We start from the raw sequence: 114,363 nt of genomic DNA on the forward strand, positions 1-114,363 counted from the left end.
ATGATGACTCCGATCGACTCGTCCTCCCGAGCCAGGGTCAATGCCCGGTCGATCTCGATCAGCGTCTGCGGCCGGAACGCATTGTGCACCTCCGGCCGGTCAATGGTGATCTTGGCGATCCCGTCCTCGGTGGTCTCGTACCGAATGTCTTCCCACTCGCCGAACGGCCGCCACTGGGTCTGCTCAGTCATGCCATCGATCATCGCCCCCACTGTGTTCCGCTCCAGTAGCTACCCCCGGCCCGACTTGCTGGCGACTGACCTTGTCGGGTGAGCTGTCGGCAGGACGAGCTGTGTTCGGAAGGATGTGCACGTGCGATCCCCATCCCCCGCTCCGATCGATCTGGATGCCTTGCTCCGACCTCGGAAGCTGGCCTACGTGGGTGCCAGCGACAAGAACCTGTTCTCCCGGCGGGCGTGGGCGCAGCAGCAGCGATTCCCCACGGCCGACCGGGTGACATTGGTCAACCCCAACAGCCCGGTGGTGCACGGCCAGCCCACCGTGAAGTCGTGCCGCGACATCGACGGCGGTATCGACTGCGCGTACCTGCTAACTCGGCAGGAGACCACCATCGCGGCGCTGGAGGACGCGGCCGAAGCGGGTGCCCGCGCGGCCGTCGTGCTCAGCCAGGGCTGGGCCGAGGAAGGCCCGGAGGGACGCCGGCGGCAGGAGGAGCTCGTCGCCGTCGCCGAGCGGCTCGGAGTCACCTTGCTCGGCCCCAACCACCTCGGATTCGCGAACCTGCACGACGGGGTCGCCCCTTGCGGTCTCGGCCTCGACCTGCCGATCGAGCCCGGCTCGTTCGCCCTGGTGTCGCAAAGCGGCGCGGTCGGGTCGTCGATGGTCGGCTACGCGGCGCGTCACGACGTGCGGTTCAGCTTCGTCGTCACCACCGGCAACGAGGCGATGGTCGCTATCGCCGACGTCCTGCACTTCCTCGTCGACGACCCCCGCACCAAAGCCATCGGCGTGTTTGCCGAGACGATCCGCAAGCCCGGCCTGTTCCTGTCCGCCGCGGCCCGTGCTGCAGAAGCCGGTAAACCGATCATCATGCTCAAGGTCGGTTCGAGCGAGCTGGCCGCGCGCACCGCACAGGCCCATACCGGCGCCCTAGTGGGCGACGACCGGGTGATCGACGCAGTGCTCAGGCAGTACGGCGTCATCCGCGTGAAGTCCCTCGAGGACCTGATCACCACCGGCGCCATGGCGGCCGCATTCGGGCCTCTGCGCGCCGCGGGCGTGGGCATCCTGTCGGTCTCCGGGGGCGCCTGCGACGTCATCGCCGACCTGGGCGAGGACATCGGCCTGCAAATCCCGCAACTGAGCGAAAGCACGACGCGACGGTTGGAAGAGCTCCTGCCGTCGTACGCGCATCCGCAGAACCCTCTCGACGTCACCGGCGGCGCACTCGCCGACCCCGACGTGTGGCGCAACGGCATCACCGCGATGGCCGAGGAACCCGAGATCGGCCTGTTCGGTGTGGTGACGTCGCTGCCGAAGGAGGGCGAGCCGCAGCGGGCCGACACGTTCCGCGCCGTAGGCGAGGCACTCGCCCGTACCGGGATGCCCGGTGTGATCTTCCCGCAGCTCGAGCAGGAACCGACCGACACCGTGCGCCGAGCGAAGCAGGAGGCCGGCGTGCCGCTGGTGCTGTCGGGCCTGGAACGGTTCGTGTCCAGTGCCGCCCACCTGGGTCGGTGGTCGCGGTGGTGGCGGGAAAGCACCCGGTATGCGCCCCGCGATCAGCAGCCCGGTGGCGGCCGACCGCTGCAGGTGCCCGACGGTCCGCTCAGCGAGCACGACGCCCGCGAGCTCCTCGCGACAGCGGGGATTCCCGTGGTGCCCGCAAAGCTTGCGGCAACCGCCAATGAAGCTGTCGAGATGGCGGCGTCGTTCGACAGCCCCGTGGTTCTCAAGGTGTGCTCGGCGGCGATCGCGCACAAGACCGAGCTCGGCGGCGTGTGCCTCGACGTCAGCGGCGCCGATGCTGTACGGCAGGCCTTCGACGACGTCACCCGTGCTGCGCGGGAACGGAACATCCCTATCGACGGGGTGCTGGTCAGCCCGATGCGGCGCGGGGGCGAGGAGCTCATCGTGGGTGTCACGCGTGACCGCGACTGGGGGCAGGTGCTCGCCGTCGGTCTCGGCGGCGAGCTCGTCGAACTGCTCGGGGACGTCGCGCTCCGAGTGCTCCCGGTGAGTACGCACGAGGTCCGCCGGATGCTGACCGAACTGAAGGGTTTCGCCCTTCTCGACGGGTTCCGCGGCCGCCCGAAAGCGAACCTCGACGTGCTGGCGACCATGATCGTGCGGATCACCGAGCTGGCCGCACGGCTGCCGGACGACGTGGAGACGCTGGAGGTCAACCCACTGCGTGTGCACGGCGACACCGTCGAGGCCCTTGACGTACTCGTCACTCGGTCCCGCTGACCCCGCACGGCTGCGACCGGTCTCCGCAACGCCGTCGGTGTCGCCTCGGCTCGGACAGGGGTCGAGTCCCGCTCTCGCCGCGACCGTCTCCCGGCGGGACACGAGCGAGGCGATCCCGGACGTTCCCGGGTGCCCCAGCGGCAGGAGGCCGTGGCGACGAACGGCCTCGACGCGCGCACCTGGTTCCGGGCATCGAGCGGCCCGGGGGACATGCACGTCCCCGGCCAGCGTGCGGTTGTGTCAGCCGTCCCCGCGCGGCGCGAGTCCGTCGCCGAGGCCGCTCGGGGCGTGCGGGCCGATCGCGACGTGCTCGAACAACCCCACGCCCGTGACGCCGTCGGAGCGAGTCGCTCGCACCAACTGCTGGACGTGAGCGTTCTCCCTGCGTGTCGGGTCGCAATCGGACACACACCAGCTCTCGAAGCCGACGGCTGGCCCGCCGTGATCGGTGCCGTGACGCCAGGTGGGATGCGAGTAGCCGAGGCCCTTCATGACGAAGGTCAGTTTCGGCTCGAGGCGGATCTCGCGCTGGACGGCACCGCGCGGACCGACCGTGACGCCGACGGCCGCAGCGCGTCGCGTCCCGGGAATGTAGTCGATGGCGAACGACGCCGCGTCGCTGCGCGCTATCTTCTCGTCGTCCCCGTACGCAGGCTCCCCGGCTGTGAGGAACGGCAGCACCGCGGCCGTCCGGGACTCACCGCGTCCGTCGGGGGTTTCGTTGACCGCGACCAGCAGGCATTCGTCAGGGAACCGCAGCAGCGTCCAGGCGAAGTAGATCGAGCTCAGTTCGGCCGCCAACTCTCCTTCGGCGACCGTGCCGGTCGTGCGGCTGCCCCACGAGCGGTCCCGCATCCCCCACCAGGCGTCCGACGTGACGGTGATCCGCTCCCCGTCGATCTCGACCTCGCCGGACCACTCGCCGAACTGGACGGTGCGCGTCCGTTCGGCGACCAGCACCGACCCGGCCCACCGCTCCATGCGGTTGTCCACGATAGTGCGGGTGACACCGGTCCACGTCAGTTCCGCGGCCATCCCCTGGTACGAGTCGAGGACCAGCCGGTGCGACCTCATCGGTTCCAGCACCTCCAGGCGCAGCGGACCGCACTCCCTCGACCGATCCGGGCGCAGCGGCCCAGACACGTACACTGATCGTTGCCGATCGCCTCGCACCACACTGAACGCGCCGTCGACAATGCCCCGGTTCGGGTGGACGCTCATACCGAAGCCAACCTGGGTAGTGAGCTCGCGGTCGTGCATCGTCATCCAGTCCCGGTCGTACCGGCCCACGTCCGGCGCGACCGGGTGAGCGATCGGGTAGGACGTCTGGTGAATCGGGTAGTCGTCCCACGGACTCAAGGACAGGCTCACGTCCTCACGGTCCTTCCAGCAGGTTCTCCCGCAGCGCCTTCAAGTCGGTCTCCGCCAGCCCGCCACGCTCCCGCAGGAAGGCAGCCACTCCCCCGTAGGTGTCGTCCATCCGCTGCAGAGTGGCTCTCATGACTGCTTTCGGCGCCTCGAACATCCCCAGCATCTCGTCCGGATCGAGACCGGCAGCCCGCAGCACGGGCTCGTAGCGCTTCCGTTCGTCGGGCAGCAACGTCTCGGTGAGGTGGTAGTCGCGGATCACCACATCGCGGGGCACGCCCAGCACGTCCAGCACGAACGCCGTCGCGATCCCGGTGCGGTCCTTCCCCCCGGTGCAGTGCACCAGCACCGCGGAACGGTTCGCCCGGCCGAGCAGTCGGATCACCTCGCCGAACACCTCGGCATGCGTCTCGATCGTCTCCCAGTAGAACTGGATGGTCTCCTCGAGCCCCAGTTTCGGCAATTTGCCGGTGAACAGCACATGCAGCAGGTGCGAGTCGTAGCCCGCGTCGCACTCCAACACCGGCAGCTCCACGACGTCCGCACCGGTGGCCTGTCGCCACACCGACGGGTACTTGCCGCGCTCCGCGCTGGTGCGCAGGTCGACGACGGTGCGCACGCCGAGCGCCCGGTAGCGGCCCTGCTGGCCGGCGTCGTAGCGTGCGTAGGCGTCGCCGGTCCCGGGCATGGTTAGGACTTCCGAACGGTAGAACACGCCCCGCCGGATCGTCCTGCCGTCGTGGGTGGGGTAACCGCCGAGATCCCGGAGGTTGCGAACACCCGGGATGTCCACTCTCGTCCAGCGCAAGTCGTCGAGGTTCACGGCGTCACCACGATCCTCACCACTTCGCCCGACGTCTGCCGCTCGACCACGTCGTTGATACGCGTCAACGGCACGACGTCGTCGATCATCCGCTCGACCTGCAGACGCCGACTGCGCCACAGTTCCGCCATACGGGGCAATTCCCCCTCCATCCGTGACGATCCGAAGAACGATCCCCGCAGTGTCTTCTCGGCATGGAACAACTCCTGTGCACTGAAGGTCACCAAGTCGTCGGCCGCACCTGCGCCGACCACGACGACGCGACCGCCGCGGCGTGCCGTGTCCCATGCGGCCCGGATGGTGCCCGACCGGCCGACGGCATCGATCACGACGTCGAAGCCCGGACCGGAAGCTTGCAGCTCGTCCGGCGTCACGGCGTCGTCCGCTCCCAGCGCGAGCGCGGCCTTCCGGCGGTTTCCCTGCGGGTCGACCGCGACGACGCGGGCGGCCCCGGCGATCCGGGCGCCCTGCACCGCGCTGAGTCCCACGGCACCGCAGCCGATGACCGCCACGGTTTCCCCGGGGCGGACGGACGCCGAGTTGAGCACAGCCCCCAGGCCCGTCGGCACCGCGCAGCCCAGCAGCGCGGCCGTCTCGAACGGCACGTCCTCCGGCAGCGGGAGCACGCCGTTGGCGGGGACCACGGTCTCCTCGGCGAACGTAGCGGTACCCATGCCGGCGAGCACGTGTTGGCCGTCCACGGTGAGATCGCCGGAACGGGCATCCCGCTCGCCCGACCTCTTGCGGGCTGCGCAGATGTAGGTCTCGCCCCGCACACAGTGGTAGCACCGCCCGCATGCGGGCACCCAGGTCACCAGGACCCGGTCGCCGACGGACCAGGTCGTCACGCCCGAACCGACCTCAGTGACCTCGCCAGCGCCCTCGTGGCCGAGCACGACGGGAGTTCGCTGACCGAACTTGCCCTGCGCCAGTGAGACGTCGGTCTGGCACACCCCGGCGGCGCGGATGCGCACCACGACCTCGCCGGGGCCTGGAGCTCGGCGTTGCACGTCGTCCCGCACGTCGAAGCGGCCACCCGCTTCCCATACGACCGCCGCTCTCACCACTCACCTGCTTCCGGGTCCCCCAGGATCGCCTTGATCTCCAGGAACTCCTCGAGCGCGAACGGCCCCATCTCCCGCCCCAGGCCGGAGCACTTGTAGCCGCCGAACGGCGACACCGGCGGCCGCGGGGTCCGCACCCCGTTGACGCGCACCTGGCCAGCCTTGATGCGACGGGCCACTCGTCGCGCCCGCTGCGGGTCGGCCGACCACACCTCGGCAGACAGCCCGTACTCGGTGTCGTTGGCCATGCGCACTGCGTCGTCCTCCCCATGGTGTCCCAGCACGACCAGCACCGGTCCGAAGATCTCCTCCCGCACCGCGGGGTCGTCCTCGGGCACGTCGGTGATGACGGCCGGACGGATGAAGAACCCGCGGTCGAACCCGTCGGCGGCGCCGCCGGTAACCACACGGCCGGCCGTCCGCTCCAGATAGCCGAGGACCTTGTGTCGCTGGGCCTGAGACACCAACGGCCCCATGGTGGTCGACTCGTCGAGCGGATCGCCCAGTACGTAGGACTCGGCAGCGGCCACTGCGATCTCGACGGCTTCGTCCCGCCGCCGCTCCGGCACCAGCAGCCGGGTGGGGGCGTTGCACTTCTGGCCGGCGTTGGTGAAGCAGTTGGTCACCGTGGTGCGCACGGCGGTCTCCAGGTCCGCGTCGTCGAGCACCACTGCGGGGGACTTGCCGCCGAGCTCGAGCGTGGCGCGCACGATCCGCTCCCCGGCGATCGCGCCGATTCGGCGGCCCACGGTGAGCGAGCCGGTGAAGGACACCAGGTCGTAAGCCCGGCTCTGCACCAGGGCCTCCCCGGTGACCGCACCCGTGCCCGGGAGGACGTTGACCACGCCGGGCGGCAAACCGATCCGATCGCACAGCGCTGCCAGGAACAACGCGTTGAGAGGTGTCAGCTCGGCCGGTTTGAGCACGATCGTGCAGCCGGCTGCCAAAGCGGGCGCCAATTTCGCCACGATCTGGTGCACCGGGAAGTTCCACGGCGTGATGCCGAGCACCACGCCGACCGGCTCCCGCACGATCGAGCTGCCCGAGGCGTCCCGGAAATCCCAGGCGAATTCTTCGGCGATGTCAGCCGTGGAACGCAACACTGCCGCCGGGAGGGCGGCCTGCACCGCGCGGGACTCGGCGATCGGCATGCCGATCTCGGTCGTCGCCAAGCGGGCCAGTTGTTCCGCGTGCGCGTCCAGCTCGTCGGCGAGCGCGCGGAGGTAATCGGCCCGGTCCCGTGGGGATCGGGCCGACCAATCCACCAACGCCTCGTTCGCGGCCCGCCACGCCCGGCGGCGCATGTGCTCGGACGCTTCGGGTACGCGGGCGATGAGTTTCTCGGTCGCCGGGTTGATGACGTCGATCAGGTCCCCGTCCGTCCGCAGCCACGTCCCGCCGACGTAGGCCGCTTGCTCGGGAAACGTCACCGGTCCGGTCGTCGCCGGAGCCGACGTCATGTCATCGTCCTCCGCCGACGCGACCGACCCGGACCGGCAGCGACGTCCAGCCGCGGAAGATGTTGTGGCGCACGCGCTTGGGTTCCCCGGTGACATCGAACGTCAGACCGCGCCGACGGGCTTCGGCGAAGTAGGTGCGGATCTCCGCTCGAGCCAGGTGGGCGCCCAGACAGAAGTGCACGCCCCAGCCGAACGTGATGTGGTCGTTGGGCGTTCGGTCGATCCGGAACGCATGCGGATCGTCGAAGACTTCCGGGTCGCGGTTTGCGGCGCCGAAGAACAGCACTACCTTGTCCCCCGCTTTGATCTGCCGATTGCGGATCTCCAGATCGACCACCGCGGTGCGGCGCATGGCCTGGATGGGCGACACGTAGCGGAGGATCTCCTCGACCATCGGTGGCACCAGCGACTCGTCGGCGAGCACCCGCTGCCACGCATCCGGATGCTCGTGCAGCACCAGGGTCCCACCGCTGATCGCCTGGCGGGTGGTCTCGTTCCCCGCGGCGACCAGCACGATGTAATAGGCTGACAGCTCGTCCCACGTCAGTGGTCTGTCGTCCTTCTTGCCGTGGGCGAGCACGCTGACCATGTCGTTCTGCGGTTCCTTGCGGCGCGCCTCGGTGAGGTACGAGAAGTAGTCGAGCACCTCCTCGCGCGCCGCCGCGAGAGCCGCGGCGTCGACCTTGTGGTCCGGGTCGGACGAGGTGAGCCGGTTGGTCCAGTCGACCATCTTCGGCGCGTCCGCCTCCGGCACACCCAGCACCTGGGCCAGCACCAGCATCGGCAGTCGCGCCGACACCGTCGGCACCAGGTCGAACTCGCCGAGCCGCTCGGCGTCGTCGAGCAACTGCTGCACGGTCGTGTCAATTACGTGCTGCCACTCCTGGACCTTCTTCTGCCGCAGCAGCGGAGTGGCGATTCTGCGGTACTTGCCGTGCTCCGGCTCGTCCATGTTGTGAATGCTCGGCGCCCCGTAGCCCTCGACCCTGCGGTCCACGATCTGCGTGCCGTGCGCCGAGGAGAGCCGTTCATGGTCGCTCGCTGCGTCACGAACGTCGTCGTAGCGCGTCAGGGCCCAGAAACCTGGCCCGCGGTCCGACGGCGCGTTCCAGTGCACCGGATCGTGTTTGCGCAGGATGTCGTAGACCTCGTCCTCACGGCTCTGTTCGAAGATCGACAGATCCATCAAGTCGATCTCGGGGGCGGTGGAAACCGTCATGGGGAAACCTTCCGACGAAGGGGACCTTCCGACCAACGCGGATTGCAGCCAGACGACAGACCGTGGCGTACCTCACGACCGGGTCTTTCTTCGAGACTAAGCGGGATGATACGTTGAGTCAACCATTTGAATGGTCAGTCCTAAATGACGTGAGGTGACTGCGGTGGCAACGACGCCCCTCGGCGTGTTTCAGTTCGCCCACGACCACGGAGTCCCAGCGCGAGAACTCGTGTCCCTGCTCGGCGGGAAAGGAGCCGGCCTGGCGGAGATGACCGCCGCGCTGGGGATGAACGTTCCCCCCGGCTTCACGATCTCAGTTCCGGTTTGTCGGGCATGGCAACAGTCCGGCTGGCCGAACGGCCTGGACGACGAGATCGACAAGCACGTCCGGCTGCTCGGCGAACAGATGGGGCGCACGTTCGGCGACCCGGAGGATCCGCTGCTGCTGGCCGTCCGCAGCGGTGCTCCCGTGTCGATGCCCGGGATGCTCGACACCGTGCTCAATCTGGGCCTGACCGACAAGACCGTGGAAGGTCTCGCGCGGGCGTCGTCGGACCCGGTGTTTGCCTGGGACAGCTACCGGCGGTTCGTGACCATGTTCGCCGCCACGGTCATGGGGGTCGGCCGCTCGCTGCTGGACGTCGGCCCCGCGGCACGGGACGAGGAAGGTCTCCGCCAGCAGGTACGCACGCTGCGGGAGCGGATCGTGCGGGCCGCGGGGCGGGACCTGCCGCAAGACCCCTGGCAACAGCTGCGCGAGGCAGTGGAGGCGGTGTTTTCCTCGTGGAACTCCGATCGGGCCCGGGCCTACCGCGCCAAGGAGGGCATCGCCGACGACCTGGGCACCGCCGTCAACGTGCAGTCCATGGTCTTCGGCAACCGCGGCCCGAGGTCGGGAACCGGGGTGGTGTTCACTCGGAACCCGTCGACCGGTGAACCCGAGCCGTACGGCGACTACCTGGTGTGTGCGCAGGGCGAGGACGTGGTGTCCGGCTCGGCCAACACGATGCCCGTGGCGGAGCTGCGTAACCACCAGCCGCAGGTCTACGAGGAACTAGTCGACGCGCTGCGACGGCTGGAGATCCACTACCGGGACATGTGCGACGTCGAGTTCACCGTCGAGGAGGGTCGCCTCTACTTGCTGCAGACCCGGGTCGGCAAGCGCAGCGCAGTGGCCGCGGTACGGATCGCCGTGGACATGGTGTCCGACCCGGACATCGCCCTGAGCAAGGCCGAGGCTCTCCAGCGCGTCAGCCGCGAGCAGCGCGAGGCAGCCAGGACCGAGATCACCAACAGAGTGCGCACCGCCGACGACGCGATGCCGCTGGCCACCGGCCTGGGCGCGTCGCCTGGACGGGCCACCGGGCGCGTCGTGTTCAGCGCCGAGGCTGCCGCAGACACCGACGACGACGTCATTCTCGTGCGCCGCGAGACCTCGCCCGAGGATGTCGCCGGGATGGCTGCCTCCGTCGGCATCCTCACCACTCGCGGCGGGCTGGTCAGCCACGCCGCCGTCGTTGCGCGCGGTTGGGGCATTCCCGCCGTCGTCGGTGCGGCCGACCTCGAGCTCGGCCACGACGAGTTCCGAACCGGCGCAGGCGAGGTCGTCCGCGCCGGCGACGTCATCACGATCGACGGCGGCACCGGCCAGGTGTGGCGCGGACGCCCCGAGTCTTCAGCAGCAGGCACCAACGACGCCGAGGAACTGCCACAACTGGCCCAGCTCGAGGAATGGGCCCGGCAGGCGGAGTCGACGCAACAGGGAAGGGAGCTAGTCGGATGAAGGTCGTCGTGGACAGGAGCAAGTGCACCGCGCTCGGCAACTGCGAAACGGTCAAACCCGACTACTTCGAGGTCAACGACGACGGCGAACTCGTGCTCCTGCGGGAGGACGTGCCCGAAGCGGAGCGCGCCGCCGTGGAGGAGGCCATTGCCGCCTGTCCGACGGGTGCGCTGTCGCTGCAGGAATGACTGAGCGATGACGACCAGCGTATCCCCGCACCACGTGGTGGTGGTCGGTGGCGGACTGGCTGGCCTGCGGGCCGTGGAGGCCGCGCGCAGAGCAGGCTTCGCCGGCAAGCTCACCCTGATCGGCGAGGAGACCGAGCCGCCCTACGACCGGCCGCCGCTGTCGAAGGAGTTCCTCACCGACCCCGCCGCGGCGGTGCCGTACTACGACGGCGCCGCCGCCCTGACCACCGAGCTCGACGTCGACATGCTTCTCGGCGACCCCGCCACGGGCCTGGACGTCGCCGAGAAGGTGATCATGTGCGGAGACCGTGTCGTGCCCTACGACTCGTTGCTCGTGGCCACCGGTGTCACCGCGCGTCGCATTCCCGGCACCGATCAGCTCGCCGGAGTCCACGTGCTCCGCACCCTGTCGGACGCCCGGGCGATCCGCGCCGCGCTCGACGACGGAGCGCGTTCAATCGTGGTTGTCGGAGCCGGATTCGTCGGTTCCGAGGTCGCCTCGGCGGCCCGGCAGCGCGGGTTGGACGTGACGATCGTCGAAGCCCAGGCGACACTGCTGACCCGTTCGGTCGGGCAATCCGCCGGTCGGGCATTGGCCGCGCTGCATGCCCGGCACGACACCGACCTGCGCTGCGGGGTGACGGTCGAGCGCTTCGAAGGAGGCGGACGAGTCGAGGCGGTCGTGTTGTCCGACGGCAGCCGCATCTCCGCCGACCTAGTCGTGGTCGGCATCGGCGCCGACCCGGCTACCGAATGGTTGGATGGCTCCGGTGTGCCCGTGGACGACGGAGTCGTCTGCGACCCGACGCTCCGGGCCGCCGACGGGGTGTGGGCCGCCGGGGACGTCGCTCGCTGGTACAGCCCGGACTTCGAGCGTCACATTCGAGTCGAGCACTGGACCAACGCCGCCGAGCAGGCTGCCCACGCCATGCGCAACCTGCTTCGCCCGGATGCCGCGACCCCCTACCGGCACATCCCCTACTTCTGGTCCGACTGGTACGGCCAGCGCATCCAGTTCGCGGGCCTGCCGGTCGGGGATCCAGAGGTCGTGTCCGGCGCGTGGGACGCCAACGCCTTCGTCGCACTGTACAGGGACGACGACCGGCTCGTCGGAACGCTGACGCTCAACCGGCAGGGCGACATCATGAAGTACCGTCGGCTGATCGCGCAGCGTGCGTCGTGGGACGAAGCGCTCGAGTTCGCCGCGAAGCGCCAGGCCGCCCTCGGCGCGGCCTGCTGACCTCGCTCGCCGGACGGCGAAGGGCCCCGACATGAGTTGGCGCCCTTCGCCGTCTCCATTCGCGGCGGTTCCGCGCTCACCGAGACCGTCAGGACGGTGCCGCAAAGCGACCTGGCGTGACAGGCGGCAAGCCTTTTTGTACGGACATCGATTGCGCAATTGCGGCGCTGCAATCGTACGCCGTCACGCCTGTGGAATGCGCATACGAAACGGTCCAGTACCCTTCCGCGGATTCGCCGCGACCACGGGGCAGCCGCTCGGACAATCTCTCGCCCCGACCTCCGTGCTCCGAACTGCCAATCCCGCGCACTGCCCCGATTGCCGGTCGCACGGCGCGGGAAAGACCGCCCGGCCCTCGGCGCGCCAGCAAGCGGCTCAGGTGGGGCGGTCGGGCTAGTCGCCCAGGACGGTGGCGTGGCCGCTCGACCAGTGGGGGGCCCCGGCATCGGGCCGGGGCCCCCACCGGTGCGGCTGCCCGGTCAGCCGTCGGCTTCCGTGCGCTCCTTGCCGAGCGTGGCCAGCAGATCCTCGTGCAACTCCATCCACACGTCGTGGTAGCTGCCGCTCATCGGCTTGGCCAGCGCGTCGGTTTCGCCAGCGCGGATCTTCTCTAGCGCCGCGGCGAACCGCGAGCGGTACCGGTCGAACCGGGAGAAGCCGACGGCTGCTGTGGCGAGCACGTCACCGAGCTGCTCGTGCAGCACCTCCAACCGCTCGGTCACGGCGGCCGCGTCGAGCTTGCCGGTCTGCCAGTCGCTGGTGAGCTGCTTGAACTCGGCATTCGGCACCAAGAAGCGCTCGTAGGCCTCGGTCACCTTCGCCTCGGCCTCGCGCGACTGGGTGTCGCGGCGCAGTAGCACGTGTCGCGCCTTGCCCGCCGGGGTGAGCGAGAAGCCCGCGACCTTGCCGGTGCGCTCCTTGGTGTGGCCACGCTCGGTGGTGTCGGCCAGCACCGCCGCCACCGTCTCGGTACTCAGCCCGGTCGACTCGGCCACCGCCGCAGGCGTGGCGAACCCGCGGACCCGCAGCGCGTGCAGCACCTGGAACTCGTTGTCGTCGCCCCTCAGCTCCGACGACTCCTGTTCCGGCACCGGATTGCCCCACGAGCCGGTGAGGAACAGCCGCGGGATCATCTCGGTCGCCACACCGCTGACGATGGTGTCGTAGCAGGCTGCCACCGCTGGGTGGAGGTCGAAGAACTCGTGCTTGGCGACCAGCTCCTCGACCATGCCCGCGGCCCGGGCGATCGGCAGCGCGAACCCAGCAGTGTAGGTCAGCGCACCGGCCTCGATCTTTTCCCGCGTGCTCATCTTGGCGATGCGCTGGTACAGCTGGGCCGACGCCTTCTCACACATGACCCGCAACTGCTCGAGGTCGTCGAGTGTCAGCGTGCGGATCGACTCGATCGGGGCGTCCCACGCGTCGCGCTGGTAGATCGCCACCCCCTTGATGAACGGCACGTAGTTGGCCGGCTTGGTGAACACCGTGGAGATGTCGACGACCTCCACCTCCAGCGGGGTGCCGGGGTCGAAGAACATCGCAACCGTGACCGACCACGGCAGGCCGGAGTCGACGTTGTTCCACGGCCATGCCGGCTCGTTCAGGAAGATGTCGCGGACCAGTACGAACCCGCCGTCCGGCAGCGGATACGGGCCGTGATCACCGACACCGAGCCGGTTGTCGAAGTGCAGCAGGAAGCCCATCAGCTCCGCCGCGCCCTGGAAACGCTGGAACGCCGAGCGCGCCTCGTCGTCGGCCAGGTCGATGCGGTCGGCCATGAACCGGTCGATCCACGACCGCTCGAGCACCTCGGCACGGAAGTTCTTCATGGACGTCAGGAACGCCTCGCCCTCGCCCCACAGGCCGGTGTACAGCCGCCGGACGATGCCGAAGCAGTCCCGGATCCGGTCGGCCTTGTAGTCGAGATCGTGCAAGTTGAGCTCGAGCGCGATGCCACGACCGAACGACGGTGCAGTGGCAAGCGCCCACAGGTGAAGCATGTTGATCTTGGTGCCGATCTCCGTCCGACCGCGACGGCCGATCTCGATCATGCCGTCGATGCCGACCTTGTCCTCGATCGCGCGCAGCCAGTCCGGGTGGCGGAACCAGCAGTGCATGATTCCCATCGCCTCGTACTCCTGGCGCGGGATCAGCCCGGACTCGCCCTCGGTGGCACGCGCGGCCAGCGCGTTCCACTCATTCCACGTGTAGTACCGGATGGCCTCGTTGACCTCCTGCACGGTCAGGTCGCGGTAAAGCGAGTCCTTGTCGCCGTAGAGCACCCGGGTCTTCATCTCGGCGCGCATGATCTTGTCGCCTTCCACGCCCCGGGGCACCGTGCCGCCGAACTTGGTCAACAGGAGCTGGATCTGCTCCATCTCCTCCGGGCTCATCTGCGGCTTGGCGTCGGCCGACGCCGGCGAGTTGTCCACCGGGGCGCCCACCTCGACGCTGACCCGACCCTCGGGGCGTGTGCGACAGTCCAGCCGAACACGCACACCGTCGGCCGGGATGATCTCGCCTCGGCCGCTGCGCACGCCCTCGGTGAACTGCACCGACATGATGCACGGGATGCCGTACTCTCGGCACAGGATGCCCAGGTGACTCTCCGGCGCTCCCTGAAGAGTGATCACGCCCCGCACGCCGGCGTTGAGGGCCATGGTCAGGAATGTCGTGGTACCGCCTCGCACGACCACGACCACGTTGCTGACGTCGTCGGTGTTCTCGACGAACGAGATGACGTCCTCCGGTGTGTCGAGCCAGCGAACGATGCCTTCCACGACGTCGGGTGTCTCGTAGACGTTCAGACCGGTCCCGACGTGCTTGAAACCGTCCTCCTGCACGGCGACGTCGGTGATCTCTGCAGACTGGGACATGCACTCTCCTTCGGCGGTAGGTGTCAGAGCTGGTTCGCCAGGAAGTCGTCGGCGCGCAGGTCGAGCGCCATCTGGGCGCCGTGCCGAAGCAGCCGCCGGTACATCACGTCGGTGCGGTCGGACCGCTTCACGGTGCAGATCGGGGGCACCAGCATCAAAAGCGTGGCGAACGAGGCGTGGCGGTAGGCCTGCCACGCCTCCTCGAACGACCACGCGACGCCGCGCGCCGCCAGATCGTCGACGTGCCGGGCGATCTCGACTCTCTCGACGGCCCGGCGACGCTCGGGCCCGACCGAGGTTGCCAGCAAATAGGCGACATCGAACATCGGGGCTCCCCACCCGACCGTCTGCCAGTCGAGGACGACGACGCGTGCCGGGTCGGCGGGGTCGAACAGCATGTTGTCGACGCGGTAGTCGTGGTGGCTCAGCGAGAACGGGCCTCCCAACGACATCGCCCAGGTCTCCGCGTGTCGTGTGAAGCGCTCGATCTGCTCGCGCAGCGCGGTGGGAAAGTCCGCCGTCAGTTCACGGCCGACCTCGACCCACGAGCGCCGCATCCGCTCGGCGATGTCGGGGATCGGCACTCCCTGCCGGCGGTGCAACCAGTCGGCGCCGGCCAGTTCCCGGTCGGCCCAGAACGGCGCCTGCAACCGAGCCAGTTGCTCACGGAGCCGACGCAGGGTGTCGGTTGCCACATCACGGAACTGGTCACCGGGCACCATATGGGTGAGGTCCTCCAGCAGCAGTGCGCCCGGTGCGCCGTTGTGCTCGAACGTCCCGTAGAAACGCGGGACGCTCACATCGGTTCTTTTGGCCAACTCCCGGTAGAAACGGACCTCACGCTCGTAGGCACCTAGCGAGGCCGCGGTGCGGGCGGCCGCCTCGTCGACCGTGGGCAGCTTGGCGATCACCGATCGCGGACCGGAGCCGCGACGGTGCCAGCGCAGCGACAGGCGGAAGGTGTCGGCCATCGCGCCGATCCCCACCGGCTGAGCCGTCGCCGCCACTAGCTCCGCGTCAGGGCTCACCGCCCCCGACGCGGTCATCGCGGCGGCGACCGTCACCGTGTCGAGGTAGCCGGGAACACCCGTGATACCGGTCACGCGCCCAACGTAGGAGAGCGCGCCCGGTGAGCTCAAACTCACACAGGCGCGCTCGACTGGAGAAACCTCCACCGCCGCGGCACCGCAACTAGTCGCGAACGCCCTGGTCAGAGGAGGGTCACGAGGAGCTCACGCCATCGTCAGCCCCCCGCTGACCGACAGCGTCTGACCGGTGATGAACCCGGCGGCGTCGGAGGCCAGGAACACCACGGCGGGACCGATGTCCTCGGGTGTTCCCAAGCGCTTCATCGGAATCCCCTTGACCATGCTCGCGATGACCTTGTCGGCGTCGCCGCCCTGGCCGGTGGCGAACTTCCGCAGTGCCGGGGTGTCCGTCGGCCCGGGGCAGACCGTATTAGCGGTGACCCCCTTGGTGGCCACCTCGCGCGCCAGCGTCTTGGTGAACGCGATGATGCCGCCCTTCGCACCGGAGTACACCGCCTCCAGTGACGACCCGACCCGGCCGGCGTCCGAGCCGATGTTGACGATGCGGCCGAAGCCGCGGTCGATCATGCCCGGCAGCACGGTGTGCATCACGCGCAGCGGACCCTTGAAGTTGATCTGCAGGATCTTGTCCCAGAACTCCTCAGTGGTCGTGACGAACGGCATGAAGTCGTCCCACCCGGCGTTGTTCACCGCGATCTCGACCGGGCCGAGCTCGGACTCGACGGACGCCACGGCGGCACGCACCGACTCGGTGGAAGTGACGTCCATCTCCACCGCAATGGCCTCGCCGGTGGCCGACAGCTCCTGGGCGGTCTGCTGCGCGGCGGCGAGATTGAGGTCGGCGATCGCGACCCGGTGTCCTGCTTCGACCAGCGCGGTCGCGATTCCTCGGCCGATTCCCTGGGCCCCGCCGGTGACGAGGGCGACGCGGTTGCTCACTGCTGTTTCTCCTTCGCTGTGCCGGTGGCGCTGCCGGACCGGCTGGCCGTGCAGCAGGCCGCCGGTTCGTGCACGCCGATCCACGGTTCACGGTGTCCGCGCGGGTGAGGCTCACGGCGTCCCGGACCACACGATCGGCCCGGCGACGACGGAATGGCTGGTCAGCTTGCGTCCGATAACCTCCTGCGCCTCGCGCGCGGCGGCGATGACGGCCACGAGGTCCACCCCGGTCTCCACGCCCATCTCGTGGAACATCGACACCAGGTCCTCGGTGGCGATGTTCCCGGTCGACCCCTTGGGCACCGGGCAGCCGCCCAGCTCGCCGAAACTGGACTCGAAGCTGGTGCAGCCCGCCTCGAGCGCAGCGTAGGCGTTGGCCAGGCCCTGACCGCGGGTGTTGTGGAAGTGCGCGGTGGTCTCGATCCCGGGCAGCCGTTCGATCGCCGCGGCGAAGAACCGCGACGCGTACGCCGGGTTGCACATCCCAGTGGTGTCGCCGAAGCCGATCTCGGTGGCGCCGGATTCGGCGAACTCCTCGGCCAGACCCAACACCCGGTCCATGGGCACCGGTCCTTCGAACGGACAGCCGAACGACGTGGCGATGACTGCGCAGTAGTCGAGCCCTTCGGCGAGGATCCGCCTGCCCATCTTCTTCACGTCGGCCATCGTCTCGGCCACGGTGCGGTTGATGTTTCGCTTGTTGTGCGTCTCGCTCGCGCTGACGAACAAGGCGACTTGCTCGAAGCAGTCACGCACCCGCAGCGCGTTGTCCAGCCCCTTGCTGTTGGGGACCAGCACCATGCGCTGCACGTCGTCGGGCAGGTCGACGCCGCGGAGTACCTCCACACCGTCCGATAGCTGCGGGATCACGTCGGGACGCACGAAGCTGGCGATTTCGATGCGCTTCAGGCCGGCGCGGCCGAGCGCGTTGATCAGGCGGATCTTGTCCCGGGTCGGGATGGTTTCCGGTTCGTTCTGGAAACCGTCCCGCGGACCCACCTCCCGGATGTGGACCCGCCGGGTCTCCCCCTCGGTGGCATTGGGATAAACGGGCATTGCCTCAGACCTCCTGCTCGGCGAGTGCCTTCTCGAGGGCCTCGCGGTGTTCGGGCGCCGCGATCTTGATCAAGCGGGCGGCGCGCTCGGCCACGGTGCACCCGGTCAGCATCGCCACTCCGTGCTCGGTCACCACGGCGTCGACGTCGACACGGGCCGTGGTGACCACGCCACCGCTCAACCTCGGAACGATCGTCGACTCGGTGGTGTCCCCGGTCCCGCGGGTCGACCGCAGCGCGATGATCGACCGGGCGCCGGTCAGCGAAGCGGCCCGGCTGAAGTCGACCTGACCGCCGACCGCACCGATGTGCACGTGCCCGGCCAGCTCCGCGCCGACCTGACCGAGCAGGTCGACCTCGATGGCAGAGTTGATCGACACCAGTGACTTCAGATGCGACAGCACCGCGGGTGCGTGCGTGTAGCTGGCGGGTCGGAACACGATCGGGAACTCCCGCAGTCGGTAGTAGCCGTCGCCGGAGCACAGCGCCGCGCCCGTGACGGCGACCCCCGGGTCGATCTCCTTCTTCGCATTGGTGATCGCGCCCTTCTCCATCAGGTCGAGCACGCCGTCGGTGATCATCCCGCTGTGGAACCCGAGGTCGTGATGGCCCGCTAGTGCCGCGAGCACCGCCGACGGCAGCGTTCCCACCCCGATCTGGATCGTGGCCCCGTCGTCGATAATCGACGCCACGTTCTCGGCGATGCGCATGTCGACGTCGTCGCCGGGCCTGCTCGGCGAGGCGCGCAGCGGCCGGTCGGTCTCGATCACAGCGGCGAACCGGGACAGCGGCAGCCGCGGTCCGCCAATCGTCCGGGGCATGCGATGGTTGATCTCCGCCAGCAGCACGCGGGTGTGCTGGACGGCGTCGGCGACGTAGTCGACCCCGACACCGAGCGTCACCATGCCGTCAGCGTCCGGTGGGGAGACCTGGATCATGCCGACGTCGTTGGGGAGCTGACCGAGCGCGAACATGCGCGGCAGCGCCGAGTAGTGGCACGGCACGACGTCGAGCCGCCCGTTGCGGCTCAGCTTCCTCAGCACACCCAGGCCGCCGTAGGACAGCACGGTGAGGTTGTCCGGGATGTCGTGGGTGAGCCGGGCGTTCCACGTCAGCCCGGAGAACGCGCGTACGGGACCGATGCGGTCCACGGCGTCCAACAGCTGGTTGACCAGTGGCTCGGGCTCGGCGCTGCCCTGCCCCCACCACACACCGTCGCCGGCGTGAACGAACTCCGCGACGTCCATGACTTTCGCCTTCAGACCCGTTGCACCAGGGTGGCCGTGCCCAATCCGCCGCCGCAGCACATCGTCACCAGGCCGAGCTCGACGTCACGTCGCTCCATCTCGGCCAGCAGCGTCGCGAACAGCCGTGCGCCGGACGCCCCCACGGGGTGACCGAGCGCGATGGCGCCGCCGTTGACGTTGACGCGCTGCATGTCGGGCTTGAGTTCGCGTTCCCAGGCCAGTACCACCGACGAGAACGCCTCATTGATCTCGATCAGGTCGATGTCGTCGATCGACATCCGGTTGCGCTCGAGCAGTTTCCGCGTGGCGGGAATCGGACCGGTCAGCATGATCGCCGGGTCCACTCCGACGGTCGTCTGGTCCAGGATCCGGGCTCGTCTAGTCAGTCCCAGCCGTGCCACGGCTTCGTCGGAGGCCAGCAGGACGCCGGCGGCGCCGTCGGTCAGGGGTGACGAGCTCGCCGCAGTGACCTTGCCGCCCTCGGGGCGGAACACGGGTTTCAGGTCCGCCAGTTTCTCCAGCGATGTTCCCGGGCGGATGCCCTGGTCACTGGCGCGGACCTCGCCGTCGAGGTCCATCGGGATCATCTCGCGGACGAACCGTCCCGCGTCGACCGCGCGAGCGGCCAGCGTGTGCGATCGCACCGCGAACTCGTCCATCTCCCGGCGGCTGATCCCCCACCGGTCGGCGATCCGCTCGGCGGCCTCGCCCATCGACGGGAAGTCGTAGCGTTCGAGCAGTTCGTCCGGCCACGCCCGACCGTAGAGTTCCTCGATCCTGCCGACCGCGTCCATCGGGACGTGGCCCATGTGCTCCACGCCGCCGGCCAAAACGACGTCGTGCGTCCCGGAGGCGACCAGGGCGGCTCCCATCTCAACCGCGGTTTGCGCCGACCCACAGCGGCGGTCGAGCACGGTGGCCGGGATCTCGTGCGGGTAGCCCGCCTGCAGCCATGCGTTGCGTGCGACGTTGCGCGACTGTTCGCCGAACGGCGCGGTGCAGCCGATGACGATGTCCTCCACGTCGGTCGGCGCGATGCCGGTGGCCGCCAGCAGCGCTCGGTAGACGGCGCCCAGCATCTCGTTGGGATGCACGTCGCGGAACCAGCCCCGTTCCGGGTGCGCCCTCCCCATCGGCGTGCGCAGGGCCTCGACGATCCAGGTGTCGCGTCCGGTGCCGGCGAAGACCACTCACATCACCATCCCGCCGTCGACCGGCAGTACCTGTCCGGTGATGTAGGAGGCGGCGTCGCTGGCGAAGAACACGAACGTCGGCGCGATCTCGCCGGGCTCGGCCCAACGCCCCATCGGCACACGTGCCAGGGTCTTGGCCGCAAGCTTGTCGTTGGTGCGGATGTTCTGCGTCATCGCCGTGGCGGCCAGCGGCGCGACCGCGTTGACGCAGATGTTGCGGCGTGCCAGTTCTTTGGCCAACGACTTGGTCAGGCCGATGATGCCGGCTTTCGCCGCACCGTAGTTGACCTGGCCGATCGTGCCGGTCAAGCCCGCCGCAGAGGTGACGTTGATGATCCGCCCGGTACCGTCGTCCGGCAAGTACGGCAATGCGGCCCGGCTGACGGTGAACGCCCCGCCGACGTGCACGCCGAGCACCAGTTCGAATTTCTCCGGTGTCATGTCGGCGAACATCGCCGGGGCGATCACGCCAGCGTTGTTGACCAGGATGTGCAGGGTGTCACCGGCCAGTCGCGCGGCCCGCTCGGCGGCGGATCTCGCCTGGTCGGCGTTGCGCACGTCGAGTTCGGCGGCGTCGGCCGCGCCCCCGGCGGCGGTGATCTCGCCGGCGACGGTCTCGGCGGCCGCTGGGTCAAGGTCGGTGACGAGTACGGACGCGCCGGCAGCCGCGAACGCTCGTGCCACCGCCGCACCGATGCCGTTTCCGGCCCCGGTGATCAGTGCGGAACGGCCGTCGAGTCGGAACACATCCGGCGATACCACACCAGCCATGTCAGTAGCTCCTGGGTAGTCCGAGAACGTGCGAGCCGAGGAAGTTGAGCACCATCTCCTGGCTCAGCGGGGCGATGCGGGTCAGGCGTGCCTCGCGGAAGTACCGGGCGACGTGGTACTCCTCCGAGTAGCCCATGCCCCCGTGGGTCTGCAGCGCGCGGTCTGCCGCCTCGAACCCGGCTTCGGCGCACAGGTACTTGGCGGTGTTCGCCTCGCGGCCGCAGGGCAGGCCGCGGTCGTACAGCCAGGTGGCCTTGCGCAGCATCAGCTCGGCGGCGTCCAGCTTGGCGAGCGAGTCGGCCAGCGGGAACTGGATGCCCTGGTTCTGCCCGATCGGACGGCCGAACACCTCGCGTTCGTTGGCGTAGCGGACGGCCCTTCGCAGCGCTGCCCGGCCGATGCCGAGCGCTTCCGCGGCGACCAGGCAGCGTTCCGGGTTGAGACCGTCGAGCAGATAGTAGAAGCCCTTGCCTTCCTCGCCGACCCGGTGGGACGCGGGCACCCGCAGGTCGTCGATGAACAGCTCGTTGGAGCTGACGGCGTTGCGACCCATCTTGCGGATCGGTCGGATGTCGATGTGGTCGCGGTCGAGGTCGGTGAAGAACAACGTGAGCCCGTCCGTCTTGCGCGGCGAGTCCTCGAACTTCTGGGTGCGGGTCAACAGCAGGATCTTCTCCGACTCGAGCGCTTTGGAGATCCACACTTTGCGCCCGTTGATCACGTAGTCGTCGCCGTTCCGCCGGGCGAACGTGGTGATTCGGGTGGTGTCCAAGCCGGCGCCGGGTTCGGTGACTCCGAAGCACACGTGCAGCTCGCCGCTGGCGATACGGGGCAAATTCTCCCGCTTCATCTCCTCCGAGCCGTGCAGGACGACCGGGTGCATGCCGAAGATCGACATGTGCAGCGAGCTGGCGCCGTTCATACCGGCACCGGACGCGGCGACTTCCTCCAGCAGCAGGGACGCCTCGGTGATGCCGTACCCGTGCCCCCCGTACTCCTCGGGAGTCGTGATGCCGAGCCAGCCGGCTTTGGCGAACGCGTCGTAGAACTCGTGCGGGAACTCGTGTGCCGTGTCCGTCTCCATCCAGTACTGGTCGTCGAACTTGGCTGCCAGCTCGGCGACCGCCTTCCGGATGGTCTGCTGGTCCTCGGTGAGCTCGAAGTCCATGGTTGTGCGCGTCCTCCTCGCCTACGGCCGCCTCGCCGCAATGGACGACTCATTAAATGGTTAGACCAAACTAACTTTAGACAAGCCGTAGGCTGTCTGCCAACAGGTCGTTCCACACCGCTGGAGATCCGAACAGGTACTCGTCGAGCCGGGCGCGCTTGTAGAACAGGTGCAGATCGTGCTCCCACGTGTAACCGATCGCACCGTGGATGGTGAGCGCCGTGTCCGCCGCACGCGAGCCGGCTGCGGTGACCTGCGCTTTCACCGCCGCGGCGTGCCGCAGCCGATCCTCGTGGGCGCGGTCGAGCGACGCCGCCGCGTAGTAGACACCCGACCGGCCGGCTTCGACGCCGACCAGGATGGACACCGCGGCGTGTTTCACCGCCTGGAACGAGCCGATCGGGACGCCGAACTGACGGCGCTGCCCGCTGTACTCGACGGCCATGTCGAGCATGCGCTGCATCGCGCCGAGCGAGTCCGCCGCGGTGAGTACCGCGGCAAGCCTCGCCATCTCGTCCAACACCGCCGTCGCGTCGACGTCCAGCGCGGCCGAGGGCGCGTCGTCGAGTGTGACATCGGCGACCGACCGCGTTCGGTCCAGCAGCGACCGACGGCGCACCTCCACCCCGGGCCCATCGGCCGTCACCAGTCGTAACGCCACGCGACCGTCGGCGGCGCGCACCGGCGCCACAAACGTGCCGGCCCGGTCGGCACCGAGCACGCGCGCCGCCCGACCGCTGACCCTCCCCTGATCGTCCACGCGCAGCCACGGTGCCGAGGAGGGCACCCGCTCGGCCGGGACCAGCACCGCGGCCGGCGAGGAGCCCTCGATCGCCTCCGCCACCACCTCGGCTCGTCCGGCCAGCGCGGGCACGGCGAGCACCGTCGCCATCCAGGCGGCACTCGGCGCCGCGGCGCGCGCCAGCTCCTCCGCAGTCAGCGCCAGTTCGACGACGCCGCCACCCTGACCGCCCAGCCTCTCGTCGATACCGACGCCAGCCATGCCGTCGGCGGCGTACCGTCGCTCGAACTCGCTGATGTCACCGCTGTCCAGCCACCGGCGCACGGTGGCGACCGGTGCGGTGTCCGCGAGCCAGTCACGCAGGGCGTCGCGGTAGTCCTCCTGCTCCTGCGACAGCTTCCACTCCATGAAAATCCTTCCGGCTGTGGCGGGGAACAGCGAAACCACAGGCAGCTGTCCCGCCGCGGGAGATACGACTGCTACATTAGGTACGACCATTTCATCTGCGTTCGCACAGTGATTTCAGGAAGGCCCAGGGATGGCGAATTCGGCCAAGGCGGAGAATTCCGACGGGCGTCGTCCGGTCAAGCTTTCGCCGATGCAGGTACCCAAGGCCTCCGACGTTCTCGCCAACGACCTGCGCGAACGCATTCTTCGCGGGGAGTTCCCAGAAGGCACCGCACTGCCACCGGAGCGCGATCTGGTGGCGCAGACCCAGATGAGCCGCACCACCGTGCGCGAGGCGCTGCGTATCCTCGAGGTCCAGGGACTGGTGCAGATCCGCACCGGCCGTTCCGGCGGGGCGTTCGTGCAGCGCCCGGGCGAGGCGGCGATCGCCAACTCGGTCAGCTTGACCATCCGCGGCCGACGTATCCGGCTGGCGGCCCTGATGGAGACCCGCGAAGCCATCGAACCGTCGTGCGCGCGCCTGGCCGCCCGGTACCGCACCGACGAGGACCTCGAGGCGCTCGAGCGCGCGAACGCCGCCATGACGCTCGACTCCCCGCTCGCGGACTTCCTCACCGCCAACATCGACTGGCACGTCGCGGTGGCCCAGGCTTCGCACAACGAATTGCTCATCGGCTTCATGCGCGCGTTGTCCCGGGCCATTTACGAATCCACCGACAACTCCGCGTTCGTGGACGCGGAAGTCCGCAAGGAGACGATTCGGGCACATCGCCTCATCATCGATGCCATCCGGGACCGGGACCCCGAGGCGGCGGTGCGTCGCATGAGCAGGCACGTCCACGTGTACGCCGACTCGGCGCTGAAGATGGAGCAGCGCACCGCCATCGAGGTGCCTGAGTCCTGACGGAGAGGTCATCGCTGCCCCTGCAGCAGCGTCCTGATCTCGTCAACCGCCTCGGGGTTCTCCGCACCGGACAGGTCGCCGGGGTCCGTACCCAGCACCGCGGCGCGGATCGCCCGTCGCATGATCTTGGCCGACCGGGTCTTCGGCAGCCGCTCCACACGCACCACACGGCTGGGTGCGAACGGCTTGCCCACGCCTTCGGCGACCAGCCGGCGCACCCGCTCGGCAACGGCCTCCTCGTCGAACCCGTCGGTGTGTTGCTTGGCGACGTAGAAGATCCAGACGGCCTCGCCCTTGGCCACGTCGGGCACGCCGACGACCGCGGACTCGGCGATCGCCTCGTCGGTGGCGACCACCGACTCGATCTCGGCGGGCGCCACCCGTTTGCCGGCCACGTTCATCACGTCGTCCGACCGGCCGAGGATGAACCACCCGCGCTCGTCAACGAGCGCGTGGTCGCCGTGCCGCCACAAGCCCTCGAACGTGCTCCAGTACTCCTCGAAGAACCGCAAGCCGTCGTCGTCGTTCCAGATCCCGCGCGTCATCGACGGCCACGGCTGACGGCACACCAACTCACCGATCTCGCCCCTTACCGGTCGACCGGCGTCGTCCACGACGTCGACGTCCATGCCGAGCGCCGGACCGCCCAACGAGCAGCTCGCGATGGGTTCGACCGGGTACGGGCACAGGAACGAGCCACCGACCTCGGTGCCTCCGGAGAAGTTGATGACCGGCACACGTCCGCCGAACACGTCGGCAGCCAGCCACTCGTACGACTCCGGGTCCCACGGCTCGCCGGTGGAGCCGAGGATCCGCACACTGGACAGGTCCGTGCGCGGCTTCTGTCCCGCGGCTCGTAGCGTGCGGATCAACGTCGGGCTCACCCCGAGCATCGAGATGCGGTGGCGCTCGACCAGCTGCCACAACCGATGCGTGTCCGGTACGTCGACGGATCCCTCGTACAGCAGCAGCGTGCCACCGGTGCCGTGGGTGCCGAAGATCGACAGCGGACCCATGATCCAGCCCATGTCGGTGACCCAGCAGAACACCCGCCCCGGCGCCATCTCGAACCCGTAGGACACCTCAGCGGCGGTGCGGACGACGAAGCCGGCGTGTGTGTGCACCGCGCCCTTCGGCTTGCCGGTGGTGCCGGACGTGTAGGCCAACAGCAGCACGTCACCGGCCGACGTCCGTTCCACGTGGGGATCGGGTGCCGACGCGAGCAGCTCGCCCCACGCGACTTCTCCGCCGCCCAGCCGAACGCCGCGTCCCAGGTTGTCCACCACGACCACCGTGTCGACGCTGGGACACGACCTCAGCGCGGCGCGCATGGTGTCCAGCAACGGGAGTGGCTTGCGACGGCGGATCGTCCCGTCGGCGGTGATCACCGCTTTCGCCGCGGCGTCCTGCACCCGGCTGGCGATCGCCGGAGCGGCGAAACCGGAGAACAACGGCACCAGCATCGCGCCGATACTCGCGACCGCGTAGGCAGCCACCACGGCTTCCACCGACATCGGCAGGTAGACCGCCACCGCATCCCCTTTGCGGATGCCTCGGGCCCGCAGTCCGGCGCGCAACCGCGCCACCTGGTCGGCCAGCTCGGCGTAGCTGACCGTGCGGACGGTGCCGTCCTCGGCCTCGTGGATCACCGCGGTCGCGTTCGGGGTGCGCGTCACCCACTTCGCCAGGCAGGCGTCGACGGCGTTCAGTCCGCCGCCCACGAACCACTCGGCGTGCGCAATCCCCCTGCTGGTGTCGACGATCTGCCGGTACGGCTGGTGGAAGTCGATCTCCAAGTCCTTGACCACCGTCTGCCAGAACGCGCCGATGTCAGCCACGGACGCCGCCCGCAGGTCGTCGATCGTGGCGACGTTCATGCGCCGCATGAGCCGGGCGACGTTGCTGTTGTCCAGGTAGTCGGCACTGGGCTGCCACACGTACGTCAATTGGCCTCCTCAGCGACGGGGCATGCCGAGAATCCGCTCGGCCGCGATGTTGCGTTGGATGAACGTGGATCCGCCGGCGATGGCGGTGCCACGGGACTGGTTGGCCAGGCGCAGCCAGCGGCGGGACCGCTCACTGGTGTCGTCGACGTCGTCGAGGCCGAACTGTCCCCCCAGCGGCGCGAGCGACAGCCGGAAGTCGGCGAGATCCTCCACTAGCGGGCAGAAGTAGAGCTTCCCGATCGACGTGACCGGACCCGGCGGGGCACCGTGCGACGCGCCGGTGATCACCCGCTGGTTGACGGCGTGGTGGATCATGGCCCGCCCCCACAGGTCGGCGACCCGCTGGCGGATGCGCGGGTCGGCCCCCAGGGGTTTGCCGTGCTCGTCGGTCATCTGCCGGATGTCGGCGATGATGTCGTTGACGGCCCTGGTGGTGTTGACGCGGCCGGTGGCGATCGCGACCCGTTCGAACGACAGCGTGCCCATCGTGACCTTCCAGCCGCCGTCGACCTCGCCGACCACCAGCTCGTCCGGTACGAACACGTCGTCAAGGAACACCTCGTTGAACTCCGCCTCGCCGAGCATGTGCTTGAGCGGGTTGACGGTGATGCCGTCGGAGTCCATCGGCAGCAGGAAGAACGTGATTCCCCGATGGCGCTGCTTGTCCGGGTCGTTGCCACCGGTGCGGGCCAACAGGATCGCGTACGAGGCGATCTGCGCCCGGCTGGTCCAGATCTTCTGACCGGTGACGCGCCACCCGCCCTCGACCTTGACGGCCTTGGTACGCAGGCTGGCCAGATCGGACCCGGCCTCGGGCTCGGAGAACAGCTGGCACCAGATGTGCTCGCCCGTGAGGATGGGCTTCAGGAAGCGTCGTTTCTGCTCGTCGGTGCCGAAGTGCGCAATGGTCGGCCCGCAAAAGTCCTCGCCGACGATGTTGAGGCGTTCCGGTGCGCCCGCGAGGTCGCACTCGGTGGTGAAGATCGCACGCATGCGCTCGTCGAGCCCTTGGCCGCCGTACTCCTTCGGCCACGTCAGCCCAGCCAGCCCGGCGTCGTACAGCATCCGCTGCCACTGCCGCCAGAACGGCACCTTGTCCTCCAGCCGCTCCGGTTCCGGCCACGGCAAGCGCGGCAGCGCGTCGTCGAGAAAGCTCCGGACGCGTTCGCGGAACGCGGCCTCGGCAGGGGTGTCGGCGAGATCCATCAACCCTCCGTGGTCAGGCGGTGTCCTTGGTTCGCGTGCGATCGCTGCCGACCGCGCCGCGCTCGGCGAACGACGGCACGGCCGGATGACCCTCCAGGCGCAGCACCAGCAGCGCGGTCTGCACACTGAGTTGGTCGTCGGCGTCGGACGCGACATCGAGTCCGGTGATGTCGCACACCTTGGCCAGTCGCAGGCGGACGGTGTTCTCGTGAATACCCAGCCGACCTGCCGATTCGCGCACGCTGCGCCCGGTGTCGAAGAAGCACTGCAGCGTGCGCAGCAGGTCGGCGGTGCCTGGTGCCCCGCTGAGCAGCTTGCCCAGCACGTCGCGGACGTAGCGGCGGACGGCGGCGATGTCGCTGTTGGCTACGAACAGCCGGGCCGGGCCGAGCTCGTCCACCGTGACCACGCGCTCGCTCGAACTGGCGAACTGCTGCACACACAGCGCCACTTCGCGTGCTTCGCGGTGGGCCCGCGGCAGTTCGGACGGTGCGGTCACACCGGACACGCCCGCCGCGGCGCCCGCGCGACCCACGGTGGCGATCACCTGCCGCACCGCGTCCTTCACCTGCTGCACGAACCCACAGGTGTCGGCCGCCTCGACCAGCAGAACGACACCGTCACCGACGTGCGTGCCCAGTACTTCCACGCCGAGAAGGGCGGCCAGCTCGTCGGCGAGCTTACGTTCGTCGGATACGTGTCTGTCGGCGGTCTCGGCGACGTGCACCACCACACGGTCGACGTCGACGAGCACACCCAAGTACTCGGCCGCGGCGGCCAGGTCGTCCTCGGCCTCCGGGCCGCGCAACAGTTGCCGGGTGAGAGCGGACCGCGCGTTCCACGACACCCGCGCAATCTTGGCTTGCACCGCGTACTCGCCGGCTAGGTGGAAGGCGGAGCGGCTGGCCAGGACCACGTCGCCGGTGCGGAACCGGCGCGCCACTTCCGCCATCACCAGCCAGGCGAACAGACTCCCACCCCGCGCGACCGGCATGAGCAGATGCCGGCGCACCACTCCGCGCGGCGGATCCGGCTCGATCACCAGTGGCTCGGCCGCGGTGAGGTCGACCGGACCGTTGTGCTCGAGCAGCAGGTCGACATCGGGGGGCGCGAAGTCCGAGCCCCGGTTGCGCACCGACCTCGCCACCACCCGACGCCGCTGGTCGATCAACCACAGCGGGTTCGGCGTCATCTCGACGATCTCGCGCACAAGACCGGCGATACCCTTGCCCGCTGCAGCGGCCTGCGACAAGCGCATCTCGATCGCCAGCCGCCGGCTCAATTCGTCGCACCGTTGCTGCAGCGTGGCGACGTCAGCACGGAAGTATGCGGTGGTCATGCCAGCTTCTTCGCGATGTCTGCCCGCAGGACGTGCTTCTGGATCTTCCCGGTGGCCGTCGTCGGCATCGTCGAGACGACTTCCAGTCGCTCGGGGAACTTCTGCCTGGCGACCTTGCGCTCGGCCAGCAACGCGTTCAGCTCCTCCAAAGTCGGCGGTGAGCCGGGGTCGGCGGGCACCACGTAGGCGCACACCTTCTCGCCCAACCGCTCGTCGGGCATGCCGACGATCGCAACCATGCCGACCTTCGGGTGGGTGACCAGGTGGTCCTCCAGCTCGCGCGCACTGATATTCATGCCACCGCGGATGACGATGTCCTTCAGCCGGCCAGTCACCCGGATGTACCCGTTCTCGTCGGCTCGGCCTAGGTCACCCGATCGCGAGAAACCGTCGGGGGTGAACAGCTTCGCGGTCTCCTCCTCGTTGCGGAAGTACTCGATCATGTGGCTCGGGCCGCGGTAGGCGATGTCACCTTCCTCCCCCCGTGGTACCTCCCTGCCCTCTTTGTCGACGATCTTCACCTCGGCGCCCGCCAGTGCGCGGCCGTCCGACGTTGCCGACCGCTCCGCCGGGTCGTCGATCGTGCACATAGTGGTGAGCATGTTCTCCGACCGCCCGTACAGGCTCAGGACGTGGCAGCCGAACATCTCGCGTGCCTTCTCCACCACCGATCCCGGGATCGGGGCACCGGCGCAGATCCACACCCGAAGACTGCTCGGATCGTGCTTGCCCGGGTCGAAGGCGGCTATCAACATCTGCAGGAACGCGGTCGCGGTGACCGCACAGGTGCAGCCGTGCTCCTTGATCCGTTCCAGGCCGACTGCCGGGTCCCAGACGTCCATCAGGTACGACGAGGCGCCATGCAGCAGCGGCAACAGAACGCTGGTGATGATCCCCGTGCTGTGCGTGATCGGTGACGGCCCGAACTGCACGTCCTGTTCGCTGTAGCGGATGCTCTTGGCGATGCCGAGCGCGCTGGCACGCAACGTGTTGAAGGTGTGGAAGCAGCCCTTGGGTCGTGACGTGGTCCCCGACGTGTAGACGATCACGAAGCCGTCGTCCGGGGACGTGTCGGGGCCGGCTTCGTGTTCGAGCCGGTTGATGTCGCCATCGGCGTACAGAGCGTCGAGCGGCTTGCCGTGGGCGAAGCCGAGCGCGCTGCCGGCATGTGTCACGTAGACCTCGCGTAGCTGCGGGTTCTGCTTCTTCAGCTCGGCGAACATTGCGGCGTGGTCGAACCCGCGGAACTTCCCGCATGTGACCACGGTGGATACCCCCGCGTGATCGATGACGTAGGCAACGTCGTTCTCGCGGTAGATGGGCATGATCGGCACCAGAATCGCGCCGATGCGGTTCAAAGCGGCGGCCAGCAGCGGGAACTCGGTCCAGTTGGGCAGTTGGGCGGCGACCCGCTCCCCTCGGCGCACGCCTGCCCGCTTGAGTCCGACGGCCAGACGCAGCGATTTCTCGGCGAACTCGGAGTAGGTCAACGACTCGGCGTCGTCGCAGACGTAGGTCTTGTCCGGGTGCGACGCGGCGCGCGCCCGGACGACTGCGGAGAAGCTGCTGGGCTGCCAGAAACCTGCGCGGTAGTACCGCTCGATGTCGACGTCCGAGTACCTGTCACGGACAGTCTTGAGGGGAGCAGACATGTCGGGTCCTCTTCAATGAGGCGACGATCACACTTGTCGCATAATATAATGGTCAGACCGTTCTAGCAACAAGAATCGACCGGCCGTACGAGCTACGAAGAAGAGCGGAACTGCAGGAAATGCGAGAAGGGAGTGGAACCAGCCGACGGCTGCACTGGTTCCACTCCCGCATGACTACGACTGTCCGACGCGTGCCCAACTGGCGCCGGCGTCGGTCACCGGCCGATCAGCACAGGTGCCAGACCTGTCACAAGGCGTTGTTTCCCGCTCCCGACCCGACGGGTCGCCCGAGAACAGAAGGACACGGTTGGACCACGACGCCGCGTTGACACCTGGTGCGAACAGCACCAGATCGGGCTGGGATCCGGGAACGATCACTGCTTGACCAGAGTGATGCAGGCGATCCGCCCTCCGGCCGTGCCGGCTTCGCCTTCCTCGGTGCCGGTATGGTGCTCGTGCAGGACGACCGAGCCCGGCACGCGGTCGCCGAGCGTGAACTTCACCGCCGACGTGACTTCCGCCTCCCCCTCGTCGTCGGTGGTGAAGTCGAGCCAGATCTCGTTCTCCGGGTTGGCGTACTTCGGGTCGACCGAGGGCTGCTTTGGGTCCTCCTCGTGCTGGAAATGCGGGCCCGCGTCGTCACCCGTGGGTCCGCACTCCTTCACGTGGACGTGCGCGCCGTACTCACGGTTCGGCAGCAGGCCGGAGACTTCGAGCTCCACCCGCACACCCGAGCTGTCGGCGGTCAGCGTGACTTCCGCTTCGGCACCGGAGGGCACCAGCTTCTTGTCGTAGCGGATCGCGCTGGCTTGCGTGCCCGGCCGGTAGTCGGTGAACTCGCCCTCGCCGTGCAAGGTTGTGAGCTTGGCGGAGTCCTGGCGCTGCGACGGCTCCGACGCCGCGTCCGGTGCCTCCTCACCGCATGCGGAGAGCACCGCCACCAAGGCGGTGCCTGTCAATAGCGCGTTGATCTTCCTCACGGGTGGCGTTCTACCCGATCTCCGACGTCCTTCTCCATCACGTCTCACCCGTTCACTCGGCAAACCCGGCCTCGACACCACTATCGAGTGAATGACCCGGCCGGTCAGCGTTGATCGGTGCGCCCGCCGTTGGAGACCGCCACGATCGTCCCCTGGGCCAGGGCGACCAGCCGTTCCTCCGGGTCGGCCGCACCCTCGTCCACCCGGGAGAAGATCGAACAGCGGCACACCGCCTGGCGCAGCGTCGACAGCGCGGCCTCGGCCCTGGCGACGAGATAGTCCCCGGTGGCCGGCTTGGCGTAGTTGATCTTGAGCTCGGCGGTCAGCGCGTCGGTCCGCAGCGCCAGCCCACCGGCGAACGTGAGGGCGTTGTCGGCCAGATAGCTGATGAGCCCGCCGTGCGCGAAGCCGTGCTGTTGTTTGAACTCGGGTCGCATCCGCAGGCCGATGGTGACCTGCCCCGGTCCGACGTCGACGAGTTCGGCACCGAGGAACCTGGTGAACGGCTGCGCGTCGAAGACCGACTGCGCGAAGCGCCAGAGCTGATCCGTGGTCAGGGCCATACCCCTCATGGTGACCGAAATCGGTCACATGGTGATCATTCCGCACGCAATCGGATCAGCGACGACGCCTGGACGCGCACTCAGGCGGTCTTTCAGCGCAAGGCGACCGTCAGCAGGACGGCGACGTCGGTCAGCGCCTGCAGGCCGTGTCGCTGCGGAGGGATCGCGACCAGCTCCCCCGCCTGAAGCGTCCACTCCTCGCCCGCGGTGTGCAGCCGGGCCCGGCCGGTGAGGACCTGCAGCGTGGCGGCCGGGGGCGAGTCGTGCTCGGCCATCGCGGTGCCCTCACGCAGCGCGATCACGGTTGCTCGCTGCGCTGCCCCGGTGACGATCGTGCGGGCGGCCCGTCCGGCATGGTTCTCCGCGGCTTCGGCGAGCAGTGCATCGGCTAGCTGCTGGAGGTCGACCGTGTTCGCACTCATCGCCTGCACCCCGTTCCACCGGGTCCGACCAGGTCGAACCGCCTTCCGCGACAACTGCAGGCTACTCGGCGCCGGTCTCACCGAGAAAGTCGCGGATCAGCGCGGCGATCGCCCTGGGCCGCTCGTAGATCATGTTGTGGCTGGCCGGGACGTGCTTCACACGTAGCCCGGGGTTGGCCTGCCGGGCGGCCGCGAGATCCCGATCGACACCGCGACGGTGCGCATCGAGCAAGTCGGCGAATCGTTCCGCTCCCGGCATCGGCCGCGTCGCCGTGCAGACCAAGGCGGGAGACTTCACCGCGGCAAGCACCGGGAAGATGTCGAGTTCCCGCAGCTGAACACGGAATGCGCGGACGATTTCCGCAGCGGGCCGTACGTATCGCGAGCCGTCGTGCTCGACGACATTGCGTGCGAGCTCTGCGACGGCCGCGTCACCACCGAGCTGCCGGTACTGCTCCCGCAGAGACGCATACCGATCGTCGTCGACCGCCCCGGCCTCGGCCTTCTCCCGCGCGGCGAAGACGGCACTCAGCTCGGCACGCTGACGCCGGATCACCTCCGGGTCTCCACCGACGTAGTTCGGCAAGCCGGTCTCCACCGGCCGGAGGCCGTCGAGGTTCACCAGCGCGCGGCACTCTGGATGCTGCTCCGCCCACATCGTCGCGACGAAGCCGCCGAGCGAGTGACCGACGACGACCGGCCGGGGCAAGCCCAGGTGCTCCACCACCCGCCGCACGTCGCCCACCAGCGCGTCCCAGCGCCACGCACCGTCGCCCGACCGGCCGTGCCCTCGCAGGTCCATGGCGAACACGCGACACCGGTCGGTCAGCAGCGGCGCGAATCCGGCCCAATGAAGACAATTGCCACCGAACCCGTGCAGCAGTACCACCGCGGGCCCGTCCGGGCGTCCGCCGAAGTCAGCGACGACGAGTTCCGGCGTTCCGGGGACGGTCAGCTCGTCGATCACGTCACCCTCCTACTTGACGAGTCCTGTCAAGCGCCCTGACCTTATGATTACTTGACAAACTGCGTCAAGTACACGGAGGTCGTCGGTGGCCCTCGAGGACGAACTTCGCGACCAGCTCGTCACGCTGGTGAACGCGCGCTGCATCGATCCGCTGGAAGTCCTGCTCCAGGACACCGAGACGCTGGCACCCATCCGCTCACTGGTGCACGCTCGAGCCGAGGCATGGGCGCGCGACATGGTGCACGCACGCGACGACACCGCGGTCGACCTGATCATGCGACTGGTCGCCACCCTCTATCCCAGCGACGAACCCTTCGACCCTCCGGCCAGCTGGTGGCGCACACCCATGGGGCAGGTCACCGCATGGCGCGTCGGCCACCCGACTGCCGAGCGCGTCTCCTACCCCGTTGCGGGCGCCATGCTGGGGATCAGCCGCCAGGGCGTGCACGACCTGATCCGGCGCGGCAAGCTCGTCCGCCATCCCGACGGCGGAGTCACGCCCGGCTCCATCCGCGACCGCCTCCGCCGTACACGGAAACAGGTAAGCGGAATAGCCGCGCAGCAACCGGGGAACCCGAGGAGCGAGCCGGCGGGCACCGCCATCGGCGAGGGCAGAACGGATCATCGACCGGGCAACCGGCGAGGATCGCCGGCCGATGCGCGACGCGCCGCGGACCCACGTTGAAGGTCAAACAGTACGAGTGTACTGTTTGAGGTGCCGGGCACGACCCGAGTTGGCCTCCCCGGCACCGGTGCGCAAGACTCGCACCACCCGAACGCACCTACCCGCCACGCAAGATTCGCAACGGAGATCGCCCGTGAGCACCGAGAACCCTGTGACCCCGTCCAGCATCGACAGCTTCGGCGCCCGTGACACCCTCCGGGTCGGCGAGAATTCCTACGAGATCTTCCGCCTGGACAAGGTCGAGGGGTCGGAGCGACTTCCGTACAGCCTGAAGATCCTGCTGGAAGCCCTGCTGCGCACCGAGGACGGCGCGAACATCACCGCCGACCACATTCGCGCGCTGGGCACCTGGGACCCCAAGGCCGAGCCGTCGGTGGAGATCCAGTTCACCCCGGCCCGGGTGATCATGCAGGACTTCACCGGCGTGCCGTGCGTGGTCGACCTGGCCACGATGCGCGAGGCGGTGGCCGAGCTGGGCGGCGACCCGGACAAGGTCAACCCGCTCGCCCCCGCCGAACTGGTCATCGACCACTCGGTGATCATCGACGTGTTCGGCCGCCCGGACGCGTTCGAGCGCAACGTCGAGATCGAGTACGAGCGCAACCGCGAGCGCTACCAGTTCCTGCGCTGGGGCCAGAACGCCTTCGACGAGTTCAAGGTCGTCCCGCCGGGCACCGGCATCGTGCACCAGGTCAACATCGAGTACCTGGCCCGCGTGGTGATGGCCCGCAACGGCCAGGCCTACCCCGACTCGTGCGTGGGCACCGACTCGCACACCACGATGGTCAACGGTCTCGGCGTGCTCGGCTGGGGCGTCGGCGGGATCGAGGCGGAAGCCGCCATGCTCGGCCAGCCGGTCTCCATGCTCATCCCGCGCGTGGTCGGCTTCAAGCTCACCGGTGAGATCCCGTCCGGCGTGACCGCCACCGACGTGGTGCTGACCATCACCCAGATGCTGCGCAAGCACGGCGTGGTGGGCAAGTTCGTCGAGTTCTACGGCGAGAGCGTCAGCGAGGTGCCACTGGCCAACCGGGCCACGATCGGCAACATGAGCCCGGAGTTCGGCTCCACCGCGGCGATCTTCCCGATCGACGACGAAACCCTCCGGTACCTGAGGCTGACCGGCCGCTCCGACGAGCAAGTGGCGCTGGTCGAGGCCTACGCCAAGGAGCAGGGCCTGTGGCACGACCCGAACCGGGAGCCGGAGTACTCCGAGTACATCGAGCTGGACCTGTCCACCGTGGTGCCGTCCATCGCCGGCCCGAAGCGGCCGCAGGACCGCATCGAGCTGAGTCAGGCCAAGACGGCGTTCCGCACCGCGCTGCGCGACTACGTCGGTGACGGCGCGGCGACCCCGCACACGTCGATGGACGAGGCATCCGAGGAGTCGTTCCCGGCCAGCGACCCGATCGCGCCGTCCACCGCCAACGACGACGCCGAGGCGCCGAAGGTGCTGTCGGCGGCCAACGGCGCCACCGGCCGGATCTCCAAGCCGGTGAAGGTGGTCTCCGAGGAGCGGGGCGAGTTCGAGCTCGACCACGGCGCCGTGGTGATCGCGTCCATCACCTCGTGCACCAACACCTCGAACCCGTCGGTCATGCTCGGCGCGGCGCTGCTGGCCCGCAACGCGGTGCAGAAGGGCCTGTCGGTCAAGCCGTGGGTGAAGACGTCGATGGCGCCCGGCTCGCAGGTGGTCAGCGACTACTACGAGAAGGCCGGCCTGTGGCCGTACCTGGAGAAGCTCGGATTCCACCTGGTCGGCTACGGCTGCACCACCTGCATCGGCAACTCCGGCCCGCTGCCCGAGGAGATCTCCGCGGCGATCCAGGAGCACGACCTGTCGGTGGTGTCGGTGCTGTCCGGCAACCGCAACTTCGAGGGCCGGATCAACCCCGACGTGAAGATGAACTACCTGGCCTCGCCGCCGCTGGTGATCGCCTACGCACTGGCCGGCACGATGGACTTCGACTTCGAGAACCAGCCGCTGGGGGTCGACGACGACGGCAACGAGGTCTACCTGCGGGACATCTGGCCGAGCCCGCAGGAGATCCAGCAGACCATCGACTCGTCGATCACCAAGGAGATGTTCACCAAGGACTACGCCGACGTGTTCGACGGCGGTGAGCGCTGGAAGTCGTTGCCGACTCCGACCGGCAAGACGTTCTCCTGGGACCCGGAGTCCACCTACGTGCGCAAGCCCCCGTATTTCGAGGGCATGACGCTGGAGCCGGAGCCGGTGCAGGACATCACCGGCGCCCGGGTGCTGGTCAAGCTGGGCGACTCGGTGACCACCGACCACATCTCCCCGGCCGGTGCCATCAAGCAGGACTCGCCCGCCGGGCGCTACCTGATGGAGCACGGCATCGAGCGCAAGGACTTCAACTCCTACGGCTCGCGGCGCGGCAACCACGAGGTGATGATCCGCGGCACGTTCGCCAACATCCGGCTGCGCAACCTGCTGCTGGACCCGAGCGGCAACGGCCCGCAGGGCGGCTACACGCTCGACTTCACCCAGGAGGGTCACCCGCAGACGTTCATCTACGACGCCGCCCAGAACTACGCCAAGCAGAACATCCCGCTGGTGGTGCTCGGCGGCAAGGAATACGGCTCCGGGTCGTCGCGCGACTGGGCGGCCAAGGGCACCCGGCTGCTCGGCGTGCGGGCGGTCATCTGCGAGTCGTTCGAGCGGATCCACCGGTCGAACCTGATCGGCATGGGTGTCGTCCCGCTGCAGTTCCCGGAGGGCGAGTCGGCCGACTCGCTCGGCCTGGACGGCACCGAGGTCTACGACATCACGGGCCTGACCGAGCTGAACGAGGGCAGGACCCCGCGGACGGTGCACGTGACCGCCACCAAGGAGTCCGGCGAGAAGGTCGAGTTCGACGCCGTGGTGCGGATCGACACGCCCGGCGAGGCCGACTACTACCGCAACGGCGGCATCCTGCAGTACGTGCTGCGGAAGATGATCCGGAACTGACTGTCCGATCCCTGACCGGCTCGCCGGTGCCCACTGGCTGGGCGCCGGCGAGCTTTTTCTCTGCCCGGATCGCGCCGCCGGAGCGCGACTCCCCATCGCGCGTGTCACACGTAAGAGTGAAGTTCTCCGGGTGCTCGGGGGTCTCCCAGCGCCCGGCCGAGGGTCGCTGCGATCGCCGGTCAGGCACCGGTGTGTCACTCATCAGTGTCCTGACCTGCACGGATTGCACACAGCAGACTGGCCAGGTTGTCCCTTTTTGTTCTGCGTGTCCGGATCATCCCGCGCAGGGGCCCCTCATATGATCCGGTTCCGTCCGTGACCTTCAGCCGTTTGCGACGTTTGTTCCTTACGAGAGGGCTCGACGGACATCACCGGAGACGTGGTCCCCGCCCGGTGATCCACCGACAACCGCATCACTACGAAGGAACCGATGGCCAAGCACGCGTCTGCTCGCACCAAGACGGCACGTCCGACGTCGCTGCGCGCCAACCTGCTGTCCGCGCTGGCCGGCGTCCTGGTCGTCGTCGTGGGTGTCGTCGGGATCATGTGGCTGTCCACCCCGCCCGACTCCCCTGCCGAAGCCCCGTCGCTGCCGGTGGCGGCCGACGCCGAGAAGCCGTCCCCGGCGCCCAAGCCCAGCAAGCAGGCAGGCACGGCCAAGCCGGCCGCGCTGATCGAGTCGACCACGCACACCCGGTTGACCGGCACCATGCCGGACCCGGACCCGCAGGCCAGGACCGAGGGCATCATCGTGCACCCGCGCTCGATGATCACCATCCACCAGCGGCCGAACGGCAAGCCCATCGGCAAGATCGGGCCCAAGCAGATCGGCGACACCTGGCTGCCGGTGATCGGCGAGCGCAACGGCTGGGTGCACGTGCTGCTGCCGTCCAAGCCCAACGGCTCCACCGGGTGGCTGCGCGCGAACCAGGTGGAACGCGCCTACACCCCCTACCTGATCGCCGTGCATCTGAAGTCGATGCGGCTGGAGCTGCTGGAAGCCGACAAGCCGGGCAAGCGCCCGGAGGTGATCGGCCAGTGGGACATCGGCATCGGTGCGCCGGCGACCCCGACCCCGACCGGCCGGACGTTCCTGCTGGGCTCCATGGTCGACCCCAGCCAGAACTACTCGCCGGTGATCCTGCCGCTGGGCACCCACAGCGACACACTCGACACGTTCGGCGGCGGGCCAGGCACGGTGGCGATCCACACCTGGCCAACCGACGACGTCATCGGAACCGCGACCAGCCACGGCTGTATCCGTGTGCCACAGGACGCGTTGCGCAAGCTCCAGGAAGTTCCACTCGGCACCCTCGTGCTGGTGGACGAGCAATGATCGAAAAGGAGAAGGAATCCATGAAACGACGCGCGATCGCCGCTGCCGGCGCCGCTGCCGTTGGGGCGGCCGCCGCGGTCGTGGCCCTCGTGGCCGGTACGACCGTCGGTTTCGCCGAGACCAGCACATCGTCGGCCTACGGCGTCGCCGCCGAGGGCGTCCTCGAGATCGAGCCGGTCCCCTACGTGGAGTCCTCCGACGGATCGACCAAGACCGATTCGCTCGTCGAGCTGCCCGAGAACCCGCTGCTGAACGTGGCGGTCGCCAAGGTCTCCGCGGGTGACGGCCAGGCGTCGGTGAAGCTGGCGGACGTCAGCGTGCTGCCTGCAAATGTCCAGCTGCCGAAGAACCTCAAGGACCTGCAGAAGGCCGTCGACCAGCTTCGCGGGTTACTGGCCAAGCCGTGCGACGCATCGAAGCCCAAGTTGCCGGAGAAGCTGCCGAAGAACCCGCTGACCGACCTGGTCGTCGAGCTCACCAAGAAGCTCGACCCGAAGCCGCTCTGCGACGTGATCAAGGGCAGGCTGTCCGTGCTGGAGCTCGGTCTGGTCGAGGTCTACTGCGACGGCGACCAGGGCGGCCTGAAGATCGCCGACGTGAAGCTGCTCGGCCACAAGATCGAGCTGCCGGAGGCGCCGGAGAACGTCGGCCTGCCGGAGAACCCGTTGCTGCAGCTGACCATCAACAAGCAGGTGGCTGACGACGAGGACGGCTCGTTCAGCGTGACCGGCCTCGAGCTCAACCTGCTGGACGGCACCCAGGTGATCAAGCTCGGCAACGCCACGTGCGGGGTCACCGATGTCGACGACGGCGACGAGGACGACCAGACCCCGCCGACCGCGACCAAGCCGGCCCCGGTGACCACCAAGCTTCCGGTGACCGGCTGACCGCTCACTCGACCACACCTCGCAGGCCCGCCCACCGCACCGGTGGGTGGGCCTGCTGCATCTCTGCGGTGGACGGCGCCGAATCCGGGCATACTGCGGCCTATGGATTCGCTCTGGGGGATGTGCTGCTCGACGATGTCCGCTGATCCGGAACCGCTCCGGGAGTCGGACCACGGCGGAGCTGCGGCATGACGTCCGACGAGACGTCCACCCGATGCGCGGACGGCTTTGCGGGTGACGAATCCACCCGTCAGGTCGGCCTGCTGGACCTGATGCGGCTGCTCCGCCCGTACCGGGGTACTACCGTCGTCGCCGCACTGTTGGCGCTCACCGCGTCCGCTCTGGGCCTGGCTCAGCCGATGCTGGCCGGAGCGGTCATCGACGGTGTGCGCGCCGGACAGCCGGTCAGCGGGTTCGCGCTGGCACTCGCCGCCCTGTTCGTCGCGCAAATCCTTCTCGACACGACCGGCCGTTACCTGCTGGAGCGCATCGGCGAAGACGTCGGGCTCGGCCTGCGGCGGCGACTCGTGCACAGGTTGCTGCGCATCCGCATCGACGTGCTCGACCGGCACCGGATCGGGGACTTGATCTCCCGAGCGGGCAACGACACCACCGTGCTCCGCGACACCGCCACCCGCACCGTGGTCGACATCGTCATCGGTGCGGCCACGGTGTGCGGCGCGACGGTGCTGATGCTGCTCCTCGACCCCGTCGTGTTCATGGTGGTCGTGATCGTGTTCGTCGTCGCGGCCGGTGGAGTGGGGCTGGTCCTCGACCGCATCCGGCAGGCCGGGGAGCAAGCCCAGAACGCCGTGGGCACGTTCGCCGCCGACCTCGAACGCGGCCTGTCCGCATTGCGGACCATTCGCATCCACCGCGCCGAGGACGCCGAGACGGACCGGATCGGGCGGTCGGCGCAGAAAGCGTACGCGGCCGGGATCCGCGGCGCCCGGCTGAGCGCGACGGCCACCCCGGCCGCGCAGCTGGCCGCGACCGGGTCGTTTTTGGTGGTCCTGGTGATCGGTGGTACGCGCGTCGCGTCCGGCGACCTGCCCTTGGGCGACCTCGTCGCCCTGCTGCTGTACGCCGTCTACCTGGTCGTTCCCTTGGGCACCATGCTCGAGGGCATCACCGTCGCCAAACGCGCGCTCGGCGCGTTGCAGCGTGTCGACGATGCGCTCCACCTGCCGACCGAACCGGTCGAGCCCGCGGTACCGGCCATCACCCGGATTGCCGACTCGGCCGCCCCGCCCCCCGCAGTGCTGCGATTCGACGACGTCCACTTCTCCTACGACGGGCGCCCGGCCCTGCGCGGAATCAGCTTCGCGCTGCCGCCCGGCAGTCGCACGGCCGTCGTCGGCCCGTCCGGCGCGGGCAAGTCCACGATCCTGGCGTTGATCTGCCGGTTCCGCGACCCCGACAGCGGACGGATCGAGTTCCTCGGCAGGCCGGCCACCGAACTCACCCGCGCCCAATGCCGGGCCATGACCGGGCTGGTCGAACAGGACGCCCCGGTGCTGCACGGCACCGTGCGGGACAACCTGGCGCTCGCCGCGCCGGGAGCCTCCGACGACGCGATGTGGCGAGCGTTGCGGCAAGCCAACCTGCACGAGTTCGTGGCGAACCTGCCACATGGTCTGGACACCCAGCTCGGCGAGCACGGTGCGCGGATGTCCGGCGGGGAACGCCAGCGCTTGGCCATCGCCCGCGCACTGCTGGCGCGCCCGTCGTTGCTGCTGCTCGACGAACCCACCGCCAGCCTGGACACCGTCAACGAGCGTCTTGTCGTGGCGGCGCTGGACCAGCTGCCGGACGACTGCGCGGTGCTGATCGTCACCCATCGGCTCACGACTGTCCGCCACGCCGACACCATCCTGGTCGTCGACCACGGGCGGCTGGCCGCGTCCGGCACCCACGACGACCTGCTGCGCAGCTGCGGCCGGTATCAAAGGCTCCTGGCCGGTCACCCCGGCGACGACGTCCGCGGCACCACCGCCGGGCAGGCGCCGGACCGGTGACTACTCCCCTCCGGCGCTCAGGCCCAGATCGGCTGCGGCCGCCCGCACGACGTCGATCACCATTTGCAGCGCCGGCCGGCGAGCCGTCGTGCTGCGGTACGCCAACGACACGGTGCGGGTGATCGGTGTCGTCAACGGCAGCGCTTCCATACCGGACGGTGCCAGCGTCAGCCCTAGATCCGACACCAGCGTGATGCCCAGGCCCGCCGCCGCCATGGCCATCGCCGTCGACTGTTCTTCCACCTCGTGCGTGACGCGCAGCTGGAACCCGGCACGCAAGCAGGCCGCCCGCACCGCACGGCCGAAGTGGCTTCGGGGGCCCGCGATGATCCACGGATGCTCGGCCAGATCGGACAACGCGACCGGTCCGCCGTCCTTGCCGCCGAGCACCCCCTCCGGCGCCGCCACGTGCAGTCGCTCCACGGCCACCGTCGCCCCGAGCAGGTTCGGGTCCCACGGTGTCGGGGCATCCGAGTAGTTGACCGTGAAGGCGATGTCCACCTCGCCGTCCTTGACCGCCTGCATGCTGTGCTCGGGAGCCAGCTGCTTGGTGCGCACCCGGATGCCCGGTTGCCGTTGGGACAGCAGCTCCAGCGCCCCGGGCAGCAGCCCGGCCGCCACGGTGGCGAACACCCCGGCGCGCAGCGTCACCGTGCGCGCCTCCTGCGCCTCCTCCAACGCCAGCGTGGCCCGCTCGACCGACTCCAGGATCTCTTCGGCGTGCTCGGCCAGCAGCTTGCCGAGTTCGGTCAGCTGCACCCGGCGCCCGACCCGCTCGAACAGCCGCGCACCGACGTCCCGTTCCAGCTGCGCAAGCTGTTGCGACACTGCGGAAGCGGTGTAGTGCAGTGCGCTCGCCGCAGCGGTGACCGTACCCCTTCGGTTCAGCTCACGCAGCATGCGCAGGCGGTGCAACGACAACTCCATACCGCCACCTTCGTCCCTGCGCCGGACGTAAACAAACGCTAAACGCCGGCATACAGCACTCGTAACTGGACGCGACCGCCGCCGGGCCCGACTCTGACACTACGGCGGCATCCCGGCGACCGCCGGATCATCCGGGCGAACGAGTACCGGCATCGACCAGGCCGAGGCGGTGCCGGTGGTCGTCGTGCGCGCTTTTCCGGCGGATGGCCCGGCGATCGTCCGCGGGCAGGCGGTGACCGCGCCGGCCCGGGTCCTGCAGGCGAGTTCGGAGGTGGTGGCATGACCGCGGCACGCAGCGCTCCCCTTGTCCGAGTGACCTGGACCGATCCGGTGACCGGCAGAAACGGCTACCTCGTCGTGCACACGCTGGTCTCCGGCATGGCCACCGGCGGCACTCGCATGCGTGCCGGCTGCACGGAATCCGAAGTCGCCGATCTCGCCTACGGCATGGCGCTCAAAGCCGCCACATTCGACCTGCCGGTCGGCGGCGCCAAAGGCGGCATCGACTGCGACCCCAAGGATCCGGACGCGCGTGGTGTCCTGGAGCGCTTCTTCGCCGCGATGCGGCCGTGGCTGGACGACCACTGGGTCACGGCCGAGGACCTCGGCGTGCCGCAGTCACTGGTCGACGACGTGTTCGCCGGGCTCGGCCTGCAGCAGTCGTTCCACGCCGCGATCCGGCGCTCGCCGGATCCGGAACGGACCTTGCAACGCGTGCGTGCCGGGCTGAACGCGCCGGTGCCGGGCGGCCAGCTGCTCGGCGACGTCATCGGCGGCTACGGCGTGGCCCAGGCCTGCCTCGGAGTGATCAACGCATGGCGGTGGCAGGAAGCCGATACCACGGTCGCGATTCAAGGCATCGGCACGATGGGCGGCGGTGCCGCGTGGTATCTGCACGAGGCAGGTGTGCGCGTGGTCGCTGTCGCCGACGCCACAGGCACGCTCTACCACCCGGACGGGCTGGACGTCCCGCATCTGCTCGGCCTGCGCAATCGCTTCGGCGAGATCGACCGCTCCGGTGTTCCCGCCGCCGTCCAGCGGCTGCCACGCGAAGCGATCGTCGGCATTCCGGCCGACATCCTGGTGCCCGCGGCGGTCTCCTACGCGCTCAACCCGGGCAACGCCGACGAGGTCGTTGCGTCCGCGGTGGTGGAGGCGGCGAACGCCGCGACCACCCCCGAGGCCGACGCCACGCTCGCTGCGCGCGGCATCCCGGTCGTGCCGGACTTCGTCGCCAACGCAGGCGCCGCCGCCTGGGCCTGGTGGTTGCTGATGGGCGAGGTCGGAGCCGATCCGGCCGACTCGTTCCAGAAGCTGCGCACCGCGATGCTCTCCAGAGTGGCGGTGCTGATGAACGAGTGGGACACGGGGAAGGTCCCGCCGCGCGTCACGGCCGTCCGGCAGGCGGAACGGAACCAGGCCGCACGACGGGCCGAGGAAGCCGAGGGCGTGGTCGCACTGACCATCCCCTGACCCTGCCGGCCGGGCCGCCGTCCACGGCCGGCGTGGTACCACGGGCCTCCCTTGACCCGCCGGTAGCACGCGCCCTTCTCCGGCCGCCCGCGCACGCCCGGGTTGCGTGGTGATCGCGACACTCCGCCAACAGAACGTACGTACGGATTGCACTCGACGATCACCGATGCCAGGATCACGGTGTGCCCAAGGTCAGCCAGGATCACCTCGACGCCCGGCGACGGCAGATCCTGGACGGTGCCCGGATCTGTTTCGCCCGCCACGGCTACGAAGGCGCCACGGTGCGCAGGCTCGAGGAAACCATCGGGCTGTCCCGCGGGGCGATCTTCCACCACTTCAAGGACAAGGAGTCACTGTTCCTGGCGCTGGCCGAGGACGACGCGGTCCGGATGGCCGAAGTGGTCGCCGAGCAGGGCCTGGTGCAGGTGATGCGGGATCTGCTCGCGGGCAGTTCCCCGCAGCTGGTGGACTGGCTGGGCACGCGGCTGGAGGTGTCCCGCAGGCTGCGCACGGACGAGGAGTTCCGCCGCCGCTGGGCGGAGCGCTCCGAGCTGCTGACCAGGGCCACCCGCGAGCGCCTGCAACGCAAGCTCGAGGCCGGAGAGCTGCGCGACGACGTCGACGTCGAGGTGCTGACCTCGTTCCTGGAGCTGGTGCTGGAGGGATTGACCTCCCGGCTGGCGATGGGGATGCCCGCCGCCGGTCTGGAACCGGTCCTCGACCTGGTCGAGGAGACGACCCGGCGCAAGCGGCGGTGACGTGCGCGTGGGTGCAGCCGATCCGGTGTTGTCCGTGGCGGGCAATCCGATCCGGTTTGCAGCGATCTTGCGCATCGCCGGGTACCCTGGTCGCAGGCGCGAGGCGCAAGCGCATGCGCTGCAACAACGTTTCGAGGAGTGACACCGACAAGGTGAGTCAGTCACGTTCGCCTGGTGACAGTACCGAGCCGGGTGTCCAACCCGGCCATGCTCGTGTCAGTCTGCTCCGCTTCCCGGACGGCGCGTGATGGACGTCCTGCTCACCGTCGCCGGGTTGTTGCTGTTCCTGTTGCTCACGTTCGGCACCGGCGTGGCCGTCGCGGCCGAGTTCTCCCTCACCGCGCTGGAGCGCAGCGCCGTCGAAGCCAATGTGAAACAGGTCGGCGACCGCAGGTCGAAGACGCTGCTCGCCGCGCACCGGTCGCTGTCCTTCCAGCTCTCCGGCGCGCAGATCGCCATCACGCTCACCACCCTGATCAGCGGTTTTCTCGCCGAACCGATCATCGGTGAGCTGCTGCAGCCGCTGCTGGCGGGCATCGGCATGCCGGACGCGGCAGCACGTGCCACGTCGTTGACGCTGGCGGTGCTCATCGCCACCGCGCTGTCGATGATCTTCGGCGAACTGGTGCCGAAGAACCTGGCCATCGCCCGCCCGCTGCCCACCGCCCGTGCGGTGATCGGCTACCACGCCCGCTTCTCGGCGGTGTTCGGCTGGCTGATCAGGGCGATGAACGACAGCGCCAACTGGGTGGTGCGCAAGTTCGGCGTCGAGCCGCAGGAGGAACTGCGCTCCGCCCGCTCCCCGCAGGAGCTCGGATCGATCGTCCGGTCCGCCGCGGAGAGCGGCACGCTCGACACCGTCACCGCCACGCTGCTGGACCGGTCGCTGCGGTTCGGTGATCGCACCGCCGACGAGCTGATGACGCCGCGGACCCAGGTGGAGTTCCTTCGCGAGGACAGCACGGTGCAGGAGCTGGTGGAGCTGTCGGCGCGCACCGGGCTGTCCCGCTTCCCGGTCTGCGGCGAGGACCTCGACGACATCGCCGGCGCCATCCACGTCAAGCAGGCGTTCACCGTGCCCGCCGAGCAGCGCAAGCACGTGCGGGCGAGCTCGCTGATGCGCCCGGTGCCGACGGTGCCGGAGTCGCTGCCCGGCGACGCCTTGCTCAACCGGCTGCGCGACGCCAGCTTCCAGCTCGCCGTGGTGGTGGACGAGTACGGTGGCACGGCGGGCATCGTGACGCTGGAGGACGTGGTCGAGGAGATCATCGGCGACGTCCGCGACGAACACGACAGCGGCGAGATCCCGCCGTCCCGGCGGCTGGCCGGCGGCAGCTGGCTGGTGTCCGGCCAGCTGCGGCCGGACGAGCTGCTGGAAGCCACCGGGTTCCGCATGCCGGACGGCGACTACGAGACGGTTGCCGGCATGGTGTTGTCGCTGCTGGGCGTCATCCCCGAGCCGGGCGCCGACGTGGTGGTGGACGGCTGGCGCCTGACCGTCACCCGCATGGACCGGCATCGCATCGCCGAGCTGGCCATCCGCCCGCTGGACGAGGCGGTGCCGCAGTGAGCTCGTGGAACGCGCTCCCGCTGATCGTGGTGCTGCTGCTGGCCAACGCGTTCTTCGTGGGCGCCGAGTTCAGCCTGATCTCGTCGCGCCGCGACCGGCTCGAGGCCATGCTCGCCGAAGGCACCGCCCGCGCCCGCATCGTGGTGAGCGCCAGCCAGCAGGTCTCGCTGCTGCTCGCCGGGGCTCAGCTGGGCATCACCATCTGCTCGCTGCTGCTGTTGCTGGTCGGCGAGCCTGCGGTGGCGGCGCTGCTGGAGCAGGGACTCGGCGCCGTCGGCCTGGTCTTGCCCGGCTACGTGCTGCACCCGGTCGCGTTCACCGTCGCGCTGACCATCATGACGTTGCTGCACGTGCTGGCCGGCGAGATGGTGCCGAAGAACCTGGCCATCGCCGACCCGGAGCGGGTGGCGCTGTGGCTGGTGCCGCCGCTGGTGCTGTGGGCGAAGGTGACCCGCCCGTTCACCTGGCTGCTCAACGCCGCGGCCAACCTGCTGCTGCGGCTGGTCAAGGTGCAGCCCAAGGACGAACTGGAGACCGCCTACACCTCGCACGAGCTGGCCAACCTGCTCAGCGAGTCGCGCCGGGAGGGGCTGCTCGAGCAGTCCGAGCATCGCAGGCTGAGTCAGGCGCTGAGCTCGGTGGACAAGACCGTGGCCGACGTGCTGGTGCCGATGGCCGAGCTGACCACCCTGCCTGCCGGGGTCACGCTCGGCGCCGTCGAACGGGCCGTCTCCTCCACCGGCTTTTCGCGCTTCCCGGTGCTTGCCGAGTCCGGCGAGGTCGTCGGCTACATCCACGTCAAAGACGTACTGGATCAGCTCGGCGACGCCCCGGAGACGCCGGTACCGGAACACAAGGTGCGCAGGCTGGCCCGCCTGCAGCGGGACACGTCGTTGGAGCGGGCGCTGTCCACCATGCGCGCGGAAGGCAGCCATCTGGCGGTGGTGGAACAGGACGGCCGTGCCGTCGGTGTGGTGGCCCTGGAGGACGTCGTCGAGGAGTACGTGGGCACGGTGCGTGACGGCACGCATGTGACGTCCAGACAACGGGCGCACAACACGTCACCAGAAACAGACAAAACGGTCACGTGATCACCCGAAGTGGCCGTCAATGCGACGAAAGTCGGAAATACGGGTGATAAGCTTCCGCGCCGTGAGCGCCTTTCGCATCGATTCGGTCACGAATTTCCCGATCGGGCTGTGGCGCTGACGATGCGGTGAGGAAAGGAACCGGCCACGATGGGGAAGCACTCCAAGCCCGAGCCGACCCGCAGGCGCAGAGCCAAAGACGCGACGAGCACCGGGTATCACCGTGCGGTCGGGGCGCGGAGGGGTGTGGCCACATGGCCGTTCGCCGTGCTGGCCGTGCTGGCCGTCGTGGGTGCCGGGATCTTCGCCGTGGTGTGGGGTTCGAACAACCTCGGCAGCCGGGCCGACGCGGAAGGCGACACATGCGCCGAAGGCCGCCGCACCCTGCGGGTCATCGTGCCGCCGAAGCTGGTACGGCCGCTCACCAAGGTGGGCGACAAGTGGAACGCGGGCGACCGGGAGGTCACCGGGTACTGCATCACGGTGGAGGTCAGCGCCGCCGACGAGGAAGAGGCGCTGGAGGCGATCAGCTCGCACGACGACCGGGTGCTGGCCGTGCCGTCGGTGTGGATCGCCGAATCCGCCGACGCCGGCGACCGCTTGCGCAAGTCCAACCCGGCGCGTGTCGCCAGCATGCAGACGCCGCTGACGTCCAGGTCCGGTCACCTGCTCCCGTACGTCGTGCTCGACGGCGAAGGGGTGGACATCGTGCAGAAGCGCGCCGCCCAGGACTTCCGCGACTTCCTCAGCGAGCCGGAGCCGGCCTCCGTGCTCGAGGAGGCCGGCTTCGACAGCTGACGGCGCCGCTCACACCTGGTCGAACGTCTCCGGGTCGGGTCCGATCCGGCCGTGTGGGTCGTCCAGTGCGGCGATCGCGTCGAGATCGTCCTGGTCCAGCTCGAAGTCGAACACCGCGAAGTTCTGCTCGATCCGCTCCGGCGTGACCGACTTCGGGATCACCACGTTGCCGATCTGCAGGTGCCAGCGGATCATCACCTGCGCGGACGTGCGGCCGTGCTTCGCGGCGATCTTGGTCAGCACCGGATGGTCGATGAGCGTGCCCTGGCCGAGCGGGGCCCACGCCTCCGTGGCGATGCCGTGCTCGGCGTGGAACGCGCGCAGCTCGCGCTGCTGGAACCGCGGATGCAGCTCCACCTGGTTGATGGCCGGCGGGACCTCGGCCACGTCCAGCAGTCGGCGTAGGTGGTCCACGGTGAAGTTGGAGACGCCGATCGCCCGGACCCGCCCGTCGGCGTGCAGCCGTTCGAAGGCGCGCCAGGTGTCCAGGTAGCGGTCACGCTTGGGCACCGGCCAGTGGACCAGGTACAGATCCAGCTGCTCCAGGCCCAGTTTCGCCATGCTGGCGTCGAACGCGGCGAGCGTGCTGTCGTAGCCCTGCTCGGAATTCCACAGCTTGGTGGTGACGAACAGCTCCTGGCGCGGTACGCCGCTTTCCGCGATCGCCTCGCCCACCTGGCGCTCGTTGCCGTAGACGGCGGCCGTGTCGATGCTGCGATATCCCACCTGCAGGGCCTTGGCCACCGCCGCCTTGGTCTCGGCGGGCGGAACCTGGAACACCCCGAAGCCCAACTGCGGGATCGCCACGTCGGTCGTCAGGTCGATGCTGGGAACCTGCCCCATACAGTTGCCTCCATGTCGTCGGTTACTTATCCAAACTACCCACGCGACGGCCGTACGACTCTGGTGGTTCTGCTGTTGGGCAACGCGGTCGTGCACGCCACGACCTTTCTCGCCCGGCCGGTGGTCTCCTACCGGGTGCTGGCCCTCGGCGGCGACGAGACGACCGTCGGCGTGGTGGTCGCGACCGGCGCCATACTTCCGGTGTTCGCCGCCGTTCCGATGGGACGGCTGTGCGACCGCGGACGCGTCCCCGCCATCGTGCTTGGCGGCCTCGCGCTGCTGCTCGGCAGCGCACTGGGAATGTCCCAGATCGAGTCACTGCTGTGGCTGGCCATGGTCAACACGGTGTACGGCGTGGGGCAGCTGGCCGTCATGCTCGGCGGCCAGGCGCTGGTGACCGGGATGTCGGCACCCGGCCGGCGCGATCGCAACTTCGGCTGGTTCACCGCCGCCGCGTCGCTCGGGCAGATGGCCGGACCGCTGGCGGCGGGCTGGGCCATGTCGCTCGCCGGTCCCGGCGAGCTGCTGCTCGCCACCGGTTACGCCTTCTACGTCGCCGTCGCGGTGACCGCGCTCGCCTCGGTCATGTTCGGCGGTCTGCTGTTCGTGCTGCGCGGCAGCGAGGCGGTGGCGCCCAGCGGCCGGGCGGGCGAAAAATCCGGCCGGGGATCGGCGTTGCGCATGCTCACTGATCGGCAACTGGCGGTGGCGATGCTGGTCAGCGGCAGCGTGATCGCCGCCGTGGATCTGCTCACCGCCTACCTGCCGGTGCTGGGCACTCGCTACGGGCTGTCTCCCGGATTCGTCGGCGTGCTGCTGAGCGTGCGTGCGGGCGCCTCGTTCTTGTCCCGGATCTTCATCGGCGTGCTCGTCGTCCGGTTCGGCAGGCTGACCGTCGTCCTGCTCAGCACCGGGCTGGCCGCTTGCGGCATGGCGGCGCTCATCACGGTCGGCGGCGCGCTGGTGCTGGTCCTGCTCATGGTGCTGCTCGGCATGACCCTGGGCCTGGGGCAGCCGCTGACCATGACCTGGGTCGTGCAGCAGGCGCCGAAACGGCTCCGCGCCACGGCGCTGGCGTTGCGGGTCAGCGGCAACCGGGTCGCACAGAGCGTGGTGCCGGCCGTCGCCGGTGCGCTGTCGGCCGTCGCCGGGGTCGCCGCCCCGTTCGCGTTGGCGGCCGGCCTGCTTGCGCTGGCCGCGGGCTGTGTGGTGCCGTTCGTACGGATGCGACCACGACAGCCTTAGCTGACGCAAAGACTTCACCGGCGGACGAAACGGCCGCTGCGGGTACCGCGTCACACCACCGGGTCATCCGGCGAGTCAGGGGGCCGCCGGATGACTCACCACCAGGCACAGCGGGGAGGCCATGATGCCGCCGGGATACCGAGTCGAGACGGAAACCGTCGAACGCGGCGGACGCACCGCGTGCGATCTCGCCGACGATCTGCGCAACGCGCGCCACGTGGGACGACGCCGCGCGGGACGGCGGCAGCGCGTGCGGATTCTCGGTGGTCCGGGACGCCTACACGAAAATGCAGGATGCCTGGTTCGACGAGGTAGGCGTGCACATTCGCATCCTCGAACAGCTTTGCTCGGCCCTGCGGAACGCGGCCAAGACCTACCGTGCGATGGAAGACGCCGGCCGGGAATCGTTCGGAGGCGGCCGTGTCCAGTGACGACTACCTGCAGGTGAGCACCATCCTGTCGCGGCTGAAGCGGCTCAGCGAGTTCTTCCTGCCCGGCGGGATCCCCAACCCGGTCCGGATCGCCGAGCTCATCTCGGATGTCCTGGACGAGATCTCCACCCCGCCACCGGGTGACCCCGACACGCTGGAAGAGCTCGCCCGGGCGTATCGCAGCGCGGCGGACGTCATCGCGCTCATCGGCACCGACACCGGCAGGCTGGGCACCACCACCCTGCCCGCCGCATGGGAAGGCGGCGCGGCACAGCAGGCCTCCGCGGTGCTGCAGGCCACCGAGAAGGCCATCGGCACCACCCCCGGGATCTTCCGCCGGGCGGCGACGGTGCTGGAAGACCTCGCCGACGACATCCGTGACCAGCAACAGCGGCACAGCCGCCTGCACGAGGAGCTGGACGCCGCCTTCTACGACGCGACCCACATCCGGGTCAGGGTGGGCACGCCGGACTGGTTCCCCGGTCCGGACATCACCATCTTCGAAGGCGATGTCCCGATGGCCGATCCCACCGCGTTGCTCGACGTGGTCCGCAGGGCCTACGACCTGGTCAACGGATGCATCGACGTCTACACCGACGCGCTCGACAGCGCCGACCGCGCGGCCAGCCGGTTCGCCGATCTCGCCGGGAAGGCCAGGGCGGCGGCCGCGGTCGAAGGCGGCATGGCGCCGGACGACGCCGTGGTGCTCGCAGGCAAGACCGTCACGACCGAGCTCGGCGACGGCTACGACGACGGCATCCTCACCCCCAGCCAGCTGGAACGCGCGGGCCGGAAGATGCAGGAGCTCAGCGACGCCGACCGGACCCGCCTGCAGCAGATCCTCGACGCCGCCGCGTCCGACGAGCAGCGGGCATGGATCCTCAAGGGCCTGGCCGCCGGTCACTCGGTCGACGAGCTGGCCAGGTTCGCCGAGAGGATCCGGGGTTTGAGGAACATCGGAACGGAAACTGGCGCTAAGCCCTCGTCGTCCCTGGTCGCTGATCAACGCGACGCCGGCTTCGGCAGGTTCGTGAACTCATGCCGCAGATAACGGCCTATTATCTGCGGCATCGCTGATCATGTCCTGCGGGAACATCCCCGCGGCGGCGCGTGAGGCGGCCCTGTTATCTGCGGCAAGGGAGAACGCGGGTGTCCACCGTCGTCGCGCTGCCGACGAACCCCTCGGCGCTGACCATCGGTCGGGCGGCCGAGCTGTTCCTCGACTCGCTGGGCAACCCGAACACGTTCCGTGCCTACGGGGCCGGGGTGGGCAAGACCGCCGACCGGTTGGGCGAGCGCCGGCCGCTGGCGGCGGTGGCCGATGACGAGGTCGGTGAGGCGCTGGAACTGCTGTGGGGCGGCGCGGCGGTCAACACGTGGAACGCCCGCCGCGCCGCGGTGTTGTCGTGGTTGGCTTGGTGCCGGGAACGTGGCCACGATGCTCCGAGCGTTCCGGGGTGGACCAAGCGGATGACGGTGCCGGACTCGCAAACCCCAGTCCGGTCTCGCCTGGCGATCGACCGGCTGATCGCACACCGGGAGGTGGGCCTGCGGGAGAAGACGCTGTACCGGATGCTCTACGAGAGCGCCGCGCGCGCCGAGGAGATCCTCGGCATCAACATCGAGGATCTCGACCTGGCCGGGCGCCGCTGCCCGGTCAAGGCCAAGGGTGCGGCCCGGGCCCGTCGGCGGGGCCAGGGGCGCGCGGATTTCATGTTAGAGACCGTCTACTGGGATGCCGGCACCGCCCGGTTGTTGCCGCGCCTGCTCAAGGGCCGCAGCCGGGGCCCGGTGTTTGTCACTCACCGCCACCCCGGCCCGTGCAAGGTCCTCAGCCCCCGTGATGTGTGTCCGGACAGCGGGCTGGCCCGGCTGTCCTACGGGCAGGCCCGTGCTCTGCTGGATGCCCACACCGCACTCCAGGGACCAGGAACGGGCTGGGACCTGCACGAGCTCCGCCACTCCGCGTTGACGCACCTCGGCGAGGCCGGAGCGAGCCTGTTGCTGCTGATGGCGAAGTCCCGGCATAGGAAGCCGGAGAACCTGCGCCGGTACTTCAAACCCTCCGACCAGGCGCTCGCCGAGATCACCAGCCTGTTGGCGCCCGGCGACAGCCGACGGTAGGGGCCGCCGGGCCGCCCCTACCGTCGGGGTTTCGCTGCGGGTTACGCCGAGGCCCCCACTGTCGCGGGCCGCTCCGCCCCAGGCTTGCCGCCGGGCAGTGTGGGCAGCGGCTTGGCGCGGCCGGCGCGCACCCCGTTGGCGATGACCACGACCTCGGCCACCTCGTGCACCAGCACCACCGCGGCCAGGCCGAGGACGCCGAACAGCGCCAGCGGCATCAAAGCGATGATCAACCCGAGGGAGAGTCCGACGTTTTGCAGCATGATCCGGCGGGCGCGGCGGGCGTGGTCGAGGGTGTGGGGCAGGTGCCGCAGGTCTTCGCCCATGAGGGCGACGTCGGCGGTTTCGATCGCGACGTCGGTGCCCATGGCGCCCATGGCGATGCCCAGGTCGGCGGTGGCCAGGGCGGGGGCGTCGTTGACACCGTCACCGACCATCGCCATCGATCGCCGGTCGCCCAGTTCGCTGATGATGCGGGCCTTGTCCTCCGGGCGGAGTTCGGCGTGCACGGTGTCGATACCGGCTTCGGCGGCCAGGGCGGTGGCGGTGGCGTGGTTGTCGCCGGTGAGCATGGCGACGTGGTAGCCGCCGGAGCACAGCCGGGTGATGACCTCGGCGGCTTCGGGGCGCAGTTCGTCGCGCACGGCGATCGCGCCGATCACGCGGCCGTCGTCCTCGACGAGCACGGCGGTGGACCCGGCCTGCTGCATGCGCTGCACCTCGGCGGCCAGCGGCCCGGCTTCCAGCCAGCCGGGGCGGCCCAGCCGCACCGGGCGGCCGTCGAGCTGGCCGGTCAGCCCGGCGCCGGTGACCGCCTCCACGTCGGCCGCGGGGGTGATCGTCTCGCCGTCGACGGCGGCGAGGATCGCGCGGGCCAGGGGGTGTTCGCTGCGGGCCTCCAACGCCGCGGCCAGCTCGAGCACCCGCTCGCGCGGGGTCCCGTCGGTGGTGGCGACGTCGACCACGGCGGGCTGGTTGCGGGTCAGGGTGCCGGTCTTGTCCAGCGCCACCCCCCGCACGCGGCCGAGGGCCTCCAGCGCGGCGCCGCCCTTGACCAGCACACCGTGCTTGCTCGCGGCACCGATGGCGGCGACGACGGTGACGGGGATGGAGATCGCCAGCGCGCAGGGTGAGGCGGCCACGAGCACGACCAGGGCGCGTTCGATCCAGGTGGTCGGGTCGCCGAGGAGGCTGCCGATTCCGGCGATGAGCGCGGCGGCGATCATGACGCCGGGCACCAGGGGTTTGGCGATGCGGTCGGCCAGGCGCTGGCTGGCGCCCTTGCGGGACTGCTCGGCCTCCACGATCCGCACGATCCGCGCTAGTGAGTTGTCCTCGGAGGTCGTGGTGACCTCGACCTCCAGCACCCCGGTGCCGTTGATCGACCCGGCGAACACCTCACTGCCGGGGCCCGCTTCGACCGGCACGGACTCGCCGGTGATCGCGGAGACGTCCAGCGCGGTGCGGCCGGTGCGGATCACGCCGTCGGTGGCGATGCGCTCCCCGGGCTTGACCAGCATCCGGTCCCCGACCCGCAACTCGGACGGGGCCACCACGGTCTCGCTGCCGTTGCGCAGCACCGTGGTTTCCTCGGGGACCAGGGACAGCAGCGCCCGCAGCCCGCGGCGGGTGCGGGCCAGGGAGTATTCCTCCAGGCCCTCGCTGATGGAGTAGAGGAAGGCCAGCATCGCGGCCTCGCCGACCTCACCCAGGATCACCGCGCCGACCGCGGCGATGGTCATCAGGGTGCCGACCCCGATCTTGCCCTGGGCCAGTCGCTTCAGCGTGGAGGGCACGAAGGTGTAGGCCCCGGCGACCAAGGCCAGCGCCTTCAGGGCCAGCGCCAGTGTGGAGCCCGCCCCGGCCCACTCCACCGCGTATCCGGCCAGCAGCAGCACCCCGGCGATCGCGGCGAAGCGCAGTTCGCTGACCTGCCAGAGCCGTTCCGGCTCGCGCTCTTCTTCCTCGCCGGTGCGGGGCTCGTCGCTGCCGCAGCCGCAGGCGTCGCTCACCGCACGACCTCCCCGTTCTCGGTATCACCGGTGGTGTCGGTGCCGTAGGTCGGGCACAGCGCCACCGCGTTGCCGGTCGCGGCCAGCAGCGTCTCAGCCGAGGCCAGCAGGTCCATCAGCTCCGGGCGGGCCAGGCTGTAGAACACCTGCCGCCCCTGCGGGCGCCCCACGACCAGCCCGCAGTCCCGCAGGCACGCCACGTGCGCCGACACCGTCGACTGCGCCAGCCCCAGCTCGGCGATCAGATCGGCGACCCGGGCCTCCCCGCCGGCCAGGCGCTGCACGATCGCCAACCGCGTGGCGTCCGACAGGCTGTGAAACAACGCCACAGCCGGATCCAGGTTCGCGCCCGGCGGGCTCGACGCCAGGCACCCCTCCATGCTATTCATCGTCATAACCCGATAATAGCAATATGTGACGATGCAATCGAGGTGTTGTGATGTTGATGAACCGGGTCGAGACCGCGCTGGTCAACTCCCCGCCCCGGCGGTGGTTGCAGCGCTACTACGAGGTGCCGTGGATGCGCCGGCTCGGCGGGCCGCTGCCACCCGGGGCGCGGGTGCTGGAGCTGGGCTGCGGGCCGGGCTACGGCACCCAGCTGATCCTGGACCGTTTCGGCGCCGGCCACGTCGACGCGATCGACCTGGACCCCGCGATGATCACCCGGGCCCGGCGGCGCCTGACCCGCCGCTACGGCCAGCGGGTCCGCCTCGCCCAGGGCAGCGCCACCGACCTGCACACCACGCTGGGCGAGCCCCTCTCCCGCTACGACGCGGTGTTCGACTTCGCGATCATCCACCACATCCCCCATTGGCCCGACGCCCTGGCCGAGATCGCCCGCGTCCTCACCCCGGGCGGGCGGTTCTACCTCGACGAAGTCACCGCCCTGGCCCTGGCCACCCCTACCTACCGGCTGCTGTTCGACCACCCGGCCGAGAACCGCTTCACCGCCGAGGAATTCCTCTCCGAGCTGGCACGCCACCATCTCGTCGTCGACCAGCAGTACCTGACCCGCCGCCGCGGCCGGTACGTGCTCGGGGTGGCCACCTACCGGCCCTAAGCCACCCCGAGCGGGGTGTCACCGTTCGTTGTCCTCGTCGGGCTCGGACGGATCACGCAGCGGCCGCAGGCCCTGGGCCAGATCGGCGGGGAGCAGGAACGAATACCGGCCGAGCATGTTGATGTGGTGGCGTACGAACGGCGAGAGCCGGGCCGCGTCTTCGTCGTGGACTTCGTAGCCGCCGGCACGGAGTTCGGTGATGGCGGCATCCAGGTAGCGGGTGGTGAACAGCACGATCGCGTTGAGGACGAGGCCCAGGGCGCCGAGTTGGTCTTCCATGCCTTCGTAGTAGCGCTGGCGTAGTTCGCCGCGCTGGCCGTGGAAGATCCGCCGGGCCAAGGCGTGGCGGCCTTCCTGGAGGTTGGCCTGGGCTTTGATGTCGCGGCGGTAGCCGGTGTCGTCGACCATCCGCAGCACGTGCAGCGTCTTGTGGATCCGGCCGTAGTGCGCGATCGCCTCACCCAACGGGGTGGGGTGGCCGTCGCGGGACAGCATCCGGATCACGTCGTGAGCGCGGACGGCACCGGTGTGGATCGAGGCGACCACGCGCAGGATGTCCTCCCAGTGCCGCCGGATCCGGTCGAGATCAATGCGGCCGCGAGCCGCTGTGGTGAAGGGCCCGTAGTCGGCGCGGGTGTCGATGCGCCACAGCTTCTGATCGGGCAGGTCGGCCAACTGCGGGGCGTAGGTGTACCCGGCGAGAGTGAGCAGCCCGAAGACGATGTCGGAGTAGGAGGCGGTGTCAGTGACGATCATCTGCGGTTTCTGCCCGCCGTCGCGGTCATACAGCACGTCCAGCACGTGCAGGGAGTCGCGTGGGGTGCCCGCCACGACCTTCCCGGCGAGCCCGGCGGCCTGATCGTTCACCATGTTCAGCCAGGTCGCGCCCCGTTTCTGGCCCCAGTAGTGCGGGTTGTGGCGGGCATTGATGGTCTGCACCGGCACGACGAACCGCATCCCGTCGACACTGGCCACGTGCCCGCCGCCCCACACCTGAGCAAGGCCGATGCGGGCCTGGTGCTCGATCAGGAAGGTGTTGGCGGCTTTGAGGGTGTCCATCCGCAGGTAGGTCGCGTCCACGTGCGCCAGACGATCCCGCGTCAACGCCGGCACGCTGTGCTTGATCACTGGAGTCCAGCCGATGTTGCAGGACTCGGACACCAGTAGCGCGGCGATGGTGATGTGCAGGTCGGCCAGGCGGGCTTCGCCGCCGGTGATCGAGGTGAACGCCTGGTCGGCGCCGGTCCAGGAGAAGACCTCCAGCAACACCTCCGGAAGGTCGACGCGGGGCAGCATCCGGTTGGTCAGCGCCCGCAGGTTGGCCAGGCTCGGCGGCTCCGCCTCCGCTGGCAGCGCTGAGAGGTGCAGGCGGCCGTCCTCGTCGAAGCGCACCGCGGTGTTCTCCGGCAGTCCCGCTGTGACTTCGCGGAAGGTGGCGTCCAACAGCTCGGCGCACTCGTCGAGGTGCTCGTTCGGGTCGGGTGGCAGTCCGAGACTGGACAGCACCACCGGCTTCGCGGTGGTCCACGCACTGCCGGCGAGGAGCTTGGCGCGCGGGTCGCCCCACTTACTGGAGTTGACCGCGAAGATGTCCCGACGCCGCAAACAGCGGTGGAACTGCTCCAGCACACAGAAGGTGTAAGCCCGCCAATCGATCGTCCCTGGCTCCAGCTCCGGGGCGTGCAGCACCAACCTGCGCCACGAGCCGATCAGCAGCTGCTCGTCGATCTCGGAGCGGGCGACCTTGTTGCGGCCGCCGCCCCACAACCGAGGCAGATCCCGCAACGCCGCCAGCACCTGACGCCCTTCGGGCGCGGCGCCGAAGCGGATCACCTCACACAACAACGGCAGGAACGGCCGCACCGTGACGAACCGCTTCACCAACTCCGCCCGCCACGCCTCATCCGCATCCGAGTCCAGCGGCCCCGCGAGCTCCACCACCGCGACCAGAGCCTCGGCCAGCTCGGCGCGGGGCACCACGGCCTCGATCTCGGCCCACACCTGCGCCAAACTGACCGGCTCGATGGTGTCGCCGTCGTCGGCGGCCTGCTCGGCCAGGCCATCGTGCGCGCCGGTCACCTCCAGCAACACCCCCAGCGCGGCCGCAAGCTTCGCCGACGCCTTGCCCAGCTTGGGCAGGGTGCGCAGCTTCTCCTTGGCCGATTCCCGCTCCGCCCGCGCCAGCAGCTTCGAGGCGATCAGCACATCCAGCAGATCCAGGGCGTCATCGACTGCCCGAGTTTGCAGGTAGACCACCGTGGCCAACAGCGTCGCCGCCCGCCGGGAATCACCGTGACGACGCAGCAAACTGGCCTTGCCCTGCACCCCATACCGCGACAACTCCGCCAACCGGCGCGGCGGCACCACCTCAGTGTCCACCTCGACGAACCCCAACCCGAGGATCTCCGACGCGCGCTGAAGGGCATCGACCATCGCCGGACCCGACACCCGCACCGGCGGCCGCCGCAGCGTGTCCAACCGCGAATTCCGGTGCCCCTCCGGCACCTCCAACAACCCATCCAGCGCGGCGCGCTGCTCGTCGTCAAGCAGATCACACAGCGTCTCCCACAACCGCCGGTTCGCCGCCTCTCGCTGGGCGGCGACCAGCCGGACCAGCCGGGTCACGCCTGGCAGCAGCACCTTGCGCTCTCGCAGCCATGAGACCGCGACGTCGAACAGCGCCTTCGGCCCGTCTCCGGTGGTCCAGGCGCGGGCCTCGATCCACTCGCCGAGCTCGTTCTCCACCACCGAAAACTCGTGCCAGCCACCGGCCTGGCGCAGCTCCCAGACGTGCTCGAAGCGGGTCTTCTCCCGCTCGCCGTAGGACTTCACGCACGACGAGTCCACGATTCCGAGCTGCTCGGCGAGATAGTCGACCAGCTCGACCGGCACGTCCAGCGGGTCATCGAGGAACGCCCCGACGTTGCGCACCGTCACGAGCTGGAGCGCGAACCCGAGCTTGTTGTAATCGCGCCGCTTGGCCTCCACCAGGCCCCGGTCAACGTCGTCGAGGAAAAAGAACCGCTCCAACTCTGCCCGCGACAACACCTCGGGCAACCGGCCGTAGGCCGCAGCCTGCTCATCGGACAGGAACTCAACTGGCAACTCACTGGCCTTTCAGATCTACATCCACCCACTGCGGCGGAACCGCAGCGAAGCTTCAGCAAAACGATCAAGGCCGTCAACGAGCGGATCGGGGCATTGGAGGCTTAGCGCCAGTTTCCGTTCCGATGTTCCTCACGCCCCGATCCGTGGCATGTCGCCGGAAGAACTGAGCCAGCACCTGTCGTTGATCGACCGCGGCGGTGTCGGTGATCAGCGACGGGGAGGCATCGACGTCCGCCAGTACGAGGACACCACGTGCGGCACAACGTCGCTGATCATCGCTCGGGCGGAGGCGGACCCGCTGTATGCGCTGTCGCTGACCGAGGGCGACTTCGAGGAGAACTTCAAGCGCGAGCGCGACCGGGTGCACGAGTGGACGAACACCCACCGCTTGCCGGGCGGTATCCCGCACTGGCCGCAGGCGCTGGGCACGACCCCGCCCGACATGGCGGCGTATCTGAATCAGCATGCCGACGCCATGGGCACGGAGTACGAATGGCGCCTCGTGGACGACACCGACCAGCGGGACGTGTCGCGCGACATGCGCGACGCCCTCACGGCAGCCAACGAGGGCACGCCGGTGCCGGTGCTGGTCGCCAACCAGAACCCGGCCGACGGCATGCATTACGTGCTGATCGTCGGCAACGAAGGCGGAGACGTGCTGATCTACGAACCGACCGGCGGCGAGACCGTGCGGGTTCCGGAGGAAGACTTCCTCAACGGCAACCTGTCCGACAGCGCGGGGTTCGACCACGTGCAGTCGGTCATGGTTCCGAAGTAGCCGAAGCGAGTGCGCGGAAGCAGCTCCTGGCCCGGCACCGCAGCGGCCGGGCGCCGTCACCGGCGATGATCGCGAGCGGGTGCCGGTGGGCCCCGGCGGTCAGGAGCGGGTCCAGGCGAGCAGCTTGTCCGCCGTCCAGGAGTTGACGATCCGCTCGACCGGGACACCGCAGGCGGCCGCCCGCTCGCAACCGTACGGTTGCCAGTCCAGCTGTCCCGGCGCGTGTGCATCGGTGTCGACGGCGAACGAACAACCGGCCTCGACCGCCAAGCGGAGCAGCCGCTTGGGCGGATCAAGCCGCTCCGGCCGGGAGTTGATCTCCACCGCGACCTGGTGATCCGCGCAGGCGGCGAACACCACCTCGGGGTCGAACTCGGACTCCGGCCTCCTCCCCCGCCCGCCGGCGATCAGCCTGCCCGTGCAGTGCCCCAGCACGTCGGTGTGCGGGTTCTCCACCGCCCGCACCATGCGGCGCGTCATCTCCCGCCGCGGCATGCGCAGCTTGGAGTGCACGCTGGCCACCACGACGTCCAGGCGTTCCAGCAGCTCGGGGTCCTGGTCGAGCGAACCGTCCTCGTTGATGTCGACCTCGATGCCGGTGAGGATGCGTATGCCCGTCAGCTTCTCGTTCAGCTCGGCGACGACGTCCAGCTGCCGGCGCAGCCGGTCGGCCGACAGCCCGTTGGCCACCGTCAGCCGGGGCGAGTGATCCGTCAGCGCGATGTAGGAGTGGCCGAGCTCGCGTGCGGCCAGCGCCATCTCCTCGATCGGGCTGCCGCCGTCCGACCAGTCCGAGTGCGTGTGCAGGTCACCGCGCAGGGCCGCGCGGATCTCTGCGCCGCCTTCGGCAACCGGCCGTCCTCCGGTGGCCTCGAGGCGGCGCAGGTACACCGGAATCTCCCCGGCAAGCGCTTCGGTGATCGCCGTGGCGGTCACCTTGCCGATGCCCTTCAGGTCGGTCAGCGTGCCGTTCGCGGCGCGCCGCCGGAGTTCGTCGTCCGGGAGCGCTCCGACGACGGCAGCGGCGGTACGGAAGGCGCGCACGCGGTACGTCGGCTCCTGGGCGCGTTCGAGCAGGAACGCGATGCGACGTAGCGCCTCGACCGGGGACAGTGGTGGCATGCCCGCCGACGCTACCGCACTGTGCCGGGCTGCGGGCACTTCGTCGCACCCACCGCGACGCCGGCCGGCAGCTGCACCCCGGCCCTAGGCGAAAGCCTCCAGCGGAGGGCAGGAGCAGACCAGGTTGCGATCCCCCGCGGCCTGGTTGATGCGCCGCACCGGGGGCCAGATCTTCGGTCCGCGTGACCCGGCCGGGAACACCGCCTCCTGGCGGCTGTAGGCGTGATCCCATTCACCGGTCAGGCATGCCGCCGTGTGCGGGGCGCCGACCAGCGGGTTGTCGTCCTTCGGCCACTCCCCCGCCGCGACCCGGTCGATCTCGCCCTTGATGGCGATCATCGCGTCGCAGAACCGGTCCAGCTCGGCCAGGTCCTCGCTCTCCGTCGGCTCCACCATCAGCGTGCCTGCCACCGGGAACGACATCGTGGGCGCGTGCAGGCCGTAGTCGGCCAGCCGCTTGGCGACGTCGTCGACGGTGATGCCGGTCGCCTTGGTGATACCGCGCAGGTCCAGGATGCACTCGTGCGCCACCAGGCCGACCGCGCCCGGCGCGTCCGTGTCCAATCTGCGGCCCGAGTACAGCACCGGGTAGTGCTCGTGCAGGCGCCGCGCTACGTAGTTCGCCGCAGCGATCGCCGCCAAGGTGGCACGCTTGAGCCCTTCGGCGCCCATCATGCGGATGTACGCCCAGCTGATCGGCAGGATCGACGCCGAACCCCACGGAGCGGCGCTGACCGGGCCGACGCCGGTGTCCGGGCCCGCCCCCGGCTGCAGCGGGTGATTCGGCAGGAAGGGGGCCAGGTGCCCGCGCACGCCGATCGGTCCCACCCCGGGGCCACCGCCGCCGTGCGGGATGCAGAAGGTCTTGTGCAAGTTCAGGTGCGACACGTCCGCACCGAACTTGCCGAACCTGGCCAGCCCGATGAGCGCGTTCAGATTCGCCCCGTCGATGTAGACCTGGCCGCCGTGATCGTGCACGATGCGGCAGACCTCGGCGACGGTGTCCTCGTACACGCCGTGGGTCGACGGGTAGGTGACCATGATCGCGGCGAGGTCGTCGGCGTGCTGTGCGGCCAGCTCACGCAGGTGATCGATGTCGATGTTGCCGTCCGCGTCGCATTTGACCACGACCACGCGCATGCCTGCCATGACCGCGCTGGCGGCGTTCGTGCCGTGTGCGCTGGACGGGATCAAGCACACCTGGCGCTGGTCGTCGCCGCGGCTGCGGTGGTAGGCGCGGATCGCCAGCAGGCCGGCGAGCTCGCCCTGGCTTCCAGCGTTGGGCTGCAGCGACACCGCGTCGTAGCCGGTGATCTCGGCCAGCCAGCGCTGCAGGTCGGCGACGATGCGCAGCAGGCCTGCCGCGTCCTCGGCGGGCGCGAACGGGTGCAGCTCGGCGAACTCCGGCCAGGTGATCGCCTCCATCTCCGCTGCGGCGTTGAGCTTCATCGTGCACGACCCGAGCGGGATCATGCTGCGGTCCAACGCCACGTCCTTGTCGGACAGCTCGCGCAGGTAGCGGAGCAGGGCGGTCTCCGACCGGTGGGTGTTGAACACCGGGTGGGTGAGGTACTCCGAGCTCCGCAGCAGCGGCTCCGGGAGCGCGTCGGGCGTGCTGTCGTCCAGCGCGTCGGCGTCGGCGACGGACAACCCGAACGCCTTCCACACCAGCGACAGGTGCTCGCGGGTGGTCGTCTCGTCGCACGAGATCCCGACGTGATCGGCATCGACGAGGTGCAGGTTCACCCCCAGGCCGCGGGCTTGCTCGACGACCGTCTTCGCCCGCCCGGGGACCACCGCACGGACCGTGTCGAAGAACGCGTCGTGTACCAGCTCGACGCCCCCGGCCCGCAATCCGGCGGCCAGCACGGCGGCCATCCGATGCGCGCGCTGCGCGATGGCCCGCAGTCCCTCCGCGCCGTGGTACACCGCGTAGGCCGCAGCGACCACGGCGAGCAGCACCTGAGCGGTGCAGATGTTCGACGTGGCCTTCTCCCGCCGGATGTGCTGCTCACGCGTCTGCAGCGCCAGCCGGTAGGCGATCGAGCCGTCGGCGTCCGTGCTCACGCCGACCAGCCTGCCGGGCAGCTGGCGTTCCAGCCCCTGCCGCACGGCCAGGTAGCCGGCGTGCGGGCCACCGAATCCCATCGGCACGCCGAACCGCTGGGCCGAGCCGACGACCACGTCGGCGCCGATCTCGCCCGGCGGCCGCAGCAGCGTCAGGGCCAGCAGGTCGGCCGCCACCACGACGGCCGCGTCGTGCGCGTGCGCCAGGTCGACCAGCTCGCGGTCGTCACGGACGGCTCCGGAAGCCGACGGGTAGGACAGCAGCACACCGAAGAAGGTGTTCTCCTCGAACGCGGCCGCGAACTGACCGACGTCGCGGATGTCCAGCTCGATGCCCAGCGGCTCGGCGCGGGTCTGCAGGACAGCGATGGTCTGCGGGAACGTGTCGGCGTCGACCAGGAACCTGGTCGAGGTGTTCTTGCGCGCCGCGCGGCGCACCAGGGTCATCGCCTCCGCCGCCGCGGTCGCCTCGTCCAGCATGGACGCGTTCGCCACCGGCAGGCCGGTGAGATCGGCGACCATGGTCTGGAAGTTCAGCAGCGCTTCCAGCCTGCCCTGGGAGATCTCCGGCTGGTACGGGGTGTACGCGGTGTACCAGGCGGGGTTCTCCAGGATCTGCCGCCGGATGACCGGCGGGGTGACCGTGCCGTAGTAGCCCTGGCCGATCATCTGCACCATCGGCTTGTTCTGGGCGGCGAGCGCGCGCAGTTCGGCCAGCACCTGGGCCTCGGTGGCCGGGGGCGGCAGGCGCAGCGGCTCGCTGTCCCGGATCGACCGCGGGACCGCGGCGTCGGCCAGCTGCTCGAGCGACTCCACGCCGATGGTGCGGAGCATGCGCTCCAGCTCCGCGCGGCGCGGGCCGATGTGCCGGTCGACGAACGGGGTGCCGTGTTCGAGTTCTGCCAGACTGGGTCGCGACATCGTGGGCCTCCGGGCAATCGAGCGGGCGCCAGCTACGGTCCTCCCCCTCTGTCCCTACCCACGACGGGTGCCTGAGAGCTTCGTCCGCACACGCGGACTTGCACCTTCGGCGAGGCACGCGGGCCGTGCCTGCTATCCAGAGGCGTCTCACCGTGCGGTCCTGGTGCCTGAGAGGTTCCGGGGAGAGGTTGCTCCTTCGGCGCCGAGCGGTACTCGGACTCTCCCGCACGGGTCAACGACTACGCCGTCAGTGTAACCGCGGGACGGCGTTCGTCACGGCACGTGTTGGTATCAGCCCGTCTTACGGGCCGAGCGGCGCTCGGCCAGCTCGTCCCGTACCGGAAGGGCGACCTTGCTGCCGTCGACCCGTTCGGCCGGGAACTCGTGGATGCTGCCGGTGATCTCCTGCATCGCTCCGCTGACCGCGATGCCGAACACGCCCTGGCCGCCCTGCAGCAGATCGACGATCTCCTCCGGCGAGGTGCACTCGTAGACGGTGGTGCCGTCGGAGAACAGCGTCACCGTGGCCAGGTCCCGCACGCCGCGGTCGCGCAAATGGTCGACGGCGGTCCGGATGTTCTGCAACGACACGCCCGCGTCCAGCAGGCGCTTGACGATCTTCAGAACCAGCAGGTCCTTGAACGAGTACAGCCGTTGGGAACCGGAGCCGTGCGCGGTGCGGATGCTCGGCTCGACCAACTTGGTGCGTGCCCAGTAGTCCAACTGCCGGTAGGTGATGCCGGCGATCTGACAGGCAGCCGGGCCACGGTAGCCGACAAGGTCGTCGGGCACCGACGAGTCCGGGAACAGTTCTCCCTGCTCGCCACCCTCACGCTGCACGGGCCTGGTCTCGTTGTCGACCACGCAAACCTCCCGGTGCCGAATCACACGCACGCGATTCACTGCGTCCGACGGTATGCCCCACCGCAAGCCCGGTCAACGCGACTCGCCACAAACCTCGACCTCGGCTTGAGGCTTGCCGCCCGGCACCCACCGAATTCACCCGATCACCGCCTGTGCCGGCCTACCGGCCGCTCGCCGCACCGGGCCGGGCGCGGCGGTGCGGTACGTCGCGTGCGCGCTGACCCGCGCCGTCGGGCGTCGGTCAGGTGTCCGCGCCGCGGAAGTCCTCCGGCGTGACCGAGTCGAGGAACTCGCGGAACTTCTCCACCTCGTCCTCCTGCTCGTCCGGAATGATCAAGCCCGCTTCGTCCAGCACCGAGTCCTCGGCGTGGATCGGAACACCCGCACGCAGCGCAAGCGCCACCGAGTCGCTCGGCCGGGCAGAGACCCGGACGTTGCCGTCGAAGACCAGTTCCGCGAAGAACGTGCCTTCCTTGAGGTCGGTGATCACCACCTGCTCCAACTGCCGACCCAAGGCCCCGATGACGTCCTTGAGCAGGTCATGGGTCAACGGCCGCGCAGGACGCACGCCCTGCTGCTCGAGCGCGATAGCAGTGGCCTCCACCGATCCAATCCAAATCGGCAGGTAGCGGTCCCCGTGGGCTTCCCGCAACAGCAGGATCGGGGTGTTCGCGGGCAGTTCGACCCGCACGCCGACGACGCGCATCTCGTTCATCGGGCCTCGCCTCCCACTCGTGGCGCGGGAATGCACCTCGCTTCAGTCCGAGGATCCCGCATCGTCTGTATCGACGCTACCCGTCATCCGGGCAATCTGCCCAGCGTTTCGCCGCCACTCTCAGTAGGCGGCGAGACATCCCCCAGCGGGCACCTGTGCCGGCGGCCGTGGCGGCCTCAGCCCGAGGTCACGCTCCGGATGCCGGCCTTGACCAGCAGCGTGTGCAACGTCACCGACAACGCCGCCAGCTCCCGGACCAGCTCGTCGGCCCTGGCCTTGGCCGCCTCGTCGCGGTGCCGGGACACCGGGGCCACGATCTGCTCGAGCAGGCCGATCTCGCGGTCGGCGGACGCCCGGAACGCCCGCAGGTGCCTGGGCTCGATGCCGTACTCGGTCATCGCCCGCACGGTCTTGGCGATCTCCACCGCGTCGGTGTCGTAGAACCCGGCAGGGCCCGGCCGGACGATCCCGAACTGCTCGAGCTCGGCCAGCAGGGCGGCGTCCACCCCGGACCGCTCCAGCAGGTCCTCCTTGGTCAGCCGCACCTGACGGCCCGGCGCGAAGTCCTCCGCCGACGGGCCCGGCGCGCCGGACGCCAGCGACACCAGCCGCCGGGGCGCCCTCAGCGCGGGCAGCTCCGCGGGGGACTTGCCCGCCCCGTCCGCGGCGTCGAGCTGGTCCTTGATCACCTTCAACGGCAGGTAGTGGTCTCGCTGCGCGGCAAGCACGAACCGCAGCCGCTCCACGTCGGCCGGGCTGAACTGCCGGTAGCCGGAGGGCGTGCGGGCCGGCCGCACCAGCCCTTCCGACTCGAGGAACCTGATCTTGGAGATCGTCACGTCGGGGAACTCGGTGCGCAGCTGGGCGAGCACCGCGCCGATGCTCAGCCCGCCGCGCTGACCGCGTTCCGACGCTCCGCCCGCTGAGCGACCTGCCGCCGTCACTGGTTCCGTCAGCTCCCTGACGAACCGCCGGTCAGGAACACCAGCCGGAACTTCCCGATCTGCACCTCGTCGCCACCGGCGAGCACCGCCTGGTCGACCGGCTCGCGGTTGACGTAGGTCCCGTTCAAGCTGCCGACGTCGATCACGACGAACTCGCCGCCCTCGCGACGGAACTCCGCGTGGCGGCGCGACACCGTGACATCGTCGAGGAAGATGTCGCTGTCCGGGTGACGGCCAGCGCTCGTGGTGTCACGGTCCAGCAGGAACCGGGAGCCGGCATTCGGTCCGCGCTTGACCACCAGCAGGGCCGTGCCAGGGGGCAGTGCCTCGATCCCGGACACCTGGGCTTCCTGAGCGGCCGGCTCCGGCTGACCTTCGTCGAGGAAGTCAGCCCGGAAGACCGAGGTCCGTTCCGGAGCCTCTTCTGGGGGAACGCCGGGCCCGTCGTTCGTGGTCACCTGGACTCTCCTCACGTCGCTGCTGAATCGACTGGGGTCGTGTTTGCACAACGTACCGCGTCCGGGCTGCTCGCGGACCACGACTCCCCCCAACTGGACGCAGCCTGCTCGACCGGTCAGCCCTCGATCAACTTCTGGTACGCCTCGGCGTCCAGCAGGCCGTCGACCGCCGCCGGATCCGCGGGGGTGATCTCGATCAGCCAGCCCTCGCCGTACGGGTCGCTGTTGATCACTTCCGGCGCCTCCGTGACGGCCTCGTTGACCGCGGTCACCTCGCCGTCGACCGGGGCGAACAGCTCCGAGACGCTCTTGGTCGACTCGATCTCGCCGAACGGTTCCCCGGCGGTGACGGTGGTCCCCGTCTCGGGGAGATCGACGAACACCACGTCGCCCAGCTGATCCTGGGCGTACTCGGTGATCCCGACACGCAACGTGCCTTCCCTCGCGCCCGCGGAGACCCACTCGTGCTCCTCGGTGTAGCGCAGTTCGTCTGGAACCGTCACGAGCCTTCCCTTTCTGCCATCACCGTGCGCCGTCGAGAGTGTGCCAGCTACACCCCGGCAACGGCATTCCGAGGTCGCTCGTCCCCGCCCGACGGCCGGTGACGAACGGCCAGCCACGTCTGAACGACATACAGCACACCAGACCACACGTACAACACGCCGCCCCAGATCATGAACGCGTAGCCGACCGGGCGCAGCACGTCGATGATCAGCGGGTCGGCGAAGTCGGTCTGGATGAACAGCAACGTCGGGAAGGCGTACATCAGCACGAACGTGGCGCCTTTGCCGACGTAGGTCACCTCCGGGTAGGTGAACCGCCGCCGGCGCAGCACCAGCACGCACACGCCGAGCGTCAGCTCCCGCCCGACCAGCACCGCGATCACCCACCAGGGCAGGATGTCCCGCACCAGGAACGCCAGCAGCGTCGCGACGATGTAGAGCCGGTCGGCGGCCGGGTCGAGCAACTGGCCCAGCCGGGACAACTGGCCGAGCCAGCGCGCCAGCTTGCCGTCCAGCCAGTCGCTGATCCCGGCGAACACCAGCAGGAGAATGGCCAGTCCGTCCCACCTGGGCCCGAGCAGCAGCCACAGGAAGACCGGCACCAGGGCCAGCCGCACCAGCGAAATCATGTTCGGCAGGGTGGCCAGCTGCCGCAGCAACGGCTCCTCGGCGGGCTCGGCGCGCCTCGCAGGCTGGTCGGTGCTCACTCGCTCACAATAGGGCCGGCACGGCACCGCGCGATCCGCGCCCGGTGGCCAGCGCGGCGGAAGGAGTCCCGGATGGGTGGCCGAAGGACGCGGCGCTCGCTGACCGCGCTGCTGGCCGCGGCATCGGCGGCGCTGACCGGATGCACGGGTGTCGGCGACCGTGCACCGGACGCCGGCTCGCCCGCTCCGCCGTCCGCTCCGGCCCGGTCGTCCGCGGCTGCCCCGTCGTCCTCGCCGCCCGCTCCATCGCGGTCGCGCCGGCCGACTGAGCCGTCCGGGACGACGCCGGAGCCCGGTGAATCGGGCGAGTGCGGGACCGTCACGGCGGCGAGTGGCCTGTTGCTGCAGGTGATGGTCGCCGACGGTCGGACCTCGTGCGCGCAGGCGACCCGGCTGGTGCGGGCCTTCCACCAGCAGATCGGCGATCGTCAGCCGGCCGGCTCGGACCGCCCGGCCGGAGGCACCGTCGAGGGCTGGACATGTGTCTCGGGGCCGCCGTCGGCGCTCGGCGGAACCATCTGCACACGCGGATCCGCTACCGTCTCCGCTGCTGTCGTGGCCGCCGAATGACCGGTGCGGCCCCTACCATGATCGAGTCGAGCGGGCGCGGAGGTGGTCACCGGTGCACGTCCTGGGGCGTTTCGGCGCGAGGTGGGCAAGCCGTGACGAGCGGACCGGCCGGGACGGGGACGACCGGCGACCGGTCGCGCTGGCCCCGCTGGAGGTCCACGGATCCTTCCGGCACGACGGATTCCGGCTCGCCTACACCGAGTACGGCGACAGCGCGAGCAGTGCGGGCACGGTGATCCTCACCCACGGCATCCTGCTCACCCGCCGGATGCACCGGCCCCTCGCCAGGCGTCTGGCCCGCGAAGGCTTTCACGTCGTGACCCTGGACCTGCTGGGGCACGGCGAGTCGGACCGGCCGACCGAGTCCTGGCGGTACTCGATGACCGCATTCGCCGAGCAAGTGGTCGGTTTGATGGATCACTTGGACGTGACGTCGGCGGTGGTCGGCGGCACGTCGCTGGGCGCCAACGTCAGCCTGGAGACGGCGGTGCTCGCCCCTGAGCGCACGCACGGCCTGATCGTGGAGATGCCGGTGCTGGACAACGCGGTGCTCTCCGGCCTGGTGGCCTTTCCTCCCCTGCTGTTCGCCGCCCGGTTCGCGCCGGTGTCGGTCAACGCCGTGAAGGCACTGGCGCAGCGGGTGCCGCGCGGGTACGTCTGGCTGGACGTGGTGGCAGACGTGCTGCAGCAGGAGCCCGCGGCCATGGCGGCACTGCTGCACGGGCTGTTCTTCCAGCGCATCGCGCCGCCACGCACCGTGCGGCGGCGGATCGGGATTCCCGCGCTGGTCATCGGTCACGCCCGGGACCCGATCCACCCGTTCGGCGACGCCGACACCCTGGCCAGGGACATGCCGCAGGCGAGGTTCGTCCAGGCTCGCAGCCCGGTCGAGCTGCGGTTCGATCCGCACCGGCTCACCGGCGAGATCCTGCGCTTCCTCCGCGAGCGATTCGCCGCAGGCGCACACCAGGCCTCCCCTGCGGTCTGACCGCGGACCACCCGTCGTTGGCCCCGCTGCTGTCCGGCCGCCGGACACGCCTCGGCCGCGGCCACGCGGGTCAGCTGCGTTCGCCGACGGCGCCTTCCCGCTCCGCGTACAAGCCCGCGACCGGGCCGATCACGATGACTGCAGGTGGACGGATCCCCTCCGCCGCAATCTCGTCGGCCACCGAGCCGAGCGTGGTGCGCAACACCCGCTGACGGGCGGTACTGCCTTCCTGGACCACGGCCACCGGGGTGTCCGGCGCCCGCCCCCCGGCCATGAGCACGTCGGCGAACTGCCCGGCTCGCTCGACGGCCATCAGCAGCACGATCGTCCCCCGCAGGGCGGCCAGAGCCCGCCAGTCGACCAACGACGAGGGATGATCCGGGCCGACGTGCCCGGAGACCACGACCACTTCGTGGGCCACTCCCCGATGCGTGACCGGCACGTCGGCCAGCGCGGGCACCGCGAACGCGCTGGTGACGCCGGGGACCACGGACACTGGCACACCGGCGGACGCGCACGCCAGGACCTCTTCGTAGCCGCGTCCGAACACGTACGGGTCCCCGCCTTTGAGCCGCACCACGGTCTTGCCCGCCTTGGCGTGCTCGACGAGCGTGGCATTGATGAAATCCTGGGCCGCTGCGCGGCCGTAGGGGATCTTCGCCGCGTCCACGACCTCCACGCGCGGCGGCAGCTCGTCCAGCAGCTCCCTGGGCGCCAGCCGGTCCGCCACGACGACGTCGGCGTTGGCCAGCAGGCGGCGGCCGGCCACGGTGATCAGTTCCGGATCGCCCGGCCCTCCCCCGACCAGGATCACCTCACCCATACCGGGCCGCCGCGCGCCGGGCTGCCGGCCGGCGGGCACCGTGCCCTCCCGCAGCGCCTCCAGCAGGCCGTCGCGAACGGCGGCCGAACGCAGCGGCCTCCCACCGGCCAGCACACCGATCAGCAGCCCGTCGAACTCGCCGGTCGCGGGTGTCACCGCGCTGCCGTCGGGCCCGGCGTCCGCCCGCACGCAGAACACCCGCTCGCGTTCGGCTTCCGCGCTGACCGCCTCGTTGACCCGGGTGTCGTCCGTGCACGCGATGGCATACCAGGCGTGGCGCAGGTCGCCGTCGGCGTACCGGCGCCGGTGCCAGCGAATCTCCCCCGCCGCGGCCATGCCCTCCACCGCCGGTGTGGCTTCCGGGGCGATCACGTCGACGTCGGCACCGGCGCGGAGCAACCGGGGCAGCCGTCGCTGCGCCACACTGCCCGCGCCGACCACGACGACCCGGCGTCCACGAAGATCGAGACCGACGAGGTAGTGGGCGTCAGACATGCGGTAAGCATGCCGTGCCGCGGGCCTATGGCGCCGCGGCGTCCCACACATCGGATGCCGCTGACGACCACGTTCGGTTCCGCCGATGTCGGTGCTGCGGGGCAGAATGCGCCATGTGGAGGTGACCACAGCCGGGCTGACGACGCCGGTCGGCCCGCTCGGCATCGCGGTGTCCGAGCGGGGCCTGTGCCGCGTCGAGTGGTCGCAGCCACCCGGTCGGGTGGCGAAGCCGGCCGGCCTGGCGCTGCGGGTGATCGAGCAGCTGGAGGCCTACTTCACCGGCGAGCTCCGGGAGTTCGACCTGCCGATCGACTGGAGCTTCGCCACCGGCACCAGGCTCGCAGTGCTGCAGGCGCTGCATCGCGTGCCGTACGGCACCGCGGTCACCTACGGCGAGCTGGCCGAGCTGAGCGGGACCGGCGTGCCCCCCAGGGCCATCGGCGGGATCATGGGCGCCAACCCGATGCCGATCGTCGTGCCCTGTCACCGCGTGGTCGCACACGACGGCCTGGGTGGGTACTCGGGCGGCGGCCGGGCCTACGACGGGCGTGAGGTCAAGCGCTGGCTGCTCGTCATGGAGGGTGCGCTGCCGCCGACGCTGGACTGGGATCCCGCCGGCCTGCCCGCCGCGACCTAGCCGGCCTGCCCGCCGCGGACTGGCTCCGCCGGGTGCCCGGTCAGCCCAGGATCACGTCGGCGACCGCGGGCAGGGTGGCCACCGGTCCCTGCACCAGCAGCGTGGTCACGCAGGTCTCCTCCCAGCGCGCCAGCTCGTCCTTGATCTTGGCCTTCGGGCCGATCAGTGCCACGTCCTCCACCAGCTCGGTCGGGATCGCCGCCGTCGCGCCCTTCTTGTCCCCGGACAGGTACAGCTGCTGCACCTTCTCCGCCACGGCCTCGTAGCCCATGCGCACGAACACGTCCTTGTGGAAGTTCGCCTGCCTGGCACCCATCCCGCCGATGTAGAGGGCCAGCACCGGCCGGATCATGTCCGCCGCGGCCTCCACGTCGTCGTGCACGATGACCGGCACGGACGCCGCCACCTCGAAGTCCTCGGCGGTGCGGCGCGCCCCCGGACGGGCGAACCCCTCGGCGAGGGCGGCGCGGTAGAACGCGTCGCTCTTCGGGGAGAAGAACAGCGCCAGCCAGCCGTCGGCGATCTCGGCGGCCAGCGCCACGTTCTTCGGGCCTTCCGCGCCGAGGTAGATCGGGATGTCCTCGCGCAGTGGGTGCACGGTCGGCTTCAGCGGCTTGCCCAGCCCGGTGCCGCCCGGCAGCGGCAGCTGGTAGTGCTCGCCGGAGAACCGCACCGGCTCGGCACGCGCGAACACCTGCCGCAGGATCGCGACGTACTCCCGGGTGCGGGCCAGTGGCTTGGCGTACGGCTGCCCGTACCACCCTTCCACGACCTGCGGCCCGGACACGCCGAGACCGAGGATAAACCGGCCTCCGGACAGGTGATCCATCGTCATCGCCGCCATCGCCGTGGCGGTCGGCGTGCGGGCGGAGATCTGGATCAGGTTCGTGCCGAGCTTGATGCGTGAGGTCCGCGACCCCAGCCAGGCCAGCGGGGTCAGCGCGTCCGAGCCGTAGGCCTCCGCGGTCCAGACGGAATCGAATCCGAGCCGTTCCGCCGTGGTGATCGCATCCACCGCGTCCGCAGGCGGGCCGGACGACCAGTACCCGAGGTGGTAGCCGAGCTTCATAGGCGGCAGTCAATCAGACGTCCGGGCTGTAATGCCACGGCTTGCCCCGTTCGGACTCCGGCGGCAGCCAGCGGCGCGGGGTCTCCGGCAACGGCGTGCCGGGCGGCAGCTTCCCGGTCGCGCGCAGCCACCCGTGATAGGCCCTCGGGTGCCACTTGACGCGCTTCGGCAGCAAGCGGAACACCCGGTCCACCCAGCGGCCGAAAGCGCGCAGCCGCCGCTCGTCGCGGTCGGACCAGGTGAAGCCGAGCTTGTCCCGGACGGCCGGGTGATACATGCCGACGGTCAGCCACACGTAGCGCTTCTCGATGTGCCGGCGCAGCCACGACCAGACCCCGTCCGGCAGCCCCGCCAGCTGCGGCGGCTTGTCCAAGCCGGACAGGTCCAGCACGGCCAGCGCCGTGGGATGCGGCTCGAGCACGTTCCGGCACATGTGGTCGTAGTACTCCTGGAACTCCTCCCAGCTGCCCGGAACCGGCCGCATGCTCACCCCGTACAGCCGGTACCACTGCACATGCTCGTCGAACAGCTGCCGACGCTCGGCCTCGGTGATACCGCCGCAGAAGTACTCCTTGGTGAGCATGGTGCCGACGAAGAACGTCGCATGCGCCCAGTAGAAGACGTCCGGGGACAGCGCGTGGTAGCGGCGGCCGCGCTCGTCGACGCCCTTGATGTGGTCGTGGTAACCGCGCACCTGGCGAGCGGTTTCGACCGCCCGGTCCCCGTCGAAGACCACTCCCCCGATCGGGTACAGCGAGCGGAACAGGCGCGGCATGCGCTCGTCGAAGAAGGTCGAGTGCTGGGCCACCGCCGCTCCCAGCTGCGGATGCATGTTCTGCATCGACCCGGCCCACAGCGCTTGCAGCAGCCCACGCCAGTCCCCGAAGACCTGCCAGGTCAGCGAATCCGGGCCGAGCGGCTTCGGCCCGGTGGTCCTGCCGGCCTGCGCGGCACGCTCACCGCGGGCAGCGTCCGTGGTCATCGGAACCGTCCTCCAACTGAAAACGATCGTTGTCACTGTACGATGTGACAACACCGGCAGTCAATTGATCACACGACTCAGTGGGACGGGATGACCAACGCCACGCGTACCTGGGGCGGGACGACCCTGGCCGACCGGCGCGCCGACCGGCGCAGGCGGCTCGTCGAAGCCGGGATCGAACTGCTCGGGGGCGGGGACAGCACGGCGGTCACCGTGCGTGCCGTGTGCCGGACCGCGCGGCTCACCGAGCGGTACTTCTACGAAAGCTTCGCCGACCGCGACGCCTTGATGCTGGCGGTGTACGAGCACGTGGCCGAGTCGGCACGCCAGGCCATCCTCGATGCGGTGACCCGCGTGGCGGACACCGACCCCGAGGAGCAGGCCAGGGCGGCGGTGCGGGCGTTCGTCGAGCTGCTCATCGACGACCCGCGCAAAGGCACCGTGCTGCTGCTGGTGCCGATCACCGAACCCGCGCTGAACAAGCGCGGCGCGGAACTGCTCCCGACCTTCACCGCGATGATCCGTGACCGGCTGCCGGACGGCTATGACGACGTCCACCGCGAGCTGACCGCCACGTCGCTGATCGGCGCACTCACGTACCTGTTCATCAGCTATCTGGACGGCAGCCTGGACGTGCCGCGGGAACGCCTGATCGAACACGCCGTCGGCATGCTCGTCGCCGCTGCCTCGCCGCCGGATGCAACCTCGTAGCGGCCCGGCCCGTGAGAAAGGGCGGCACGAGATCGAACGAACCTGCTGACCCCGGGGGCGGGTCGAGAGGGGGGTGCATGAAGGCGGAACTGGAGGCGCAGTTCCAGCACTTCGCCGAGAACCAGGTGCTGACGCTGCGCAGATTCGCCTACCTGCTGTGCGCCGACTGGCACCTGGCCGAGGACCTGGTGCAGAACGCGCTGCTGAAGCTGTACCGGCTGTGGCCGAAGATGCAGCGCCGCGGCAGCGTCGGCAACTACGCACGGCGCGCGGTGCTCACCTGCTGGCTGGACGAGAAGCGCAGGCCATGGCGCCGGACCGAGTCGGGCGACGGCGAGCTGCCCGATCAGGCCGATCCCGCGGTGGACATCGACGGGTACGGCGAGCGGCTGGTCGACCGGGAGCGCGTGCTGCGCGGCATGACGGAGCTGCCCCCCGGCAACGGGCTGTGCTGGTGCTGCGGTTCTGGGAAGAACTGTCCGTGAGCGAGACGGCGGAGGTCTTGGGCTGTTCGGAAGGCAACGTGAAAAGCCAGCAGTCGCGCGCGCTGACGCGATTGCGTGAAGTGCTCGACCGGATGGAGTCGACACCGAGCTTGGCCAGGAGGGCGTCATGACCGAGCACGCGCTGCGTGAAGGCATGCGGGCTGCGGTGACCGCCGAGCCGCCGCTCGGGTTCAGCACGGACGAGTTGATCGCGACCGCCCGCCGCAGGGCGCGCCGCAGGCGCACGATGATGGCCTCGGCAGCGACTGCGGCCGTCGTGGTCGCGGGAAGTGTCGGCGCCGTCTCCCTTGCCGGGCAGCAGGAGCCCGGGCCTGCCCGGCTGCAGGCTGCAGCGGGAGACGTGGTGCGTGGCGAGGTCGAGAAGGCCGGCGAGTCGCTGGCGCAGCTGTTGCCGCGCTACCTGCCGGGCGCCGAGGTGACGTCCACCGTGGCCATCGACGACACCGGGCTCATCACGTACGAGGTCGACGACGCTCCCGGTGCGTGCTGTACGAAATCAACCCGTGTTCGCTGACCAATCCGCCCACCTTGCCGGTCTCCTGCAGGTCCGATCCGGGCAGCGGCGCATATCACGGCGACCGGCTCACGCAGGACTCCTACTGGAAAGGAGTCCACCGGAGCGATTACCTCGTCCGGGTGATAGTCGTGCGGAACGGGGAGCAGCTCGGCGTGCACGAGCACAAGGCGTGTGCCCACGCGCCGTCGCTGTGCGACGAGGATGTCGAGTTCGTGGCCCTGAGCGAAACCCAAGCTGCCCGGCTGGTGCGTGACCCGGACGTGTATGCGCCCGCCGTCAGTGCCGGAACGTTCCTCGAAGACCGCCTCGGGATGCTGCGTCTCGAGCTCGAGCAGATCGACGACGGGGAGCCCCGCGTGACGGAACGCCGCGCCGAGATCCAGGCCGTGATCGGGAAGCTGGAGCGGGAACTGGCCCTGCGTGCCCAGGCCGAGAAGGCCAGCCAGCTCGAGGAACTGCGCACGGACGAGCCTGCCGCGAAGCAGCGCAGGCGCGCGCAACTCGAGCAGGAAATCGAGGAGGCCAAGCGCAAGCTCGACCGGGACACGGAACAGGCAGAGCGATCAGGGCGCTGACCCTGCCGATCCGGCTGCCGCCGCACGTCGTGCCGTGCGGCGGCAGCTTCCTTTCTGCGGGCCGTTTCGCGATGATCTTCGGCACGATGAACGTTCCAGTTCCCCGGACCGGTGCCCAGCCGACGGGGTCCCGGCTGCGGGCGTACATTGCGTTCAGCGGATCTCGTCGATCTGCCTGGGCGCGATACTGGGGCACTAAGGTTCGAACCAGTCACCCGGCCACCACGCCCGCGGCCGGCTCGGGCCGGGGACGAACGAGCACAGGTTCGACGCCGACGCGACGCGCCTGCTGCCTGACCGCGTCTGGCAGTCCGTTCGCGGACGTACCGAGGAGGAGACCGGATGACCCAGCACACCGTGGGCGAGCAGTCCGCCACGCTGGCCGACCGTGCACCGTCGGCCGCACGGGTGTTTCTCGACCGGGTGGCAAGCACGCCGCATCGCGAGGCGTTCCGCTACCCGGTCGGTGACCGGTGGGAGTCGGTGACCTGGCACCAGGTCGGAGAGCGGGTCAACCGCATCGCTGCCGGGTTGCTGGCGCTGGGCCTGCAGACCGAGGACCGGGTCGCCGTCGCGTCGACCACCCGCTACGAGTGGGTGCTGGCCGACGCGGGCATCATGTGCGCCGGCGGGGCGACCACCACCGTCTACCCGACCACCGGGAGCGAGGACGTCCAGTTCATCCTGGCCGACTCCAACAGCCGGGTGCTGTTCGCCGAGGACGACGAGCAGATCGCCAAAGTGCGCAGGCACCGCGAGAAGTTGCCGGACCTGCAGCAGGTGGTCACGTTCGACGGCACCCCGGACGGCGACTGGGTGATCTCGCTCGCCGACCTGGAGAAGAAGGGCGAGGAGTACCTGAAGGAGAACCCGGACGCCGTGGAGAAGACGGTGTCCGCGCTGACGCCTGACCACCTCGCCACGCTGATCTACACGTCGGGCACAACCGGCCGACCGAAGGGCGTGCGGCTGGTGCACGACTGCTGGAGCTACGAGGGCGCCGCCATCCGGGCCCTGAACCTGCTGACCGAGGACGACCTGCAATACCTGTGGCTGCCGCTGTCGCACGTGTTCGGCAAGGTGCTGCTGTGCGCGCAGGCGGAGATCGGGTTCGCCACCGCGGTCGACGGCCGGATCGACAAGATCGTGGACAACCTCGGCGTGGTGAAGCCGACCTTCATGGGCGCGGCACCCCGGATCTTCGAGAAGGTGCACGCCAGGGTCACCACCATGACCCACGACGAGGGCGGCCTGAAGGCCAAGATCTTCGACTGGGCGTTCCGGGTGGGCATCAAGGTGTCCCGCCTGCGCAGGGCGGGCAAGCCGGTGCCCAAGCCGCTGCAGCTGCAGTTCGCCATCGCGGACAAGCTGGTGTTCACCAAGCTGCGGGAACGGTTCGGCGGCCGCATCCGCTACCTGATCTCCGGCTCGGCCGCGTTGAACAACGACATCGCCGAGTGGTTCGACGCCGCGGGGCTGACCATTCTGGAAGGCTACGGCCTGACCGAGACCAGCGGCGCCAGCTGCGTCAACCGCCCGGACGACCAGCAGATCGGCACGGTCGGCCCGCCGCTGCCGGGCACCGAGATCAAGATCGCCTCCGACGGCGAGATCCTGATGCGCGGCCCCGGCGTGATGCGCGGCTACCACAACCAGCCGGACCTGACCGCCGAGGTGCTCGACGAGGACGGCTGGTTCCACACCGGTGACATCGGCGAGCTGGTCGGCAACAAGGTCCGGATCACCGACCGGAAGAAGGACCTGATCAAGACCTCGGGCGGCAAGTACGTCGCCCCGCAGGCGATCGAGGCCCAGTTCAAGGCCATCTGCCCGTACGCGGCGCAGCTGGTGGTGCACGGCGAGGGCCGCAAGTTCGTCTCCGCGCTGGTGACGCTGGACCCGGAGGCCATCCAGGAGTGGGCGGAGCAGCACGGCATGGCGGGCAAGAGCTACGCCGAGATCGTGACCTCCGACCAGGCCCGCGAGATGGTGCAGAAGTACATCGACGAGCTGAACAGCAGGCTGAACCGGTGGGAGACGATCAAGAAGTTCGTCATCCTGCCGCACGACCTGACCGTCGAAGAGGGCGAGCTGACGCCGAGCCTGAAGCTCAAGCGCAAGGCGGTCGAGCAGAAGTACCGGGACCTGCTGGACGACCTCTACGACTGACCGGCCGCGGCGGTGGCGTCCGGCCGGCCACCGGCCGGGGACGCCGAGCAGCGCGGGCGGTCGTCATGCCGACGGGCCGGTGAGTGCGCAACACCACTCGCCGGCCCGTTTCGTGTTGCCCAACCGTCGCGTACTGTTCACGTTTGAGCTGCGCAAACGCCGCGGCGCACGGCACGTCACCCCAGCGTTCACCGCCGCCGTCGGCACAGCCAGAAGCACAACAAATTTCACACGTGTTTCCGGTGGGGCTTTCGCGGGAGCAGAAGTTCACCGTAAAGTAACTGAACTCCCGGTGACCCCGGGCGTGACGCGACCGCGACTTCGCACAGCGAAGCCACCGCCGGTCTGATTCGCGCGCACATCGTGGTGCGCCGTCTCGCGCACATCGTGGTGCGCCGATTTCCTCCATGTTCGAGGCCGCACAGTGCGGTGCCGGCCGATGTCCCGCTCATCTGTTCGCACTGGCGCGATCGTCTACGAGCCGACCATCGCACCGGGCAGGTTCGCCGTTACCCGACCGTGACAGCTTCACCGGATCGGCCCAACATACCTGCACGGCGCTGACACCACACGGAAGGACAGCCAGCCGTGTCCCACCACACCCCTGGCCCTCAGCAGGCCGGTCTGTACGACCCGTCGTACGAGCACGACGCCTGCGGTGTCGCTTTCGTCGCCGATCTCACCGGCCGCCGTTCCCACTCGATCGTGCGCAAGGCCCTGACCGCGCTGAAGAACCTCGAGCACCGCGGAGCACGGGGTGCCGAACCGGACACCGGCGACGGCGCCGGCCTGCTCATCCAAGTGCCCGACGAGTTCTTCCGTGCCGTCGTCGACTTCGCCCTGCCCCCCGCCGGGCGGTACGCCGTCGGCACCGCGTTCCTGCCCACCGACGACGCCGCCCGCCGCTTGGTCGTCCAGACCGTGGAGCGGATCGCGGCCGAGGAAGGCATGCGTGTGCTCGGCTGGCGTGACCTGCCGATCGACGATCGGCACGTCGGACGGATCGCCGCCTCCACCATGCCCACGTTCCGGCAGGTGTTCCTCGCCCCGCAGGACCCGGCGGTGACCGGGATGGACCTGGAGCGGCTGGCGTTCGTGGTGCGCAAGCGTGCCGAGCACGCGTGCGCGGACAGCGACCCGAAGGGCGGCATCGGGCTGTACTTCCCCAGCCTGTCCAGCCGCACCATCGTCTACAAGGGCATGCTGACCGAGCCGCAGCTGGAGAAGTTCTTCGTCGACTTGAGCGACGAGCGCATGGTCAGCGCGATCGGCCTGGTGCACAGCCGGTTCTCCACCAACACCTTCCCGTCCTGGCCGTTGGCGCACCCGTACCGGTACATCGCGCACAACGGCGAGATCAACACGCTGCGCGGCAACCGGAACTGGATGGACGCGCGCGAGTCGACGCTGGCCAGCGACCTGTTCTCCGGCGACCTGTCCAGGATCTTCCCGATCATCACCAGGGGCGCCAGCGACTCGGCCTCGTTCGACGAGGTGCTGGAGCTGCTGCACCTCGGCGGCCGCAGCCTGCCGCACGCGGTGCTCATGATGATCCCCGAGGCGTGGGAGAACCACGAGGAGATGGACCCGGCGCGGCGGGCGTTCTACCAGTTCCACTCCACGATGATGGAGCCGTGGGACGGGCCCGCCCTGGTCGCGTTCACCGACGGCACCCAGATCGGTGCGGTGCTGGACCGCAACGGCTTGCGCCCGGCGCGCTACTGGGTCACCGAGGACGGCCTGGTCATCGCCGCGTCCGAGGTCGGCGTACTGGACGTCGACCCGGCCACCATCGTCCGCAAGGGCAGGCTGGAACCGGGCCGGATGTTCCTGGTCGACACCGAGCAGCACCGCATCATCGACGACGACGAGGTCAAGGGCCAGCTGGCCGCCGAGCACCCGTACCAGGCGTGGCTGGAGCACCCGACCACCGGGATGCTGCACCTGGACGAGCTGCCCGGGCGCACCCGCGAAGGCACGCCCAGCCAGGCGTCGCTGGTGCAGCGCCAGCAGGTGTTCGGCTACACCCAGGAGGATGTGTCGATCCTGGTGGGGCCGATGGCGAGGACCGGGTCGGAGCCGCTGGGGTCGATGGGCAACGACGCGCCGCTGGCCCCGCTGTCGGACCGGCCGCGCCTGCTGTTCGACTACTTCACCCAGCTGTTCGCCCAGGTCACCAACCCTCCGCTGGACGCGATCCGGGAGGAGCTGGTCACGTCGCTGAGCACCCAGGTGGGCAGCGAGCCGAACCTGCTGTCCGCCGACCCGCGGCACGCACGCAAGATCGTGCTGCCGTTCCCGGTGCTGGACAACGACCAGCTGGCCAAACTGGTGCACGCCAACGACGACGGCACCCTGCCGGAGTTCCAGTCCTACACCGTGCGCGGTCTGTACGACGTGCGCGGCGGCGGAGCGGCGTTGCAGGCCAAGCTCAAGGAGATCTGCGCCGACGTCGTCACCGCCATCCGTGACGGCGCCCGGCTGATCGTCCTGTCCGACCGCGGCGCCACCAAGGACCTGGCGCCGATCCCGTCGCTGCTGCTCACCGGCGCGGTGCACCACCACCTGGTGCGCGAGAAGCTGCGCACCCAGGTGGGCCTGGTCGTCGAGGCGGGCGACGCCCGCGAGGTGCACCACATCGCGCTGCTGATCGGCTACGGGGCGGCGGCGGTCAACCCGTACCTGGCCATGGCGACGGCCGAGGCCATGGCCGAGCGCGGCGAGCTGGGCCCGGACGTCGACCCCGAGCGCGCCACCAGCAACCTGATCAAGGCGCTGGGCAAGGGTGTGCGCAAGACGATGTCCAAGATGGGCGTCTCGACCGTCGCCTCCTACACCGGGGCGCAGATCTTCGAGGCGCTCGGCCTCGGCAAGGAGGTCATCGACACCTGCTTCACCGGCACCACGTCGCGCTTGGGCGGCGTCGGGTTCGACGTGCTGGCCGAAGAGGTGGCGCGCAGGCACCGGCTGGCCTTCCCGCCGGACGGGGTCCGGGCCAGCCACCGCGAGCTGGAGCCCGGCGGTGACTACCAGTGGCGGCGCGAGGGCGAGTACCACCTGTTCAACCCGCAGACGGTGTTCAAGCTGCAGCACTCCACCCGCGCGGGCAAGTACGAGATCTTCAAGGAGTACACCAAGGCCGTCGACGACCAGTCCGAGCGACTGGGCACGCTGCGCGGCCTGTTCGAGCTGAAGACCGGGGTGCGTCCGCCGGTGCCGATCGACGAGGTCGAACCGGTGTCCGAGATCGTCAAGCGGTTCTCCACCGGCGCCATCTCCTACGGCTCGATCTCCAAGGAGATGCACGAGACGCTGGCCATCGCCATGAACCGGCTCGGCGCGAAGTCGAACACCGGAGAGGGCGGCGAGGACCCGGAGCGGCTGTACGACCCCGAGCGTCGCTCGGCGATCAAGCAGGTCGCCTCCGGCCGGTTCGGCGTGACGTCGGAATACCTGGTCAACGCCGACGACATCCAGATCAAGATGGCGCAGGGCGCCAAGCCGGGCGAGGGCGGGCAGCTGCCCGGCGCCAAGGTGTACCCGTGGATCGGCAAGACCAGGCACTCCACCCCCGGCGTCGGCCTGATCTCCCCGCCGCCGCACCACGACATCTACTCGATCGAGGACCTGGCGCAGCTGATCCACGACCTGAAGAACGCCAACCCGGCGGCCCGCATCCACGTGAAGCTGGTCTCCGAGGTGGGCGTGGGCACCGTGGCCGCAGGCGTGGCCAAGGCGCATGCCGACGTGGTGCTGATCTCCGGGCACGACGGCGGCACCGGCGCCTCCCCGCTGTCGTCCATCAAGCACGCGGGCGGCCCGTGGGAGCTCGGCTTGGCGGAAACCCAGCAGACGCTGCTGCACAACAAGCTGCGCGACCGGATCGTGGTGCAGACCGACGGCCAGCTGAAGACCGGCCGGGACGTCATCATCGCCACGCTGCTCGGCGCCGAGGAGTTCGGCTTCGCCACCGCTCCCCTGGTGGTGTCCGGCTGCGTGATGATGCGGGTCTGCCACCTGGACACCTGCCCGGTCGGCGTGGCGACGCAGAACCCGAAGCTGCGCGCCAAGTTCAGCGGCAAGGCCGAGTACCTGGTGAACTTCTTCGAGTTCATCGCCCAGGAGGTACGCGAGTACCTGGCCGCGCTCGGCTTCCGCTCGATCGCCGAGGCGGTCGGCCACGCCGAGTACCTGGACACCCGCAAGGCCGTCGACCACTGGAAGGCGGCCGGGCTGGACCTGTCGCCGATCCTGCACGTGCCGGACAACGCCCCGGCCGGCCTGCGCAACCAGCAGCGGCCGCAGGATCACGGGCTGCACAAGGCGCTGGACAACACGCTCATCCAGCTGTCCCAGGGTGCGCTCGACGAGGGCAGGCCGGTCAAGCTCGAGCTGCCGGTGCGCAACGTCAACCGCACGGTCGGCACCATGCTCGGGCACGAGGTCACCAAGCGCTGGGGCGGCGAGGGTTTGCCGGACGACACCATCGACGTGACCTTCACCGGCACCGCGGGCCAGTCGTTCGGCGCGTTCATCCCGCGCGGCGTCACGCTGCGGCTCTACGGCGACGCCAACGACTACGTGGGCAAGGGGCTCTCCGGCGGCCGTATCGTCATCCGCCCGCACCCCGGCGCCCAGTTCGCCGCGGAGAAGAACCTGATCGCGGGCAACGTCATCTGCTACGGGGCCACCAGCGGGGAGATCTTCCTGCGTGGCCTGGTCGGCGAGCGGTTCTGCGTGCGGAACTCCGGCGCCACCGCCGTGGTGGAGGGCGTCGGTGACCACGGGTGCGAGTACATGACCGGTGGCCGGGTGGTGGTGCTCGGCCGGATCGGCCGCAACTTCGCCGCCGGTATGTCCGGCGGGATCGCCTACGTGCACGACCTGGCCGCGTACAAGCACCGGGTCAACATGGAGATGGTCGACATCGACCCGCTGGACGAGGAGGACATCGCGTTCCTGCACGAGGCGGTCAGCAAGCACTTCGCGGAGACCGACTCCGCGGTGGCCCGTGCGCTGCTGGCCGACTGGGACGCCGAGGTGCAGCGGTTCGGCAAGGTCATGCCGAAGGACTACAAGCGCGTGCTCGCCGCCAAGGCTGCCGCCGAGCGCGACGGTCGGGACATCGACGAGGCTGTGATGGAGGCGGCTCATGGCTGATCCGAAGGGATTCCTCACCACGCGCCGGGAGCTTCCCGGCACGCGTCCGGTCACGCTCCGGCTGAAGGACTGGCGGGAGGTCTACGAGGACCCGCGCGACTACATCGCCAACAAGCTGCCGAAGCAGGCGGGCCGGTGCATGGACTGCGGCATCCCGTTCTGCCACCAGGGCTGCCCGCTGGGCAACCTCATCCCGGACTGGAACACGCTGGTCTGGAAGCAGAACTGGGCAGAGGCCATCGAGCGGCTGCACGCGACGAACAACTTCCCGGAGTTCACCGGCGCGTTGTGTCCCGCGCCCTGCGAGTCGGCATGCGTGCTGGGCATCAACGACGATCCGGTGACCATCAAACGGGTCGAGCTGTCCATCATCGACAAGGCGTGGGAAGCCGGGTACGTGCGCCCGCTGCCGCCGGCCACGACCACCGGCAAGACGGTCGCGGTGGTGGGTTCGGGGCCAGCCGGGCTGGCCGCTGCCCAGCAGCTGACCAGAGCCGGGCACGCGGTGACGGTGTTCGAGCGCGCCGACGCCATCGGTGGCCTGCTCCGCTACGGCATCCCCGAGTTCAAGATGGAGAAGTGGCGGCTGGACCGCAGGCTGGAGCAGATGCGGGCCGAGGGCACCCGGTTCGTCACCGAGGTCGAGGTCGGTGTGGACATCACCGCCGACGAGCTGCGCGCGCAGTACGACGCGGTGGTGCTGGCCGGAGGCGCCACTCAGTGGCGGGACCTGCCCATCCCCGGGCGCGACGCCGAGGGCGTCTACCAGGCGATGGAATACCTGCCACTGGCCAACCGGGTCGCCGCAGGCAAGCTGGCGGATTCGCCGATCTCGGCCAAGGGCAAGGACGTGGTGATCATCGGCGGCGGGGACACCGGCGCCGACTGCCTGGGCACCGCGCACCGGCAGGGCGCGCGTTCGGTGACCCAGCTGGAGATCATGCCCAAGCCGCCCCAGACGCGGTCGGACGCCCACCCGTGGCCGACCTACCCGATGATCTACCGGGTCTCGTCGGCGCACGAGGAGGGCGGCGAGCGGCTGTACTCGGTGAGCACGCAACGGTTCCTCACCGACGAGCACGGCAAGCTGCGCGGTCTGCAGGTGGTCGAGGTCGAGCGCGTCGGCGGCCGGTTCGAGCCGATCCCCGGCACCGAACGGGAGCTGCCCGCGCAGCTGGTCACGCTGGCGCTGGGCTTCGTCGGCCCGGAGAAGAGCCGGCTGCTGACCGATCTCGGCGTGGAGTTCGACGAGCGCGGCAATGTCGCGCGCGGGCCGGACTTCCAGACCAACGTCGACGGCGTGTTCAGTGCCGGTGACATGGGCCGTGGTCAGTCGCTCATCGTGTGGGCGATCGCCGAGGGCAGGGCGGCAGCCGCGGGCGTGGACGCCTACCTGACCGGGCGGGACATCCTGCCTGCGCCGATCAAGCCCACCGACCGCCCGATCGCCTGAGCGGAGCTCGGGCCCCCGGTCAACGGCCCGCCGACAACGGCGTCGGCGGGCCGTCCTTCGTCGTCCGCGTGGCTATCGTGGGCGAAGGCGACGAAGCGGCGGGTGACACGGAGGGACGGGCCATGGGCCGGGACTGGGAGACCGAGCTGGCGGAGGTCTGGGCGCAACTGGACGACCTGCCGCCGGAGACGTTCCGCCGGCGGATCGACGAGCTGGCTGCGCGCTGTCCGCACGGGGGCGGTGTCGCCGACTTCGAGCGGGCCTCGGCCTTCGACTCCACCGATTGCCCGGAACAGGCCGTCGCCCTCTACCAGCAGGCGCTGAGCGCAGGACTGACCGGGCTCCGTCGGCGCCGGGCGGTCATCCAGCTGGCCAGCTCGTTGCGCAACGTCGGCCGGGCGGAAGAAGGCGTGCGGCTGCTGGAGCGGGAGCTGGAAACGCACTCGGACGAGCTCGATGACGCGGTGCGCGCGACGCTGGCGCTGGCACTGGCCGACGTCGGCAGGAGCCGGGAAGCCGTCGGGCACGCCGTCTACGCGCTCTCCCGTCATCTCCCCCGGTATCAGCGTTCGATGGCGGCGTACGGCCGCGAGCTGATCGACTCCGCACGCCCCTGAGCACCACCGGGCGCGATCATCCTGCCGCCGCGTTCGCCACCGACACCAGCGCAGCACCGAGCTCGTCGGGCCGGCTGAACTGTGGCCAGTGCCCGGTCAGCAGGTCGATGTAGTCGACGTGCCGCAGCTTGGCCACTTCCCGCGTGTACGGGTTGTCGCTGTCGATCATCTGCCGTATTTCCGCGCTGCTGACCTCGCACGCGATGATCGTCACCGGCACCTGGTATCGCCGCTCGTCCGTCAGCCGCACCGGGTCCCTGGCCACGCGCTCCGGGGTCGGGATCGCACCGGCCCGGAACCGCGCACGCAGCTCGTCGTCCAGGCCGGCGAGGCTCCGTTCGTCGAAGAACGCCCAGTCGGGCAGCGGAATCTCGCCTCCCTGTGCGGGCAGCTCGGGGTTGATCGGATCGCCGTCGTTGAGCGGAGCCGCATCGACGTAGACCGCGCGCGCCACCTTGTCCGGGCGCGCGTCGACCGCCGCGTGCACGACCGGTCCGCCACCGGAGTGACCGACAAGCACCACCGGGTCGGGCCGCGCGCAAGCGTCCACCTTCGCCACGACCGCGTCCACGTGGTCGCGGAGTGTGATCGCCGATCGGTTCGCCTCACGTGACTCGAGGCCGGGCAACGTCATCGGGTGCGGACGATGCCCCGCCTCACGCAACGCGGGCAGCACCGCGTCCCACGACGAAGCATCCAGCCAGAACCCGGGAACCAGGATCACGTCCATTCCAGGACCGTACACGCCCGGGATGTCACCCCGGCGGCGCCTAGCCGGGTTGCGGCCGAACCACCATCACCGGGCATTCGGCGTAGTGCAGCATCGCGTGGCTGGTGGAACCGACCAGAAGGCCGGTGAATCCGCCGCGGCCCCGGCTGCCGACGACCAGGACGCTGGCCTCCGCGCTGCGTTCGATCAGGCATTCCCGGGGACGGGCCCGCACGACCACCGGTTCGACGTCGACCTGCGGGTACAAGCCGGCCCACCGATCGAGCCAGCGATCGAGCACGCGCCGCTCGTCCGCCTCCTGCGGTTCACTCGCCTGGCCCTGTTCCGTACGCGGCCGGTGGGAGTCGCCGTGATGGCAGGCGTGCACCGCCACCAGCGGGACGTTGCGCCGGGCGGCTTGCGCGAAGGCGCATCCGAGGGCGAGGTTGCTCAGCTCGCTGCCGTCCACGCCGACCACCACGGGAGCGTGCGGCCGATCCCGCCCGCGGACGGCGACCACCGGGCATTGCGCGTGCGCCGACAGCGTGAGCGTCGTCGAGCCGAGCAGCACCCCGGCGAGCGCTCCGCGCCCGGAGCCACCGAGCACCACGCACCGGGCGGCGCCCGACTCGGCGATCAGAGCCAGCACCGCGGGCTCGGTGGTGGACGACGTGCTCACCTGCAGATCGGGCACGATCTCGGTGGCGGCCAGCCGGGCCTGCTCGAGCAACGCCGTGGACTCCTGCTCCAGCAGGCCGAACAGCTCGGTGGACGGGGCGATGGCCCCGCCGGGGAAGAATTCCGCCGAGCCGATGGCATGGACCAGGCGCAGGCCCGCGCCTTGCCCGGCCGCCTCGGCGGCGGCCCACCGGACCGCGCGCAGCGACGCCTCCGACCCGTCCACCCCGGCGACCACCGGGCCGTGCCACCGTGGCCATCGCTCGGTCATCGCCCCAGGGTAGGACGAACGGATCATGCTCGAAAGCCGATCGGCCTCCGTCACGGTGACCCGCGACCGAATCGTCGTGCTGTCGGGACCAACGCCGCCAGGGCCGGGGCGAGGAAGCACACGCCAGCGCAGGTCACCAGGACCGCGTCGACGCCGAACGCGTCGACCGCGGGCGCGATCAACGCCAGGCCGACCGGTGACAGGCCGTAGGAGACCAGGAAGTCCAGCGACGACACCCTGGCCAGCTTGCCGGGATCCACTTCGCGTTGCGCGGCGGTGAACCACGGGACGTTGAACAGCTCGATGCCGATCCCCGCGATCACGTACCCGGCGACCACCACCGCCGGGTGAACGGGAACGAGCATGCCCAGCGGCGCGAACCCGTAGCAGGCGAGCCCGGCCAGTGCCGCCCAGCCCTGTGCCCGCGGCCGCCAGCGCGCCACCACCATCGCGCCCACCAGCGCCCCGGCGGTGTATCCGGTCATCGCCGCGGCCAGCACCGCACCCGAACCGAACGTGTCCCGGCTGACCAGCGGCAACACCACTCCGGTCGCCGCGTACCCGGTCGCGATCACGGCCGTCAGCGCCGCCAGGCCGGCCAGGAACCACGGGTGCCGCCGCGCCTCCCGCAGGCCCTCGGCGAACTCACGGACGAACCCGATGCCGCGCCTGGTGCCGCCGGGTGCGCGGGCTGCACCGCGTGGCGGCACCACAGCTGCCGTCGACCACAGCACTCCGATGCCGATCAGCAGCGTCGTCGCACCGGCCACCGCAGCCAGCACGGCAGTCACTCCCGGCGCGATCAGCGTGGTCACCCGCACCGAGAACGTCATCGCCGCGTTCGCTTGCTGGCGCCGGTCCTCCGCCACGACCTCGGCCGTCAGTGCTTGGAAAGCCGGCCGGCAGGCGCCTTGCCCGGCGCCGGCGAAGGCGGCCGCAACCGCCATCAAGCTCAACGACCGCCCCAGCCCTGCCGCGATGACAGGTGTGGCGACCGCCGCCGTGAGACACGCGGCCCACACCACGTGTCGCCTGGCGTATCGGTCCGCCAGGACACCACTGACCGGAACGGCGGCGAGGAAGCCCGCGGTGCGAGCGGCCAGCACGATGCCCAAGCCGGTGGCGGAGAGGCTGCCCTCGAGCACGGCCAGGCCCAGGACGAAAGGAAGGGCCCACGTCGCCAGGCCGGACGCCGTGGTGCCCAGCCACAGCCGGACGAAGTGCCGGTCGCGCAGGATCGACCGGTTCGTCGGCGGAGGCCCCTCCGCTGCCCGGCGGCCGGGTCCGGCGGCCTGTTCGCCCGACGTGGTCGCCGCCGATCCGGATTCCGGTGACCGCGCATCGGCGGGCGGGTCTGCCAGGGCGGGCTGGATGGCATCGGTTGACGTGCTCGGCTGCGACGGCACGGGTGTCCCTTCGACGATGTGAGCTTCTCGATCGTTATTGAAAACGATAATCAACCTCGATTAGGGTCCGTCACGAGACCCACACGATCCTGGAGTTGCCATGACCTCTCGTGTCATCGCCGCGCTGGCCTGCGGTGCCGTTCTGCTCGGCGGGTGCTCCGCTCCCGCTCAGCAGGCACCGTCCGCGTCGTCAGGGGCCGTTCGCGTGACGAGTTGCGGCATGCCGTTGACGTTCGCCGAACGCCCGCAGCGGGTAGTGACGCTGGACCAGACGTCGACCGAGACACTGCTGGCGCTCGGCCTGGCCGATCGCATGGCCGGGACGTCGAACCTGAAGACGCGGGTGGCCCCGCAGTTCGCCGCCGACTACCGGCGGGTGAAGGTGCTCAGCCCCGGCCTGCTGACGTCGGAGCAACTGCGCGCCGCCAACCCGGATTTCGTGGTCGCGTCGTTCGCCGACCAGTTCACCCGTGACCGCGTGGGGACCAGGGAGGAACTGCACGAGCTCGGCGTGCCCACGTTCGTCAGCGCGGTCGACTGCCCCACCGGCGACGACTCCCCGTTCGATCGGCTGCACCAGGACTACCGCACGCTCGGCCGCATCTTCGGGGTGACCGAACGTGCCGAGCAGCTGATCGCCGAGCAGCAGAAGGCGATCGGCAAAGCGCGGTCGCTGCGCGCCCGCAACCGGCCCACGGTGCTGTGGCTGTACTCGGTGTTCAACGACGTGCCGTACGTGGCGGGCGGCATCGGGATCCCGGCTGCGATGAGCGAAATCCTCGGCGTGCGCAACGCCTTCGACGATGTCGGCCAGCAGTGGCCGGAGGTGTCGTGGGAGCAGATCGCCGCGCGTGAGCCCGACGTCATCGTGGTCGGCGATCTGTCCGAGCGTGGAGCGCCAGGCGACAGCGCCGAGGAGAAGATCGCGCAGATCCGGCAGCACCCGGTGATGTCCAGGCTGGACGCGGTGCGCCACAACCGGTTCGTCACGGTGTCCGGCATCGAACTCGACCCGTCGGTGCGCTCGCACAACGCGCTCGCCGAAGTGGCGCAGGCACTGGCCGACATGCCTGCTCTGGCCGGTGACACGTCCCGATGAGCACGGCGAACCGCCTCGTCGTGCGGGTCGGCAGGACGGGCGCGCTCGGCCCGGCCGCCGTGGTCGCCCTGGTCGCCTCCCTGGCGGCCTGCGTGGTCATCGGCGCCGGTGACGTCACCTACGGGCACGTCGCCACCGTGCTCGGCACCCGCCTTGGGCTCCCGGTGGAGCCCCTGCCGCCCCTGACCGACTCGCTCATCTGGCAACTGCGCATTCCCCGCGTGCTGCTCGCGGCGGTCGTCGGCGCGGCGCTGGCGGTGTGCGGAGCCGTTCTGCAGGCGTTGACCAGGAACGCGCTGGCTGATCCCTATCTGCTCGGCGTCTCGTCGGGAGCGTCCACGGGCGCCGTGGTGGTCGCGGTGTCCGGTGTCGGAAGCACGATCGGCCTGACCGCGGGTGCGCTGGCCGGTGCCCTTACTGCATTCGGCCTGCTGCTGTTGCTGTTGCGGCGCAGCGGGCTCGATTCGCTGCGCGTCGTGCTCACCGGTGTCGTGGTCGGCCAGCTGTTCACCGCGCTGACGTCGCTGGTGCTGATGGCGTCCGGCGACGCCGACACCACCCGGTCGGTCACGTACTGGCTGCTCGGATCGCTCTCGTCGGCCCGGTGGGACGGCGTCGTCGGGTGCGCCGTCGTCACGGTGCTCGCGCTGGTGGTGTGCCGCTACTACGCGGTCTCGCTCGACGCTCTCGGATTCGGCGCCGACACCGCGGCGTCCGTTGGTGTCGATGTCCGGCGCACCCGGCTGGTCCTGCTCGTGGTGACGTCGCTGCTCACCGCGGTGGCGGTGTCCGCGGTCGGGGCGATCGGGTTCGTCGGCCTGATCGTCCCGCACGGCGTGCGCTTCCTTGCCGGGCCGCTGCATCGCACCCTGCTCCCCTACAGCGCGGTAGCCGGCGCGGTGTTCTTGGTGTGGGCCGACGCGCTGGCGCGCGTGCTCCTGGCCCCGCAAGAGGTGCCGGTGGGCGTGTTCACCGCGCTGGCCGGGGTGCCGTTGTTCCTGCTCATCCTGAAACGGCGAGGTGAACTGTGAGAGTGCAGGCCGACCGGCTGAGCTGGACGGCGAACGGCAAGCGGATCCTCCGTGGTGTCACGATCGACGTCCGGCCGGGGGAAACCCTGGGGGTCATCGGCCCCAACGGTTCGGGAAAGTCCACCCTGCTGCGCTGCCTGGCAGGCTTGCGGGTGCCGTCGGCGGGCACGGTGCGCTTCGACGGCGCCGACATCACGCGGTTCACGCCCCGGCAGCTGGCGCGCAAGGTGGCCTTCGTCGAGCAGGACGCCCACGTCGCGTCCGAACTCCGGGTGGCGGACGTCGTCGCGCTCGGCCGCACACCGTACCGCTCGCCGTGGCGCGGTCTGCGGGAAGAAGACCACGCGGTGGTGGCCGAAGAGCTCGCGCGCATGGACATCAGCCACCTACGCGATCGTCCGTGGCGCAGCCTCTCCGGCGGCGAGCGCCAACGTGCGCACATCGCCCGTGGGCTGGCGCAGCGCACCCCGTGCCTGCTGCTCGACGAGCCCGCGAACCACCTGGACATCCGCCACCAGCTGGACCTGCTGACCACGCTGGCGGCATCACCCGCCACGGTGCTGATCGCGGTGCACGACCTCACGCTCGCCGCACGATTCTGCGACCGCCTGGCCCTGCTGGCCGGCGGCGAGATCGTCGCCACCGGAACCCCGGCCGAGGTGCTGACCCCGGACCGGGTGCGCTCGGTGTTCGCCGTCGACGCCCGGCTCGAGACCGATCGTCGCGGCCATCCGTTCGTCAGCCTGCACCCGCTGACCGACCCTGCCCACCCCATCGCAGGCAGCCGCCCGTCCCCCGCTCCGGCCACGGAGCAACCCTCCCCCGTTCTCACCGTCGACCAAGGAGAGCTTGCGTGACCGTCACAGGCCTGCTGTCCGACGTGCTCACTGGACGGTTCGGCCCGTCCCCCGCCGAGCTGACCGCCACCAGCGTCTTCTGGGTGCACCACGGCACCCGGCTGGCCGGAGCGGACGTCACCTATCGCAATCAGTACGTGCTCGTGCGCTGCGGCAGCGCCTTCGGTGCGTGCGCGTTCGAACCCGGAGAAGTGGACCCGGAGCTGTGCATCCGGGTGTCCGGGGCGACGCTCGCCGACCTCATCGCCTCCGGCCCGCTGCCGCTGCGGATCGCCGCCGCGGACGCCTACCTGGCCGGCAGGCAGCCGTTCCGGGACGACCCGCGCGCCGAGCGGGTCACTCTGCCGGCAGGCACCCCGGAACGGCGAGCGCACGCCAGGGACGCGGCCATCGCCGGCCTGCTCGACGTCCCCGCCGGCAGCAAGGTCGCGCTCATCGGAGTGGTGAACCCGCTGGTGGCCGCCATCCGCGACCGTGGTGCCGAGTGCCTGCCGTGCGACTACAACCTGCGCCACACGCGGTGGGGGGATCCGGTGACCGACGACATGCATCGCGTGCTCGGCACCGCCGACGCTGTCGTCGCCACCGGCATGACGTTGGGCAACGGCACGTTCGACACGATCTTGACCGAATGCCGCCGGCGCGAAGTTCCGCTGCTCGTCTACGCGCAAAGCGGAGCGGCCGTGGCGCGCGCGTTCCTTGGCGACGGGGTGACCGCGCTCAGCGCGGAGCCCTTCCCGTTCTCACAGTTCAGCGCCGAGCCGACCACCCTCTACCGGTATCGGGCGGACAGGCCGTGATCGGTATCGGACACGCCTCCGGCCACCACGGCGAACTCCTCCAAGGAATCTTCCTCGACGACGCCGGCAAACCGTGCCGGGGCCTGGTCACTCTCCCGACGCCGCACGCAGGCGTCCATGCGGAGTACCGGCGTTGTGCGGACCTTGCCGCAGGACACGTCGTGGTCGATCCACCTGACCGGACGAAGGCAGCCAAAGCCGCGGTGCTGGCCGTGGCCGAGTGCGCGGCACGCGTTGACGTCCCGGCCACCGGTGGGCGGTTGCACCTGCGCGGGCACCTGCCGGTCGGCCTGGGCATGGGATCGTCGAGCGCGGACATCATCGCGACGATCCGCGCCGTGGCCGCGTGCTACCGCTGTGTCCTGTCGCCCACCGACATCGCGCGCATCGCGGTACGGGCGGAAACGGCGAGCGACCCGCTCATGCACGACGGACAGCCGGTGCTGTTCGCCCAGCGCGAGGGCAGGATCCTGGAGGATCTCGGTGCCTCGCTGCCTCCGCTGGCCGTCGTCGGCTGCTGCACCGGCGGAGGGCGGCCGGTGGACACCCTCGCCCTCAGGCCTGAGTACGGGCCTGCCGACCTTGCCCGATTCGAACGACTGCGGGCCCGGCTACGGGCCGCCATCCGGGCGGCCGACCCGGCCGGTGTGGGCGAGGTCTGCACGGCCAGCAGCCTGCTGAACCAACGCGTGCTGCCCAAGGCCGAGCTGGCGACGCTGCAGGAGATCGGTGACGACGTCGGCGCCGTCGGTGTGCAGGTGGCGCACAGCGGGAACGTCGCCGGCCTGCTGTTCGACGCCACTCGCCCGGACCTGGCTCAGCAGCTGCACAGCTGTCGTGTCCGCCTGCGCCGCGCAGGCATTCCCCCGACCAGAACGTTCCGAGTCAGGCAGCACTCGGCACAGCGTTCGCCACAGGGCCCGGCCCACGCCTGGACATCGAACTCGGCAACGAAGGAGGACGTGCGTGCACGACCACATCAGCCAGGCCATCGGCACCCCCGACCTGGTGCGGCTCGCGGACGGGCTCGTCTGCCTGAGGTTTGAAACGATGAAGGTCGTCTCCGCCGTCGCGGCGGTGCGGCACCTGCTCGACACCGGCGTGGTGCGGCCGGGCGACACCGTGCTGGACAGCTCGAGCGGCATCTACGCCTACGCACTGGCCCTGGCCTGCCACCGGTACGGCTTGCGCTGCTACATCGTCGGCTCGACCACCGTCGACGAAACGCTGCGCGTGCAGCTGGCGGTGCTCGGCGCCCAGCTGGAGCAGATGCCCCCGTCGAGCGATCTGCGCCTGGACCAGAACCGCCGCGTGCGGCGTGTCCGCGAGCTCCTCGCGGCCAACCCGGGCTGGCACTGGATGCGCCAGTACCACGACCGCATCCACTACCTCGGCTACCGCAGCGTCGCCGAGATGATGCACGCCGAGCTCGGCGAGCAGTCCGTCACGCTGGTCGGCGGCGTCGGATCCGGCGCGTCGACCGGCGGGCTGGCCACCGCGCTGGCCGACCTCGGGGTGCCCGTCGAGCTGGTCGGCGTCCAGCCGTTCGGCAGCGTCACGTTCGGCAGCGAGCACCTGGCCGACCCGGACATGATCATCGCGGGCATCGGCAGCTCGATTCCTTTCGGCAACGTCGACCACGACCGGTACGACGTCATCCACTGGGTGTCCTTCCGGATGGCACTGTCCGGCAGCATCGATCTGCTCCGCAGGCACGCCGTCTTCGCCGGGCTGTCCACCGGGGCGGCGTATCTGGCCGCGCGCTGGGAGCACGCGCGCACGACCGCGCCGGGCGGCACCACGGTGTTCATCGCGGCCGACACCGGGCACCGCTACGTCGACTCGGTCTTCCGACGCCACACCGAAGCCCTCGACATCGACACGCTCCGCCCGCACGAACTCACCGATCCGCGTGCGGTGCGCCTGCCGTGGTCGCGGGCGCCGTGGCGGCGCGCGGCCGGTTCATCGGACCCGACGGCCGGGGCGCGCGATCACGCCCCTGTCCGGTAGCCGAGGCGGGCCGAGGCCATGTCGGCGGCTTGGCACACCAACGGGACGAGTTTCTTCAGCTGGTCGGCATCCAGCCGGTAGGACGGGCCGGAGATGCCCATCGCGGCCACGACCTCCCCCTGTTGGTCCCGCACCGGCGCAGCGGCGGAGGTCAGGCCGTCCTCCAGCTCGTCCACCGCCACCGCGTATCCGTTGACCCGCACGCGACTGATCTCCGCCCGCAGCTGCGCTTCGTCGACCAGCGTGCGTTCGGTGTAGCGGGTGAGCGGCGCGGACAGCACTTCGGCCAGCTGTTCCTCGGGCATGAAAGCCAGGAAGATCTTGCCCGGCGACGTGCAGTGCAGCGGCGTCTGCCGCCCCAGCCAGCTGCGACTGACCACGAACGAGGTGGAGGCGATCTGGTCGATCGTGACGCACTCGGTCCCTTCGAGCACGTTCAGCGTGACCGTCTCCTCGGTGTGGCGGGCAAGCCACTCGCAGCCGGGCCGCGCCTGCTGGCTGAGGTTCGGCTCGTCGCTGACGCTGCGCGCCAGCCGTGCCAGGCCGCCGCCCAGGCGGTACTTGCCGGAATCGGCGTGCTGCTCCACCAGGCCGCCCGCCTCCAGCGTGCTCAGCAGCCGGAACGCCGTCGACTTGTGCACCCCGAGCGCGTTGCCGATGTCGGTCACTCCGGACCACCCGTAGCGCGCAAGGAACTCCAGGATGGAAATCGCCCGCTCGACCGACTGCACCCCGCCCGATCGTCGCTCTTGGCTGGTCACGCCGTCAGAGTCTAGGAGGTCACGGTCGGCGGAGTGGCCGGTCGACGCGGGCAGATTCATCCGGATGTCCCAGCGGACGCGTTTCGTGCCCGGATTTCCGCGATCACGGCGGGCAGCACCTCGTGCAGGTCACCGATCACCGAGTACGTCGACCGGGTGACCATCGGCGCGTCCGGGTCGGTGTTGATGGCCAGGATCGCCTTGGCGTCCATGCAACCCACCCAGTGCTGGGTGGCTCCGCTGATGCCGCAGGCGATGTACAGCTTCGGTGCGACCTTGGTCCCGGTCAGGCCGACCTGGTCGCTGTGCGGCCGCCAGCCGTTGTTGGTGGCCACCCGGGAACATCCGACCGCGCCGCCGAGCAAATCGGCCAGCTCCTCCAGCACCCGGTAGCCCTCGGCGCTGCCGACCCCGCGCCCACCGGAGACGACCACGTCCGCGGTGGCCAGGCTGACCCCGGCCTCCTGCTCGGTCCGCTCGATCACCCGGGTGCGCGCCAGCTCGTCGCGCAGATCCGGGGTGAACCGCCGGACGTCGACCTGATCCACGGTCGACGGGGTCTCCGCGCCCGTCCCGGCGCCCGGCTGAACGGTGAACACACCGCAGCCCGCGTCCATCTCCGCGTCCTCCAGCAGCATGCCGCCGCCCCGGATCCGGGTGATCAGCCACGGCCTGCCGGTGCCGCTGATCTGGGTGCAGTTCGCGGCAAACGGGGCACGCATGCGTGCGGCGAGGTGGGCCATGACCTCGTTGCCCTTCTCGCTGCCCACCGCGAGCACGCCGCTGGGCTGCAGTTCGCCGACCAGCTGGGCCAGCGCCTCGCCGTACGCCTCGGGGGCGTAGTCGCTGAGCACGTCATGCTCCACGACATGGGCGGCCTTGATGCCTTGCTTGGCCAGTTCGTCGGCCCGCGACGCGTCGAACAGCACTGCGTGCACATCGTCGGTCAGGCCACGAGCGAGCTGCACCGCGTCCAGCCATGCGGGGTGGTCGTCCACCTGCACCACGAGCAGCAACATCAGCACACCCCCAGTTCTTCCAGCACGTCCACGACCGCGGGGGCCGCCTCGGGGCCGTGCCCGAGCAGCACGCTGTCCGCTCGCTTCTCCTCCGGCTGGCGCAGCCGGATCTTGCGCAGCCCGCCCGGCGGCGGCTGCCAGGAGATCGTGTCCAGCTTCGCCTTCTTCGCCTTCAGCCTGCCCGGCAGGCTGGGGTAGCGCGGCAGGTTGAGCCCTTCCTTGACCGCCACCGCGGCCGGCAGCGACAGCTGGTAGACCTCGCTGCCGTCGGCGATCTCACGGCGCAACCGCACACCGCCGTCGGTGACCTCGATGCCCTTGATGCCGCCGACGATCGGCCAGCCCAGCTCGGTCGCCACCCGCACACCGACCTGGTAATGCCCGGCGTCGGCCGACTCGTTGCCGAACATGATCAGGTCGAACCGGGCGTCGAGCTCGCCGAGCGCATGCACGATGGCCGCGGCGGTGGCCTGCGGGTCGAGCTCGTCCTGGCCCGTGTCCACCACCACGCCGCGGTCGGCGCCCATGGCGATCGCGTATCGGACCTGCTCGGCGACCTCCGGCGGCCCGACCGCGAGCACGGTCGCGCTGCCCCCGTGCCGTTCCTTCAGCCGCACGGCTTCTTCCACCGCGCATTCCTCGTGCGGACCGATGGTGAAGCCGAGATGCCGGGTGTCGATGTCTCTGCCGTCTTCGGTCAGCGGGACCTTGGCCCCGGGGGCGGGCACCCGCTTGACGCAGACCAACACGTCCAGACTCATGGGCCTCACGCCTTCATGCGCGTGTCGTCCGGGTCGAACAGCGGCTTCCGGCCGACCCGGGCAACCGTCACCGGGTACTGCTCTGCCATGTACTCGACCTTCAGCTTCCGGCCCTCCACCGCGTGTTCCGGCGGCAGGTAGGCCATCAGCAGGTACTTGCCGAGCGACGGCCCGGCGCCCGCACTGGTGACGTAGGAGCTGCGCCCCTTGCTGTCGACGATCCGCTCGCCGTCCTCGGTCAGGATCGGTTCGCCGCCCTGCGGGTACCTGGCGATGCCTGCCGAGCTGGTGTGGTCGTCGACGGTCAGCGTGCACAGCAGCGCGGCGGGCTCGGTCTCGCGCGCCGCCAGGTACGCCTGCTTGCCGATGAAATCGGCCGACTTGACCTTGGGCAGGGCCAGCCCGGCCTCCACCGGGTCGTACTCCGACTCCAGCTCGGCGCCCATCAGCCGGTAGCCCTTCTCCAGCCGGCCGGTGGTGCCGTAGACGCCGATGCCCGCCGGGATCAGCCCGTGCGGTTCGCCTGCGTCGGCGATGGCGTCCCACAGCTTGGCGCCCTGCTCGAACGGGGCGTGCAGCTCCCAGCCGAGGTCACCGACGTAGGACACCCGCAGGGCGAGCACCGGGGTGCTGCCGATGACGATCTCCTTCGCCGTGCCGTACGGGAACCCCTCGTTCGACACGTCGTCCTCGGTCACCGCCGACAGGATGTCGCGGGCCCGCGGGCCCCACAGCCCCAGCGTGCACACCGCCGACGTCACGTCGGAGAACGACACTCCCGAGTCGGGCAGGTGGTCGAGGAACCACTTGCGGTCCCGCGCGCCGTCCGCGCCACCGGTGATCACCCGGTACTTGTCCGGTCCCAGGCGCACCAAGGTCAGGTCGCTGCGGAAACCGCCGTTGGCATCCAGCAGCGGCGTGTAGATGATCCGGCCGACCGGGCGATCGACGTTGGCCACGCACAATCGCTGCAGGTAGTCGACCGCGCCCGGGCCGCTGACGTCGAACTGGGCGAACGCGGACAGGTCGATCATGGCGGCGCGTTCCCGCATCGCCAGGTGCTCGGCGTTGATGATCGGCGACCACCAGCGGGCGTCCCACTCGTGCGGCCGGTCCTCGACGCCGTACTTGTCGACCAGGTCGCGGTTGGACTCGTACCACTGCGGCCGTTCCCAGCCCGCGACCTCGAAGAACTCCGCACCCAACGCCTTCTCGCGGGAGTAGAACGGCGACAGCCGCTGCTGCCGCTCCGACGTCCACTGCTCGCGCGGGTGCACGATGCCGTAGGTCTTGTTGAACCCTTCGGACGTGCGCGCCCGCACGTGCGCGGGGGTGCGCTGGTGCGGGTAGAAGCGGCTGATGTCCGCACCGTGCAGGTCGATCTCGCTGTGGCCGTGCGTCATCCACTGGGCCAGCATGCGGCCGACGCCGGGGCCTTCCTTGATCCACACCGCGGCAGCCGACCACAACCCCTTGACCTCCGGGGTCTCCCCGAGAAGCGGGGATCCGTCCGGGGTGAGCGACAGCAGCCCGTTGATGGCGTGCCGCACGCCCGCTCCCTCGGAGTTCAGGATCGACCCGAACAGCTCGAGCGCGTCCTCCATCTGCGGGTCGAAGTCCTCTTCGGTGAACGGCAGCTGGGTCGGCGACAGCGCGGCTTCCTCGATCGACGGGATCTCGTCCGGCTCATGCAGGATCGGCCGGTGCGCGTACGAGCCGATCTCCAGATCCGCCCCGCTCTGCCGCTCGTACATCAGGGCGTCCATGTCGCGGATGATCGGGTAGGCGATCTCCGTGCCGGTCGCCGCCAGCTCGGGGATCGGGCCCACGTCGATCATCTGGTGCACCGCCGGCGTCAGCGGGATGCGCGCACCCGCCATCCGCGCGATCCGCGGGCTCCACACACCGCAGGCGATCACCACGGTTTCGGTGGCGATGTCGCCGCGGTCGGTCCGCACACCGCGGACCCGGCCGTCGACCACCTCGATGTCCAGCACCTCGGTGTTGGCCGAGACGGTGAGGGCACCGCGCTTCTGCGCGTGTTCCCGCATCAGCGCCCCGGTCTGCAGCGGGTCGACCACCGCACACGACGGCGTGTAGAAGCCGGCCAGCAGGATCGACGGGTCGACGAACGGGACCAGCTCGGCCACCCGCTGCGGGGTGATCAGCTCCGCGTCGATGCCCCACGCCTTGGCCGAGGCCATACGGCGCTTGAGCTCCTCGACCCGCTCGGGCTTGCGGGCCACCTCGATGCCGCCGCAGGTGGTCAGCGTGCCGAACTTCTCGTACTGACGCATCGAGTCGAGCGTCAGCATGGTGATCTCCTTGGCGTGGTCGACCGGGAAGATGAAGTTCGACGCGTGGCCGGTCGACCCGCCCGGGTCCGGCAGCGGCCCCTTGTCCAGCAGCACGATGTTCCGCCAGCCCTCTTCGGCGAGGTGGTAGGCCACCGAGTTGCCCACGATCCCGGCACCGATCACCACCACGTCGGCGGTGCTCGGGAGTTTCCGCTGTGCGCTGCTTGTGTCCGTCATGACAACCCCACCACTTGGCCTGCTTCGTCGATGTCGATGCGTTCCGCCGCAGGGTGCGACGACAGTCCTGGCATGGTCCGCATTTCGCCACAAATGGGGTAGACGAATCCAGCCCCCACCGAGGCCCGCACCTCCCGCACCGGCAGCCGCCATCCGGTGGGCGCGCCCTTGCGGCTGGGATCGTCGGACAGCGACAGATGCGTCTTGGCAATGCACACCGGCAGGTGGCCGAAGCCGCAGCGTTCGTAGGTCTCCAGCTGTTTGCGGGCCTTCGGGCTCAGCTCGATGCCGTCCGCGCCGTACATCCGCGTGGCGATCGTCTCGATCTTGTCCACCAGCGGCATGTCGTCCGGGTACAGGAAGCGGAACTCGCTCGGCTCCTCGCACGCCTCGGCGACCGCCTCGGCCAGCTCGACCGCGCCCTTGCCACCGCGGCTGAAGTGCGTGGCGACGGTCGCCCGCGCGCCTTCCTCGGCGGCCACCTGGAGGATGGCCTGCTTCTCGCTCTCGTAGTCCTCCGGGAAGGCGTTGACCGCCACCACCGGGTTGACGCCGTGCGCCCGGATGTTGGCGATCTGCTTGCGCAAGTTCGCCGCGCCCTGGAAGACGTCGTCCGGGTTCTCCTTCAGCATCTCTTCCGGCAGCGGCTTGCCCGCCACGACCTTGTACTTGCCGCTGTGCGCCTTCAGCGCTCGCACGGTGGCCACCACCACGGCCGCGTCCGGGCGCAGGCCGGAGGCGCGGCACTTGATGTTGAAGAACCGCTCGGCTCCCATGTCCGCGCCGAAACCGGCCTCGGTGATCAGGTAGTCGGCTGCCCGGATGCCGATCAGGTCGGCCACCACCGACGAGTTGCCGTGCGCGATGTTGCCGAACGGGCCGCAGTGCACCAGCGCGGGCGTCTGCTCGATCGTCTGCATCAAGTTCGGCTTGATCGCATCGCGGAGCAGCACGCACATCGCTCCCGCTGCCCGCAGCTGTTCCGCGGTCACCGGCTCGCCGTCGTAGGTGTAGCCGATCACGATGCGGCCCAGCCTGGCGCGCAAGTCGTGCAGCGAGGTGGACAGCGCGAGAACCGCCATCACCTCGCTGGCCGCGGTGATGTCGAACCCGGTCTGCCGCGGCACGCCGTCGGACTTGCCGCCCAGGCCGGTGACGATGCTCCGCAGGTCGCGGTCGTTGACGTCGATGACCCGGCGCCAGGTGATCGAGAACGGGTCGATGCCGAGCTTGTTGCCCTTGTGGATGTGGTTGTCGATCATCGCGGCCAGCAGGTTGTGCGCCGACGTCACCGCGTGCAGGTCGCCGGTGAGGTGCAGGTTGATCGTCTCCATCGGCGCCACCTGGGCGTAGCCGCCGCCCGCCGCGCCGCCCTTGATGCCGAACGTGGGCCCCATGGACGGCTGCCGGATGGCCACGATCGCCTTCTTGCCGAGCTGGCCGAACGCCTGCCCGAGACCGACCGTGGTGGTGGTCTTGCCCTCCCCCAGCGGCGTCGGGGTGATGGCCGAGACCACCACGTACTTGCCCATCGGCCGGTCGGCCAGCTCGTCGACCGCGGCCAGGGAGATCTTGCTGACCGAGTGCCCGTACGGCTCGAGCAGGTGTTCGCCGAGCCCGATGGACGCGGCCACCTCGGGTATCGGCAGCAACTCGGCTGCCCGGGAGATGTCCAGGTCCGTTGGCATGCTCACGCGGTCCTCCGATAGGCCTGGGCCACCCAGCGATGGGTGGCCGTGACGCGGTTGAACGTGAACAGGTGCAGGCCGGTCAGCTGGGCACGGCCGGCCGCGATCCGGGCGGCCAGCTTCCGCAGCAGCGCATCGGGGCGGTAGCCCCCCGGCCACAGCAGCCGCCCAGCCACCGACCGGTGGCCGCGCACGAACCGCAGGGACTGGCCGACGCCGACCTTGAGCGCGATCCGCATCAGCTTGGCGGGTTCGACCACGCCGGGCACTCCCACGATCACCGGGAGCCCGGCCTCGCGCCGCACGTCCGTGGCGAAGCGGCCGATCGCGTCGGCGTCGAAACACATCTGCGTGACCACGTAGGACGCGTAGTCCCGCTTGGCCCGCAGCGCCTGCCACAGGGTGTCGTCGTCGATCGCGTGGTGGCCTTCCGGGTAACCGGCCACGCCCACCTTGGCCGGCATCCGGCCGAGGTCGTCCATCGCCCGCAGCAGGCTCAGCGCGTCCGGATACGGCCCGCGTGGCTCGCGGCCGTCGCCGCCGACGACGAAGACCTCGCCGATGCCCGCCACGTCCAGCCGGTCCAGCAGCCTGCGCAGCTCGGCAGGCCCGGTGACCTGCCGGGCTGCCAGGTGGGGGACGACGGACATGCCCTGGGCCGCCAGCTTCTCGGCGACCGCCACGGTGGAGTCCAGGCCCTGCCGTGGCGAGGACGTCACGGTCACCACCGACCCCGCGGGCAGCGACTCCGTCTGGGTGAGCACCGACTCCAGCGGCAGGACCTCGTAGCGCGGACGCGCGAGCAGCGGCTCGAGGGCTTGGCGTTTGCCCGTCGGCTCCTGCCCGGTGCCTTTCGCCCGTGCCATACCGCCTCAGCCTTTGGGGGTTTCCTTGGCCGGGTCGATGAACGGCTTGTCGACCACTTTGGCCGCGCGCGGCCCGGTCGGCGTGTGCACCACCACCTCGGTGCCGGTCTTGGCCAGCTCGATGGGCAGCATGGCCAGCCCGATGTTGCGCTCCAAGCGCGGGGAGAAGCAGGCACTGGTCACCTGGCCGACCTGCTCGCCGCCGGAGGTGGACACCGGGAACGGCTCCAGCATCGAGCCGTCGTTGTAGCTGCCCACCGACGGACCGTCGATCTCCACGCCGACCATCAGCCGGGAGATGCCCTCCTCCTTGATGCGGCGCAGCGCCTCCTTGCCGACGAAGTCGGCCTCCTGGTCCAAATCGACCATCCACTTGTAGTCGTAGCCGACCTCCAGCGGGTTGGTGTCCAGCGTGATGTCGCAGCCGTAGGCGAGCATGCCCGCCTCGATCCGCCGGATGTGGCTGGGACCGATCACCTTCATGCCGTGGGCCTTGCCCGCTTCCCACACCCGGTCCCACACGTGCTCGCCGTTGCGGCTGACCTGCTCGACGTAGATCTCGTAGCCGATCTCGCCGGTGTAGCCGGTGCGGCTGATCACCACGTCGATGCCGTCGATCTGCCTGCGGGTCAGCCAGTAGTACTTCAGGTCCAGGATGTCCTCGCCGAACAGATCGACCATGACCTCCTTGGCCTTGGGGCCCTGGATCTGCATCGGCGCGACGTCGACTTCCTTCACCGTGACGTTCCAGCCGCCCGCATGCGCCAGGCCGAGCGCCCACAATCCGACGTCGCTGTCGGCCAGCGACAGCCAGAACCTGTTCTCCTCCAGCCGGAGCAGCACCGGGTCGTTGACGATACCGCCGTCCGGTGCCGTGACGAACACGTACTTGCACTGGCCGACCGCGCACTTGGTCAGGTCACGCGGTACCAGGTAGTTGGTGAACGCGAAGCCGTCCGGGCCGGAGATCTCGATCTGTCGCTCCACGCCGACGTCCCACAGCGTGACGCCGTTGAGCAGCTCCCAGTACTCGGCGACGGGGTCACCGTAGTGGCGTGGGTGATACGTGTGGTTGTACACGCTGTACACCTTCACGCCGTGTTCGCGGGACTTGTAGAAGAACGGGGACTTCCGCAGCCGCGTGTACAGCATCACCGCAGGCTGATCGTTCGTCGTCGTGGTCGCTGGTTTCGGAGCAACTGCTGTCATCGGGGGACCTCTCCAGCTGGGCGGGACTTGTCACGAGATAGGAGGAAAGTTCGGTATGTCGTTGCGCTATACGATTGGGTTGCCTTATTCGCAACGAACTGCGAGCACAATTGTGTGCCGCGTCACCTAGGCCGTCAATGGGCCATCCGAGGCAACTCCGCGGGTGTGTCGCGGCGGTTCCCGGCCGTCCGCCCGGGCACTCGGTGTCGCGATCCCTCACCCCGACGTGCCACGCGGCTCGACCGGACGGGCCGCGCGTGCGAGGCTGGCAGGACCTACTACGCCGGCATGGAGGTCACGATGGCCGACTCAGCATCCGGACCGACGGCGAATTCGGACGGTGCCGACACCGTCCGGGACCAGTTCCGGGCAGCCCTGGAACGCAAGAAGGCCGCGACCAAAGCACGGGAAAGCCACGCGAACGCCGGCTCGAAGGTCGCCCATCCGCACCGTCCGGCGGTGGGGAAACGGCAGTTCCGGCGCAAGAGCGGCTGACGGCGCCAGCCGCACGACGGCCGACGGTCAGCGCGCGGTTGTCAACCGTTCGTGGGCGTCCTCGGTCAACTCGACGTACCGGCCGGTGGCCGCGTCCCAGGACCAGGCTCGCTCGCTTGGCTTGGGCAGCCCCTCGGCGGCCAGCGGCGCCGGATTCGGTCGGAACCACGTGGTCAGCGGGATCTCGTCGACGACGTGCACCACGTCCGGCCGCCGCTCGGCCGGGAGGTTCGCCAGCGCACGGGTGATGTCCTCGGGCCGCAGGGTCGCACCTTGCCACGTGGTCGCCGCCGCGACCGCCACCTCTTCCCTACCGCGTACGGGCACGCCGTACGCGGTGGCCAGGTCGACTCGGTCGAGATCGGTCAGCGCATCGCAGATCGGCTGGGTGTACACCGGCCCGTGCTCGGTCTCGATCACCGTGAACCGGTTGTCGGCGAGCCAGAAGTCGCCGTCCGCGTCGCGCCAGAAGAGATCGTCGGTGGCCACCCAGGTGTCGCCGGGCGCGAACACGCCGCGAAGTTTGCGCGCCGTCGTGTCGATGCTCGCCCGCGGGTTCGCCAACAGCAGCCCGACCTCGCCTTCTGCGCACTCCACAGCGAATCCGTCGTCGCCGGTGACCAACTTCCCGGTGCGCGGATCGCAGCGCGCCAGCCGCACCTGGGCGCTGCCGGGGATCGGCCGCCCCTTCGCGCCCGGCTTCGCGCCGGACAAGTTGGCCAGCACCACGTCGCCTTCGGTGGATGCGTAGAACTCCAGCACCCGCGCCGACGGATAGCGGTCGAGCACCCGCCGCCACAGGCCGCGCGGCATGCCCGACCCCATGAACAGGCGGATCGCGTGCGGCTCCGCAGCCTGCGGCCGCGCCACGATCTCCCGCAGCAACGTCCAGGTGTAGGACACCACGGTCACGCCGTATCGCATGACCTCGGTGTCGAACCGTTCCGGGTCGAAGCCGCGGGACAACGCGATGCGCGCCCCGCCGGCCACCGCACCGCCCACGCTGGTGAGCAGGCCGGACGGATGGTGCAGCGGCGTGATGCAGTAGACGGTGTCGCTGCTGGTCAACGCGGCGGCCGACGCCGTGCCGAACGCCGACAACGCCCACCGGTGGTTGGTGATGAACTTCGCCACGGTCTGCTCGCCGGAGCGGCTGAACAGGATGAACGCCAGATCCCGCGCCAATCCGGGGTTGGGCCGGTACCAGCCGGGCAGATCGACCGTCTCCGGGTCGATCCGCTCCAGGTCGATCACCTCGGCGTCGGCGCGGGCAGGCACCTCGCGCTCACCACCACCGCCGAGCACGAGAATGCGGCAGCCGGTCGCGGAGGCCTGCGCCACGTGCTCCGGGTCGACCACGATGTCGGCCACCCCGCCCAGCCGGATCGCCACGGACAGATCCGCCACCGGCGGCAACAGCACGGCGACCGCGCCGAGCCTGGACAGCGCGGCGATGACGACCAGCGCCGAAGGCCTGGTGTGCATCAGCACCCCGACGTGGTCACCCTGCCGGACGCCCACCTGGATCAAGGCACGGACGACGTTGTCGATGCGGGTGCGCACGGCGGCGTTGGTGTGCACGCGGTCGTCGAACAGGAAGCACTCACCGTCCGGGGCACGTTCGGCCTGCTCGTCGAGCAGCTTGCCGAACGAAACGCGGGTGTGGCTTTGCAGCTGCCCGAGGCGGAACAGCCGCGGCAGCGTCTGCACGGCTTCCAGCGCGATCTCCCGCGACGTCCGCGCCGCCTCGGTGGCGCGCCGGACCACCCGGCGACCCGCGGTCAGCCCGACGTCGGCCAGTGTGGACAGGCCCTGGCCGACCAGCGACGTGACGTCCGCAGGCGCCGGTTCCGGCGCGGCTTCGGTGAGCGGCCGGATTCCTGGTGGGGCCTCGCCGCCCTGCTCGTGCCACCGCACCCAGTCCGCGACCGCGGGCCAGGTCACCTTGTTCGCCGTCGTTCCGACCACCAGGCCGAAGTGCCCGGCGTGCACCGGATGTTCGTACACCTGGGCGCGCGGCGCAGCCCGGCCGATCCCGCGCACCGCGGCCGGGCGGCCGATGTCGTCGACCTCGCCGACGAAGGCCAGGATCGGGCAGGTGATGTCGGCCAGCGTCACCAGGCGGTCACCGATCACGAAGCCGCCGGTCATCATCCGGTTGTGCACCACGAACTGGCGCAACAGCTCCACGATCGCCGGGCCTGACCAGGCCACCCAGCCTTCCGCTTCCAGGAAGCGGCGCTGCTTCTCCCTGCCCAGCAGCGCTTCCCGGTCGTGCAGCTGACGCAGGAAGTCGATCTGCGCCCGGGTGGACTTCACCGGGTCGAGCAGCTTGAACCCCAGCCTGGCCGCCCACCCCGGCAGCGCAAGCCGGCTGAACACGTGGTCGGCCAGCAGCTCGGCCCCCTTGACCAGCAGCTCCTCGGGCAGGCCGAGCGGGGTGCTGCCCTGGATGTCGGCCGGGCTGCCGAACGTGACGACGCTGGCCACGCCCGCCGAGCGCCGGTAGGCGGTGGCCTGATAGCAGAACATGCCGCCCTGGGAGTACCCGCCCAGGTGCACATCGCGGCCGGTGTGCCCGATCACTCGGTCCACTGCCTCGCTCAGCGCCACGACGTGATCGGTCAGCGTGCGCTCGAGGCCACCTTCCACCTTGTCCGGAGAGCCGAAGTCGATCACCCACGGATCGAGCCCGGACCGGTACAGCGACGTCACCGCGCTGCTGGCAGGCGCGACGTCCCACAGGTTCGCGGCCAGCATCATCGGATGCACCAGGAGTACCGGGGCGCCGTCGGTGTTCGGCTGCTCCGGGAAGTACCGCCGCAGCTGATACATCGACGTCTGCTCCAGCACCGCGTACGGTGCGGGAGCCTCGTCGGTGCGCAGGCCGCCGAACCGCAGCACCTCGAGCCCGTTCTGCGCGTATGCAGCCACCGCTCCGACCAGTTTGCGCAGGCCACCGGGTGCGATTCGCATGAGCCGATCTTCTCCCGTCGCCGGAATGCGGTAAAGCCGGGGTCTCCCGTGCTCACCGGCACCGCGGACCGATGCCCATTCGCGGGCAGGCGTCCCCGGCGTCGGCGCGCGCCTGAGCCCGTCGTCGTCGGAAGCGGGTGTCCCGCCGTCTCGGGCCGGCCCGAGTGGGGCGCGGACGGCCGATCGTCACGACCGGCCGTCACAGGCCCGGCAACGCAGGTTCCGGACCTTCGGTCGCCGGGGTCGTCCTTGCGCGGTCGGCAGTGATCGTTCCGGTCCGACCACGTCCTTCTCGGTCGGCCGTTCCCGTGGGCGGGCTCGCTGCGACCGGCGAGCCAGGTCGTCCGACGACATCGCCCCACAGTCCCCAACTGGAGTATTGACCTAAACTTCACCAACTGCGATGGTTAAGTTGTTACTTCAACCTGCCTCTACCTGTGGAGCAGTTAACTATGACGCGAGTCCAGGCTTAGCCTGCCGCCGTCGAAGGGGGCCATCTCACTTCGCCCGGCGGCACCGGCGACGCCGGCAGCACGAGGGGGAAGGAGAGATGGTCATGTTGATCGCGATCATCCTGCTGCTGATCCTTGCCGTCGCCTACTGGCGCGAAGCACTCAAGCTCGCCATCGCGGCGGTGGTGGTCGTGCTGTTGCTCGGCGTGGTCCAGCTCGCCGAGATCGTCGACGAGGCCAGCGCCAGGTTCGACCAGGACAGCGTGAGCAGCAGCGTGCGCTGACACCGCGTGCCGATCGGCGGGTGGCACGGTCCACCCGGCTCCCGTCCGGCCCGGGCCGTCAGATCGCCTGCGCGTCGAACAGCGAGACGGCCAGCCGGGGCGCGGGCACCCTGCCGTTCACCACGGGAACCCGGAACAGCACGTAGAAGTCCGAGATCCGGCCGACCTTGGACTTCACCACCTCGATGTTGGCGTCCGCCACGTCCGGGTTGGTGAAGGCGCGCACGGCAGCCAGCGTGCCCGCGGTGTAGCAGCCGGTGCACATCGTGACGTCGGTCTGCGGGTTGGCCGGGTTCCTGGCCCGCACGAACAGGCCGATGTCCTCCACCAGCTCCTGCTCGCCGTCGGCGAAGTCGGCCACCCGGGGCCGCAGCTCCTCGCCCTCCGGCGTGACGAAGAATTCCGGCTTGCCGAACGGCTGGCCCTGCTGGCGCACCGGCAGGTCGAGCAACTGCAGGTAGTTGCGGGTCAGCCGGTTGCGGCCGGGCCCGCCGATCAGCACCAGCGTCTGCTCGAGGTCGATGCCGCGGTCGTTGGCCGACCGATGGTGCCGGTTCTGGTAACCCATCGCGGCCAACTTCACGTACATCTCGAAGAACGCGTCGATGTCGCCGTAACGAGCCAGACGCGAGTAGTTGACGTTGCGCGGCCGCGCCGTCTCCGGCAGCCGGTCCTCGCTCACCTCGGACGTGACCACCATGATGTCGTCCGCCCTGTCGTGCGCCCACATCTCGTTGCGCGGTGCGGCCGCCGGGGCGACCGACTTCTCCCTGCGTGCTTCCTGTTCCGCCTCGTCACGCAGCCGGTGCAGCTCCCGGCGCAGCTCCACGAAGCGTTGCCGCGCCTGCGCGTCCAGGCTCGCTTCCGAGGGAACGGTCGGCTTGGGGCGCAGATTGGCCGGCGAACTGAACAGCAGCGCGTACTGCTTCAGCCGCTCGTCGGAGGGGCGCTTGTCGCTGTTGCCGTTCTCCCATGCGGAGATCGCCGCACCCGATATCGCCCGGGTCGCCGAGAACGCCGCGGCCAGCCCCTCCTGGGTGATCTTCTCCCCCAGCTCGAACTCGCGCAGCTCCCGCAGCCGCCGCGCGAACTGACGTCGGGCGTTGCGGGCCATGTCGTGTCACCTCCGGAAGGACTTTGCGATGAGCATAAACCCCACAACCGGTTAAGTCAGTTAAGGCACCCCGTTTGGACCGATCACTGCGCCATCCGGAGGTATCGAAATGTTGCCGATGCGCGCAACATTACCCGGCGGTTCGGCGGATACCCGGTAGATCGTTGCGCCGGGCGCGCCGTCGGGCACGCCCTCCCCCGCAACCCGCACTAGAACATATGTTCGAAACGTGTGCTACCCTGGCGTCATGGAGTTGCAAGGATCGTTGCTCGATCTGGTCGACGACCCAGGGCTGGCGCCGCTGAGCAGGGCCGAGCGCATCGAGCTCAGCCACGGGGCGTGGGTCGACGTCCTGCCCGGCTGGCTGACCGGCGCCGACACGCTGTTCGAGCGGCTGGCCGCCGAGGTGCCGTGGCGCGCCGAGCGCAGGGTCATGTACGACCGGGTCGTCGACGTTCCGCGCCTGCTCGCCTTCTACGACGAGGACGATCCGCTACCGCATCCGATCCTGGCCGAAGCGCGGGAGAAGTTGTCCGCGCACTACCTGCCCGAACTCGGGGAACCGTTCCGCACCGCAGGGCTGTGCTACTACCGGGACGGTCGGGACAGCGTCGCCTGGCACGGCGACCGCATCGGCCGCGGCAGGCTGGCGGACACCATGGTGGCCATCCTGTCCGTCGGCGCCCCGCGCGAGCTGGCGCTGCGCCCCAACGGGGGCGGCAAGCAGCTGAGCTTCCCCCTCGGCCACGGCGACCTGCTGGTGATGGGCGGCTCGTGCCAACGGACGTGGGAGCATGCGGTGCCCAAGACGACCAAGCCGGTCGGCCCACGGATCAGCATTCAGTTCCGGCCGCGGGGCGTGCGCTGACGGCGGCGCGCGGCGATGCGCGACACTGGCAGCGATGAGCAAGAGGGAGGCGTCACCCCTACCCCAGCGGGACGGGTTGGACGCGGTGCGGATCGTGCTGCCGCCCGCAGGGCCGTGGCGGACGGTGCGCGAGTACCTGCACGTCCGGCTGTCCCGCCTGGAGCCGGAGCGGATCGACGCCATGCTGAGCCAAGGGCGGTTCGTCACCGCGGACGGGCCGGTGGCGACGGAGTCCCCGTACCGCCCCGGCCTGTCGGTGTGGTTCCATCGCGAGCTGCCGGAGGAGAAGCCGGTCCCGTTCGACGTGGAGATCCTGCACCGCGACGAGCACATCGTGGTGGTGCACAAGCCGCACTTCCTGGCGACCACGCCGCGGGGGCAGCACGTCATGCAGACCGCGCTGGTGCGGGTGCGCCAGAAGCTCGGCCTGCCGGAGCTGAGCCCGGCGCACCGGCTGGATCGGGCGACCGCGGGCGTGCTGCTGTTCGTGGTGCGGCCGGAGTTGCGCAGCGCCTACCAGAAGCTGTTCGCTCAGCGGCTGGTGCACAAGGAGTACGAGGCCATCGCCCCGGTGCGACCGGATCTGACGCTGCCGACCGTGGTGCGCAGCAGGATCGTCAAGCGGAGGGGAGTGCTGCAGGCGCACGAGGTCCCGGGCGAGCCGAATGCCGAGACGTACGTCGAGCTGCTGGAAAGGCGGGGCGATCTCGGGCGCTACCGGCTCGTCCCGCGCACCGGGCGCACGCACCAGCTGCGGGTGCATCTGAACGCGCTCGGCATCCCGATCGTCGGCGACCCGGTGTATCCGCACGTCCGGCCGTCGGCGTGGGACGACTTCAGCCGGCCATTGCAGCTACTGGCCCGCACGCTGGCGTTCATCGACCCGATCAGCAAACAGGAGAGGTGGTTCACCAGCCCGGCTTCGCTGTCCGCTTGGCGCGAGACGCCGGAGCGGCCCACCGCTGCCGAAAGCCGTTAGCGGCGTGCCCCGCTCTGCCCACGGCGGCGCTGCTCACTCAATTCACGACGGCGCGCCCGGCTGCACGCATGACGGCACGCCCGGCTCCACTCGCGGCAGCACGCTCCACTCCACTCGCGGCAGCACGCTCCGGTCCACGCATGGCAGCACACCCGGCTTCACCCCCAACCGCACTCCTCGCTTCACGCGTGACGACGACCGCCATGACGTGTACCGCGGTGAGCTCCCCGCTCTGCCGGGCAGCGCGCAAGCCACCGGCGCCGTCTGCTTTGCCCGAGGCCGTCTCCAAGCGCAATTTCTCGCCTCCACGCGCCAGCGGGTGATTGCTCGCCGCCACCCGCTGGCGGCTGCTCTCCTGGCGGTCGTGACTTCGGACGGCTGCGGTCGTCCCTGCGCGCTCCTAGGATCAATGCATGAAGTTGCCCGTGATGCCGCCGGTGCGGCCGATGCTGGCCAGGGCCGTGCACGAGGTTCCCCGCGAGCCCGGCCTGGCCTACGAGCCGAAGTGGGACGGCTTCCGGTGCATCGTGTTCCGCGACGGCGACGAGATCGAGCTCGGCTCGCGCAACGACCGGCCGCTCACCCGGTACTTTCCCGAGCTGGCCGAGCTGCTGCTGGAGGCGTTGCCGCCGCGTTGTGTGGTCGACGGCGAGATCGTCGTGGTGACCGACACCGGCCTCGACTTCGACGCGCTGCAGAACCGTCTGCATCCGGCCGCGTCACGGGTGAAGATGCTCGCCGAGGCCACCCCGGCCAGCTTCGTCGCGTTCGACCTGCTGGCGCTGGGTGACGACGACCTGACCTCCGCGCCGTTCCGGCAGCGGCGCCAAGCCCTGGCGAGCATCCTCGACGAGACGCTGGCCAGGGTGCACTTGACGCCACTGACCGAAGATCCCGACGTGGCGCACGACTGGTTCACCCGCTTCGAAGGAGCGGGCTTCGACGGGGTGATGGCCAAGCCGCTCGACGCTCCGTACCAGCAGGACAAGCGCGTGATGTGGAAGGTGAAGCACGAGCGCACGGCCGACTGTGTGGTCGCGGGGTTCCGCTGGCACAAGGACGGCAAGGGCATCGGTTCCCTGCTCCTCGGCCTGTACGACGACCAGGGCCGGCTGCACCACATCGGTGTCGCCAGCAGCTTCACCGCCAAGCGGCGCGCGGAGCTGGTCGACGAGCTGGCGCCGTTGCGCGAGAACGCGGCCGAGAACCATCCGTGGCGCAACTGGGTGGAGGCGCAAACGCAGGCCCAGTTGCGGGGCAGCCGGATGCCCGGCGGGCTGAACCGCTGGAACGCCGACAAGGACATGTCGTGGGAGCCGCTGCGATGCGAGCTGGTCGCCGAGATCCGCTACGAGCACCTGATGGCGGGCAGGCTGCGGCACGGCGGCCGCCTGGTGCGGTTCCGCCCGGATCGCACGCCGGAGTCGTGCACGTACTCGCAGCTGGAAGAAGTGCCACCCGCCGAATTGGCGACGCTGTTCACCGAGGCGAAAGCTGCTCCCGCGCGAACGGCCGGCGGCCGGAACGGCTCCGCGCCGGATGACGGAGGCTCGCCATCGGATGCCGCAGACGATCCGGGAAAGGGCACCGATGGCTAAGGCCGAGTCGATCACCGTGCACGCCGACGGGGTCGACGTCGTGGTGTCCAATCCCGGCAAGGTCTTCTTCCCGCAGCGCGGGGAGACCAAGCTCGACCTGATCGAGTACTACCGTGCGGTCGCCGAGCCGTTCATGGAGTGGATCCGCGGGCGCCCGGTCATGATGGAGCGCTACCCCAACGGGGTCGGCGGCAAGTCGTGGTGGCAGAAGCGCGTACCCGCCGGCACCCCGGAGTGGGTGCACACCACCGAGGTCGCCACGCCGAACGGCACCAAGTCCGACGCCCTGGTGGTGCAGGACATGGCGCACGTCGTCTGGGCCGTCAACCTCGGCTGTCTCGGCTTCCACGTGTGGCCGTTCCACGCCGCCACCCCGGAACACACCGACGAGCTGCGGGTCGACCTCGACCCCTCGCCCGGTGTCGGCTACCACGAAGTCAAGCAGGCCGCCCGCCTGGCGCGTGACTTGCTGGGCGAGCTGGGCATCCGGGCGAACGTGAAGACGTCCGGATCCCGCGGTCTGCACATCTACGTCCCGTTGCAGCCGCGCTGGGACTCCTACCAGGTGCGCGCGGCCGCCGTCGCCCTCGCGCGCCTGTTGGAGAAGCGTCATCCCGATCTGATCACCGCCCAGTGGTGGAAGGAAGAACGTGGGCGGCGGGTCTTCGTGGACTACAACCAGAACGCGCCGCACAAGACCGTCTTCGGCGCCTGGTGTGTCCGCCCCCGGGTCGGCGGGCAGGTGTCCACTCCCCTCGCGTGGGACGAGCTCGACGACGTCGAGCCCGACGACCTGACCATCGCCACGGTGCCCGCGCTGGTCGCAGCGCGCGGGAACCCCTGGTCGGGCCCGGCCCGCGAGCCGCAATCGATCGAACCCTTGCTCGAGCAGTACGACCGGGACCTGGCCAGCGGCATGATGGACGCGCCGTGGCCGCCGGTGTACCCGAAAATGCCCAACGAACCGCCGCGCGTGGCACCCAGCCGGGCGAAGAAGCCCCGGTGACGCGCGGGGGCCTCCCACTCACCAGGGACTCGGCCGGACACGGCTCCGATGGCCGGCAGGCCAGGGGCATGGACGGCGCCATCACCCGCGGGGTGCGCGCGACGGTGCGGGAACCTGAACGATTTCCGGCGCCAGGACTTGGACGGCTGCAGCGTGCGGACGCAGACGACGAGATACCCGCCAACCACGTCGTCGACCTCCATGACGATGCACGATGCGGCAAGATGGGGGCGACATGACCGACGCAGACGAAACGGCGGCGCTGCAGCGCGCCCGCGAGCTGATCGCCGAAGCCGAGCGGATCGTCGCTCTCACCGGTGCCGGGATATCCACCGAGTCCGGCATCCCCGACTTCCGGGGGCCGCAAGGCGTGTGGACCCGCAACCCGTCGGCCCAGAAGCTGGTGACCATCCAGTCGTACCTGGCCAGCGCCGAGGTGCGACGGGCTGCCTGGCAGGAACGGTTGCGTCATCCGGCGTGGCAGGCCCGCCCCAACGCCGCCCACCGCGCGCTGGTCGAGCTGGAGCGCACCGGCAAGCTCGCCGCGCTCATCACCCAGAACATCGACGAGCTCCACCAGCAGGCCGGGTCGTCGGCGGACATCGTCGTCGAGCTGCACGGCACCATCCACCAGACGGTGTGCCTGCAGTGCTCCGATCGGCGGCCGATGCGTGAGACATTGGCTCGCGTGGAATCCGGTGAAATGGATCCACCGTGTCGGCTGTGCGGCGGCATTTTGAAATCCGCCACAATCTCGTTCGGCCAAGCTCTTGATCCTCAGGTGTTAGCTCGCGCACAATCCGCGGCGGAGTCGTGCGACCTCCTTTTGGCCGCCGGAACTTCCCTTTCGGTCCATCCAGCAGCCGACCTGGTCGGAATTGCCGCCGACGCCGGGGCAAAGGTGATCATCTGCAACGCAGAGCCCACTCCGTACGATCATCTCGCCGCCGAAGTGCTGCGCGGACCACTCGGAACCGTGCTGCCATCACTGCTCTGACCTGCAGCTTCGCTACCTTCCTCGCACACCTGGCGTGACAGCTGTCACAACCCGATGACACCTCTGTTTTCTTTTCGTAATCTTGCCGAGGCCTTGCAGTAATGCAGCAAGGCAGACCCCGAAATGCCAGAAATCCGTTCATTCGTCCTGATTGGTTGAGTGATGGCTGGCCGACATCGTGCCCCCCGCCCTCCCCGGTCCTTGAAGATTCCCGGCGCAATCGCCGGAACGGTCACCGCGATGGGTTTGGCCGCCGCGGTCTCGTTCGCCACTGCCAGTAACGGTACGGAAACGTCGGGCGAACAGGCCCAGGTCGCCGCACACCCGTCCCCCGGCGCCGCGCCGTCCAGCTCGGCCGCGACGGCTGCGAAGTCGGCCGTACCGAAGGCGAAGCGCGCCACGTCGGGCGACGACCGCCGCACGGCGCGCAGCAAGCCGACCGTCACGAGCTCGAAGGCCGTGGCGACGGCGACGGTGCGTGCACCGAAGAAGACCGCGCCACCGAAGAAGCCGGCTGAGCCATGCCCGACCGTGCTGGCCGGCACGCAGCCACCCGTCGCCCAGGTCGGCAACCACATCAAGGAGAAGTTCGGCGTCTCCGACATCGGCGGCCGCGCCGCCCGCGCCAACGCCAGCGACCACCCCAGCGGCTTGGCGCTGGACTTCATGGTCGATCCGGCAACCGGTGACAAGCTGGCCGACTACGTCCTGGACAACCAGGAGGACTTCGGCGTCACCTACGTGATCTGGCAGCAGCGCTACAACGACGGCAGCGGCTGGTCCATGATGGAAGACCGCGGCTCCCCCACCGCCAACCACATGGACCACGTCCATGTCAGCTTCTCCGGCGAAGACATCGACGTCACCTGCTGACCCGTACAAGCACCCCTCCACCACGATTCGCGGCGAAGGGGCGCGTGGGACGAATTTGGGACGTCACACGACGCGATCCGCGGTTTGCGGCGATGGTGTCCCGCTGGTGGGTGGCGAAGCTGCCCGTTTGGACGAACCAGGTGAGCGCAAGCACCGGCAGCGCCATCGCCTGATTGGTGGGCGGCGAAGCTGCCCGCTTGCCGGACGAACCAGATGAGCGCAAGCACCGGCAGCGCGATCGGCCACACACCCGACCAGCCGCCCGGCGGCCGATGCAAGGCGGCGGCAAACCTGGTTCGGTACAGCGTCAATCGCTGTCGATCGCTGTC

98 protein-coding genes and 2 riboswitches are annotated in these 114,363 nt (G+C 69.8%); of the genes, 46 read left to right on the forward strand and 52 right to left on the reverse strand.

Going from position 1 to position 114,363, the window contains the following annotated elements; all coding sequences use genetic code 11:
• A partial coding sequence (locus CXP56_RS02040) for an enoyl-CoA hydratase-related protein (protein ID WP_286899430.1) occupies positions 1 to 191 on the reverse strand: 191 nt, incomplete at its 3' end.
• A 121-nt stretch (positions 192 to 312) separates the two neighbouring features.
• On the opposite strand from CXP56_RS02040, the gene CXP56_RS02045 reads away from it, so the two are divergent.
• Complete coding sequence (locus CXP56_RS02045) at positions 313 to 2,430, forward strand: acetate--CoA ligase family protein (RefSeq protein WP_286899432.1); 2,118 nt, start codon at positions 313 to 315, stop codon at positions 2,428 to 2,430.
• Positions 2,431 to 2,670: 240 nt separating this feature from the next.
• On the opposite strand, the gene CXP56_RS02050 is transcribed toward CXP56_RS02045, so the two are convergent.
• Genes CXP56_RS02050 through CXP56_RS02070 form a run of 5 tightly spaced genes read right to left on the reverse strand, consistent with a single transcriptional unit; the run spans position 2,671 to position 8,364 of the window.
• The gene (locus CXP56_RS02050) at positions 2,671 to 3,801 is read right to left on the reverse strand and encodes an Rv3169 family protein (RefSeq protein WP_286899435.1); all 1,131 of its coding nucleotides are present in this window, start codon (positions 3,799 to 3,801) and stop codon (positions 2,671 to 2,673) included.
• 4 nt (positions 3,802 to 3,805) lie between these two features.
• On the reverse strand, positions 3,806 to 4,621 hold the full coding sequence (locus CXP56_RS02055; protein WP_286899437.1) for a tyrosine-protein phosphatase: 816 nt from the start codon (positions 4,619 to 4,621) through the stop codon (positions 3,806 to 3,808).
• Entirely contained in the window at positions 4,618 to 5,685 is a 1,068-nt protein-coding gene (locus tag CXP56_RS02060) for an alcohol dehydrogenase catalytic domain-containing protein (protein ID WP_286899439.1), read from the reverse strand. The genes CXP56_RS02055 and CXP56_RS02060 overlap by 4 nt, the downstream gene beginning before the upstream one ends.
• Complete coding sequence (locus CXP56_RS02065; protein ID WP_286899443.1) at positions 5,682 to 7,145, reverse strand: aldehyde dehydrogenase family protein; 1,464 nt, start codon at positions 7,143 to 7,145, stop codon at positions 5,682 to 5,684. The genes CXP56_RS02060 and CXP56_RS02065 overlap by 4 nt, the downstream gene beginning before the upstream one ends.
• A 1-nt stretch (position 7,146) precedes the next feature.
• Positions 7,147 to 8,364: a cytochrome P450 gene (locus tag CXP56_RS02070; RefSeq protein ID WP_286899445.1), complete on the reverse strand. Its 1,218-nt coding sequence runs from the start codon at positions 8,362 to 8,364 to the stop codon at positions 7,147 to 7,149.
• 163 nt (positions 8,365 to 8,527) lie between these two features.
• Here CXP56_RS02070 and CXP56_RS02075 point away from each other — a divergent pair, with 163 nt between their 5' ends.
• From CXP56_RS02075 to CXP56_RS02085, 3 genes are read left to right on the forward strand one after another with little or no spacing between them, the layout of a single operon-like run.
• Entirely contained in the window at positions 8,528 to 10,147 is a 1,620-nt protein-coding gene (locus tag CXP56_RS02075; RefSeq protein ID WP_286899448.1) for a pyruvate, phosphate dikinase, read from the forward strand.
• The gene (locus tag CXP56_RS02080; RefSeq protein WP_286899450.1) at positions 10,144 to 10,335 is read left to right on the forward strand and encodes a ferredoxin; all 192 of its coding nucleotides are present in this window, start codon (positions 10,144 to 10,146) and stop codon (positions 10,333 to 10,335) included. The genes CXP56_RS02075 and CXP56_RS02080 overlap by 4 nt, the downstream gene beginning before the upstream one ends.
• Positions 10,336 to 10,342: 7 nt before the next feature.
• The gene (locus CXP56_RS02085) at positions 10,343 to 11,575 is read left to right on the forward strand and encodes an NAD(P)/FAD-dependent oxidoreductase (RefSeq protein WP_286899453.1); all 1,233 of its coding nucleotides are present in this window, start codon (positions 10,343 to 10,345) and stop codon (positions 11,573 to 11,575) included.
• Positions 11,576 to 12,054: 479 nt separating this feature from the next.
• Here the strand turns inward: CXP56_RS02085 and CXP56_RS02090 are convergent, their stop codons facing one another.
• The 9 genes from CXP56_RS02090 to CXP56_RS02130 all read right to left on the reverse strand — a co-directional run bounded on the left by CXP56_RS02090 (position 12,055) and on the right by CXP56_RS02130 (position 23,023).
• A complete protein-coding gene (locus CXP56_RS02090; RefSeq protein WP_286899456.1) occupies positions 12,055 to 14,451 on the reverse strand; it encodes a PEP-utilizing enzyme in 2,397 nt (798 codons plus the stop codon).
• A 23-nt stretch (positions 14,452 to 14,474) separates the two neighbouring features.
• A complete protein-coding gene (locus CXP56_RS02095; protein ID WP_286899457.1) occupies positions 14,475 to 15,515 on the reverse strand; it encodes a phosphotransferase family protein in 1,041 nt (346 codons plus the stop codon).
• Between the two features lie 168 nt (positions 15,516 to 15,683).
• The gene (locus tag CXP56_RS02100; RefSeq protein WP_286899459.1) at positions 15,684 to 16,439 is read right to left on the reverse strand and encodes an SDR family NAD(P)-dependent oxidoreductase; all 756 of its coding nucleotides are present in this window, start codon (positions 16,437 to 16,439) and stop codon (positions 15,684 to 15,686) included.
• Between the two features lie 111 nt (positions 16,440 to 16,550).
• Positions 16,551 to 17,495 (reverse strand): hydroxymethylglutaryl-CoA lyase, encoded by a 945-nt coding sequence (locus tag CXP56_RS02105; RefSeq protein ID WP_286899462.1) that lies wholly within the window; start codon positions 17,493 to 17,495, stop codon positions 16,551 to 16,553.
• 4 nt (positions 17,496 to 17,499) lie between these two features.
• Positions 17,500 to 18,741, reverse strand: coding sequence for an acetyl-CoA hydrolase/transferase family protein (locus CXP56_RS02110; protein WP_286899464.1), 1,242 nt, complete (start codon positions 18,739 to 18,741; stop codon positions 17,500 to 17,502).
• Positions 18,742 to 18,752: 11 nt separating this feature from the next.
• Positions 18,753 to 19,931 carry a thiolase family protein gene (locus tag CXP56_RS02115; RefSeq protein ID WP_286899465.1) on the reverse strand — a complete coding sequence of 393 codons (1,179 nt, stop codon included), beginning with the start codon at positions 19,929 to 19,931 and terminating at the stop codon, positions 18,753 to 18,755.
• Positions 19,932 to 20,705 carry an SDR family NAD(P)-dependent oxidoreductase gene (locus CXP56_RS02120; protein WP_286899467.1) on the reverse strand — a complete coding sequence of 258 codons (774 nt, stop codon included), beginning with the start codon at positions 20,703 to 20,705 and terminating at the stop codon, positions 19,932 to 19,934.
• Between the two features lies 1 nt (position 20,706).
• Entirely contained in the window at positions 20,707 to 21,873 is a 1,167-nt protein-coding gene (locus CXP56_RS02125) for an acyl-CoA dehydrogenase family protein (protein WP_286899471.1), read from the reverse strand.
• A gap of 76 nt (positions 21,874 to 21,949) precedes the next feature.
• Positions 21,950 to 23,023 (reverse strand): acyl-CoA dehydrogenase family protein, encoded by a 1,074-nt coding sequence (locus CXP56_RS02130; protein ID WP_286899473.1) that lies wholly within the window; start codon positions 23,021 to 23,023, stop codon positions 21,950 to 21,952.
• A gap of 190 nt (positions 23,024 to 23,213) precedes the next feature.
• Here CXP56_RS02130 and CXP56_RS02135 point away from each other — a divergent pair, with 190 nt between their 5' ends.
• Complete coding sequence (locus CXP56_RS02135) at positions 23,214 to 23,927, forward strand: FadR/GntR family transcriptional regulator (RefSeq protein WP_286899474.1); 714 nt, start codon at positions 23,214 to 23,216, stop codon at positions 23,925 to 23,927.
• Positions 23,928 to 23,935: 8 nt separating this feature from the next.
• Here CXP56_RS02135 and CXP56_RS02140 read toward each other — a convergent pair whose 3' ends face one another.
• The 8 genes from CXP56_RS02140 to CXP56_RS02175 all read right to left on the reverse strand — a co-directional run bounded on the left by CXP56_RS02140 (position 23,936) and on the right by CXP56_RS02175 (position 33,002).
• A complete protein-coding gene (locus tag CXP56_RS02140; protein ID WP_286899571.1) occupies positions 23,936 to 25,864 on the reverse strand; it encodes an AMP-binding protein in 1,929 nt (642 codons plus the stop codon).
• Positions 25,865 to 25,882: 18 nt separating this feature from the next.
• Positions 25,883 to 27,079: an acyl-CoA dehydrogenase family protein gene (locus tag CXP56_RS02145; RefSeq protein WP_286899477.1), complete on the reverse strand. Its 1,197-nt coding sequence runs from the start codon at positions 27,077 to 27,079 to the stop codon at positions 25,883 to 25,885.
• Between the two features lie 13 nt (positions 27,080 to 27,092).
• Positions 27,093 to 28,418, reverse strand: a complete 1,326-nt coding sequence (locus CXP56_RS02150) for a PucR family transcriptional regulator (protein ID WP_286899480.1) — start codon at positions 28,416 to 28,418, stop codon at positions 27,093 to 27,095.
• Positions 28,415 to 30,070: an AMP-binding protein gene (locus CXP56_RS02155; protein WP_286899482.1), complete on the reverse strand. Its 1,656-nt coding sequence runs from the start codon at positions 30,068 to 30,070 to the stop codon at positions 28,415 to 28,417. The genes CXP56_RS02150 and CXP56_RS02155 overlap by 4 nt, the downstream gene beginning before the upstream one ends.
• 374 nt (positions 30,071 to 30,444) lie before the next feature.
• A complete protein-coding gene (locus CXP56_RS02160; protein ID WP_286899485.1) occupies positions 30,445 to 31,050 on the reverse strand; it encodes a superoxide dismutase family protein in 606 nt (201 codons plus the stop codon).
• Positions 31,051 to 31,154: 104 nt separating this feature from the next.
• Positions 31,155 to 31,613 (reverse strand): PaaI family thioesterase, encoded by a 459-nt coding sequence (locus CXP56_RS02165; protein ID WP_038044778.1) that lies wholly within the window; start codon positions 31,611 to 31,613, stop codon positions 31,155 to 31,157.
• Positions 31,614 to 31,705: 92 nt separating this feature from the next.
• Positions 31,706 to 32,035 carry a cupin domain-containing protein gene (locus tag CXP56_RS02170; protein WP_028847141.1) on the reverse strand — a complete coding sequence of 110 codons (330 nt, stop codon included), beginning with the start codon at positions 32,033 to 32,035 and terminating at the stop codon, positions 31,706 to 31,708.
• 61 nt (positions 32,036 to 32,096) lie between these two features.
• Complete coding sequence (locus CXP56_RS02175; protein ID WP_286899491.1) at positions 32,097 to 33,002, reverse strand: alpha/beta fold hydrolase; 906 nt, start codon at positions 33,000 to 33,002, stop codon at positions 32,097 to 32,099.
• A gap of 85 nt (positions 33,003 to 33,087) precedes the next feature.
• Here CXP56_RS02175 and CXP56_RS02180 point away from each other — a divergent pair, with 85 nt between their 5' ends.
• From CXP56_RS02180 to CXP56_RS02200, 5 genes are all read left to right on the forward strand, one after another.
• On the forward strand, positions 33,088 to 33,687 hold the full coding sequence (locus CXP56_RS02180) for a hypothetical protein (RefSeq protein WP_211227496.1): 600 nt from the start codon (positions 33,088 to 33,090) through the stop codon (positions 33,685 to 33,687).
• Positions 33,688 to 33,838: 151 nt separating this feature from the next.
• Complete coding sequence (gene acnA / locus CXP56_RS02185; RefSeq protein ID WP_028847143.1) at positions 33,839 to 36,664, forward strand: aconitate hydratase AcnA; 2,826 nt, start codon at positions 33,839 to 33,841, stop codon at positions 36,662 to 36,664.
• Between the two features lie 430 nt (positions 36,665 to 37,094).
• Positions 37,095 to 38,000, forward strand: a complete 906-nt coding sequence (locus CXP56_RS02190) for a L,D-transpeptidase (protein WP_051310027.1) — start codon at positions 37,095 to 37,097, stop codon at positions 37,998 to 38,000.
• Positions 38,001 to 38,020: 20 nt separating this feature from the next.
• Positions 38,021 to 38,887: a hypothetical protein gene (locus CXP56_RS02195; RefSeq protein WP_286899493.1), complete on the forward strand. Its 867-nt coding sequence runs from the start codon at positions 38,021 to 38,023 to the stop codon at positions 38,885 to 38,887.
• Between the two features lie 188 nt (positions 38,888 to 39,075).
• Positions 39,076 to 40,905, forward strand: a complete 1,830-nt coding sequence (locus tag CXP56_RS02200) for an ABC transporter ATP-binding protein (protein WP_286899495.1) — start codon at positions 39,076 to 39,078, stop codon at positions 40,903 to 40,905.
• Here CXP56_RS02200 and CXP56_RS02205 read toward each other — a convergent pair whose 3' ends face one another.
• Positions 40,906 to 41,832, reverse strand: coding sequence for a LysR family transcriptional regulator (locus CXP56_RS02205; RefSeq protein WP_084609105.1), 927 nt, complete (start codon positions 41,830 to 41,832; stop codon positions 40,906 to 40,908).
• 279 nt (positions 41,833 to 42,111) lie between these two features.
• On the opposite strand from CXP56_RS02205, the gene CXP56_RS02210 reads away from it, so the two are divergent.
• From CXP56_RS02210 to CXP56_RS02230, 5 genes are all read left to right on the forward strand, one after another.
• On the forward strand, positions 42,112 to 43,305 hold the full coding sequence (locus CXP56_RS02210) for a Glu/Leu/Phe/Val dehydrogenase dimerization domain-containing protein (RefSeq protein WP_028847148.1): 1,194 nt from the start codon (positions 42,112 to 42,114) through the stop codon (positions 43,303 to 43,305).
• A 182-nt stretch (positions 43,306 to 43,487) separates the two neighbouring features.
• Positions 43,488 to 44,063: a TetR/AcrR family transcriptional regulator gene (locus CXP56_RS02215; RefSeq protein WP_028847149.1), complete on the forward strand. Its 576-nt coding sequence runs from the start codon at positions 43,488 to 43,490 to the stop codon at positions 44,061 to 44,063.
• 247 nt (positions 44,064 to 44,310) lie between these two features.
• Positions 44,311 to 45,633 (forward strand): hemolysin family protein, encoded by a 1,323-nt coding sequence (locus CXP56_RS02220; RefSeq protein ID WP_502694558.1) that lies wholly within the window; start codon positions 44,311 to 44,313, stop codon positions 45,631 to 45,633.
• Positions 45,630 to 46,724, forward strand: a complete 1,095-nt coding sequence (locus CXP56_RS02225; RefSeq protein WP_286899500.1) for a hemolysin family protein — start codon at positions 45,630 to 45,632, stop codon at positions 46,722 to 46,724. Before CXP56_RS02220 ends, CXP56_RS02225 begins: the two co-directional genes overlap by 4 nt.
• 243 nt (positions 46,725 to 46,967) lie before the next feature.
• Positions 46,968 to 47,519, forward strand: a complete 552-nt coding sequence (locus tag CXP56_RS02230) for a hypothetical protein (protein WP_286899501.1) — start codon at positions 46,968 to 46,970, stop codon at positions 47,517 to 47,519.
• Between the two features lie 9 nt (positions 47,520 to 47,528).
• On the opposite strand, the gene CXP56_RS02235 is transcribed toward CXP56_RS02230, so the two are convergent.
• On the reverse strand, positions 47,529 to 48,362 hold the full coding sequence (locus CXP56_RS02235; RefSeq protein WP_028847152.1) for an aldo/keto reductase: 834 nt from the start codon (positions 48,360 to 48,362) through the stop codon (positions 47,529 to 47,531).
• Between the two features lie 12 nt (positions 48,363 to 48,374).
• Here CXP56_RS02235 and CXP56_RS02240 point away from each other — a divergent pair, with 12 nt between their 5' ends.
• The 4 genes from CXP56_RS02240 (at position 48,375) to CXP56_RS02255 (ending at position 52,162) form a co-directional block, all read left to right on the forward strand.
• Entirely contained in the window at positions 48,375 to 49,607 is a 1,233-nt protein-coding gene (locus CXP56_RS02240) for an MFS transporter (RefSeq protein ID WP_084609106.1), read from the forward strand.
• Positions 49,608 to 49,870: 263 nt separating this feature from the next.
• Entirely contained in the window at positions 49,871 to 50,038 is a 168-nt protein-coding gene (locus tag CXP56_RS02245; RefSeq protein WP_286899504.1) for a hypothetical protein, read from the forward strand.
• Positions 50,028 to 51,089 (forward strand): WXG100 family type VII secretion target, encoded by a 1,062-nt coding sequence (locus CXP56_RS02250; RefSeq protein WP_286899506.1) that lies wholly within the window; start codon positions 50,028 to 50,030, stop codon positions 51,087 to 51,089. Before CXP56_RS02245 ends, CXP56_RS02250 begins: the two co-directional genes overlap by 11 nt.
• 98 nt (positions 51,090 to 51,187) lie before the next feature.
• Complete coding sequence (locus CXP56_RS02255) at positions 51,188 to 52,162, forward strand: tyrosine-type recombinase/integrase (RefSeq protein WP_015786296.1); 975 nt, start codon at positions 51,188 to 51,190, stop codon at positions 52,160 to 52,162.
• Positions 52,163 to 52,203: 41 nt separating this feature from the next.
• On the opposite strand, the gene CXP56_RS02260 is transcribed toward CXP56_RS02255, so the two are convergent.
• Together CXP56_RS02260 and CXP56_RS02265 are read right to left on the reverse strand one after the other, a co-directional pair.
• On the reverse strand, positions 52,204 to 54,174 hold the full coding sequence (locus tag CXP56_RS02260; protein ID WP_286899510.1) for a heavy metal translocating P-type ATPase: 1,971 nt from the start codon (positions 54,172 to 54,174) through the stop codon (positions 52,204 to 52,206).
• Positions 54,171 to 54,569, reverse strand: coding sequence for an ArsR/SmtB family transcription factor (locus CXP56_RS02265; protein WP_028847156.1), 399 nt, complete (start codon positions 54,567 to 54,569; stop codon positions 54,171 to 54,173). The genes CXP56_RS02260 and CXP56_RS02265 overlap by 4 nt, the downstream gene beginning before the upstream one ends.
• A 50-nt stretch (positions 54,570 to 54,619) precedes the next feature.
• On the opposite strand from CXP56_RS02265, the gene CXP56_RS02270 reads away from it, so the two are divergent.
• Positions 54,620 to 55,234, forward strand: a complete 615-nt coding sequence (locus CXP56_RS02270; RefSeq protein ID WP_286899512.1) for a class I SAM-dependent methyltransferase — start codon at positions 54,620 to 54,622, stop codon at positions 55,232 to 55,234.
• A gap of 18 nt (positions 55,235 to 55,252) precedes the next feature.
• Here the strand turns inward: CXP56_RS02270 and CXP56_RS02275 are convergent, their stop codons facing one another.
• On the reverse strand, positions 55,253 to 58,339 hold the full coding sequence (locus tag CXP56_RS02275) for a Tn3 family transposase (RefSeq protein ID WP_286899513.1): 3,087 nt from the start codon (positions 58,337 to 58,339) through the stop codon (positions 55,253 to 55,255).
• A gap of 151 nt (positions 58,340 to 58,490) precedes the next feature.
• On the opposite strand from CXP56_RS02275, the gene CXP56_RS02280 reads away from it, so the two are divergent.
• A complete protein-coding gene (locus CXP56_RS02280) occupies positions 58,491 to 59,120 on the forward strand; it encodes a cysteine peptidase family C39 domain-containing protein (protein WP_051310035.1) in 630 nt (209 codons plus the stop codon).
• Positions 59,121 to 59,219: 99 nt separating this feature from the next.
• On the opposite strand, the gene CXP56_RS02285 is transcribed toward CXP56_RS02280, so the two are convergent.
• The 8 genes from CXP56_RS02285 to CXP56_RS02320 all read right to left on the reverse strand — a co-directional run bounded on the left by CXP56_RS02285 (position 59,220) and on the right by CXP56_RS02320 (position 67,421).
• Entirely contained in the window at positions 59,220 to 60,233 is a 1,014-nt protein-coding gene (locus tag CXP56_RS02285; protein WP_286899574.1) for a PHP domain-containing protein, read from the reverse strand.
• Between the two features lie 93 nt (positions 60,234 to 60,326).
• A complete protein-coding gene (gcvP, locus tag CXP56_RS02290) occupies positions 60,327 to 63,230 on the reverse strand; it encodes an aminomethyl-transferring glycine dehydrogenase (RefSeq protein WP_286899516.1) in 2,904 nt (967 codons plus the stop codon).
• A gap of 38 nt (positions 63,231 to 63,268) precedes the next feature.
• A riboswitch (glycine riboswitch) is annotated at positions 63,269 to 63,375 on the reverse strand.
• Positions 63,376 to 63,466, reverse strand: a riboswitch (glycine riboswitch).
• A 55-nt stretch (positions 63,467 to 63,521) separates the two neighbouring features.
• Complete coding sequence (locus tag CXP56_RS02295) at positions 63,522 to 64,094, reverse strand: MerR family transcriptional regulator (protein ID WP_028847161.1); 573 nt, start codon at positions 64,092 to 64,094, stop codon at positions 63,522 to 63,524.
• Between the two features lie 241 nt (positions 64,095 to 64,335).
• Positions 64,336 to 64,809 carry a bifunctional nuclease family protein gene (locus tag CXP56_RS02300; protein WP_028847162.1) on the reverse strand — a complete coding sequence of 158 codons (474 nt, stop codon included), beginning with the start codon at positions 64,807 to 64,809 and terminating at the stop codon, positions 64,336 to 64,338.
• 176 nt (positions 64,810 to 64,985) lie between these two features.
• Positions 64,986 to 65,753, reverse strand: coding sequence for a transcriptional regulator FtsR (gene ftsR / locus CXP56_RS02305; RefSeq protein WP_038044781.1), 768 nt, complete (start codon positions 65,751 to 65,753; stop codon positions 64,986 to 64,988).
• Between the two features lie 8 nt (positions 65,754 to 65,761).
• Positions 65,762 to 66,211 carry a glycogen accumulation regulator GarA gene (garA, locus tag CXP56_RS02310; RefSeq protein ID WP_028847164.1) on the reverse strand — a complete coding sequence of 150 codons (450 nt, stop codon included), beginning with the start codon at positions 66,209 to 66,211 and terminating at the stop codon, positions 65,762 to 65,764.
• A 116-nt stretch (positions 66,212 to 66,327) separates the two neighbouring features.
• On the reverse strand, positions 66,328 to 66,714 hold the full coding sequence (gene gcvH / locus CXP56_RS02315) for a glycine cleavage system protein GcvH (protein ID WP_028847165.1): 387 nt from the start codon (positions 66,712 to 66,714) through the stop codon (positions 66,328 to 66,330).
• A gap of 47 nt (positions 66,715 to 66,761) precedes the next feature.
• Positions 66,762 to 67,421 carry a CDP-alcohol phosphatidyltransferase family protein gene (locus tag CXP56_RS02320; RefSeq protein ID WP_028847166.1) on the reverse strand — a complete coding sequence of 220 codons (660 nt, stop codon included), beginning with the start codon at positions 67,419 to 67,421 and terminating at the stop codon, positions 66,762 to 66,764.
• 709 nt (positions 67,422 to 68,130) lie between these two features.
• Between CXP56_RS02320 and CXP56_RS02325 the strand changes: the two genes are divergently transcribed.
• The gene (locus tag CXP56_RS02325; protein WP_038044816.1) at positions 68,131 to 68,979 is read left to right on the forward strand and encodes an alpha/beta fold hydrolase; all 849 of its coding nucleotides are present in this window, start codon (positions 68,131 to 68,133) and stop codon (positions 68,977 to 68,979) included.
• A 70-nt stretch (positions 68,980 to 69,049) separates the two neighbouring features.
• Here CXP56_RS02325 and cobA read toward each other — a convergent pair whose 3' ends face one another.
• Complete coding sequence (cobA, locus tag CXP56_RS02330) at positions 69,050 to 70,297, reverse strand: uroporphyrinogen-III C-methyltransferase (RefSeq protein WP_286899518.1); 1,248 nt, start codon at positions 70,295 to 70,297, stop codon at positions 69,050 to 69,052.
• 115 nt (positions 70,298 to 70,412) lie between these two features.
• On the opposite strand from cobA, the gene CXP56_RS02335 reads away from it, so the two are divergent.
• The gene (locus CXP56_RS02335) at positions 70,413 to 70,934 is read left to right on the forward strand and encodes a methylated-DNA--[protein]-cysteine S-methyltransferase (protein ID WP_286899521.1); all 522 of its coding nucleotides are present in this window, start codon (positions 70,413 to 70,415) and stop codon (positions 70,932 to 70,934) included.
• A gap of 40 nt (positions 70,935 to 70,974) precedes the next feature.
• On the opposite strand, the gene CXP56_RS02340 is transcribed toward CXP56_RS02335, so the two are convergent.
• Both CXP56_RS02340 and CXP56_RS02345 read right to left on the reverse strand, forming a co-directional pair.
• Positions 70,975 to 72,003: an LLM class F420-dependent oxidoreductase gene (locus CXP56_RS02340; protein ID WP_286899524.1), complete on the reverse strand. Its 1,029-nt coding sequence runs from the start codon at positions 72,001 to 72,003 to the stop codon at positions 70,975 to 70,977.
• 13 nt (positions 72,004 to 72,016) lie between these two features.
• On the reverse strand, positions 72,017 to 72,985 hold the full coding sequence (locus CXP56_RS02345; RefSeq protein WP_286899525.1) for an oxygenase MpaB family protein: 969 nt from the start codon (positions 72,983 to 72,985) through the stop codon (positions 72,017 to 72,019).
• Between the two features lie 90 nt (positions 72,986 to 73,075).
• Between CXP56_RS02345 and CXP56_RS02350 the strand changes: the two genes are divergently transcribed.
• From CXP56_RS02350 to CXP56_RS02385, 9 genes are all read left to right on the forward strand, one after another.
• The gene (locus CXP56_RS02350; protein WP_028847172.1) at positions 73,076 to 73,696 is read left to right on the forward strand and encodes a TetR/AcrR family transcriptional regulator; all 621 of its coding nucleotides are present in this window, start codon (positions 73,076 to 73,078) and stop codon (positions 73,694 to 73,696) included.
• Positions 73,697 to 73,773: 77 nt separating this feature from the next.
• Complete coding sequence (locus tag CXP56_RS02355) at positions 73,774 to 74,181, forward strand: RNA polymerase sigma factor (RefSeq protein WP_353744523.1); 408 nt, start codon at positions 73,774 to 73,776, stop codon at positions 74,179 to 74,181.
• Positions 74,178 to 74,312, forward strand: a complete 135-nt coding sequence (locus CXP56_RS18965; RefSeq protein ID WP_342665100.1) for a sigma factor-like helix-turn-helix DNA-binding protein — start codon at positions 74,178 to 74,180, stop codon at positions 74,310 to 74,312. Before CXP56_RS02355 ends, CXP56_RS18965 begins: the two co-directional genes overlap by 4 nt.
• A complete protein-coding gene (locus CXP56_RS02360) occupies positions 74,309 to 74,716 on the forward strand; it encodes a hypothetical protein (protein ID WP_028847173.1) in 408 nt (135 codons plus the stop codon). The genes CXP56_RS18965 and CXP56_RS02360 overlap by 4 nt, the downstream gene beginning before the upstream one ends.
• Positions 74,717 to 74,847: 131 nt before the next feature.
• Positions 74,848 to 75,294 (forward strand): hypothetical protein, encoded by a 447-nt coding sequence (locus tag CXP56_RS02365; protein WP_156899145.1) that lies wholly within the window; start codon positions 74,848 to 74,850, stop codon positions 75,292 to 75,294.
• Between the two features lie 342 nt (positions 75,295 to 75,636).
• The gene (locus tag CXP56_RS02370) at positions 75,637 to 77,463 is read left to right on the forward strand and encodes an AMP-dependent synthetase/ligase (protein ID WP_286899528.1); all 1,827 of its coding nucleotides are present in this window, start codon (positions 75,637 to 75,639) and stop codon (positions 77,461 to 77,463) included.
• 588 nt (positions 77,464 to 78,051) lie between these two features.
• Positions 78,052 to 82,623, forward strand: coding sequence for a glutamate synthase large subunit (gene gltB / locus CXP56_RS02375; RefSeq protein ID WP_286899530.1), 4,572 nt, complete (start codon positions 78,052 to 78,054; stop codon positions 82,621 to 82,623).
• The gene (locus tag CXP56_RS02380) at positions 82,616 to 84,076 is read left to right on the forward strand and encodes a glutamate synthase subunit beta (protein ID WP_286899532.1); all 1,461 of its coding nucleotides are present in this window, start codon (positions 82,616 to 82,618) and stop codon (positions 84,074 to 84,076) included. The genes gltB and CXP56_RS02380 overlap by 8 nt, the downstream gene beginning before the upstream one ends.
• Before the next feature lie 68 nt (positions 84,077 to 84,144).
• Positions 84,145 to 84,693, forward strand: coding sequence for a tetratricopeptide repeat protein (locus CXP56_RS02385; protein WP_286899533.1), 549 nt, complete (start codon positions 84,145 to 84,147; stop codon positions 84,691 to 84,693).
• 16 nt (positions 84,694 to 84,709) lie between these two features.
• On the opposite strand, the gene CXP56_RS02390 is transcribed toward CXP56_RS02385, so the two are convergent.
• From CXP56_RS02390 to CXP56_RS02400, 3 genes are read right to left on the reverse strand one after another with little or no spacing between them, the layout of a single operon-like run.
• On the reverse strand, positions 84,710 to 85,423 hold the full coding sequence (locus CXP56_RS02390) for an alpha/beta fold hydrolase (protein WP_028847179.1): 714 nt from the start codon (positions 85,421 to 85,423) through the stop codon (positions 84,710 to 84,712).
• Between the two features lie 40 nt (positions 85,424 to 85,463).
• Positions 85,464 to 86,351 (reverse strand): universal stress protein, encoded by an 888-nt coding sequence (locus CXP56_RS02395; RefSeq protein WP_028847180.1) that lies wholly within the window; start codon positions 86,349 to 86,351, stop codon positions 85,464 to 85,466.
• A 50-nt stretch (positions 86,352 to 86,401) separates the two neighbouring features.
• Positions 86,402 to 87,589 (reverse strand): MFS transporter, encoded by a 1,188-nt coding sequence (locus tag CXP56_RS02400; RefSeq protein ID WP_028847181.1) that lies wholly within the window; start codon positions 87,587 to 87,589, stop codon positions 86,402 to 86,404.
• Positions 87,590 to 87,857: 268 nt separating this feature from the next.
• On the opposite strand from CXP56_RS02400, the gene CXP56_RS02405 reads away from it, so the two are divergent.
• From CXP56_RS02405 to CXP56_RS02430, 6 genes are all read left to right on the forward strand, one after another.
• A complete protein-coding gene (locus CXP56_RS02405; RefSeq protein WP_286899538.1) occupies positions 87,858 to 88,856 on the forward strand; it encodes an ABC transporter substrate-binding protein in 999 nt (332 codons plus the stop codon).
• A complete protein-coding gene (locus CXP56_RS02410; protein WP_051310037.1) occupies positions 88,853 to 89,887 on the forward strand; it encodes a FecCD family ABC transporter permease in 1,035 nt (344 codons plus the stop codon). The genes CXP56_RS02405 and CXP56_RS02410 overlap by 4 nt, the downstream gene beginning before the upstream one ends.
• Positions 89,884 to 90,744, forward strand: coding sequence for an ABC transporter ATP-binding protein (locus tag CXP56_RS02415; RefSeq protein WP_084609107.1), 861 nt, complete (start codon positions 89,884 to 89,886; stop codon positions 90,742 to 90,744). The genes CXP56_RS02410 and CXP56_RS02415 overlap by 4 nt, the downstream gene beginning before the upstream one ends.
• Entirely contained in the window at positions 90,741 to 91,544 is an 804-nt protein-coding gene (locus CXP56_RS02420) for a Rossmann-like domain-containing protein (protein ID WP_028847183.1), read from the forward strand. The genes CXP56_RS02415 and CXP56_RS02420 overlap by 4 nt, the downstream gene beginning before the upstream one ends.
• A 161-nt stretch (positions 91,545 to 91,705) precedes the next feature.
• Positions 91,706 to 92,590: a GHMP family kinase ATP-binding protein gene (locus CXP56_RS02425; protein ID WP_245566599.1), complete on the forward strand. Its 885-nt coding sequence runs from the start codon at positions 91,706 to 91,708 to the stop codon at positions 92,588 to 92,590.
• Positions 92,511 to 93,554 carry a pyridoxal-phosphate dependent enzyme gene (locus CXP56_RS02430; RefSeq protein WP_286899544.1) on the forward strand — a complete coding sequence of 348 codons (1,044 nt, stop codon included), beginning with the start codon at positions 92,511 to 92,513 and terminating at the stop codon, positions 93,552 to 93,554. Before CXP56_RS02425 ends, CXP56_RS02430 begins: the two co-directional genes overlap by 80 nt.
• Here the strand turns inward: CXP56_RS02430 and CXP56_RS02435 are convergent.
• The 7 genes from CXP56_RS02435 to CXP56_RS02465 are packed head-to-tail and all read right to left on the reverse strand — an operon-like array spanning position 93,536 to position 102,392.
• A complete protein-coding gene (locus CXP56_RS02435; protein ID WP_028847186.1) occupies positions 93,536 to 94,315 on the reverse strand; it encodes an IclR family transcriptional regulator in 780 nt (259 codons plus the stop codon). The two genes, CXP56_RS02430 and CXP56_RS02435, sit on opposite strands and share 19 nt — an antisense overlap.
• 56 nt (positions 94,316 to 94,371) lie before the next feature.
• A complete protein-coding gene (locus CXP56_RS02440; RefSeq protein ID WP_286899546.1) occupies positions 94,372 to 95,334 on the reverse strand; it encodes an electron transfer flavoprotein subunit alpha/FixB family protein in 963 nt (320 codons plus the stop codon).
• Positions 95,334 to 96,095 carry an electron transfer flavoprotein subunit beta/FixA family protein gene (locus CXP56_RS02445; protein WP_245566600.1) on the reverse strand — a complete coding sequence of 254 codons (762 nt, stop codon included), beginning with the start codon at positions 96,093 to 96,095 and terminating at the stop codon, positions 95,334 to 95,336. The genes CXP56_RS02440 and CXP56_RS02445 overlap by 1 nt, the downstream gene beginning before the upstream one ends.
• Before the next feature lie 5 nt (positions 96,096 to 96,100).
• Positions 96,101 to 98,629, reverse strand: coding sequence for a GcvT family protein (locus CXP56_RS02450; protein WP_286899550.1), 2,529 nt, complete (start codon positions 98,627 to 98,629; stop codon positions 96,101 to 96,103).
• The gene (locus CXP56_RS02455) at positions 98,626 to 100,323 is read right to left on the reverse strand and encodes a formate--tetrahydrofolate ligase (protein ID WP_211227499.1); all 1,698 of its coding nucleotides are present in this window, start codon (positions 100,321 to 100,323) and stop codon (positions 98,626 to 98,628) included. Before CXP56_RS02455 ends, CXP56_RS02450 begins: the two co-directional genes overlap by 4 nt.
• Positions 100,320 to 101,183: a methylenetetrahydrofolate reductase gene (locus CXP56_RS02460; RefSeq protein WP_028847191.1), complete on the reverse strand. Its 864-nt coding sequence runs from the start codon at positions 101,181 to 101,183 to the stop codon at positions 100,320 to 100,322. Before CXP56_RS02460 ends, CXP56_RS02455 begins: the two co-directional genes overlap by 4 nt.
• A 6-nt stretch (positions 101,184 to 101,189) precedes the next feature.
• Positions 101,190 to 102,392, reverse strand: a complete 1,203-nt coding sequence (locus CXP56_RS02465) for a glycine cleavage T C-terminal barrel domain-containing protein (RefSeq protein WP_051310041.1) — start codon at positions 102,390 to 102,392, stop codon at positions 101,190 to 101,192.
• Positions 102,393 to 102,692: 300 nt separating this feature from the next.
• Between CXP56_RS02465 and CXP56_RS02470 the strand changes: the two genes are divergently transcribed.
• Positions 102,693 to 102,887: a DUF5302 domain-containing protein gene (locus CXP56_RS02470; RefSeq protein ID WP_028847193.1), complete on the forward strand. Its 195-nt coding sequence runs from the start codon at positions 102,693 to 102,695 to the stop codon at positions 102,885 to 102,887.
• A 27-nt stretch (positions 102,888 to 102,914) separates the two neighbouring features.
• Here the strand turns inward: CXP56_RS02470 and CXP56_RS02475 are convergent, their stop codons facing one another.
• Complete coding sequence (locus CXP56_RS02475) at positions 102,915 to 105,863, reverse strand: AMP-binding protein (protein ID WP_286899559.1); 2,949 nt, start codon at positions 105,861 to 105,863, stop codon at positions 102,915 to 102,917.
• Between the two features lie 556 nt (positions 105,864 to 106,419).
• On the opposite strand from CXP56_RS02475, the gene CXP56_RS02480 reads away from it, so the two are divergent.
• A complete protein-coding gene (locus CXP56_RS02480) occupies positions 106,420 to 106,599 on the forward strand; it encodes a hypothetical protein (RefSeq protein ID WP_156899146.1) in 180 nt (59 codons plus the stop codon).
• A 58-nt stretch (positions 106,600 to 106,657) separates the two neighbouring features.
• On the opposite strand, the gene CXP56_RS02485 is transcribed toward CXP56_RS02480, so the two are convergent.
• Complete coding sequence (locus CXP56_RS02485; protein ID WP_286899560.1) at positions 106,658 to 107,713, reverse strand: helix-turn-helix domain-containing protein; 1,056 nt, start codon at positions 107,711 to 107,713, stop codon at positions 106,658 to 106,660.
• Positions 107,714 to 107,960: 247 nt separating this feature from the next.
• On the opposite strand from CXP56_RS02485, the gene CXP56_RS02490 reads away from it, so the two are divergent.
• The 5 genes from CXP56_RS02490 (at position 107,961) to CXP56_RS02510 (ending at position 113,161) form a co-directional block, all read left to right on the forward strand.
• Complete coding sequence (locus tag CXP56_RS02490; protein WP_028847197.1) at positions 107,961 to 108,581, forward strand: alpha-ketoglutarate-dependent dioxygenase AlkB family protein; 621 nt, start codon at positions 107,961 to 107,963, stop codon at positions 108,579 to 108,581.
• A gap of 34 nt (positions 108,582 to 108,615) precedes the next feature.
• On the forward strand, positions 108,616 to 109,560 hold the full coding sequence (locus tag CXP56_RS02495; protein ID WP_028847198.1) for a pseudouridine synthase: 945 nt from the start codon (positions 108,616 to 108,618) through the stop codon (positions 109,558 to 109,560).
• 413 nt (positions 109,561 to 109,973) lie between these two features.
• A complete protein-coding gene (locus tag CXP56_RS02500) occupies positions 109,974 to 111,158 on the forward strand; it encodes an ATP-dependent DNA ligase (protein WP_286899565.1) in 1,185 nt (394 codons plus the stop codon).
• The gene (gene ligD / locus CXP56_RS02505; RefSeq protein WP_028847199.1) at positions 111,151 to 112,164 is read left to right on the forward strand and encodes a non-homologous end-joining DNA ligase; all 1,014 of its coding nucleotides are present in this window, start codon (positions 111,151 to 111,153) and stop codon (positions 112,162 to 112,164) included. The genes CXP56_RS02500 and ligD overlap by 8 nt, the downstream gene beginning before the upstream one ends.
• 235 nt (positions 112,165 to 112,399) lie before the next feature.
• Positions 112,400 to 113,161 carry an SIR2 family NAD-dependent protein deacylase gene (locus CXP56_RS02510; RefSeq protein WP_038044784.1) on the forward strand — a complete coding sequence of 254 codons (762 nt, stop codon included), beginning with the start codon at positions 112,400 to 112,402 and terminating at the stop codon, positions 113,159 to 113,161.
• 44 nt (positions 113,162 to 113,205) lie between these two features.
• Here CXP56_RS02510 and CXP56_RS18970 read toward each other — a convergent pair whose 3' ends face one another.
• A complete protein-coding gene (locus CXP56_RS18970) occupies positions 113,206 to 113,706 on the reverse strand; it encodes a hypothetical protein (protein ID WP_342665101.1) in 501 nt (166 codons plus the stop codon).
• Between CXP56_RS18970 and CXP56_RS18975 the strand changes: the two genes are divergently transcribed.
• Positions 113,693 to 114,034: a VldE C-terminal domain-containing protein gene (locus CXP56_RS18975; RefSeq protein WP_342665102.1), complete on the forward strand. Its 342-nt coding sequence runs from the start codon at positions 113,693 to 113,695 to the stop codon at positions 114,032 to 114,034. The two genes, CXP56_RS18970 and CXP56_RS18975, sit on opposite strands and share 14 nt — an antisense overlap.
• Positions 114,035 to 114,363: the final 329 nt, after the last annotated feature.

Origin of the sequence: Thermocrispum sp. (genome assembly GCF_002919275.1) — a bacterium.
Taxonomy (GTDB): domain Bacteria; phylum Actinomycetota; class Actinomycetes; order Mycobacteriales; family Pseudonocardiaceae; genus Thermocrispum; species Thermocrispum agreste.

What these genes read in the sequence shown, in the direction of transcription:
- CXP56_RS02190 (WP_051310027.1), top strand. Translation starts at nt 37,095, where the DNA reads ATGGCCAAGCACGCGTCTGCTCGCACCAAGACGGCACGTCCGACGTCG.
- CXP56_RS02460 (WP_028847191.1), bottom strand. Translation starts at nt 101,183, where the DNA reads ATGGCACGGGCGAAAGGCACCGGGCAGGAGCCGACGGGCAAACGCCAA.
- CXP56_RS02065 (WP_286899443.1), bottom strand. Translation starts at nt 7,145, where the DNA reads ATGACGTCGGCTCCGGCGACGACCGGACCGGTGACGTTTCCCGAGCAA.
- CXP56_RS02155 (WP_286899482.1), bottom strand. Translation starts at nt 30,070, where the DNA reads ATGTCTGCTCCCCTCAAGACTGTCCGTGACAGGTACTCGGACGTCGAC.
- CXP56_RS02090 (WP_286899456.1), bottom strand. Translation starts at nt 14,451, where the DNA reads ATGTCCCAGTCTGCAGAGATCACCGACGTCGCCGTGCAGGAGGACGGT.
- CXP56_RS02490 (WP_028847197.1), top strand. Translation starts at nt 107,961, where the DNA reads ATGGAGTTGCAAGGATCGTTGCTCGATCTGGTCGACGACCCAGGGCTG.
- CXP56_RS02125 (WP_286899471.1), bottom strand. Translation starts at nt 21,873, where the DNA reads ATGGACTTCGAGCTCACCGAGGACCAGCAGACCATCCGGAAGGCGGTC.
- CXP56_RS02410 (WP_051310037.1), top strand. Translation starts at nt 88,853, where the DNA reads ATGAGCACGGCGAACCGCCTCGTCGTGCGGGTCGGCAGGACGGGCGCG.
- CXP56_RS02445 (WP_245566600.1), bottom strand. Translation starts at nt 96,095, where the DNA reads ATGAGTCTGGACGTGTTGGTCTGCGTCAAGCGGGTGCCCGCCCCCGGG.
- CXP56_RS02270 (WP_286899512.1), top strand. Translation starts at nt 54,620, where the DNA reads ATGAACCGGGTCGAGACCGCGCTGGTCAACTCCCCGCCCCGGCGGTGG.
- CXP56_RS02085 (WP_286899453.1), top strand. Translation starts at nt 10,343, where the DNA reads ATGACGACCAGCGTATCCCCGCACCACGTGGTGGTGGTCGGTGGCGGA.
- CXP56_RS02150 (WP_286899480.1), bottom strand. Translation starts at nt 28,418, where the DNA reads ATGACCACCGCATACTTCCGTGCTGACGTCGCCACGCTGCAGCAACGG.
- CXP56_RS02370 (WP_286899528.1), top strand. Translation starts at nt 75,637, where the DNA reads ATGACCCAGCACACCGTGGGCGAGCAGTCCGCCACGCTGGCCGACCGT.
- CXP56_RS02360 (WP_028847173.1), top strand. Translation starts at nt 74,309, where the DNA reads ATGACCGAGCACGCGCTGCGTGAAGGCATGCGGGCTGCGGTGACCGCC.
- CXP56_RS02300 (WP_028847162.1), bottom strand. Translation starts at nt 64,809, where the DNA reads ATGAACGAGATGCGCGTCGTCGGCGTGCGGGTCGAACTGCCCGCGAAC.
- CXP56_RS02105 (WP_286899462.1), bottom strand. Translation starts at nt 17,495, where the DNA reads ATGCCCGTTTATCCCAATGCCACCGAGGGGGAGACCCGGCGGGTCCAC.
- CXP56_RS02380 (WP_286899532.1), top strand. Translation starts at nt 82,616, where the DNA reads ATGGCTGATCCGAAGGGATTCCTCACCACGCGCCGGGAGCTTCCCGGC.
- CXP56_RS02220 (WP_502694558.1), top strand. Translation starts at nt 44,311, where the DNA reads ATGGACGTCCTGCTCACCGTCGCCGGGTTGTTGCTGTTCCTGTTGCTC.
- CXP56_RS02210 (WP_028847148.1), top strand. Translation starts at nt 42,112, where the DNA reads ATGACCGCGGCACGCAGCGCTCCCCTTGTCCGAGTGACCTGGACCGAT.
- CXP56_RS02070 (WP_286899445.1), bottom strand. Translation starts at nt 8,364, where the DNA reads ATGACGGTTTCCACCGCCCCCGAGATCGACTTGATGGATCTGTCGATC.
- CXP56_RS02235 (WP_028847152.1), bottom strand. Translation starts at nt 48,362, where the DNA reads ATGGGGCAGGTTCCCAGCATCGACCTGACGACCGACGTGGCGATCCCG.
- CXP56_RS02205 (WP_084609105.1), bottom strand. Translation starts at nt 41,832, where the DNA reads ATGGAGTTGTCGTTGCACCGCCTGCGCATGCTGCGTGAGCTGAACCGA.
- cobA (WP_286899518.1), bottom strand. Translation starts at nt 70,297, where the DNA reads ATGTCTGACGCCCACTACCTCGTCGGTCTCGATCTTCGTGGACGCCGG.
- CXP56_RS02485 (WP_286899560.1), bottom strand. Translation starts at nt 107,713, where the DNA reads ATGGCCCGCAACGCCCGACGTCAGTTCGCGCGGCGGCTGCGGGAGCTG.
- gcvP (WP_286899516.1), bottom strand. Translation starts at nt 63,230, where the DNA reads ATGTCGCGACCCAGTCTGGCAGAACTCGAACACGGCACCCCGTTCGTC.
- CXP56_RS02475 (WP_286899559.1), bottom strand. Translation starts at nt 105,863, where the DNA reads ATGCGAATCGCACCCGGTGGCCTGCGCAAACTGGTCGGAGCGGTGGCT.
- CXP56_RS02345 (WP_286899525.1), bottom strand. Translation starts at nt 72,985, where the DNA reads ATGACCACGGACGCTGCCCGCGGTGAGCGTGCCGCGCAGGCCGGCAGG.
- CXP56_RS02495 (WP_028847198.1), top strand. Translation starts at nt 108,616, where the DNA reads ATGAGCAAGAGGGAGGCGTCACCCCTACCCCAGCGGGACGGGTTGGAC.
- CXP56_RS02265 (WP_028847156.1), bottom strand. Translation starts at nt 54,569, where the DNA reads ATGACGATGAATAGCATGGAGGGGTGCCTGGCGTCGAGCCCGCCGGGC.
- CXP56_RS02080 (WP_286899450.1), top strand. Translation starts at nt 10,144, where the DNA reads ATGAAGGTCGTCGTGGACAGGAGCAAGTGCACCGCGCTCGGCAACTGC.
- CXP56_RS02280 (WP_051310035.1), top strand. Translation starts at nt 58,491, where the DNA reads ATGTCGCCGGAAGAACTGAGCCAGCACCTGTCGTTGATCGACCGCGGC.
- CXP56_RS02355 (WP_353744523.1), top strand. Translation starts at nt 73,774, where the DNA reads ATGAAGGCGGAACTGGAGGCGCAGTTCCAGCACTTCGCCGAGAACCAG.
- CXP56_RS02395 (WP_028847180.1), bottom strand. Translation starts at nt 86,351, where the DNA reads ATGACCGAGCGATGGCCACGGTGGCACGGCCCGGTGGTCGCCGGGGTG.
- CXP56_RS02170 (WP_028847141.1), bottom strand. Translation starts at nt 32,035, where the DNA reads ATGAGTGCGAACACGGTCGACCTCCAGCAGCTAGCCGATGCACTGCTC.
- CXP56_RS02450 (WP_286899550.1), bottom strand. Translation starts at nt 98,629, where the DNA reads ATGACGGACACAAGCAGCGCACAGCGGAAACTCCCGAGCACCGCCGAC.
- CXP56_RS02340 (WP_286899524.1), bottom strand. Translation starts at nt 72,003, where the DNA reads ATGAAGCTCGGCTACCACCTCGGGTACTGGTCGTCCGGCCCGCCTGCG.
- CXP56_RS02135 (WP_286899474.1), top strand. Translation starts at nt 23,214, where the DNA reads ATGCAGGTACCCAAGGCCTCCGACGTTCTCGCCAACGACCTGCGCGAA.
- CXP56_RS02165 (WP_038044778.1), bottom strand. Translation starts at nt 31,613, where the DNA reads ATGGCCCTGACCACGGATCAGCTCTGGCGCTTCGCGCAGTCGGTCTTC.
- CXP56_RS02465 (WP_051310041.1), bottom strand. Translation starts at nt 102,392, where the DNA reads ATGACAGCAGTTGCTCCGAAACCAGCGACCACGACGACGAACGATCAG.
- CXP56_RS02145 (WP_286899477.1), bottom strand. Translation starts at nt 27,079, where the DNA reads ATGGATCTCGCCGACACCCCTGCCGAGGCCGCGTTCCGCGAACGCGTC.
- CXP56_RS02510 (WP_038044784.1), top strand. Translation starts at nt 112,400, where the DNA reads ATGACCGACGCAGACGAAACGGCGGCGCTGCAGCGCGCCCGCGAGCTG.
- CXP56_RS02130 (WP_286899473.1), bottom strand. Translation starts at nt 23,023, where the DNA reads ATGGAGTGGAAGCTGTCGCAGGAGCAGGAGGACTACCGCGACGCCCTG.
- CXP56_RS02500 (WP_286899565.1), top strand. Translation starts at nt 109,974, where the DNA reads ATGAAGTTGCCCGTGATGCCGCCGGTGCGGCCGATGCTGGCCAGGGCC.
- CXP56_RS02390 (WP_028847179.1), bottom strand. Translation starts at nt 85,423, where the DNA reads ATGGACGTGATCCTGGTTCCCGGGTTCTGGCTGGATGCTTCGTCGTGG.
- CXP56_RS02200 (WP_286899495.1), top strand. Translation starts at nt 39,076, where the DNA reads ATGACGTCCGACGAGACGTCCACCCGATGCGCGGACGGCTTTGCGGGT.
- CXP56_RS02440 (WP_286899546.1), bottom strand. Translation starts at nt 95,334, where the DNA reads ATGTTGCTGCTCGTGGTGCAGGTGGACGACCACCCCGCATGGCTGGAC.
- CXP56_RS02480 (WP_156899146.1), top strand. Translation starts at nt 106,420, where the DNA reads ATGTTGATCGCGATCATCCTGCTGCTGATCCTTGCCGTCGCCTACTGG.
- CXP56_RS02195 (WP_286899493.1), top strand. Translation starts at nt 38,021, where the DNA reads ATGAAACGACGCGCGATCGCCGCTGCCGGCGCCGCTGCCGTTGGGGCG.
- CXP56_RS02350 (WP_028847172.1), top strand. Translation starts at nt 73,076, where the DNA reads ATGACCAACGCCACGCGTACCTGGGGCGGGACGACCCTGGCCGACCGG.
- CXP56_RS02110 (WP_286899464.1), bottom strand. Translation starts at nt 18,741, where the DNA reads ATGGACGTCGCGGAGTTCGTTCACGCCGGCGACGGTGTGTGGTGGGGG.
- CXP56_RS02405 (WP_286899538.1), top strand. Translation starts at nt 87,858, where the DNA reads ATGACCTCTCGTGTCATCGCCGCGCTGGCCTGCGGTGCCGTTCTGCTC.
- ligD (WP_028847199.1), top strand. Translation starts at nt 111,151, where the DNA reads ATGGCTAAGGCCGAGTCGATCACCGTGCACGCCGACGGGGTCGACGTC.
- CXP56_RS02120 (WP_286899467.1), bottom strand. Translation starts at nt 20,705, where the DNA reads ATGGCTGGTGTGGTATCGCCGGATGTGTTCCGACTCGACGGCCGTTCC.
- CXP56_RS02240 (WP_084609106.1), top strand. Translation starts at nt 48,375, where the DNA reads ATGTCGTCGGTTACTTATCCAAACTACCCACGCGACGGCCGTACGACT.
- CXP56_RS02470 (WP_028847193.1), top strand. Translation starts at nt 102,693, where the DNA reads ATGGCCGACTCAGCATCCGGACCGACGGCGAATTCGGACGGTGCCGAC.